This window comes from Variovorax raffinosi (assembly GCF_051216615.1).
Taxonomy (GTDB): domain Bacteria; phylum Pseudomonadota; class Gammaproteobacteria; order Burkholderiales; family Burkholderiaceae_C; genus Variovorax.
The window spans coordinates 171,108-282,988 of record NZ_JBPJZR010000008.1; the positions used below are offsets into that span (position 1 = coordinate 171,108).

The 111,881-nt window shown below is 66.7% G+C and carries 99 protein-coding genes and 1 pseudogene (2 of these 100 cut by a window edge); 49 read left to right on the forward strand and 51 right to left on the reverse strand.

What is annotated here, in order from left to right; genetic code table 11:
* From ACSFB7_RS23300 to ACSFB7_RS23325, 6 genes are all read left to right on the forward strand, one after another.
* Positions 1 to 417: the 3' portion of a sterol desaturase family protein gene (locus ACSFB7_RS23300; RefSeq protein ID WP_435474391.1), read on the forward strand. It extends 708 nt beyond the left edge of the window; the window shows 417 of its 1,125 coding nt (coding positions 709–1,125); the start codon falls outside the window, past its left edge; it ends in the stop codon at positions 415 to 417.
* Positions 417 to 1,205 (forward strand): YaeF family permuted papain-like enzyme, encoded by a 789-nt coding sequence (locus ACSFB7_RS23305; protein ID WP_435474393.1) that lies wholly within the window; start codon positions 417 to 419, stop codon positions 1,203 to 1,205. Before ACSFB7_RS23300 ends, ACSFB7_RS23305 begins: the two co-directional genes overlap by 1 nt.
* On the forward strand, positions 1,202 to 2,440 hold the full coding sequence (locus ACSFB7_RS23310) for a BaiN/RdsA family NAD(P)/FAD-dependent oxidoreductase (protein WP_435474395.1): 1,239 nt from the start codon (positions 1,202 to 1,204) through the stop codon (positions 2,438 to 2,440). The genes ACSFB7_RS23305 and ACSFB7_RS23310 overlap by 4 nt, the downstream gene beginning before the upstream one ends.
* A 110-nt stretch (positions 2,441 to 2,550) precedes the next feature.
* Positions 2,551 to 2,763 carry a 30S ribosomal protein S21 gene (gene rpsU, locus ACSFB7_RS23315; protein ID WP_007833691.1) on the forward strand — a complete coding sequence of 71 codons (213 nt, stop codon included), beginning with the start codon at positions 2,551 to 2,553 and terminating at the stop codon, positions 2,761 to 2,763.
* Positions 2,764 to 2,874: 111 nt separating this feature from the next.
* The gene (locus ACSFB7_RS23320; protein ID WP_435474396.1) at positions 2,875 to 3,324 is read left to right on the forward strand and encodes a GatB/YqeY domain-containing protein; all 450 of its coding nucleotides are present in this window, start codon (positions 2,875 to 2,877) and stop codon (positions 3,322 to 3,324) included.
* The gene (locus ACSFB7_RS23325) at positions 3,324 to 3,797 is read left to right on the forward strand and encodes an NUDIX domain-containing protein (RefSeq protein ID WP_435474398.1); all 474 of its coding nucleotides are present in this window, start codon (positions 3,324 to 3,326) and stop codon (positions 3,795 to 3,797) included. The genes ACSFB7_RS23320 and ACSFB7_RS23325 overlap by 1 nt, the downstream gene beginning before the upstream one ends.
* Positions 3,798 to 3,816: 19 nt before the next feature.
* On the opposite strand, the gene ACSFB7_RS23330 is transcribed toward ACSFB7_RS23325, so the two are convergent.
* Positions 3,817 to 4,572 carry a sulfite exporter TauE/SafE family protein gene (locus tag ACSFB7_RS23330; protein WP_435474400.1) on the reverse strand — a complete coding sequence of 252 codons (756 nt, stop codon included), beginning with the start codon at positions 4,570 to 4,572 and terminating at the stop codon, positions 3,817 to 3,819.
* Between the two features lie 100 nt (positions 4,573 to 4,672).
* On the opposite strand from ACSFB7_RS23330, the gene ACSFB7_RS23335 reads away from it, so the two are divergent.
* A complete protein-coding gene (locus ACSFB7_RS23335; protein WP_435474402.1) occupies positions 4,673 to 5,578 on the forward strand; it encodes a LysR family transcriptional regulator in 906 nt (301 codons plus the stop codon).
* On the opposite strand, the gene ACSFB7_RS23340 is transcribed toward ACSFB7_RS23335, so the two are convergent.
* The 9 genes from ACSFB7_RS23340 to ACSFB7_RS23380 form a co-directional block, all read right to left on the reverse strand.
* A complete protein-coding gene (locus ACSFB7_RS23340) occupies positions 5,565 to 6,584 on the reverse strand; it encodes an SDR family oxidoreductase (protein ID WP_435474404.1) in 1,020 nt (339 codons plus the stop codon). The genes ACSFB7_RS23335 and ACSFB7_RS23340 overlap by 14 nt on opposite strands.
* Positions 6,557 to 7,459: a bile acid:sodium symporter family protein gene (locus ACSFB7_RS23345; protein WP_435474405.1), complete on the reverse strand. Its 903-nt coding sequence runs from the start codon at positions 7,457 to 7,459 to the stop codon at positions 6,557 to 6,559. Before ACSFB7_RS23345 ends, ACSFB7_RS23340 begins: the two co-directional genes overlap by 28 nt.
* Positions 7,460 to 7,476: 17 nt before the next feature.
* On the reverse strand, positions 7,477 to 8,808 hold the full coding sequence (locus ACSFB7_RS23350) for a flavin-containing monooxygenase (RefSeq protein ID WP_435474407.1): 1,332 nt from the start codon (positions 8,806 to 8,808) through the stop codon (positions 7,477 to 7,479).
* The gene (locus tag ACSFB7_RS23355) at positions 8,808 to 9,629 is read right to left on the reverse strand and encodes an SDR family oxidoreductase (protein WP_435474409.1); all 822 of its coding nucleotides are present in this window, start codon (positions 9,627 to 9,629) and stop codon (positions 8,808 to 8,810) included. Before ACSFB7_RS23355 ends, ACSFB7_RS23350 begins: the two co-directional genes overlap by 1 nt.
* A 113-nt stretch (positions 9,630 to 9,742) precedes the next feature.
* A complete protein-coding gene (locus ACSFB7_RS23360) occupies positions 9,743 to 10,795 on the reverse strand; it encodes an NAD(P)-dependent alcohol dehydrogenase (protein WP_435474411.1) in 1,053 nt (350 codons plus the stop codon).
* A gap of 30 nt (positions 10,796 to 10,825) precedes the next feature.
* Entirely contained in the window at positions 10,826 to 11,929 is a 1,104-nt protein-coding gene (locus ACSFB7_RS23365; protein ID WP_435474413.1) for an ABC transporter ATP-binding protein, read from the reverse strand.
* A gap of 32 nt (positions 11,930 to 11,961) precedes the next feature.
* A complete protein-coding gene (locus tag ACSFB7_RS23370; RefSeq protein ID WP_435474725.1) occupies positions 11,962 to 12,774 on the reverse strand; it encodes a carbohydrate ABC transporter permease in 813 nt (270 codons plus the stop codon).
* Between the two features lie 387 nt (positions 12,775 to 13,161).
* Positions 13,162 to 14,034, reverse strand: a complete 873-nt coding sequence (locus ACSFB7_RS23375) for a carbohydrate ABC transporter permease (RefSeq protein ID WP_435474415.1) — start codon at positions 14,032 to 14,034, stop codon at positions 13,162 to 13,164.
* Positions 14,034 to 15,320 carry an ABC transporter substrate-binding protein gene (locus ACSFB7_RS23380; RefSeq protein WP_435474417.1) on the reverse strand — a complete coding sequence of 429 codons (1,287 nt, stop codon included), beginning with the start codon at positions 15,318 to 15,320 and terminating at the stop codon, positions 14,034 to 14,036. Before ACSFB7_RS23380 ends, ACSFB7_RS23375 begins: the two co-directional genes overlap by 1 nt.
* Before the next feature lie 430 nt (positions 15,321 to 15,750).
* On the opposite strand from ACSFB7_RS23380, the gene ACSFB7_RS23385 reads away from it, so the two are divergent.
* The 3 genes from ACSFB7_RS23385 (at position 15,751) to ACSFB7_RS23395 (ending at position 19,773) form a co-directional block, all read left to right on the forward strand.
* On the forward strand, positions 15,751 to 17,475 hold the full coding sequence (locus ACSFB7_RS23385) for a M4 family metallopeptidase (protein ID WP_435474419.1): 1,725 nt from the start codon (positions 15,751 to 15,753) through the stop codon (positions 17,473 to 17,475).
* A gap of 182 nt (positions 17,476 to 17,657) precedes the next feature.
* Positions 17,658 to 18,521 carry an alpha/beta fold hydrolase gene (locus ACSFB7_RS23390; RefSeq protein ID WP_435474421.1) on the forward strand — a complete coding sequence of 288 codons (864 nt, stop codon included), beginning with the start codon at positions 17,658 to 17,660 and terminating at the stop codon, positions 18,519 to 18,521.
* A 25-nt stretch (positions 18,522 to 18,546) separates the two neighbouring features.
* The gene (locus ACSFB7_RS23395; RefSeq protein WP_435474423.1) at positions 18,547 to 19,773 is read left to right on the forward strand and encodes an MFS transporter; all 1,227 of its coding nucleotides are present in this window, start codon (positions 18,547 to 18,549) and stop codon (positions 19,771 to 19,773) included.
* Between the two features lie 27 nt (positions 19,774 to 19,800).
* Here ACSFB7_RS23395 and ACSFB7_RS23400 read toward each other — a convergent pair whose 3' ends face one another.
* Positions 19,801 to 20,751 (reverse strand): helix-turn-helix domain-containing protein, encoded by a 951-nt coding sequence (locus tag ACSFB7_RS23400; RefSeq protein WP_435474425.1) that lies wholly within the window; start codon positions 20,749 to 20,751, stop codon positions 19,801 to 19,803.
* 77 nt (positions 20,752 to 20,828) lie between these two features.
* Positions 20,829 to 22,199 (reverse strand): metalloprotease PmbA, encoded by a 1,371-nt coding sequence (gene pmbA, locus ACSFB7_RS23405; RefSeq protein WP_435474427.1) that lies wholly within the window; start codon positions 22,197 to 22,199, stop codon positions 20,829 to 20,831.
* 96 nt (positions 22,200 to 22,295) lie between these two features.
* On the opposite strand from pmbA, the gene yjgA reads away from it, so the two are divergent.
* Together yjgA and mog are read left to right on the forward strand one after the other, a co-directional pair.
* Positions 22,296 to 22,952, forward strand: a complete 657-nt coding sequence (gene yjgA / locus ACSFB7_RS23410) for a ribosome biogenesis factor YjgA (RefSeq protein WP_435474429.1) — start codon at positions 22,296 to 22,298, stop codon at positions 22,950 to 22,952.
* Between the two features lie 175 nt (positions 22,953 to 23,127).
* Positions 23,128 to 23,676, forward strand: coding sequence for a molybdopterin adenylyltransferase (gene mog, locus ACSFB7_RS23415; RefSeq protein WP_435474727.1), 549 nt, complete (start codon positions 23,128 to 23,130; stop codon positions 23,674 to 23,676).
* A 50-nt stretch (positions 23,677 to 23,726) separates the two neighbouring features.
* On the opposite strand, the gene ACSFB7_RS23420 is transcribed toward mog, so the two are convergent.
* The 6 genes from ACSFB7_RS23420 to ACSFB7_RS23445 all read right to left on the reverse strand — a co-directional run bounded on the left by ACSFB7_RS23420 (position 23,727) and on the right by ACSFB7_RS23445 (position 31,635).
* Complete coding sequence (locus tag ACSFB7_RS23420) at positions 23,727 to 24,110, reverse strand: hypothetical protein (protein WP_435474431.1); 384 nt, start codon at positions 24,108 to 24,110, stop codon at positions 23,727 to 23,729.
* 149 nt (positions 24,111 to 24,259) lie between these two features.
* The gene (locus ACSFB7_RS23425; RefSeq protein ID WP_435474433.1) at positions 24,260 to 25,171 is read right to left on the reverse strand and encodes a cation diffusion facilitator family transporter; all 912 of its coding nucleotides are present in this window, start codon (positions 25,169 to 25,171) and stop codon (positions 24,260 to 24,262) included.
* Entirely contained in the window at positions 25,161 to 28,373 is a 3,213-nt protein-coding gene (locus ACSFB7_RS23430) for a CusA/CzcA family heavy metal efflux RND transporter (protein ID WP_435474435.1), read from the reverse strand. Before ACSFB7_RS23430 ends, ACSFB7_RS23425 begins: the two co-directional genes overlap by 11 nt.
* 10 nt (positions 28,374 to 28,383) lie before the next feature.
* Positions 28,384 to 29,778 carry an efflux RND transporter periplasmic adaptor subunit gene (locus ACSFB7_RS23435; protein ID WP_435474437.1) on the reverse strand — a complete coding sequence of 465 codons (1,395 nt, stop codon included), beginning with the start codon at positions 29,776 to 29,778 and terminating at the stop codon, positions 28,384 to 28,386.
* Between the two features lie 21 nt (positions 29,779 to 29,799).
* Positions 29,800 to 31,164: a TolC family protein gene (locus tag ACSFB7_RS23440; RefSeq protein WP_435474439.1), complete on the reverse strand. Its 1,365-nt coding sequence runs from the start codon at positions 31,162 to 31,164 to the stop codon at positions 29,800 to 29,802.
* A gap of 96 nt (positions 31,165 to 31,260) precedes the next feature.
* Complete coding sequence (locus ACSFB7_RS23445) at positions 31,261 to 31,635, reverse strand: hypothetical protein (RefSeq protein WP_435474441.1); 375 nt, start codon at positions 31,633 to 31,635, stop codon at positions 31,261 to 31,263.
* A 160-nt stretch (positions 31,636 to 31,795) separates the two neighbouring features.
* Between ACSFB7_RS23445 and ACSFB7_RS23450 the strand changes: the two genes are divergently transcribed.
* Both ACSFB7_RS23450 and ACSFB7_RS23455 read left to right on the forward strand, forming a co-directional pair.
* Complete coding sequence (locus tag ACSFB7_RS23450; RefSeq protein WP_093239218.1) at positions 31,796 to 32,473, forward strand: heavy metal response regulator transcription factor; 678 nt, start codon at positions 31,796 to 31,798, stop codon at positions 32,471 to 32,473.
* Positions 32,470 to 33,792: a heavy metal sensor histidine kinase gene (locus tag ACSFB7_RS23455; RefSeq protein ID WP_435474443.1), complete on the forward strand. Its 1,323-nt coding sequence runs from the start codon at positions 32,470 to 32,472 to the stop codon at positions 33,790 to 33,792. The genes ACSFB7_RS23450 and ACSFB7_RS23455 overlap by 4 nt, the downstream gene beginning before the upstream one ends.
* On the opposite strand, the gene ACSFB7_RS23460 is transcribed toward ACSFB7_RS23455, so the two are convergent.
* The gene (locus tag ACSFB7_RS23460) at positions 33,770 to 35,026 is read right to left on the reverse strand and encodes a cation:proton antiporter (RefSeq protein WP_435474445.1); all 1,257 of its coding nucleotides are present in this window, start codon (positions 35,024 to 35,026) and stop codon (positions 33,770 to 33,772) included. The genes ACSFB7_RS23455 and ACSFB7_RS23460 overlap by 23 nt on opposite strands.
* A gap of 39 nt (positions 35,027 to 35,065) precedes the next feature.
* The gene (locus ACSFB7_RS23465) at positions 35,066 to 35,428 is read right to left on the reverse strand and encodes a winged helix-turn-helix transcriptional regulator (RefSeq protein WP_435474447.1); all 363 of its coding nucleotides are present in this window, start codon (positions 35,426 to 35,428) and stop codon (positions 35,066 to 35,068) included.
* 98 nt (positions 35,429 to 35,526) lie between these two features.
* Between ACSFB7_RS23465 and ACSFB7_RS23470 the strand changes: the two genes are divergently transcribed.
* Together ACSFB7_RS23470 and cysS are read left to right on the forward strand one after the other, a co-directional pair.
* Positions 35,527 to 36,114, forward strand: coding sequence for a carboxymuconolactone decarboxylase family protein (locus ACSFB7_RS23470; protein WP_435474449.1), 588 nt, complete (start codon positions 35,527 to 35,529; stop codon positions 36,112 to 36,114).
* 239 nt (positions 36,115 to 36,353) lie between these two features.
* Complete coding sequence (gene cysS, locus ACSFB7_RS23475) at positions 36,354 to 37,733, forward strand: cysteine--tRNA ligase (RefSeq protein WP_435474450.1); 1,380 nt, start codon at positions 36,354 to 36,356, stop codon at positions 37,731 to 37,733.
* Between the two features lie 21 nt (positions 37,734 to 37,754).
* Here cysS and ACSFB7_RS23480 read toward each other — a convergent pair whose 3' ends face one another.
* Positions 37,755 to 40,100, reverse strand: coding sequence for a heavy metal translocating P-type ATPase (locus tag ACSFB7_RS23480; RefSeq protein WP_435474452.1), 2,346 nt, complete (start codon positions 40,098 to 40,100; stop codon positions 37,755 to 37,757).
* Between the two features lie 70 nt (positions 40,101 to 40,170).
* Here ACSFB7_RS23480 and cadR point away from each other — a divergent pair, with 70 nt between their 5' ends.
* Positions 40,171 to 40,644, forward strand: coding sequence for a Cd(II)/Pb(II)-responsive transcriptional regulator (cadR, locus tag ACSFB7_RS23485; protein ID WP_435474454.1), 474 nt, complete (start codon positions 40,171 to 40,173; stop codon positions 40,642 to 40,644).
* 354 nt (positions 40,645 to 40,998) lie between these two features.
* Here the strand turns inward: cadR and cysE are convergent, their stop codons facing one another.
* Together cysE and ACSFB7_RS23495 are read right to left on the reverse strand one after the other, a co-directional pair.
* The gene (gene cysE / locus ACSFB7_RS23490; protein ID WP_435474729.1) at positions 40,999 to 41,790 is read right to left on the reverse strand and encodes a serine O-acetyltransferase; all 792 of its coding nucleotides are present in this window, start codon (positions 41,788 to 41,790) and stop codon (positions 40,999 to 41,001) included.
* Between the two features lie 57 nt (positions 41,791 to 41,847).
* The gene (locus ACSFB7_RS23495) at positions 41,848 to 42,588 is read right to left on the reverse strand and encodes an RNA methyltransferase (protein WP_435474456.1); all 741 of its coding nucleotides are present in this window, start codon (positions 42,586 to 42,588) and stop codon (positions 41,848 to 41,850) included.
* 130 nt (positions 42,589 to 42,718) lie between these two features.
* Between ACSFB7_RS23495 and ACSFB7_RS23500 the strand changes: the two genes are divergently transcribed.
* The 3 genes from ACSFB7_RS23500 to ACSFB7_RS23510 are packed head-to-tail and all read left to right on the forward strand — an operon-like array spanning position 42,719 to position 47,123.
* Positions 42,719 to 43,786, forward strand: coding sequence for an inositol monophosphatase family protein (locus tag ACSFB7_RS23500; protein ID WP_435474458.1), 1,068 nt, complete (start codon positions 42,719 to 42,721; stop codon positions 43,784 to 43,786).
* Positions 43,786 to 46,038 carry an FUSC family protein gene (locus ACSFB7_RS23505; RefSeq protein ID WP_435474460.1) on the forward strand — a complete coding sequence of 751 codons (2,253 nt, stop codon included), beginning with the start codon at positions 43,786 to 43,788 and terminating at the stop codon, positions 46,036 to 46,038. The genes ACSFB7_RS23500 and ACSFB7_RS23505 overlap by 1 nt, the downstream gene beginning before the upstream one ends.
* On the forward strand, positions 46,038 to 47,123 hold the full coding sequence (locus tag ACSFB7_RS23510) for a mechanosensitive ion channel family protein (protein WP_435474462.1): 1,086 nt from the start codon (positions 46,038 to 46,040) through the stop codon (positions 47,121 to 47,123). The genes ACSFB7_RS23505 and ACSFB7_RS23510 overlap by 1 nt, the downstream gene beginning before the upstream one ends.
* A gap of 316 nt (positions 47,124 to 47,439) precedes the next feature.
* Here ACSFB7_RS23510 and ACSFB7_RS23515 read toward each other — a convergent pair whose 3' ends face one another.
* Positions 47,440 to 48,804 (reverse strand): amidohydrolase, encoded by a 1,365-nt coding sequence (locus ACSFB7_RS23515; protein ID WP_435474464.1) that lies wholly within the window; start codon positions 48,802 to 48,804, stop codon positions 47,440 to 47,442.
* 215 nt (positions 48,805 to 49,019) lie between these two features.
* On the opposite strand from ACSFB7_RS23515, the gene ACSFB7_RS23520 reads away from it, so the two are divergent.
* On the forward strand, positions 49,020 to 49,778 hold the full coding sequence (locus ACSFB7_RS23520) for a helix-turn-helix transcriptional regulator (RefSeq protein WP_435474466.1): 759 nt from the start codon (positions 49,020 to 49,022) through the stop codon (positions 49,776 to 49,778).
* Positions 49,779 to 49,817: 39 nt separating this feature from the next.
* A complete protein-coding gene (locus ACSFB7_RS23525; protein WP_435474468.1) occupies positions 49,818 to 51,500 on the forward strand; it encodes an amidohydrolase in 1,683 nt (560 codons plus the stop codon).
* Positions 51,501 to 51,515: 15 nt separating this feature from the next.
* On the opposite strand, the gene ACSFB7_RS23530 is transcribed toward ACSFB7_RS23525, so the two are convergent.
* Positions 51,516 to 52,016: an Lrp/AsnC family transcriptional regulator gene (locus ACSFB7_RS23530; RefSeq protein WP_435474470.1), complete on the reverse strand. Its 501-nt coding sequence runs from the start codon at positions 52,014 to 52,016 to the stop codon at positions 51,516 to 51,518.
* A gap of 132 nt (positions 52,017 to 52,148) precedes the next feature.
* On the opposite strand from ACSFB7_RS23530, the gene ACSFB7_RS23535 reads away from it, so the two are divergent.
* Entirely contained in the window at positions 52,149 to 52,769 is a 621-nt protein-coding gene (locus ACSFB7_RS23535) for a LysE/ArgO family amino acid transporter (protein ID WP_435474472.1), read from the forward strand.
* On the opposite strand, the gene ACSFB7_RS23540 is transcribed toward ACSFB7_RS23535, so the two are convergent.
* Positions 52,742 to 53,677, reverse strand: coding sequence for a LysR family transcriptional regulator (locus tag ACSFB7_RS23540; protein WP_435474474.1), 936 nt, complete (start codon positions 53,675 to 53,677; stop codon positions 52,742 to 52,744). The two genes, ACSFB7_RS23535 and ACSFB7_RS23540, sit on opposite strands and share 28 nt — an antisense overlap.
* Before the next feature lie 128 nt (positions 53,678 to 53,805).
* Here ACSFB7_RS23540 and ACSFB7_RS23545 point away from each other — a divergent pair, with 128 nt between their 5' ends.
* The gene (locus tag ACSFB7_RS23545) at positions 53,806 to 54,900 is read left to right on the forward strand and encodes a branched-chain amino acid ABC transporter permease (RefSeq protein WP_435474476.1); all 1,095 of its coding nucleotides are present in this window, start codon (positions 53,806 to 53,808) and stop codon (positions 54,898 to 54,900) included.
* 113 nt (positions 54,901 to 55,013) lie between these two features.
* Here ACSFB7_RS23545 and ACSFB7_RS23550 read toward each other — a convergent pair whose 3' ends face one another.
* From ACSFB7_RS23550 to ACSFB7_RS23565, 4 genes are read right to left on the reverse strand one after another with little or no spacing between them, the layout of a single operon-like run.
* Positions 55,014 to 55,574 carry a shikimate kinase gene (locus ACSFB7_RS23550; protein WP_435474478.1) on the reverse strand — a complete coding sequence of 187 codons (561 nt, stop codon included), beginning with the start codon at positions 55,572 to 55,574 and terminating at the stop codon, positions 55,014 to 55,016.
* Positions 55,571 to 56,800, reverse strand: coding sequence for a DUF418 domain-containing protein (locus tag ACSFB7_RS23555; protein ID WP_435474480.1), 1,230 nt, complete (start codon positions 56,798 to 56,800; stop codon positions 55,571 to 55,573). Before ACSFB7_RS23555 ends, ACSFB7_RS23550 begins: the two co-directional genes overlap by 4 nt.
* Before the next feature lie 18 nt (positions 56,801 to 56,818).
* The gene (locus ACSFB7_RS23560) at positions 56,819 to 57,679 is read right to left on the reverse strand and encodes an SDR family oxidoreductase (RefSeq protein WP_435474482.1); all 861 of its coding nucleotides are present in this window, start codon (positions 57,677 to 57,679) and stop codon (positions 56,819 to 56,821) included.
* Entirely contained in the window at positions 57,676 to 58,281 is a 606-nt protein-coding gene (locus ACSFB7_RS23565) for a TetR/AcrR family transcriptional regulator (protein ID WP_435474484.1), read from the reverse strand. The genes ACSFB7_RS23560 and ACSFB7_RS23565 overlap by 4 nt, the downstream gene beginning before the upstream one ends.
* A 328-nt stretch (positions 58,282 to 58,609) precedes the next feature.
* On the opposite strand from ACSFB7_RS23565, the gene ACSFB7_RS23570 reads away from it, so the two are divergent.
* Positions 58,610 to 59,137 carry a hypothetical protein gene (locus tag ACSFB7_RS23570; RefSeq protein WP_435474486.1) on the forward strand — a complete coding sequence of 176 codons (528 nt, stop codon included), beginning with the start codon at positions 58,610 to 58,612 and terminating at the stop codon, positions 59,135 to 59,137.
* A 330-nt stretch (positions 59,138 to 59,467) separates the two neighbouring features.
* On the opposite strand, the gene ACSFB7_RS23575 is transcribed toward ACSFB7_RS23570, so the two are convergent.
* From ACSFB7_RS23575 to ACSFB7_RS23585, 3 genes are read right to left on the reverse strand one after another with little or no spacing between them, the layout of a single operon-like run.
* Positions 59,468 to 60,694: a PrsW family intramembrane metalloprotease gene (locus ACSFB7_RS23575; protein WP_435474488.1), complete on the reverse strand. Its 1,227-nt coding sequence runs from the start codon at positions 60,692 to 60,694 to the stop codon at positions 59,468 to 59,470.
* Positions 60,691 to 61,251: a hypothetical protein gene (locus ACSFB7_RS23580; RefSeq protein ID WP_435474490.1), complete on the reverse strand. Its 561-nt coding sequence runs from the start codon at positions 61,249 to 61,251 to the stop codon at positions 60,691 to 60,693. Before ACSFB7_RS23580 ends, ACSFB7_RS23575 begins: the two co-directional genes overlap by 4 nt.
* A 4-nt stretch (positions 61,252 to 61,255) precedes the next feature.
* Positions 61,256 to 61,795: a MarR family winged helix-turn-helix transcriptional regulator gene (locus tag ACSFB7_RS23585; protein ID WP_435474492.1), complete on the reverse strand. Its 540-nt coding sequence runs from the start codon at positions 61,793 to 61,795 to the stop codon at positions 61,256 to 61,258.
* A gap of 136 nt (positions 61,796 to 61,931) precedes the next feature.
* On the opposite strand from ACSFB7_RS23585, the gene ACSFB7_RS23590 reads away from it, so the two are divergent.
* The 4 genes from ACSFB7_RS23590 (at position 61,932) to ACSFB7_RS23605 (ending at position 66,537) form a co-directional block, all read left to right on the forward strand.
* The gene (locus ACSFB7_RS23590) at positions 61,932 to 62,930 is read left to right on the forward strand and encodes a Bug family tripartite tricarboxylate transporter substrate binding protein (RefSeq protein WP_435474494.1); all 999 of its coding nucleotides are present in this window, start codon (positions 61,932 to 61,934) and stop codon (positions 62,928 to 62,930) included.
* Positions 62,931 to 62,948: 18 nt separating this feature from the next.
* Positions 62,949 to 63,929, forward strand: coding sequence for a Bug family tripartite tricarboxylate transporter substrate binding protein (locus ACSFB7_RS23595; RefSeq protein ID WP_435474496.1), 981 nt, complete (start codon positions 62,949 to 62,951; stop codon positions 63,927 to 63,929).
* 137 nt (positions 63,930 to 64,066) lie between these two features.
* A complete protein-coding gene (locus tag ACSFB7_RS23600; protein WP_435474498.1) occupies positions 64,067 to 65,383 on the forward strand; it encodes a sulfatase family protein in 1,317 nt (438 codons plus the stop codon).
* 125 nt (positions 65,384 to 65,508) lie between these two features.
* Positions 65,509 to 66,537, forward strand: coding sequence for an SLAC1 anion channel family protein (locus ACSFB7_RS23605; protein WP_435474500.1), 1,029 nt, complete (start codon positions 65,509 to 65,511; stop codon positions 66,535 to 66,537).
* Here the strand turns inward: ACSFB7_RS23605 and ACSFB7_RS23610 are convergent.
* Positions 66,512 to 66,961, reverse strand: a complete 450-nt coding sequence (locus tag ACSFB7_RS23610) for a YybH family protein (protein WP_435474502.1) — start codon at positions 66,959 to 66,961, stop codon at positions 66,512 to 66,514. The genes ACSFB7_RS23605 and ACSFB7_RS23610 overlap by 26 nt on opposite strands.
* Before the next feature lie 66 nt (positions 66,962 to 67,027).
* Positions 67,028 to 67,918 (reverse strand): NAD(P)-dependent oxidoreductase, encoded by an 891-nt coding sequence (locus ACSFB7_RS23615; protein WP_435474504.1) that lies wholly within the window; start codon positions 67,916 to 67,918, stop codon positions 67,028 to 67,030.
* 91 nt (positions 67,919 to 68,009) lie between these two features.
* On the opposite strand from ACSFB7_RS23615, the gene ACSFB7_RS23620 reads away from it, so the two are divergent.
* From ACSFB7_RS23620 to ACSFB7_RS23640, 5 genes are all read left to right on the forward strand, one after another.
* The gene (locus tag ACSFB7_RS23620) at positions 68,010 to 68,891 is read left to right on the forward strand and encodes a LysR family transcriptional regulator (RefSeq protein ID WP_435474506.1); all 882 of its coding nucleotides are present in this window, start codon (positions 68,010 to 68,012) and stop codon (positions 68,889 to 68,891) included.
* A gap of 308 nt (positions 68,892 to 69,199) precedes the next feature.
* Positions 69,200 to 71,488: a phosphoesterase gene (locus ACSFB7_RS23625; RefSeq protein ID WP_435474508.1), complete on the forward strand. Its 2,289-nt coding sequence runs from the start codon at positions 69,200 to 69,202 to the stop codon at positions 71,486 to 71,488.
* The gene (locus tag ACSFB7_RS23630) at positions 71,485 to 72,915 is read left to right on the forward strand and encodes a cytochrome-c peroxidase (RefSeq protein WP_435474510.1); all 1,431 of its coding nucleotides are present in this window, start codon (positions 71,485 to 71,487) and stop codon (positions 72,913 to 72,915) included. Before ACSFB7_RS23625 ends, ACSFB7_RS23630 begins: the two co-directional genes overlap by 4 nt.
* 17 nt (positions 72,916 to 72,932) lie before the next feature.
* A complete protein-coding gene (locus ACSFB7_RS23635) occupies positions 72,933 to 73,547 on the forward strand; it encodes a hypothetical protein (protein ID WP_435474512.1) in 615 nt (204 codons plus the stop codon).
* Positions 73,548 to 73,551: 4 nt separating this feature from the next.
* Positions 73,552 to 74,442: a 2OG-Fe(II) oxygenase gene (locus ACSFB7_RS23640; protein WP_435474514.1), complete on the forward strand. Its 891-nt coding sequence runs from the start codon at positions 73,552 to 73,554 to the stop codon at positions 74,440 to 74,442.
* A 12-nt stretch (positions 74,443 to 74,454) separates the two neighbouring features.
* Here ACSFB7_RS23640 and ACSFB7_RS23645 read toward each other — a convergent pair whose 3' ends face one another.
* A complete protein-coding gene (locus ACSFB7_RS23645) occupies positions 74,455 to 74,895 on the reverse strand; it encodes a MarR family winged helix-turn-helix transcriptional regulator (protein WP_435474516.1) in 441 nt (146 codons plus the stop codon).
* 73 nt (positions 74,896 to 74,968) lie between these two features.
* On the opposite strand from ACSFB7_RS23645, the gene ACSFB7_RS23650 reads away from it, so the two are divergent.
* From ACSFB7_RS23650 to ACSFB7_RS23660, 3 genes are all read left to right on the forward strand, one after another.
* Positions 74,969 to 76,120 carry an FAD-dependent oxidoreductase gene (locus tag ACSFB7_RS23650; protein WP_435474518.1) on the forward strand — a complete coding sequence of 384 codons (1,152 nt, stop codon included), beginning with the start codon at positions 74,969 to 74,971 and terminating at the stop codon, positions 76,118 to 76,120.
* 103 nt (positions 76,121 to 76,223) lie between these two features.
* Positions 76,224 to 76,802: a PadR family transcriptional regulator gene (locus tag ACSFB7_RS23655; RefSeq protein WP_435474520.1), complete on the forward strand. Its 579-nt coding sequence runs from the start codon at positions 76,224 to 76,226 to the stop codon at positions 76,800 to 76,802.
* An 11-nt stretch (positions 76,803 to 76,813) separates the two neighbouring features.
* The gene (locus ACSFB7_RS23660) at positions 76,814 to 77,653 is read left to right on the forward strand and encodes a siderophore-interacting protein (RefSeq protein ID WP_435474522.1); all 840 of its coding nucleotides are present in this window, start codon (positions 76,814 to 76,816) and stop codon (positions 77,651 to 77,653) included.
* 139 nt (positions 77,654 to 77,792) lie between these two features.
* Here the strand turns inward: ACSFB7_RS23660 and ACSFB7_RS23665 are convergent, their stop codons facing one another.
* Genes ACSFB7_RS23665 through ACSFB7_RS23680 form a run of 4 tightly spaced genes read right to left on the reverse strand, consistent with a single transcriptional unit; the run spans position 77,793 to position 81,487 of the window.
* On the reverse strand, positions 77,793 to 79,325 hold the full coding sequence (locus ACSFB7_RS23665) for a DHA2 family efflux MFS transporter permease subunit (RefSeq protein ID WP_435474524.1): 1,533 nt from the start codon (positions 79,323 to 79,325) through the stop codon (positions 77,793 to 77,795).
* A complete protein-coding gene (locus ACSFB7_RS23670; RefSeq protein ID WP_435474526.1) occupies positions 79,322 to 79,789 on the reverse strand; it encodes a MarR family winged helix-turn-helix transcriptional regulator in 468 nt (155 codons plus the stop codon). The genes ACSFB7_RS23665 and ACSFB7_RS23670 overlap by 4 nt, the downstream gene beginning before the upstream one ends.
* Before the next feature lie 52 nt (positions 79,790 to 79,841).
* Entirely contained in the window at positions 79,842 to 80,819 is a 978-nt protein-coding gene (locus ACSFB7_RS23675) for a magnesium and cobalt transport protein CorA (RefSeq protein WP_435474528.1), read from the reverse strand.
* A gap of 32 nt (positions 80,820 to 80,851) precedes the next feature.
* Positions 80,852 to 81,487: a hypothetical protein gene (locus ACSFB7_RS23680; protein ID WP_435474530.1), complete on the reverse strand. Its 636-nt coding sequence runs from the start codon at positions 81,485 to 81,487 to the stop codon at positions 80,852 to 80,854.
* Between the two features lie 237 nt (positions 81,488 to 81,724).
* Here ACSFB7_RS23680 and ACSFB7_RS23685 point away from each other — a divergent pair.
* The 4 genes and pseudogenes from ACSFB7_RS23685 to ACSFB7_RS23700 all read left to right on the forward strand — a co-directional run bounded on the left by ACSFB7_RS23685 (position 81,725) and on the right by ACSFB7_RS23700 (position 86,348).
* Positions 81,725 to 81,957, forward strand: a pseudogene (locus ACSFB7_RS23685) (hypothetical protein).
* Between the two features lie 92 nt (positions 81,958 to 82,049).
* Positions 82,050 to 84,647 carry a DNA mismatch repair protein MutS gene (mutS, locus tag ACSFB7_RS23690; RefSeq protein WP_435474731.1) on the forward strand — a complete coding sequence of 866 codons (2,598 nt, stop codon included), beginning with the start codon at positions 82,050 to 82,052 and terminating at the stop codon, positions 84,645 to 84,647.
* Between the two features lie 28 nt (positions 84,648 to 84,675).
* Positions 84,676 to 85,515: a proteasome-type protease gene (locus ACSFB7_RS23695; protein WP_435474733.1), complete on the forward strand. Its 840-nt coding sequence runs from the start codon at positions 84,676 to 84,678 to the stop codon at positions 85,513 to 85,515.
* A gap of 14 nt (positions 85,516 to 85,529) precedes the next feature.
* Positions 85,530 to 86,348, forward strand: coding sequence for an alpha/beta hydrolase (locus tag ACSFB7_RS23700; protein ID WP_435474531.1), 819 nt, complete (start codon positions 85,530 to 85,532; stop codon positions 86,346 to 86,348).
* A 9-nt stretch (positions 86,349 to 86,357) separates the two neighbouring features.
* Here ACSFB7_RS23700 and ACSFB7_RS23705 read toward each other — a convergent pair whose 3' ends face one another.
* Complete coding sequence (locus ACSFB7_RS23705; protein ID WP_435474533.1) at positions 86,358 to 87,830, reverse strand: amidase; 1,473 nt, start codon at positions 87,828 to 87,830, stop codon at positions 86,358 to 86,360.
* A gap of 503 nt (positions 87,831 to 88,333) precedes the next feature.
* Here ACSFB7_RS23705 and ACSFB7_RS23710 point away from each other — a divergent pair.
* The 4 genes from ACSFB7_RS23710 (at position 88,334) to ACSFB7_RS23725 (ending at position 92,190) form a co-directional block, all read left to right on the forward strand.
* Positions 88,334 to 88,714, forward strand: coding sequence for a YciI family protein (locus tag ACSFB7_RS23710; RefSeq protein ID WP_435474535.1), 381 nt, complete (start codon positions 88,334 to 88,336; stop codon positions 88,712 to 88,714).
* A gap of 66 nt (positions 88,715 to 88,780) precedes the next feature.
* Complete coding sequence (locus ACSFB7_RS23715; protein WP_435474537.1) at positions 88,781 to 89,407, forward strand: GNAT family N-acetyltransferase; 627 nt, start codon at positions 88,781 to 88,783, stop codon at positions 89,405 to 89,407.
* A gap of 225 nt (positions 89,408 to 89,632) precedes the next feature.
* Positions 89,633 to 90,361, forward strand: coding sequence for a response regulator (locus ACSFB7_RS23720; RefSeq protein WP_435474539.1), 729 nt, complete (start codon positions 89,633 to 89,635; stop codon positions 90,359 to 90,361).
* A complete protein-coding gene (locus tag ACSFB7_RS23725) occupies positions 90,271 to 92,190 on the forward strand; it encodes a sensor histidine kinase (RefSeq protein ID WP_435474541.1) in 1,920 nt (639 codons plus the stop codon). Before ACSFB7_RS23720 ends, ACSFB7_RS23725 begins: the two co-directional genes overlap by 91 nt.
* A gap of 10 nt (positions 92,191 to 92,200) precedes the next feature.
* Here ACSFB7_RS23725 and ACSFB7_RS23730 read toward each other — a convergent pair whose 3' ends face one another.
* Both ACSFB7_RS23730 and ACSFB7_RS23735 read right to left on the reverse strand, forming a co-directional pair.
* Positions 92,201 to 94,552 (reverse strand): cytochrome P450/oxidoreductase, encoded by a 2,352-nt coding sequence (locus tag ACSFB7_RS23730; protein WP_435474542.1) that lies wholly within the window; start codon positions 94,550 to 94,552, stop codon positions 92,201 to 92,203.
* 12 nt (positions 94,553 to 94,564) lie between these two features.
* Positions 94,565 to 95,536, reverse strand: a complete 972-nt coding sequence (locus ACSFB7_RS23735) for a Bug family tripartite tricarboxylate transporter substrate binding protein (RefSeq protein WP_435474543.1) — start codon at positions 95,534 to 95,536, stop codon at positions 94,565 to 94,567.
* A 130-nt stretch (positions 95,537 to 95,666) separates the two neighbouring features.
* On the opposite strand from ACSFB7_RS23735, the gene ACSFB7_RS23740 reads away from it, so the two are divergent.
* On the forward strand, positions 95,667 to 96,488 hold the full coding sequence (locus ACSFB7_RS23740; RefSeq protein WP_435474544.1) for an IclR family transcriptional regulator: 822 nt from the start codon (positions 95,667 to 95,669) through the stop codon (positions 96,486 to 96,488).
* 16 nt (positions 96,489 to 96,504) lie between these two features.
* Here ACSFB7_RS23740 and ACSFB7_RS23745 read toward each other — a convergent pair whose 3' ends face one another.
* The gene (locus ACSFB7_RS23745) at positions 96,505 to 97,332 is read right to left on the reverse strand and encodes an undecaprenyl-diphosphate phosphatase (RefSeq protein ID WP_435474545.1); all 828 of its coding nucleotides are present in this window, start codon (positions 97,330 to 97,332) and stop codon (positions 96,505 to 96,507) included.
* A 177-nt stretch (positions 97,333 to 97,509) separates the two neighbouring features.
* On the opposite strand from ACSFB7_RS23745, the gene ACSFB7_RS23750 reads away from it, so the two are divergent.
* Positions 97,510 to 98,400: a hypothetical protein gene (locus tag ACSFB7_RS23750; protein ID WP_435474547.1), complete on the forward strand. Its 891-nt coding sequence runs from the start codon at positions 97,510 to 97,512 to the stop codon at positions 98,398 to 98,400.
* Here ACSFB7_RS23750 and ACSFB7_RS23755 read toward each other — a convergent pair.
* Genes ACSFB7_RS23755 through ACSFB7_RS23765 form a run of 3 tightly spaced genes read right to left on the reverse strand, consistent with a single transcriptional unit; the run spans position 98,386 to position 101,369 of the window.
* Entirely contained in the window at positions 98,386 to 99,048 is a 663-nt protein-coding gene (locus ACSFB7_RS23755; RefSeq protein ID WP_435474548.1) for an aspartate/glutamate racemase family protein, read from the reverse strand. The genes ACSFB7_RS23750 and ACSFB7_RS23755 overlap by 15 nt on opposite strands.
* Positions 99,049 to 99,060: 12 nt before the next feature.
* Entirely contained in the window at positions 99,061 to 99,975 is a 915-nt protein-coding gene (locus ACSFB7_RS23760; RefSeq protein ID WP_435474550.1) for a transporter substrate-binding domain-containing protein, read from the reverse strand.
* Positions 99,976 to 100,034: 59 nt separating this feature from the next.
* Positions 100,035 to 101,369: an aspartate aminotransferase family protein gene (locus ACSFB7_RS23765; RefSeq protein WP_435474551.1), complete on the reverse strand. Its 1,335-nt coding sequence runs from the start codon at positions 101,367 to 101,369 to the stop codon at positions 100,035 to 100,037.
* A 137-nt stretch (positions 101,370 to 101,506) separates the two neighbouring features.
* On the opposite strand from ACSFB7_RS23765, the gene ACSFB7_RS23770 reads away from it, so the two are divergent.
* The gene (locus ACSFB7_RS23770; protein WP_435474552.1) at positions 101,507 to 102,373 is read left to right on the forward strand and encodes a MurR/RpiR family transcriptional regulator; all 867 of its coding nucleotides are present in this window, start codon (positions 101,507 to 101,509) and stop codon (positions 102,371 to 102,373) included.
* A 9-nt stretch (positions 102,374 to 102,382) separates the two neighbouring features.
* Here the strand turns inward: ACSFB7_RS23770 and ACSFB7_RS23775 are convergent, their stop codons facing one another.
* Complete coding sequence (locus ACSFB7_RS23775; RefSeq protein WP_435474553.1) at positions 102,383 to 103,111, reverse strand: GntR family transcriptional regulator; 729 nt, start codon at positions 103,109 to 103,111, stop codon at positions 102,383 to 102,385.
* A 295-nt stretch (positions 103,112 to 103,406) separates the two neighbouring features.
* Here ACSFB7_RS23775 and ACSFB7_RS23780 point away from each other — a divergent pair, with 295 nt between their 5' ends.
* Positions 103,407 to 103,772 carry an SPW repeat protein gene (locus ACSFB7_RS23780; protein ID WP_435474554.1) on the forward strand — a complete coding sequence of 122 codons (366 nt, stop codon included), beginning with the start codon at positions 103,407 to 103,409 and terminating at the stop codon, positions 103,770 to 103,772.
* Positions 103,773 to 103,862: 90 nt separating this feature from the next.
* Here ACSFB7_RS23780 and ACSFB7_RS23785 read toward each other — a convergent pair whose 3' ends face one another.
* The 3 genes from ACSFB7_RS23785 to ACSFB7_RS23795 form a co-directional block, all read right to left on the reverse strand.
* Positions 103,863 to 105,350, reverse strand: a complete 1,488-nt coding sequence (locus ACSFB7_RS23785) for an efflux transporter outer membrane subunit (RefSeq protein ID WP_435474555.1) — start codon at positions 105,348 to 105,350, stop codon at positions 103,863 to 103,865.
* A gap of 10 nt (positions 105,351 to 105,360) precedes the next feature.
* On the reverse strand, positions 105,361 to 108,645 hold the full coding sequence (locus ACSFB7_RS23790) for an efflux RND transporter permease subunit (RefSeq protein WP_435474556.1): 3,285 nt from the start codon (positions 108,643 to 108,645) through the stop codon (positions 105,361 to 105,363).
* A gap of 763 nt (positions 108,646 to 109,408) precedes the next feature.
* A protein-coding gene (locus ACSFB7_RS23795; protein ID WP_435474557.1) for an efflux RND transporter permease subunit crosses the window boundary here: on the reverse strand, positions 109,409 to 111,881 show its 3' portion. Its footprint extends 647 nt past the window's final position; 2,473 of the gene's 3,120 nt are visible here — the last part of the coding sequence; its start codon lies beyond the right edge, outside the window — the gene reads right to left on this strand; its stop codon occupies positions 109,409 to 109,411.

The following is a 111,881-nucleotide window of genomic DNA, read 5'->3' on the forward strand; positions in this document are numbered from 1 at the left end:
CACAGCGTGAAAAGCATGGACTGGATGGCGGGCTCGCGCCAGCACATCCTCGAGTTGCTGATCACGCGCACGCTGGTGCTGGCGCCCATCTATGTGCTGGGCTTCAGCAAGGAAGTGATCGACGCCTACATCGTGGTGGTCGGCTTCCAGGCGGTGTTCAACCACTGCAACGTGAGCGTGCGGCTCGGCCCGCTGCGCTACATCATCGTCACGCCCAACTTCCACCACTGGCACCACAGCCAGGACATCGAGGCGCTCGACAAGAACTATTCGGCGCACTACGCCTTCCTCGACTACATCTTCGGCACCGCCGTCAAGAGCACCAAGCTCTGGCCCGAGAAGTACGGCGTGCTGGGCGACTACGTGCCCAACGGCTTCTTCAAGCAGCTGAAGTTTCCGTTCGTCTGGAAGGGATGATGCGCGCCGCTCTCAAGACCGCCGCGGTCGTTCTTGCCGCGGGCGCCGCCCTGCTGCTCACGGCCTGCGCCACGCGCCTGGACCTGCCGACCAAGGACACCGGACTGCGCCTGCGGGTGCAAAGCTCCGTCATCGCGCCGGGCAACGGGGGGGAACTCATCGCCGCCGATGCACTGGAGCCCGGCGACATCCTGCTGACCTCGATCGCCACGGTCAATTCCTTCGGCATCCGGCTGGGCACTTTTTCGCCGGTGAGCCATGCGGTGCTCTACCTGGGCGACGGGCAGATCGCCGAAGCCGTGGGCACCGGCGTGCGCGCGCGCCCGCTGGCCGAGGTGGTGGACGAAGAACAGATGGTCGTGGCCTTTCGCGTGCCCGGCGTCGACGCGGACAGTGCGGCGCGCATGCGCGCCTGGGCGCTGTCGCAGGTCGGTGCACGCTACAACACCGTCGGCGTGCTGCTCAATGCGCCGTTCGTGCTGAACCGGCGCCTGTGCGAACTGCCGCTGGTGCCGGCCTCGGTCAGCAGCTTCTGCATGAGCGGCATGGCCATGGTGCAGTTGGGCGCGAGCCGCAACGACCAGTTCTTCTGCTCGCAGTTCGTGCTCGAGGCCTACAAACAGGCCGGCCTGCCGATCACCAGCGCCGACCCGCGCTGGGTGAGCCCGGCCGACCTGCTGCACATGCGCGAAGGCGATGTGCCCTCGATTGCCGCAACGCAGCCGCTGCGCTACATCGGCCACCTGAAGTACAACCCGCCGCCGGTGCTGGCGGCAGACGGTCCTTGAGCGCGACCGCTTCCTCCCGCTTCGACGTCGTCGTGATCGGCGCCGGGGCCGCCGGGCTGTTCTGCGCCGGCGTGGCCGGCCAGCGCGGGCTCAAGGTGCTGCTGGTGGACCACAGCGAGAAAGTCGGCGAGAAGATCCGCATCTCGGGCGGCGGCCGTGCCAACTTCACCAACCGCGACCTCGACGTGCGCGCGCCGCAGCGGCATTTCATCGGCGACAACCCGAATTTCTGCCGCTCCGCCCTGTCGCGCTATGCGCCCCAGCAGTTCATCGATCTGGTGCAAAAGCACGGCATCGCCTTTCACGAAAAGCACAAGGGCCAGCTTTTTTGCGACGGCTCGTCACAGCAGATCGTCGACATGCTGCTGGCCGAATGCGTGGCGGGCGGTGTGGAGCGCTGGCAGCCGTGCAAGCTGGGGAAGATCGTCTTTTCTGCCGCTTCCGCTGATGGGACGGTCGCTGAATGCTATCAAATAGATAGCAATCGAGGCCTCATCGAGACTCCGAAGATCGTGGTTGCCACCGGTGGCCTGTCGATCCCGCAGATCGGCGCCAGCGACTTCGGCTACCGCATCGCCGAGCAGTTCGGCCTGCGCGTCATCACCCCTCGGCCTGCACTGGTGCCACTGACTTTCGGCGGCGACGCCTGGGCGCCGTACGCAGAACTGGCCGGCCTCGCGCTGCCAGTCCGAATAGAGACCGGCGCGAAGAAGGAAAAGATGGCCTTCCTCGAAGACCTGCTGTTCACCCATCGCGGCCTCTCGGGCCCGGCGGTGCTGCAGATTTCAAGCTACTGGAAGCCCGGAACCCCGTTGACGCTCGATTTCGCACCCGGCGTGGACGTGGCCGAAGCCTTGGGCGAGGCCAAGCTGCGCTCGAAGAAACGCATCGCCAACGAACTCGCCACGCTCGTGCCCTCCCGGCTGGCGGACGCCTGGGTCGGGCAAGACCCGGCCCTGCAGCGTCCCGTCAACGAGGCGGCCGACAAGGCGCTGGCACAGCTTTCAGAGCGCATCGCCCGCTGGCAGATCACGCCCAGCGGCACCGAAGGCTACAAAAAGGCCGAAGTGACCGCAGGCGGCGTCGACACCCGCGATTTGTCTTCCCAGACCATGGAATCGAAGCAGCCGGGCCTGTATTTCATCGGCGAAGTGGTCGATGTGACGGGTTGGTTGGGCGGATACAACTTCCAATGGGCGTGGGCAAGCGCCTATGCGTGCGCAACCGCGCTATAATCGCGGGCTAACTTTGGCCTTCCCTCAACGGCCGCAAAAATTTTTCAGTTGAGGAACCCCGGCTTTGGGCCTCGATCTCCCCGAGCCAACTTCAGTTCAACGAATCATCAATGACCACCATCCGCGTTAAAGAAAACGAGCCCTTCGACGTCGCTCTGCGTCGCTTCAAGCGCACCATCGAAAAGCTCGGCCTGCTGACCGACCTGCGCGCCCGCGAGTTCTACGAAAAGCCGACCGCCGAGCGCAAGCGCAAGAAGGCAGCCGCCGTCAAGCGCCACTACAAGCGCGTGCGCAGCATGCAGCTGCCCAAGAAGCTGTACTAAGCAACACCCGGGGCAGCCGGCCTTCGACGCAAGTCGCCGCCAGCGCCCCCGTTGCCTCAGCCGCGCCAGGGAAACCTGCCGCGGCTTTTGTTTTTTCTGAAAGGTTGCCGAATGACACTCAAAGAACAGATCACCGAAGACATGAAGACCGCGATGCGGGCCAAGGACTCCGAGCGCCTGGGCACCATCCGTCTGCTGCTGGCTGCGCTGAAGCAAAAGGAAGTCGACGAGCGCGTCGAGCTCGACGACGCCATGGTCATCGCCATCGTCGACAAGATGGTCAAGCAGCGCAAGGACTCGATCGCCGCGTTCACCACAGGTGGCCGCATCGACCTGGCCGACAAGGAAAGCGCCGAGATCAAGGTGCTCGAGGTCTACCAGCCCCAGCGCATGAGCGCCGAGGAAGTCGCCACCGAAGTGAAGGCCATCGTGGCCGAGCTGGGCGCCTCGGGCCCCGGCGACATGGGCAAGGTGATGGGCGCGGTCAAGACCCGCCTGGCCGGCAAGGCCGACATGGGCCAAGTCAGCGCTGCGGTCAAGGCCGCTCTGTCGGGCGCCTGATGAGCGACAGCAGCAACCCCTCGGTCACGATCCCCAAGGCCTGCGCCTGCCTGGTCGACGCCAGGGGCCGGCTGCTGGTCTTTCGCCATCCCGAAGACGGCAACATGCAGTTGCCCAAGGGCACCATCGAACCCGGCGAGTCGCCCGAGGTGGCGGTGCGCCGCGAGCTGCTCGAGGAATCGGGCATCGACTACGCCGGCGCGCTGCATTCGCTCGGCACGCTGGACCGCGAATGCGAGGCCGGCGTCGAGGGCAACACGCATCGCCATCCGCAGTTGTGGCACCTGTTCCTGATGCGCGCCGACCGCGCACTGCCCGAGACCTTCGAGCACACCGCCACCGGCAGCCCCGAAGAAGAAGGCCTGGTGTTCTCGTTCAGTTGGCTCACCGTCAGCGACTCCATCGAGGACTTCGCCCTGCCCTACCGCCAGACCATCGAGCGCGTCCGCGCCGCGCTGCTGCTCGCGGCCTGAGCCACCTGCCGCTCAGGCCTCAGGCCATGGCGCGAACCGCCATGTAGAGCCCCAGCAGCGCCAGCCCGATCAAGAAGCAGCGCCGGAACACCGCCACCGACAGCCGCTGCCGCAGCCAGGTCCCGAGCACCATGCCGACGATGGCCGGCACCAGCATCGCGACCGATCCGCCCACCGCCGACATCGGATAGCTCCCGTTGCCTGCCAGCCCGATGGCCAGCACCACGGTCGAGGTGGTGAACGAAATCCCCATCGCCTGAATCAGCGAATCGCGCTGGAACCCCAGCGCCTGCAGATAAGGCACGGCCGGCACCACGAACACGCCGGTCACCGCCGTCACCAGACCCGTCGCGGCGCCCACCAGCGGCCCCATCCAGCGCTCATGCGCCGGCGGCACATGCAGTTGCCGCCCCGTCAGCCCCCAGAGCGCGTAAGCCACCAGCGCCACGCCCAGCGCCACCGACGCCCACGCCCCGGCCGGCACGCCGAGCCACAACGCGCCGCCCAGCGTTCCCACCACGATCCCGACCTGCATGCCGCCGATGCGCCGCAGCACCGGCATGAAGGTCGCGCGCGGCCCGGTCTGCCAGATGTTCGTGACCAGCGACGGCACGATCAGCAGCGCCGCCGCGCGCACCGGCGCCATCCACAGCGCGAGCAGCGCCATCGACACCGTCGGCAGCCCGAGCCCGATCACACCCTTGATCACGCCGGCCAGCAGAAAGACTGCGGCAGCCGCGGCCCAGTGGCTCATCCATTCGTTTGAAATCGTCATTTCCGGGGAGTCTGCCGACCGGCGCCGCGCCTGAAAATGCGGCATTGGCGCAGCCAGCCTCAGGCACAGACTGAGGCTGGCGTGCTAACTTGCGGCCATCATGCGATTCGATCTCACCGACCTGCGGCTCTTCCTCCATGTTGTCGAGGCCGGCAGCCTGACTGCAGGCGCGCAGCGTTCGCACATGACGCTCGCTTCGGCCAGCCAGCGCGTGCGCGGCATGGAAGACGCGCTCGGCACGCCGCTGCTCACCCGCCACGCACAGGGCGTGCGCCCCACCGAGGCCGGCCGCACGCTGCTGCACCATGCGCGCGTCGTGCTGCAACAGATGGAGCGGCTGCGCGGCGAACTCGGCGAATACGGCCAGGGCCTGAAAGGCCACGTGCGCTTCATGTGCGGCACCTCGGCGTTGACCGAGCACCTGCCCGAGGTGCTGAGCCGCTTTCTCGCGGAGCACCCGCGCATCTCGGTCGACCTCGAAGAACGCGCCAGCCCCGACACCGTGGAAGCGCTGCGCGGCGGCCTGTGCGACATCGGCATCGTCTCCGACGCCATCGACAGCGAAGGCCTTGAATGCCATCCCTTCCGCCGCGACGACCTCGTGCTGGTGATGCCGCGCGGCCACGCGCTGGCCTCGCGCCGGCGCGTGCAACTGGCCGATGTGGTCGACAGCGAATTCGTGGGCCTGCCCGCCGACAGCGCGCTGCAGCAGTTGATCACGCAGCATGTGCGTGCGCTCGGCAAGCATCTGGCCTATCGGGTGCGCGTGCGCAACTTCGAGGCCGTGTGCCGCATGGTCGAGTACGGCATCGGCGTGGGCATCGTGCCGCAGACCGCCGCCGAACGCTGCGCCCGTTCGATGAAGATCGCGCGGGCCTCGCTCACCGATGTCTGGGCCGAACGCACGCTGATGGCCTGCGTGCGCTCATCCGAAGACCTGCCGCTCAATGCCCGGCGCATGCTCGAACACCTGATCGCCCCGCCGGAAGAAGCTACGAAGAAGTGACCGGCCGCCCCTGCCGCGCCCGCGCTGCCACGAAGGCATCGAAGGCCTCGCCGCTGGTCTTGCGCGGCACATAGCCGAAGCGCTCCTTCAGCGCCGTGTTGAGCAGCACCGGCCGGTAGCGCAAGAAGTCGAGTTGCTCGGGGCCATAACGACTCACGCCCAGCGCCGACCCCACCGCCAGCGCCGTCTTCAACACACCAGCCGGCCAGTCGATCGCCCGCTTGCCGAGCCGCGAGGCGATCTCATGGATGGCCAGCGCACCATCGCCCGCGAGGTTGTAGCAACCGGCCGGTGCGCCGCCGAGTGCATGGGCGATGGCGCCCGTCACGTCTTCGTCCCAGATGAACACGAAGGGGCTGGCGCTGCCGCGAATGGCGATCAGCCGCTTCTTCTCGAACAGCGCGGTGATCTGGTTGTCGACATGCTCGCCGAGGATGGTGCCGATGCGCAGCACCGTCTGCGCCAGCGCGGGATGCCGAGTGCGATAGTCGGCCAGCATCTCTTCCACCTGCCGCTTGTGGTCGGCATAGGCGAACACCGCGTTGCCCCGCAACGGCTGCGACTCGGTGATCCACGCCGGGTTGTCGGCGTGATAGCCATAGGCCGCGCCGCTCGACGACACCACGATGTGCCGCACGCCCTGCGTCACGCAGGCGTCGAGCACATTGCGCGTGCCGCCCACGTCGACCGAATGCTCGAAGGCGCGATTCGATCCCTTGCCGGGCGTGACGATGGACGCAAGGTGCACAACCGTGTCGATGGCGTGCGCGGCCAGCGTCTGCGCGATGGCCGGATCGCGCACGTCCTGCGCCTGATAGACCACACCCGGCAGCCGCCGCTCTGCCGGCACCTCTCGCACATCGAGGGAAACAAGGGCTTCGAGCGTGCCCTGCCCGGCCAGCGCCGCCAGCAACCCACGCCCGAGAAAGCCATCGCCGCCCGTCACGAGCACGCGCCGTGCGGCCGCGCCTTCGTCGCTCACGGCACCACCGGCTTGCGCCGCCACCAGCTCGCGAGCGCCAGGCCCGCGATGATGTCCCAGAAGCCCCACACACCCGCTACCACGGCCATGCCGCCCAGCCCGCCGAAGAAGCTGAAGATCAGCACCAGCCCGAGCCCCGAGTTGCGGATGCCGACCTCGATGGCCACCGCGCGCCGGTCGTAGTCGCGCAGCCCCGACAGCCGCGCGCACAGGTAGCCCGTGCCGAAAGCCAGCGCATCGTGGATCACCACCGCCAGCAACACCAGCCCCACGTAGTCGAGAAAGAAGCGCCAGTTGCCCGCGATGGCCCCGACGATGAACACGATCAGCGCAATGAAGCTCACGATGCCCACCGGCTTCTTGATGCGCGCCGTGAGCCCCGGCAGCGTGTGCGCGCAGGCCACGCCCAGCACGAAGGGAATGCCGATGATCATCACGATGTGGCCCAGCATGTCCAGTGGGTCGAGCGCGATGGTCTTGAGCAGCGCCGACGCAGTCGGATGCATGCCACCCCAGAACGCGAAGTTCAGCGGCATCACCACGATCGAGAGCGCATTCGAGATCGCCGTCATCGACACCGACAGCGCTACGTTGCCGCCCGCGCGGTGCGTGAGGATCTGCGAGATGTTGCCCGGCGGACAGCAGGCCACCAGGATCATGCCCAGCGCGATGCTCGGCCCCGGCTTCAGGATCAGCGTGAGCACGAAGGTCACGGCCGGCAGCACGATGAACTGCGCACCGATGCCCACCGCCATTGCGCCTGGCATGCGCGCCACGCGCTTGAAGTCGGCGATGCGCGTGTCCAGCGCAATGCCGAACATCAGGAAGCCCAGCACCACGTTGAGCAGCACCAGCGACGCGGGGTTGAAGTGAAGGCGGATCTCGTCGACGGGCAGCATGGTGGTCGTGGCCTCGTTCAGGGTGAGTCGGCCAGCGCCGCAGCCGCGCTGCGAACGGCCGCGCGGTAAGTGTCCTTGTGCACGTAGTACGCCATGCGTTCGAGCTGCAGGTACTTGAAGCCGCCCGACAGGTCGGGTGGCGACCCCTGCACCGCCGCGCGCAGCGCCACCGCCTTCGGCGAGCCCGCGGCCTTCGCGCGGAAGTAGCGCGCCACCAGCTCGGCCTGCTCATAGCGCCCTTGCCAGCCGATGCCGCTCGCTTCGATCATCCCGAGCACCGCGATGTTCTCGAAGCGCGGCGCGAAGATGTTCAGGTACAGGCGCGGCGCCATGCCGTGCCAGTTGAGCAGTTCGCGGTCGATGAACGGGTAGTGCAGCGCATAGCCGGTCGCGGCCAGGATCAGGTCGTAGTCGCGCGCGCTGCCGTCCTTGAAATGCACCGTGTGCCCATCGAGCCGTGCGATGTCGCCGCGCACGCCGATGTCGCCATGGCCCACGTGGTGCAGCACCAGCGAATTCACGATGGGGTGCGACTCGTACATCTTGTAGTCGGGCTTCGGAAAGCCGAAGCGCACCGGGTCGCCGGTGAACCACTTGAGCACGGTCGAATCGATCTTCTGCTTGAGCCACGGCGGCAGCGGACGCTTGCCGCCCAGCGTGTCGGCCGGCTTGCCGAACACGTACTTGGGCACGAAGTAGTAGCCGCGCCGCACCGAGATGTCGACGCTCTTTGCGTAGTGCACCGCATCGACCGCGATGTCGCAGCCCGAGTTGCCGGCACCGACGATCAGCACGCGCTTGTCCTTGAACAGCTCGGGGTGCTTGTAGCCGCTGGTGTGCAGCAACTCGCCGTCGAAGCGGCCTTCGAACTGCGGCCGCTTGGGCTCGGCGAGCGTGCCGTTGGCGATCACCACGCCCTTGTATTCGGCGGTCTCGATCTTGCCGTCGCCCGCATCGATGCTCACGCGCCAGCGCGTGTCGGGTGCATCGCTCACCGGTTCGATGCGCAGCACGCGCGTGTTGAAGCGGAAGTGCTCACGCAGGCCGAAGTGATCGGCGAAGTCGCCGAAGTAGCGACGTAGCTCGCGATGGCTCGGGTAGTCGGCCACCGTATCCGGCATCGGGTATTCGGCGAACTCGGTGGTGGTCTTGCTGGAGATCAGGTGCGCCGAGTGGTAGACGGTGGAGCGTGGGTTGTCGATGTCCCACAGGCCGCCCACGTCGCTGTGCGCCTCGAAGCCCTGGAACGGCACGCCGTGCTTTTGCAGGTTGCGCGCGCCGGCCAGGCCGGAAGGGCCAGCGCCGATCAGCGCGATCTGTTCATGGGTCGGTACGGCGGCATCAGACATCAGGGAGGGGGTTCCTTCGAAGAAAGTCCGGGAATGGCGGTGGCGCCGACTTCACCTACGCGCGGCTTGCGCGGCTGGCCGCGCAGCACGCGGTCGTGCAGTTTTTCGGGCAGCAGGTCGAGCGCCTTCGACAGCCAGCCGATGCGGCGCGGCAGCACGATCTTTTCGCGGCCCGCACTCACGCCTGCCAGCAACTGGTGGGCCGCGGCTTCGGCTTCGAGCAGGCCCGGCATCGCAAAGCGGTTGCCGGCCGTGAGCGCGGTGCGGATGTAGCCGGGGCTGATGGTGTGCACCGTGAGGCCCGTCTCGCGCAGTTCGGCGCGCAGGCTTTCGAGATAACGGATCAGGCCGGCCTTGCTCGCGCAGTAGGCGCCGTTGCCCGGCATGCCGCGCCAGCCGGCGATGCTGGCCACGCCGACCAGTGCACCACGCCGCTGCGTGCGCATGGCACCGACGAATGGCTGGAAGGTGGTGGCCGCGCCGAGCAAATTGATTTCGAGCATGCGGCGGAACACGTCGAGGTCATCGGCCTCGCCCGTGTCGTAGCCGCCTGCAACGCCGGCGTTGGCGATCACCAGATCGGGCACGCCGAAGCGCGATGTCCAGTCAGCGGCCATGGCCCGCATCGCAGGCCCGTCCGACACATCAGGCGTATAGACGGCGCAGCGTGCGGATGCCGACGCAGCCAGCGCTGCAAGCCGCTCCGCATCGAGTCCGACCAGTGCCACCTGCACACCGCCGTCGATCAGCTCGCGCGCCAACGCCTGACCCAGGCCACCACAGGCCCCGGTGAGGACGACGTTGCGAAACGCGAGAGACATAGGCGCGATGGCTCCGGGTGGCAAAACCCGGCCACTTTAGCCGCGCATCCGCGCCGCGTCCCCCGGCATTTCCCCTTGCCCGGGGCGGCCATGCTGAAGGGACGCTGAAAAAATCAGGCAGCCACGGGCTCTTGTGGAAACTCGATCTGGATCTTCACGTCGGTCGCCCGCCCTGCGGCTGCTTCCTCGAAAGCGCGGACGCCATCGTCGAACGCGAAGGTGCGCGAGATGAAGGGCTTCACATCGACCTGCCCCGACGCGATAAGCGCCAGCGCGCGCGGGAAGATGTTGGCGTAGCGGAACACCGACTCGATGCGCACCTCCTTCGCCTGGATCGCCACGATGTCCAGGGGCACCTTGTTGCCGGGCATGCCCACCAGCACGAGGCAACCACCGGGGCACAGCAGGTCGAAGATGTTGTCGAAGGCGCGTGTGCTGCCGCTGGCCTCGAACACCACGTTGGCGCCCCAGCCATCTGTCAGGGTCTTCACGGCTTCGGCGAGATCGACGTCGCGCACGTTGACGGTGGTCACGGCCGGGTTGTCGGCGAACAGCGCCAGCTTCTCGGGCACGAGGTCCGCCAGGATCACGCGCGCCGCACCACCCGCGAGCGCGGCCAGCGCCGTCATCGCGCCGATGGTGCCGGCGCCGATCACGACCGCCACGTCGCCCGGCTTCAGCGCCGCCTTCTTCGCAGCCTGTAGGCCGATGGCCAGCGGCTCGACGATGGCGCCTTCGCCAAAGCTCACGTTGTCGGGCATGCGGAAGGTGAAGGCCGCCGGATGCACTACGAAGGGCGTGAGGCAACCGTGAATGGGCGGCGTGGCCCAGAAGCGCACGGCGGGGTCGAGGTTGTAGATGCCTTCGAGCGTCGCGCGCGAATCCATCTGCGGAATGCCGGGCTCCATGCACACGCGGTCGCCGGGCTTCAGGTGCGTGACCTCTGCGCCCACTTCCGTCACCACGCCCGAGGCCTCGTGGCCCAGGATCATCGGCGCGTCCACGATGTAGGGGCCGATGCCGCCGTGCCGGTAGTAGTGAACGTCGCTGCCGCACACACCCACGGTGTGCATGCGGATCTTCACGTCGCGCGGGCCCATGTGAAGGGGAACGTCGATATCGCGCAACGCAAGCTCATGCGCCTTTTCCAGAACCAGTGCTTTCATTTCTATCTTCCTATGGGAACGTTTGATGTGTCAGTGCAAGGGGGCGTCGCTGCGCAGCAGCGAAGCCCCGGTGTCGATGTCGAACAGGTGCACCTGCGCCGGGTCGGCCACGAAGCGCACGCGGTCCCGCAAGCGCGGGCATTGCGCGGACGGCATCAGCGCGGCGATCTCGCCATCGCCCTGGCTGAAGCTCACCAGCACTTCGTTGCCCAGGTATTCGACGAGCTGCACCTCGCCCGAGAAGCCACCGCCCCGCCCGCCGTCGGTGTCGACCAGCAGGTGCGCGGGGCGCACGCCCAGCGTCACGCGCTCCCGGCCCGCGAGCGAAAAGCGGCGCGCGTCCACGTGCACCGTGCCCTCGCGCCCCGACAGCTCGAAATGGCCGCCCACATCGCGCACCGACATCTCGATCAGGTTCATCGGCGGCGTGCCGATGAAGCCGGCCACGAAGGCCGAGCACGGCCGCTCGTAGATCTCGCGCGGCGAGCCGACCTGCTCGATGCGCCCGTCGCGCAGCAGCACGATGCGGTCGGCCAGCGTCATCGCCTCGTGCTGGTCGTGCGTCACGTACACGGTGGTGGTCTTCAGCGACTGGTGCAGCTTGGCGATCTCGATGCGCATGTGGTTGCGCAGCTTGGCGTCGAGGTTCGACAGCGGCTCGTCGAACAAGAACACCTTCGGCGTCTTGATTATGGCGCGCGCAATGGCCACGCGCTGCTGCTGGCCGCCCGACAGCTCGGTGGGCTTGCGTTGCAGATAACGCTCCAGTCCCAGCGTGTCCGACACCTCCTTGATGCGCTGGTCGATCTCGGGCTTGGGCACCTTCAGGCGCTTGAGCCCGAAGGCGATGTTGTCGCGCACGCTCATGTGCGGATACAGCGCGTAGTTCTGGAACACCATGGCGATGCCGCGCTCTTGCGGCGGCAGGTCGTTCACGCGCTGGCCTCCGATCAGCAGGTCGCCACCCGAGATGTCTTCCAGCCCCGCGAGCATGCGCAGGATGGTCGACTTGCCGCAGCCCGAGGGGCCGAGGAACACGACGAACTCGTTGTCGGCCACGTCGAGGTCGAAGGGGTGGACGACCTGCGTGTCGCCATAGCGCTTGATGATGTTGTGACAGCTGATTGCGGACATATTGTTTTTCTGCGGAAAAGGAATGATCTGGCTCATGCCGCGTCGCGCTTGCGCTTGAACGCCGCATTGAGAAAACCGCTGAGCACGCCGACCATCAGGAGCGGCGGCAGCGACAGCAGAATGACCGAGGCATTCAAGATGCCCCAGGGCACGTCGCGCCCGAGCTGGCTCAGCTCCGAGGCCACGATGGGCAGTGTCTTGGCATCTGACGTGGTGAGCATCAGCGCGATGAGGAACTCGTTCCACACCAGCACGAAGCCGAAGGCGATGGCGCCGAGCAGCGAGCGCGCGGCAATGGGCAGCGCCACCTTGAAGAAGATCGCGTAGGGCCCGTAGCCATCGACGCGGCCTGCCTCTTCCACTTCCTTGGGTACGGCCTTGAAGGCGGGAATGGCTAGCCAGATGACGGTCGAGAGCGTGAGCAGCGTGTAGGTGACGATCAGCGCGAAGCGGGTGTCGTACAGCTCCAGTTGCAGCCAGATGACCATGAGCGGAATCGCCACCGCCACGGGCGGCAGGAAGCGCATCGACAGCACGAAGAACTGGATGTCGTTGGCCCAGCGCAGCGGGTAGCGCGCCAGCGCATAGGCAGCGGGCAGCCCGAGCAGCGCGCCGATGATGACGGCCGCGCCGACCACGACGATCGAGTTGAGCAGCCCTTGCGCCACCGCCTCGCGGCTGAGCACGTAGATGTAGTTCTCCAATGTCGGCGTGAAGATGAACTTCGGCACGGCGGAGACGATATCGACCCGGTTCTTGAACGAGTTGAGAAAGGTCCAGAGCACGGGGATCAGCGCTGAGAGTCCGGCGCCGATCAGCACCAGCCGCGCTAGCAGCGTGCCCAGGGGGAACGGTTTCTTCTTTTGGGATGTCGTCAATTCAGTTCTCCACCATCGCGGTGCTTGCTGCGCTGTGCTTTTTGCGGGGTCTTGTTCGGGGCGCGTGCGAATGACACCAGGTGCTCCCCTCCGCGAATGTCCCCCGCTTCGCTCCTCCTTTATTTCGCTGCGGGGAGCACCTGGTGCCATTCGCACAGGGACACGCTGCTGGTGTGCAGCCGATCAACAACCACTCTGTCCAACGCTCGCGCCGATACGGGGCTCTTTTTCGCGAAATAAAGGAGGAGCGAAGCGGGGGACATTCGCGAAAAAGAGCACCGTGTCGGCGTGAGCGTCGCCCTGAAAAGCAGCGCCTCGAAACAAGCACAACGCGACAAACAGAAAGACGGAAATTCATCGCGTCCACTTCCAGATGTAGGTGAACGCCACAGTCGACGCGACCATCATCAGCACCGCCATGCTCGACGCATACGAGATGCGCCCCGACTCGATGAAGCCCTGCGAGAAGGCGTACATGTCCAGCGTCTCGGTCGAGATGCCCGGCCCTCCGCGCGTCATCACGTAGATCAGGTCGAAGGCACGCAGCGACTCGACCATCTTCACGAAGGTCAGGCTGATGAGCGGTGCCTTCAGCATCGGCAACGCGACATAGGTGTAGACCTCCCAGGTCTTCGCGTGGTCCATGCGTGCGGCCTCGAAAGGCTGCGGCGGCAATGTTTCGAGCAGCTTCAGCACGATGACCGCGAAGAACAGCCCCCACTGCCACACGTCGACGAACGCCACCGTCAGCAGCGCCGTGTGCGGGTTGGCCAACAGGTCGAGCGGCTCGCCCGTGATCGCCTTGTAGGGCCACGTCAACAGGCCGAACAGCGGGTGGAAGGCGAACTTCCACACGAAGGCGGCCGACACGCGCGGCAGCAGCACCGGCACGATGAACAGCATGCACAACACATTGCGCCAACGCGCGGTCGTGCACTGGAACAGCAGCACGCCCAGCAGCACCGCCAGCACCATCGTTGCACTGACCGTCACCACCTCCCAGGTGAGCGACACGCCCACCGAGTTGATGAAGCGACGGTCGGAAAACAGCTGGATGTAGTTCGTGAACCAGACCCAGCCCGAATCGGTACTGCCCAGCTCGCGGTCCTGCAGCGAGATGCCGATCGCGAACAGCGTCGGCACCAGCGCCAGGACCGCGAGCACCAGCAAGCCCGGCCCGATGAAGACGACTGGCAGCCTCGTCTTTTTTCTCTCCCTGGCTGCCATCACTTCTTGCGCCGTGCGATCAGTTGCTTGGCATACGCGTCGAGTTCATCGAGCCCGCCCTGGATGTCGGTGCGCGAACCGGTGATCAGCTCTTCCAGGATGATCCCCCAGCGGTCGCCCAGGTCGGGCCACAACGCGTCCTGCCAGAAATTCACCGCTGTGACCTTGCCGGTGTCGGCCAGCGCCTTGCCCAGGTCGGCGCCGTAGCGCTTGGCGAACTCGGGGCTGCCCAGCACGCTGGTGCGGTTGAGTTCGCTGAACTGGCCTTCGGCCAGGCGCCGCTGCTCCTGCTTCTTCGAGGTGGCCCAGGCGACGAAGAGGCCCGCGCACTGCTTCGCCTCTTCGGTCTTGTTGGCCTTGGCGCCGATCGCCAGGCCGTGGCCGTAGCCGCCACCGGTCAGCGGCGTGGGCGGCGGCAGGTAGGCGACCTTGCCGATCACGGTCGAGGTCTTGGGGTCGAGCGCGTTGCCGGCCAGCGGCGTCGACTCGACCAGCAGCGCGACCTTGCCCGCGAGGAAGGCGCCGGTGGATTCGTCCCAACTGCCGGTCTTGGTGCCGGGTGCGGAGTACTTGAACAGTTCGAGGTAGGTCTGCGTGGCCTTCAACGCGGCGGGCGAGTTGAAGACCGGCTTGTCGCCGTCGAACCACTGGCCGCCATAGCCGCGGAAGAACGGCATCCAGCGCCACACGTTGGCGCCCGAGCCGCGCTGGCCGCGCAACGCCACGCCGTAGATGCCGTTGGCCGGGTCGTTGAGCTTCTTCGCTGCGGCAACGAATTCATCGAGCGTGGTCGGCGGCTTCACGCCGGCTTTTTCCAGCAGGTCCTTGCGGTAGACCAGCAGGTCGCCACCACCGGTGAGCGGCGCGAACCAGGCCTGCCCCGCGAAGGTCGCGACCTTCTGGCGGCCCGGGTCGAAGTCGGCAAAGTCGTAGTCGGCCGGGTAGTACTTGGCCAGCGGCACGATCCACTTGGACTGCGCGAACAACGGCACGTTGGCCTCGTCCACGTAGTACACGTTGTACTTGCCGACGGTCGAGGCGTCGGCGCGGGTCTTGGTGCGGCGGTCGTTCTCGTTGAGGTTGTCGATGTTGAACGAGACGCCGCTCAGGGCCTTGAACTCGTCCTTGTACTTCTCGAGCAGGGTCAGCCCGTCACGGGGCTGGGACAGGACGCGCACGTCCTCCTTGCAGACCTGTTGGGCCTGGGCCGCGCCGCCCCATGCGCCCAGCGCCGCGATCAGCATCGCGCAGCCCACCATCCGTTGCCGGTTTTCTTGAACAGCCATCGCTTCGTCTCCTTTGAGCCTGTCGTGGATCGCCGGCAAATCGCGGCAGGAACAGGTGGGACGAAGCGTAGGCACCGGCAGCGCGGCGCCGCGTACACGCGAGCCGGGGCGCTGGTATTTTCATGACCAGCCGGCTCGGGGTTTTGCCGGGGGCAGATGCGTATCGGTTGCCTCACGGCCAGGGCAAACCGCATAGGGTTTGCCCGATGCGGTTCCCTTCCATCGCGCCTGTACCTCCTTCGTATCGATAGCAACACGAAGGTGTGAAGGCCGCTCGCGCGCACGCGGAAATCCTGCGTTATCGACTACTTCCCGCGTATCGACGCTCCATGGCATCCCGGCTGTAATGCACGCGGCCAATGACCGGCGCCACAAGCGGCGGTCGGGCCGGTATGTGTCTACCCCTTACATCACCTTTTGTGGAATGCCTATGAAAACCAGACTCAGAGTTCTCGTTGTCGCCGTGCTGACCGTGGTGGGGCATGTCGCCTTCGCCGCCGAGGCGGACCGACAGGCGGCGGTCGACCGCGCACTGGCGTTGATCCAGAGCAACCCGTCGAGCTTCAGCGTTGCAACGCATCCTGCTGCCTCGCCCTCGGGCCGGTCGATGGCATCCGGCGCGGCCGCCAAGCCGGCGCTGCCCGGCAGCGGCGATCAGTTCAAGGCGCGCGACGTGATCGTGGACAAGGACGGCACCGAGCACGTGCGCTTCGACCGCTATCACGACGGCCTGCGCGTGATCGGCGGCGACGTGATCGTGCATTCGAGCCAGGGCCGGCTGCTCCAGTCCGACCTGACGCAAAAGAGCGCCATCCGCCTGCCCGAGACATTGGGCAAGGTCGGCGGGCGCACCGTGATCCAGAACGCGCCCGACATCGGCGCCGAGCGCGCCAAGAGCATCGCCGCACAGAGCTTCGCCAGCGCGGTGATGCGCTACGGCACGCCCGAGCTCGTCGTCTTCGCGCGCGACGAGACGCCGGTGCTGGCCTATGCGGTGCGCGTGTACGGCAGGGCCACCGCTGCGCACGGAAGCGCCGTCGTCTACTACGTCGATGCGCGCGACGGCAAGCTGCTGGACGCCGAGGACCTCGTGCACACCGCGGCCGCCACGGGCACCGGCAAGTCGCTGTACTACGGCGACCTGCAGATCGCCACCGACCAGACCGGCAACAACGCCTATCGCATGGTCGACCCGACGCGCGGCGGCGGCGAAGTGATCGACGGGCGCGACTCGGTGTACACCGACCTTGCGGACTCGCCCGACCTGACGCCGTTCACCAGCCCCGACAACAAGTGGGGCAACGGCACCACCACCGATCGCAAGACCGTCGCGGTCGACATCAACTACGGCCTGACCAAGACCTGGGACTACTACAAGGACACCCACGGCCGCAATGGCATCTTCAACGACGGCAAGGGCGTGCAGAGCTATGCGCACGTGCTGTTCCTCAACCAGGACGGCTCCACCACGGGCGCGAATGCCGCATGGCTGAGCGAGGGCCGCATGATGGCCTACGGCGACGGCGAAGCGGGCACCGCGCTGCCGAAGCCGGTGGTGTCCATCGACGTTGCCGGGCACGAGATGAGCCACGGCGTGAACCAGGCCACCGCGAACCTGGCTTACTCGCGCGACGCCGGCGGCCTGAACGAAGCGAACTCCGACATCTTCGGGACCCTCGTCAAGTTCTACGCGAACAACGCGAACGATCCGGGCAACTACGTCATCGGCGCAAGGATCCTGGCCGGCGGCCTGCGCAAGATGTACAAGCAGGACGTCGACGGGCGCTCGTACGTCTGCTATCCGCAGGGCGGCTTCAAGAGCACACAGGTGAATCCCCGTCATGACCCGCACCTCACGTCCGGCGTGGGCAACCGCTTCTTCTACCTGCTGGCCGAAGGCGCGGTGGTGCCCACCGGCGAAAGCAGGCTGGCGAAGAGCGACCTGGTGTGCAACGGCGACACAAGCCTTGCAGGCATCGGGCGCGACAAGGCCGGCAGGATCTGGTACCGCGCGCTGACCGTGTACCTGAACTCCAGCTCGACCTACCCGAATGCTCGCGCGGCATCGATCCGCGCGGCCACCGACCTGTACGGTGCCAACTCGGCGGAGCAGGCCGCCGTCACCCGCGCCTGGAGCGCGGTGTCGGTGCAATGACCTGGCTGTTGTGATGCGATGAAGCGCAAGCCGGCGCGGCACTGCGCCGGCTTTCGTCGGAACGCGCGTGCGACGCGTGCCTGCGGCACGGCCTTGCTCTCATTGGTTGCAATATAAAACTAGATCACTAGAATCCATCCGGTCTTCTTTTGCAACCACAACCGGCCACCGCCGCAAGCCCCATGACCCACTACCGCACCACCACCGTCGACGGACTGAAGATCTTCTACCGCGAGGCAGGCGACCCCGCGCTGCCGACCCTGCTTCTGCTGCACGGCTTTCCGGCCTCGTCCTTCATGTACCGGGAGCTGATCGGGCGGCTGGCCCACCGCTTCCACGTCATCGCGCCGGACTACCCCGGCTTCGGGCACAGCGAGGCGCCGTCGGTCGTGGAGTTCAGCTACACCTTCGACAGCCTTGCGGACATCGTCGGAAAGCTTGTCGACCAGCTCGGTCTTGAAAGCTACGGCCTCTACATGCAGGACTTCGGCGGCCCGGTCGGCTTCCGTCTGGCCACCCGCCGACCGGACAAGGTCGACTTCCTGGTGGTGCAGAACGCCAACGCCTACGAGGAAGGCCTGCCGGACGACTTCTGGGGATTGGCCCGCGCGCTGTGGAAAGACCCGTCGACCGCCAACTACGCCAGGATCCGCGAGGCCGCCATGTCGGACGAGGCCCTGGCATGGAACTACACCCACGGCGTGAAGGACGTGGAACGCATCGACCCCGACAACTGGCTGCTGCAGCGCGCCCTGCTGGCGCGCCCCGGCAACAAGGACGCGATGGCCGCGCTGCTGTACGACTACCGGAGCAACCTGCCGCTCTACCCCGTCTGGCAGGCTTACTTCCGGCAGCACCAGCCGCCGATGCTGGTCGTCTGGGGTGCCAACGACGTGATCTTTCCGCCGTCGGGCGCCTACCCGTACCAACGCGATCTGAGGCAGGTCGACTTCAAGCTGCTCGACACCGGCCACTTCGCGCTCGAAGAGCTCGGGGAGGCCATCGCCGTTCACATCGCGCATTTCCATGACGCGCTGAGCACCTGAAGCCACGGTGCCAGGAAACATCGCCATGGACTTGAACATCGATTCGGCAACGGCCGGGACCCGCTGCCCCACGCCATCGATATCGGGTGCGCTGGCGCTGCTGTTCGCAGTCGCCTGCGGACTCGCGGTGGCCAACGTCTACTACGCCCAGCCGCTGCTGGACACGCTGGCCGACACCTTCGGCATCCGGCCCGCCACGGTCGGCGCGGTCGTCACCATCACCCAGGTCGGCTACGGCCTGGGGCTCCTGCTGGTCGTTCCGCTGGGCGACCTGATCGACCGGCGGCGGTTGATCGTCGGGCAATCGCTGCTGTCGGTCGTCGCGCTGCTGTGCGTCGCACTGGCGCCCCGCGCGGCGATCCTGTTGCCGGCGATGGCGGCCGTCGGCCTGCTGGCGGTCGTGACGCAGGTGCTGGTCGCGTACGCGGCGAGCATGGCAGCGCCGGGCGAGCGCGGGCGCATGGTCAGCACCGTCACCAGCGGCATCATCCTCGGCATCCTGCTGGCGCGTGCGGTCTCGGGCAGCCTGTCGGATCTCTTCGGCTGGCGCGCGGTGTACCTGGCGTCGGCGGCAGCCACGCTGGTTGTGTCAGGGCTGTTGTGGATGGCGCTTCCGAGGCATGCGCGACCGGCAACGGGCATGTCGTACCTGCAGTTGATCCGCTCGGTGTTCACGCTCTTCGCGCAGGAGCCGGTGCTGCGGGTCCGCTCGGTGCTGGCCATGCTGATCTTCATGGCCATCACGATGATGCTCACGCCGATGGTGCTGCCGCTGACGGCGCCGCCGTTCTCGCTCTCGCACACGCAGGTGGGCCTGTTCGGCCTGGCGGGCGTTGCCGGCGTTCTGGGTGCCGCGCGGGCGGGCCGCCAGTCGGACCGCGGACGCGCCCAACGCGTCACCGGCATCGGGTTGGCGGCCATGCTGCTGTCGTGGGCGCTCATCGCCTTGTTGCCGTGGTCCATCTGGGCGATGGTGGCCGGCGTCGTCATGATCGACTTCGGGCTGCAGTCGGTGCACGTGGCCAACCAGAGCCTGATCTACCGCGTGCGCCCGGAGGCCCAGAGCCGGCTGACCGGTGGCTACATGATCTTCTATTCCATCGGCTCGGCCACCGGGTCGATGGCCTCGACGATGGTGTACGCCCATGCGGGCTGGAACGGCGTCTGCGCTGCGGGAGCGCTTGTCAGTGGCCTCGCGCTGGTGTTCTGGGCGATGACCCGGCACCTGACGCCGCAGGATTCAAACCCCTGATGCCGCTGCTGCTGCGGGGTCGCAGGTTCAGGCCGTGGTCGCAAGCGGCGTGTTCTGCGCCGTACGCAGGCCGAAGCGGTCCTGCGCCTGATGCCGGTAAGCCGAGGGCGTCATGCCCTTGAGCTGCAAAAAGCGCCGGTTGAAATTCGCCAGGTTCGAGAAGCCCACCTCGTAGCAGATGTCGCTCACCAACTGGTCCGACACCTGCAGCATCTCGCAAGCCTTGGCGATGCGCAGGCGCGTGACGAAGTCGGTAAAAGTGGCGCCCATGTGCTTGTGGAAGTAGCGCGAGAAGCTGCTCTCGGCCATGTTGGCCACGGCGCACACGGCCGGCAGCGAAAGCTCCTCCGTCAGGTGCTGGTCGAGGTAGTCGAGCACGCGGCGCATGCGGGTGTTGGCGCTCGGGTCTTCGCCCGCCGGCTCGGCCGAACTGGAAATCTGTCTCCAGTCGGGCCAGTTGGCCAGCTCGTGCAGCAGGCTGATGAACTCGGCGAGCCGGGCCATGCCGTCTTGCGCCTGCACGCGGCGAAAGCGCTCGCGCACGAGATCGCCGATGCCGAAGAACTCCACACCCAGCCGGGCCCGGTCGAGCAGCGGCACCACCGCGTCCAGCTCGGAGAACAGGCCCACGCCCTTGCGCAGCGGCTCGTCGCGAAAGTGAATGACCATGCTGCGATCGGCAATGCCCTCGGGCGGCACGTCGTGCGAGATCCAGGTGTGCGGCAGCCGCGCGCCCACCAGCGCCACGTAGCCCGGCTCGAAGCGGCCGATGTGGTTGCCGACGAAGGCATCGCCGCTGCTGCGGTTGATGCACTGCAGCTCGTATTCATCGTGGTAGTGCCAGCAGTCGAAAGGCCAGGGCGCGCCGTGCTGCAGGCAGCGCACGGAGCCGCCGCGCGCGGGCTCGAAGCCCAGCCTCGGGTCGCGCAGAAGCTCATGCTCCAGTTCGGGTTTGCGTGCGGCGTGGTGTCTGCTCATCCTGAATGTCCCTGCCTGAAACGAAGCCGGGGTTCTTTCGGGTCAGCGCCGCAATCGCAGTGGGCGGTGGCGCCGACTCAGGCGCCGGCCACCTTCATGCGGTTCACCAGCACCGACCCCGTGGTCTTGGCGCCGAAAGTGTAGGCATCCGCGCCGACGGCTTCAATGCCCATCAGCATGTCCTTGAGGTTGCCGGCAATGGTGATCTCCTGCACCGGGAAGGCAATTTTGCCCTTGTCGACCCAGAAGCCGCTGGCGCCGCGCGAGTAGTCGCCGGTCACGTAGTTCACGCCCTGCCCCATCAGCTCGATCACGAAGAGGCCGGTGCCCAGCTTGGCGAGCATGGCGTCGAGGTCGTCGGTGTGCTTTGTCAGGCGCGAGCTGAGCGTCAGGTTGTGCGAGCCGCCGGCGTTGCCGGTGGTCTTCATGCCCAGCTTGCGGGCCGAGTACGTGGAGAGAAAGTAGCCTTCGAGCCGGCCGGCATCGACCACCTTGCGCGCCCGGGTGATCACGCCTTCGTCGTCGAAGGGCGAGCTGCCCTTGCCGCGCAGGATGTGCGGGTCTTCGGCAATGTCGAGGTGCTTGGGCAGCACGGGCTTGCCGAGCGAATCGAGCAGGAAGGTGCTCTTGCGGTAGAGCGCTCCGCCGCTCACGGCCTGCACCAGCCCACCCAGCAGGCCCACGGCCAGCGGCGACTCGAACAGCACCGGGCATTCGGTGGTCTTGATCTTGCGCGACTTCAGGCGGCTCAGTGCCCGTTCGGCGGCGTAGCGGCCCACGGCCTGCGGGCTGGCCAGTTCGTCGGCGGCGCGCATCGAGCTGTACCAGGCGTCGCGCTGCATGCCGTCGCCCTTGCCGGCGATGGGCGCGACCGAAATCGAATGCCGCGAGCTGGCGTAGCCGCCGCGAAAGCCGTGCGTGTGGGCGCTGAAGAAATGGCTTTGCTGGGCCGAGACGCCGGCGCCTTCGCTGTTGGTGATGCGCTTGTCGGTCGACAGGGCCGCTTCTTCGCACTCCAGCGCCAGCTTGGCGGCCTGCTCGCTCGTCACGTCCCAGGGGTGGAAGAGGTCGAGTTCGGGGTGCTCCTTGGCGATGTCTGCCTCGTCCGGCAGGCCGCTCACCGGGTCTTCGGCGGTGAAGCGGGCGATGTCGTAGGCCGCCTGCACGGTCTGCTTGATGGCGCCTTCGGAGAAGTCGGAGGTGCTGGCGTTGCCGCGGCGGTGGCCCACGTAGACCGTGATGCCCAGCGACTTGTCGCGGTTGCGCTCGACGTTTTCGAGTTCGCCCTTGCGGACCGAGACGCTCAGGCCGCAGCCCTCGGAGGCCTCGGCCCCGGCGTCGGTCGCGCCCAGCTTCTTGGCGTGCGCCAAGGCCGTGTCGACCAGGTTTTCGAAGAAGGAGCGGCTGTAGGCGAAGCCGGAATCGGCGCGCGAGGAGGATGTCGTCATGTGGTGGCTATGATACTTGCGCCCCCTATTTCTCGTTTTCCCACTGTCTGTTGCGCACATTGCAACGCCGCACGGTGCGGCCCAGAATCCAACTCCATGTCCCGCAAACCCAAAAAAGGCTATTTCGTCCGTGGCCAGTTCGTTGCCGAAGGCAGCGAACTCGACCTTGAACTCAAGCGTGAGCTCAAGGGCACCGACGAATCCAGCCGCACCGACCTCAAGCGCGAAAGCGACGAACTGCAAAAGCTCGGCGAGGAACTGCTCGGCCTGCGCGCCGCCCTGTTCGACGCCCTGCCGCTGGGCGAAAAACTGGTCGACGCCATCGCCGAGGCCAAGCGCATCACCAATTTCGAGGGCAAGCGCCGCCAGATGCAGTTCATCGGCAAGCTGATGCGCAAGCTCGACGAGCCCACGCTGGAGGCCGTCAAGCTCGCCCTGACCGAGCAGAACACCGTGCCGGCGGCCGAAGCCGCAGCGCTGCACGAGGCCGAACGCTGGCGCGACCGGCTGATTGCCGACGACGACGCACTCGGCGGCTGGATCGAAACCCATCCGGCCACCGATTCCCAGCAACTGCGCGCGCTGGTGCGCCAGGCGCGCAAGGACATGAAGACCGGCCCGGCCGGCGAAGCGCCGCGCCAGGGCAAGGCCTACCGCGAGATCTTCCAGCTGGTGCGTGCGCAACTGGCGGTGCATGGCGGTGCCGACCACGCGGCTGCGGCTGCGGCGCAAGATCGCGAAGAAGACGCATGAGCGGCTTGTCTTCCTCCCTCCCCTCCCGGGGGAGGGCCGGGGTGGGGGCACGACGGCCTACAGCCACGCACGGCGCTTCATCGAAGGCCGAAAGCCCCCATCCCCACCTTCCCCCGGAAGGGGAAGGAGCCAGACCATGAGCGCGTTCGACCCTGTCCGCATCGGCATCGTCTCCATCAGCGACCGCGCCTCCAGCGGCACCTACGAAGACAAGGGCCTGCCCTCGCTGAAGGAATGGCTTGGCCGGGCGCTGAAGAACCCGATCGAATTCGAGCCCCGCCTGATTCCCGACGAGGCCGCCGGCATCAGCGCCGCGCTGATCGAGCTGGTCGACGCCGGCTGCTCGCTGGTGCTCACCACCGGCGGCACCGGCCCCGCCCTGCGGGACGTGACGCCCGAAGCCACGCTGGCCGTCGCCCACAAGGAAATGCCCGGCTTCGGCGAGCAGATGCGCCAGATCAGCCTGCGCTTCGTGCCGACCGCGATCCTGTCGCGCCAGGTGGCGGTGATCCGCGGCAAGAGCCTGATCATCAACCTGCCGGGGCAGCCGAAGTCGATTGCGGAAACGCTCGAAGGGCTGAAGGATGCGGACGGCACGCAGCTCGTGCCGGGCATCTTCGCGGCGGTGCCTTATTGCATCGATCTGATCGGCGGGCCGTACCTGGAAACCGACGATGCGGTCTGCAAGGCCTTCAGGCCGAAGTCGGCGATCCGCTCACGCTGAGGCGGATCGGCCCGACGAAGACGAAAGACGGGGGCGAACGCCCCCTTTTTTCATGGCGCCGGAGCGCTCCGGGCCTCGACGTCCTTCACGCAGGCATTGATGGCCGCGTTCGACGTCTGCTCATAGCAATGCGCGGCCGCCGTCCGCATGGCTTTCTGCTGCACGCGGCGCGCTTCCGCACTGTCAATCTGATAGCCCATGAGCCACTTCATGGCAAACGCCAGGACGATCCCAAGGCCGATGGCCGCACCGACCAGCGTCGACCGCCAGGTTCGGACACGCGGAGCACGAGGCGCCGGAGCGTCATGCGCGACGGCATCGAACAATGCCATCGGCGGCTGCGAGGCCGAACCCCCATGGACCCTGCGGCGCTGTTGTTGAGTCGGCGCCTCCGTCCTGCGCGCCCCGGTTGAAGATTTGTTGTAGTTGCCCATCGACCTGTCGTTGTGAATCGGGCCGCCCGCCTGTTGCACGCACAGCGAGGCATGTCCTCTTCAAACGCAGAGTCATGCGTCTTGCGGAAGATCGCGGCCCACCGGATTCTCGCCGCAGAAGCAAGCGATGGACGCGGTCAGGCGCTCGTTCAGGCCACCGCCGGCCCGAAGCCGTGGCTGTCCACCGCCTGCTCGCAAGGCACGCGCTCGACCTGCACCGTCGAATGGTGGATGTCGAATTTCTCGGCCAGCAGCGCGCGCAGTTGCAGCACGAGCTGCGCCATGTCGCCCACGTCGGGCGTGCACACCACATGCACGCTCAGGCTCACCTTGCCGCTGGACAGTGCCCACACGTGCAGGTCGTGCAGGCTCGCCACGCCCGCGCTGCCGGCCAGCGCGCGCTCGACCTCGGGCAGGTCCACATCGTCGGGCACGCCTTCGAGCAGCACGTTCAGGCTTTCGCGCAACAGCCGCCAGGTGCGCGGCAGCACCCACAAGCCGATGGCCACCGCGATCACCGAATCGACCCAGGCCCAGCCCGTGAAGCGGATCACCAGCGCGCCGACGATCACGCCGACCGAGCCCAGCATGTCGGCCCACACCTCCAGGTAGGCGCCCTTCACGTTGAGGCTCTCGTCCTTGCCGGACGCCAGCAAGCGCATGCCGATGAGGTTGACGATCAGCCCGCCGGTGGCCACCACCAGCATCATGGTCGACTGGATCTCGGCCGGTGCCGAGATGCGCCGGTACGCCTCGTACAGCACATAGATCGCCACGAAGAACAGCAGCACCGCATTGAGCACGGCCGCAAGGATCTCGAAGCGGTAGTAGCCGAAAGTACGCCGCTTGTCGGCCGGCCGCTTGCCGATCCAGATGGCCGTGAGCGAGATCGCCAGGGCCACGGTGTCGGTGAACATGTGGGCCGCGTCGGACAGCAGCGCCAGGCTGCCCGAGACCACCCCGCCGATCACCTCGGCCACGAGGTAGGTCCCCGTCAGCAGCAGCGCAATGCGCAGTGCCTTTTCATTGCCACCGACAGCGTGTGAATGCTCATGTGCCATGGGAACCTCGCAGTGAAGGATCGAGTGGCGCGCCGTGGCTCTGGTCTTCGCTCGCCTCTTCCTCCACTTCGTCTTCGTCGCGCCGGTGCGCAATGCGGTAGAGCAGTGGAAGCACCAGCAGCGTCAGCGCGGTCGACGAGAGGATACCGCCGATCACCACGGTGGCCAGTGGCCGCTGCACTTCGGCGCCCGTGCCGGTGGCAATCGCCATCGGCACGAAGCCCAGCGATGCGACCAGCGCGGTCATCAGCACCGGCCGCAGCCGGGTGAGCGCGCCCTCGCGGATGGCTTCGTCGAGCGGCAGCCCGCCTTCACGCAGGTTGCGGATGAACGAGATCATCACCAGCCCGTTGAGCACCGCCACGCCCGAGAGCGCAATGAAGCCCACCGCCGCCGAGATCGACAGCGGAATGCCGCGCATCCACAGCGCCACGATGCCGCCCGTGAGTGCGAACGGAATGCCGGTGAACACCAACAGCCCGTCCTTGAGGTTGCCGAACATCGCGAACAGCAGCGTGAACACCAGCAGCAGCGACACCGGCACCACCACCTGCAGGCGCTGCGTGGCCGAGGCGAGGTTCTCGTACTGGCCGCCCCACACGGTCCAGTAGCCGGTGGGAATGGTCACCTTGCGCATGGCTTCTTCGGCCTCGGCCACGAAGGAGCCGAGGTCGCGGCCGCGCACGTTCGCGCTCACCACGATGCGGCGCTTGCCGTTCTCGCGGCTCACCTGGTTGGGACCCGGCGCCAGCTCCAGCGTGGCGACTTCGCCCAGCGGAATGAAGCTGGTGCGCAGAGCCTCCGAGCCCGCGCCCTTGGGCAGCGCCACCGGCAGGCGCTTGATGGCCTCCAGGTCGGTGCGCAGGTTCTCGGGCAGGCGCACGATGATGTCGAAGCGACGGTCGCCGTCGAACAGCGTGCCCGACTCACGCCCGCCCACCGCGATGGAAATCGCGTCCTGCACATCGCCCACGTTGAGGCCGTAGCGCGCGGTCTTGCTGCGGTCGATGTTCACGGTGAGCATCGGCAGGCCGGTGGTCTGCTCGACCTTCACTTCGGCGGCACCGGCGATCTTGCCCAGCACCCCCGAGACCTCGGTCGCGGTCTTGTTGAGCACGTCCATGTCGTCGCCAAAGATCTTCACGGCCACGTCGCTGCGCACGCCCGAGATCAGCTCGTTGAAGCGCAACTGGATCGGCTGCGAGAACTCGTAGTTGTTGCCCGGCAGCTTCTCGACCTCTTCCTGCACCGCCGCAAGAATCTCGGCGCGCGTGCGCTTTGGCTTGGGCCATTCGCTCTCGGGCTTGAGCATGATGTAGCCGTCGGAGATGTTCGGCGGCATCGGGTCCGACGCGATCTCGGCCGTGCCGGTGCGCGCGAACACGCGCTCGATCTCCGGGAACTTTTCTTTCAGCGTGCGTTCGAGCTGCTTTTGCATCTCGACCGACTGCGTGAGGCTGGTGCCAGGAATGCGCAGCGCCTGAATGGCAAAGTCGCCCTCGCTCAGGCTGGGCACGAACTCCGTACCCAGGCGCGTGGCCAGCAGGCCCGACAGCAGCACCGCCACCACGGCCGTGGTGATGACAAACGGCTTGGCATTCATCACGCGCGCCAGCAGCGGCTCGTAGCCACGCTTGGCCCACTGCATCAGGCGGTTTTCCTTCTCGTCGACCTTGTTGCCGATGAACAGCGCCACGGCCGCCGGAATGAAGGTGATCGACAGGATCATCGCGCCCAGCAGCGCAATCACCACGGTGAAGGCCATCGGGTGGAACAGCTTGCCCTCCACGCCCGTGAGCGCAAAGATCGGCAGGTACACGATCATGATGATCAACTGGCCGAACAGCAGCGGACGCCGCGCCTCCTGCGAGGCTGCGAACACTTCATGAAAGCGCTCGCTGCGCGTGAGCGGCCTGCCGTGCTTGGCTTGCGCATGGGCCAGCCTTCGCACGCAGTTCTCCACGATCACCACCGCCCCGTCGATGATGATGCCGAAGTCCAGCGCGCCCAGGCTCATGAGGTTGGCGCTGATCTTCTGGTTCACCATGCCGGTGAAGGTGAAGAGCATCGACAGCGGAATCACCAGCGCGGTGATGAGCGCGGCGCGGATGTTGCCCAGGAACAGGAACAGGATTGCGATGACCAGCACCGCGCCCTCGAACAGGTTCTTCTTCACCGTGGCGATGGCCTTGTCGACCAGCACCGTGCGGTCGTACACCGTCACCGCCTTCACGCCGGCGGGCAGCGTGCGGTTGATCTCCTGCATCTTCTTGTCGACGGCCTGCGACACGGTGCGGCTGTTCTCGCCGATCAGCATGAACACGGTGCCCAGCACCACTTCGCGGCCGTTGTCGGTGGCGGCGCCCGTGCGCAGTTCCTTGCCGATGCCGACCTCGGCCACGTCCTGCACGCGCAGCGGCACGCCGTTGGCATTGCCCAGGATCACGTTGCCGATGTCTTCCGCCGACTTGACCTGCCCCGGCGCGCGAATCAGGTATTGCTCGCCGCGTTTTTCGATGTAGCCCGCGCCCACGTTGGCGTTGTTGCGCTCCAGCGCGGTGACCAGGTCGGTCATGGTCAGGCCGTGGGCCAGCAGCTTGGCCGGGTCGGGCGCGATCTGGAATTCCTTGGCGTAGCCGCCGATGGAGTTGATCTCGGTCACGCCCGTCACGTTGCGCAGTTGCGGCTTGATGATCCAGTCCTGAATCTCGCGCAGGTCGGTCGAGGTGTAGGGCTTGCCGTCGGCCTTCTTCGCGCCCTCCTCGGCCTCGACGGTCCAGAGATAGATCTCGCCCAGGCCGGTGGAGATGGGTCCGATCACCGGTGACACGCCGCGCGGCATCTTCTCTCGCGCCGACTGGATGCGCTCGTTCACGAGCTGCCGCGCGAAGTAGATGTCGGTGCCGTCCTCGAAGATCACCGTCACCTGCGACAGGCCGTAGCGCGACAGCGAACGGGTCTGCTGCAGGCCGGGCAGGCCGGCCATGACGGTTTCGATCGGATAGGTCACGCGCTGCTCCGCCTCCAGCGGCGAGTAGCCGGGCGCGGCGGTGTTGATCTGCACCTGCACATTGGTGATGTCGGGCACGGCATCGATGGGCAGCTTCTGGTAGCTGAAGACACCGAGCGCGGCCATGCCGAGCACGGCCAGCAGGATCAGCCAGCGCTGCTCAATCGAGAAGCGGATGATTCGTTCGAACATGCGGGCGTCCTCAGTGGGTGTGCGTGGCCGAGCTCTTGCCCTGCTGCGACTTCACGATGAAGCTGCCGCTGGCGGCGTAGGCCGTGCCGGGCTTCAGGCCGCTCACGATCTCGATGCGCTTGCCGTCGCTGCGGCCGGTCTGCACGTGCTGCGGCAGGAAGCCGCCGGGCACTCTCAGAAACACGGTCGGCTTTTCTTCCACGGTCTGCACGGCATCCGCCGCCACGGTGACGGGCGCATCCGCCTCGGAGGCCACCAGCTCGACATTCACGAACAGGCCCGGACGCCAGATGCGCTGCGGGTTGGTCAGCGTGACGCGCGCGGTGGCGGTGCGCGTCTGCGCGCCGATCAGCGAGCCCACGTACGACACCGTGCCGCTGGCCGTCTGGTCGAAGGCGCTGGAGCGGATGCTCACCGGCTCGCCGATGCGCACCAGGTTCAGGTTGTTGGCGGCCACGCTGATCTCGGCCCACACGGTCGACAGGTCGGAGATGGTGAAGACGTTGACGGCCTCGCCCACCGATTCGCCGAGCGAGATGTGCTTTTCGACCACCAGGCCGTCGAAGGGTGCGCGCAGCTCGTAGCGGCCGAGCGCGGCCGAACCGGGCGTGGCGCCCAGTGCCAGCAGCTTCTGGCTGGCATTGGCCACGGCGATCTGCGATTCCTGCATGACCTGCTGCGCCTGCAGGTAGTCCTGCTGCGGGGAAATCTTTTCTTCCCACAGCTTCTTCTCGCGCTCGTAGGTGGTGCGCGCCAGCTCCAGCCGGCGCTGGGCCGACTGCAATGCGCTGCGCTGTTCCGACAGTGCCGGGCTCGACAGCACGGCCAGCACCTGGCCGCGCTTGACCTCCTGCCCGAGGTTGGCCGACACGCTGTCGACCACGCCCGCCACGCGCGGCACCACGTGGGCCGTGCGGTCTTCGTTGAACTTGATCTCGCCGGGCAGTTGCAGCGAGGTCTTGATGCGCCCGGGGCCGGCGTTCTCGATCGTCATGTCGGCCGCCTTGATCTGCTCGTCGGTGAAGGCGATCTTTTCCTCGTCTTCCTTGTGCTCGGCGGACTCCTTCGCAGGCTCCGCGGCGCCACCGGCCTTCGGTGCTTCGGCTGCCGCGCCCTTTCCGGCGGGCGCCTCTTCGTGATGTTCCTTGTCGTCGTGGCCCTTGGCCTCGCCATGGCTGTGGTCGTGGTCCTTGCCTTCTTCCTTGGCGCCCTTCCCACCCTCTTCATGGTGCTCGCCGTCGCCGTGCCCGGCCGCTTCCGAATGGCCGGCCGCCTCGGGCTTGGAGGGCCCCGTGCGCAGGATCAATGCGCCGACGCCGAGCCCCACCACCAGCACCGCCAGGATGGCGAACCACTGCTTCTTGCCGACGCGCTCGGCGAGCGTTTTACGTTCTTCTGTGTTCATGATCTGTTGATTCCTTGTCGGTCAGCGCGCGAGGGGCGTCGCGTTCGGTGTTTCGTCGCCTTCGGTGCCCAGCAGCCGGTCGAGATCGCCGGACGCGCGGTACGCGTCGGCCAGCGCGACCAGGTACTGCGCGCGCACCTGGAACAGCGTGCGTTGCGCATCCAGCGCTTCGAGAAAGCTGAACTTGCCCAGCTCGAAGCCCTTGGTGGCGGCCTTGTAGGCGGTCTCGGCACCGGGCAGTGCGTCGCGCTGCAGGGTCTCGGCGGTGGCGCGCGCCGAGCGCAGGCGCTCGATGGCCTGTGCCACGTCGGCGCCCAGTTGCAGCTCGGCGGCGGCAAGGTCGTCGCGCGCCTTTTCCTCGCGGCTCAGGGCTTCGGCCAGGTTGCCCCGGTTGGTGTCGAAGATCGGCAACGGAATCGACACGCCCACGACCACCTGGTTGCGGCGGTTGCTGCTCGCGCTGTCGCTTTCGGTGGACGCCGGCACGCGCTTGACGCCCAGCGACACGGTGACATCGGGCACGCGCTTGGCGCGCTCCAGGCTCGACAGCGCCTCGCGCCGCTCGATTTCGAGCCGCGCCTGCCGCAGCACGGGCGCCGCGAAGAAGCGGCCTTCCACGTCTCGCGAACTGGCGACCACCGGCAGTTGATCGACCGTGCCCTCCACCTGCGTGAAGCGCGGCGTGGGGTTGCCCCACAGCGCGGCCAGCAGTTGGCGTGACGAGCGCAGCGTGCCTTCGGCCTGCAGCAGCTCGACGCGGGTGCCGGCCTCGGCCACGCGCGCCTTGGTTTCCTCCAGCGGCGACACCTTGCCGGCCGCCACGCGGTTGGCGGCGGCGCGGGTGGCGGTTTGCGCCAGGCCCACGGAGTCCTGCGCCAGACGCAGGCGCTCTTGCGCCGTGAGCACTTCAAAGAAGGCGGTGACCGTCGAGGCGCGCAGCTCGGAGCGGCGCGCGACCAGCGCCGACGCGGCCTGGTCGCGTGCGCGTTCCGCCGCCGTCACGCGGGCCGCGCGCTTGCCGCCCAGTTCGATGGGCTGGCCCAGTTGCACGGTGGTGGTGCGGTTGTCGCGGCGCAGGTCTTCCACCTGTGCGCTCAACACCGGGTTGGGCCATGCGCCGGCCTGGACGATGGCGCCCTCGGTGGCCTCCTGTTCGCGCACGGCGGCGGACAGGCTGGGGTTGGACTGCAGCACCATCGAAACGGCGCTGTGCAGGTTCAGCGGGCCCGCGGGCTCCAGTGTCCTGGCGGCCGGGCGGGAAGATGACTGGGAAGACTGGGTGCCGGCAACAGTCGGGGTCTGTGACTGTGGTGACTGTGGCGACTGGGAATAGGCCGGGGGTACCGCCAAGGCCAAAACGGCCAGCGGCACGAAAAGCGTGCGCATCGAATTCTCCTGGGTTGCAAAACAACGGACGGACGAATTCGGCGAGAGCTCAGCTGATGAAAAAGACGATCAGTGGGGTTGTGTTCTCTCGCCGAATCAGACGGCAAGAGACCAGTCGGGACGGACCGGAACGTCGGAGATGTGCGAGACGAAAGCCTCGGCGGTCAGGGCACGCGGAAGCTGCGAGAGCACCGGCAACGCGGGCAGCTCGCCCGCGGTCAGGTCGGTGTGCTGGGCGTGGCCGAAATGGCTGACCGTGCAGTGGCCGGCCGCCGCGCCCGGCTGGGTGCTGGTGTCTTTCTTGGCGCCGTCGCCGGCGTGGGTGCGATCGGAGCCGCCCCGCTCGTCTTCGTGGTGGCCCCAGTGCTGGGGCTGCGTGTCGCGCTCATGCTGGCAGTACGCAGCCGACGCCGCCCAGCTGAGCTGGAACGGGAGCAGGAACAGCAGAAAGATCAGAAGCCAGCGGCGCATGAGTCAAAAAGTATATCGGCCGCCTGTGACGCGGCCCTTTGGAAAGGCCCTCCGATATGAGGGCCCAGCGCAATGTATGACACGCGCCTGAGGCCTTGTCCGTCAATAGAATTACTAAATCGTAACCTCCATACCAAGAGCGATTCGATACCATCCGGTGATGCGAATTCTTGTCATCGAAGACGAGCCCAAACTGGGCGATTACCTGAAAAAGGGGCTCGAAGAGAACGGTTACGTGGTCGATATAGCCCGTGACGGCATCGAGGGGAGATACCTCGCCACCGAAGGCGACTACGCACTCGTTCTGCTCGATGTGATGCTTCCGGGCATCGACGGCTTTGCCGTCCTGCAGGCCATACGGCGCACGAAGAACGTGCCGGTGCTGGTGCTCACCGCGCGCGACAAGGTCGAAGACCGCGTGCAGGGGCTGCAGCAAGGCGCCGACGACTACCTCGTCAAGCCCTTCTCCTTTTCCGAACTGCTGGCCCGCGTGCAGGCGCTGCTTCGGCGCGGCAAGCCGCAGGAGTCGACCGTGCTGCGGCTGGCCGATCTCGAACTCGACCTTGCCAGCCGCAAGTGCTTTCGCAACCGCGTGCGACTGGACCTCACGGCCAAGGAGTTCACGCTGCTGGTGGTGCTGCTGCGGCGGCGCGGCCAGATCCTCTCGCGCACCACGCTGGCCGAGCAGGTGTGGGACATGAACTTCGACAGCGACACCAACGTGGTCGAAGTGGCCATCCGGCGACTGCGCAGCAAGCTCGACGATCCGTTCGAGGTCAAGCTGCTGCACACCGTGCGCGGCATGGGCTACGTGCTGGAAGACCGATCCTGGGCATGAGCGCCCGGCCGCATTCGATACAAAGCCGGCTCTCGCTCTGGTTCGCCGCGCAGACCCTGTTCGGGCTGAGCGTGATCTGCCTTGCGATCTACCTCGTCACGGCCTGGAACTTCGGCCAGAAGCAGCAGGACGAACTCGACCACAAGGCGCAGCTGGTGGTGCACCTGCTGGAAGAGGCGGAGAAAGGCGGCGACCTCGTCTTTCTTCGGCACAAGCTCAACGACTTCTTCTCGATGCAGGACGACGTCTCGCTGTCGATCTCGTATGCGGGACGCGAGCTTTTCCAATCGACGCCCGCCCCCGGTGGCCGCTGGATGCGGCGCGACCTCGAAGTGCCCTGGCACGAGGGCGGCAACACGACGCAACTGTCGGTGCAGATCGGCGTGAACATGGCGCAGGAAGCGCGGCTGCTCGAACGCCTGGCGTGGACGCTGCTCGGTGCCGTCGTGCTGGGCACGGCGCTGGTCTCGCTCACCGGCATGTGGCTGGTGCGGCGTGGCCTGCGCCCGCTGAAGGCGCTGGCCGAGCGCACCGCGGCCATGGCGCCCGACAAGGCCAACCGGCCCATCGATGCGATGGCCTTCGCGGAAGAACTCCGCCCCTGGATCACGCAGTTCAATGCCCTGCTGCTGCGGGTGCAGCGGGCGTACGTACAGCTCGAATCCTTCAATGCCGACGTGGCGCACGAACTGCGCACGCCGCTGGCCAACCTGCTGGGCTCCACCGAACTCGCGCTCACGCGACCGCGCAGCAACGAGGAACTGCAGGCCGTGCTGGCATCGAACCTCGAAGAGGTCGGCCGGCTCTCGGGCATCGTCACCGACATGCTGTTCCTGTCGCAGGCCGAGCGCGGCGCGCCGATGCGCACGCGGGCCGCCGCGAGCCTGGCCGTGCAGGCCAGCGACGTGATCGACTTCTACGACGCCACGCTCGAAGAAGCAGGCCTGCGTGCCGAGGTGAGCGGTGATGCGATGGCCGATGTCGATGCCGCGCTGATACGGCGCGCCCTCTTCAACCTGCTGGGCAATGCGATCCGCTTCGCAACACCGGCCTCGACGATCCGTATCGAGATTGCGCAGGACGGCGACGAGTTCGGCATTGCGGTCATCAACCGTGGCGAGCCGATCGACCCCGCCGCGCTACCGCGCCTGTTCGAGCGCTTCTACCGCGCCGCGCAGGCCCGGGACGGTTCGACCCGGCACCACGGCCTGGGGCTGTCGATCGTCGAGGCCATCGCGCGCATGCATGGCGGGCGCGTGTTCGCGGCCAGCCAGGACGGCGAAACGCGCATCGGGTTCACGGTGCGGCGCGGCGACTGACGGCATCGGCCACCGGTGCCTTGCGCCCGATGAAGAGGTTGATGAGCGGCCCCGTCATCGCGGTGGTCACCAGCGCCATCACCAGCAGCATCGTGAACAGCTCGGGGCCGATCAGGCCGGCGTCGAGCCCGATCTTCATCACGATCAATTCCATGAGGCCGCGCGCATTCATCAGCGAGCCCGTGGCCAGGCTGTCCCGCCAGCCATAGCCCGCCATGCGCGCGCCGACCGCGCCGCCGACGATCTTGCCGACCGTGGCAACGCCCACGATCAGCAGCATCGCCCCCATGCTCGCGCCCGTGAAGGCATTGGACGTGGTGCCCAGCCCCGCCAGCGCGAAGAACAACGGCATCAGCACGACGATGGAAATCGGCTCGATGCGCTCGGTCAGCGACTTCAGCAGCCGGTCGTCGCGCGGCAGGCAGACGCCGAACAGGAAGGCACCGAACACCGCATGCAGGTGCAGCCATTCGGTGACCAGCGCGCACAGCAGCAGGCCGATCATCAGCGACGCCATCACCGTGGTCGAAGGCTCGCCATCGGGCGCCTTCACGCGCAGCAGCCAGGCAAAGGCCGGCTTGAGCCCGAAGAACAGCGCGCACAGCACCACCGCCATGCCCACCGTGGTCTTGAGCAGGCCGGTGTAGCCCTCGCCCGCACCGACCAGCGCCACCACGAAGGCCAGCAGGATCCAGGCGAACACGTCGACCACCGCCGCCGCACCGAGCGAGAGCTGGCCGAAGGGCGTTCGCGTCATGCCGCGGTCTTTCAGGATGCGCGCCATCACCGGGAAGGCGGTGATCGACAACGCAGCCGCCATGAACAGCGCGAACGGCCAGAAGCCGACGCCCTTGGGCGCGAGCGCCGGGTACAGCGCCGGCGAGATCGCGATGCCCAGCGCCAGCGGCACGACCACGCTCAGCACGCCCACATAGCCGGCGGAGCGCAACTGCTCACGCATGGTCTTGGTGGAACGCAATTCCAGCCCGACCACGAACATGAACAGCACCAGCCCCAGTGTCGAGAGCGAAGACAGTCCCTGCAGCGATTCCTTCGAGAACAGTTGCGCATGCAGCGAGGGAAACAGCGCGCCCATGACCACCGGCCCGAGCATCAGGCCCGCCGCCATTTCGCCCACCACCGAGGGCTGCCCCACATGGCGAAGGATCCAGCCGCAGACGCGCGCGGTCGTGAGGATGACGATCAGTTGAAGCAGCAGGGACGTGGCGGACATGGACTGGATCGCGTGAACAAGAAAAGTGTGGCGGCGATGTTAGTCCGGGCCGCCCTCTTCCAACCATCGCTTGGCCCACTGGTTGAGCGGCGTCAGGCGCTTGACCAGTTCGGTGCCCGACTCGGTGAGCTGATAGCCCGCGTCCGCGAGCACGAGCACGCCTGCCGCGCGCAACTCCTTGAGCCGGTCGTTGAGCACCGAGGGCGACATGTCGTCGGTGCTCACGCGCAGCGCCCTGAAGCTCTGCGGCAGGCCGTCGCGCAGCTCCCACAGGATGCGCAGCGTGCCCTTGCGGCTCAGCTGCTCCAGCAGCCGCATGATGGGGCGGCGCGACGCCACGGGCGCGGCCTGCGGGGGGGTGGTTTCCTCGTCTTCCATGACGGTCTTTCGATGAAGGTTCATAAGCGCGTCTTGCGCTACGCATTTCGTAGCGATAGACTGCGCCGGATCGCTACGCAATCCGTAGCGATTTCCGACGCATTCTATGAAAGGAACAGCCTGTGATCCACACCGCACCGAAAGATCCTGACGCAACCCGCGCACCGAGAATTCCGCCGCTCGCACCGCCCTACCCCGAACCCATCGGTGAACTGCTGACGCGCATGACCCCGCCACAGGCGCCCGAAATCCTGGCGCTGTTCCGCGTGATGGCCGTGAACCCCGCGCTGACCGAACGCACGATGGGCCTGGGCCGCTACCTGCTGGGCCGCAAGGCGGCCATCAGCCTGCGGGAGCGCGAGATCGTGATCCTGCGGGTCTGCGCCCGTTGCGGCGCGGAATACGAATGGGGTGTGCACTGGACCGGCTTTGCCGACACCGCCGGCTTCAACGAAACCGACCGGCGCGTGATGGCCTCCGTCGACGGCGACCTCTCGCTGCTGGCACCGCGCGACCGGCTGCTGGTGTCGATGGTCGATCAGTTGCACGACACGAGCGATGTCGACGATGCGCTGTGGGAGGCCCTGAACGCGCACTGGAGCCACGCGCAGTTGATCGAGATGATGATGCTCGCCGGCTGGTACCACTCGGTCAGCTATGTGTGCAACGCGGCGCGCGTGCCGCTCGAAAAATGGGCGGCGCGCTGGTGACTGCTCGGTCTCGCAAGGACCCGCGTTTGACCGATCACAGGGCCGGCGCTAGCATCGATTCCATGGTCGCCCGCTCTTCTGCCCTTTCCCTGCTTGCCAGCGCATGCTGTCACGGCCGGCCTTGGGGAGCCTGCGGCTAGCGCCTGCATCACGTTCGCATCCCTCATGGCCACCCGTTGAAAGACCGGTGGCTTTTTCTTTGCCTCGACGTTTCATCAACCCACAAGAAAGAAGTCCGCATGCCTCTGTCCCTGTACGACACCTGGTCGCGCTCCGTGCGCCCCTTCGCGCCTTTGCAGCCCGAGCACGTGGGCCTGTACTGCTGCGGACCGACGGTGTACGACTACGCGCACATCGGCAACCTGCGGACCTACGTGTTCGAGGACGTGCTGCGCCGCGTGCTGATGCTCAACGGCTACCAGGTGCGGCATGTGGTCAACATCACCGACGTCGGGCACCTGGTCTCGGATGCCGACGAAGGCGAAGACAAGATGGAGAAAGGCAGCCGGCGCACCGGGCAATCCTCCTGGGCCATCGCGGCGCATTACACGCAGGCCTTTCAAGCCGACTGGCGGGCGCTGAACCTGCTGGAGCCCACGGCATGGCCGCGCGCCACCGACCACATCCCCGAACAACTGGAGTTCATCGCCGCCCTGCAGCGCAACGGCTACACCTACCAAACGTCTGATGGCGTGTACTTCGACACGACCCGGCAGGACGACTACGGCCATCTGGCGCGCCTCGACCGCGCGGGCCTGCGCGCCGGAACGCGCGTGGCGATGGGCGAGAAGCGAGACGCCTGCGACTTCGCGCTCTGGAAGTTCAGCCCGACCGACTCTCAACGACAGATGGAATGGGACAGCCCCTGGGGCCGGGGCTTTCCCGGCTGGCACATCGAGTGCTCGGCCATGTCGGCCAAGTACCTGGGTCCGTGGTTCGACATCCATTGCGGTGGTGAAGACCACGTCGGCGTGCATCACAGCAACGAAATTGCGCAGACGCAGGCATGCCACGGCACACGGCTCGCGAACTTCTGGATGCACGGCCACTTCCTCACGCTGGACGACAAGAAGATGACCAAGGCGGATGGCGATTTCATGCGCCTGCAGACGCTGGTCGATCAAGGCATCGATCCGCTGGCCTACCGGTATCTGTGCCTCACCGCGCACTATCGGAGCACGCTGCGCTTCACCGAAGAGGCGATCAACGCGGCGCAGTCTGCGCTGGACCGGCTGCGCAAGGCTTATGCGGGTTGGCCCGCGGGCGGTACGGCGCACGAGGACTTCGTGAATCGCTTCAACGCCGAGGTCAACCAGGATCTCAATGTGCCGCGTGCATTGGCGCTGCTGTGGGAGTTGGTCCGAAGCGATGTGCCCGCGGCGACCCGACGCGCCACTGTCGATCATTTCGACACGGTACTGGGGTTGCGGCTGGCCGGTTGGCAGGCACCGCAACAGGAGGTGCCAGCGGACATCGCCGCCCTGCTCGCGTCACGTCAAGCGGCACGGGCAGCCAGGAACTGGGCAGAAGCCGACCGACTTCGGAATGCTCTGCGCGCACGGGGCTGGCAGGTCGAGGACAGTACGGACGGACAGCGATGGAGCCGGGGCGAGAAGTAGCTTCGACTCGCACCGGGCCGCTCACTTCTCGGTGCGCATCAGCCGCAGCCCGTTCGCCACCACCAGCAGGCTCGCGCCCATGTCCGCGAACACCGCCATCCACATGGTCGCGCTGCCGAACACCGCGAGCACGAAGAACACGCCCTTGATGCCGAGTGCCAGCGTGATGTTCTGCCACAGCACCGCATGCGCGCGGCGCGACAGGCGGATGGTCTCTGGAATGCGACGCAGGTCGTCGTTCATGATGACCACGTCGGCCGCTTCCATCGCCGTGTCGGTGCCCGCGCCGCCCATGGCGAAGCCGATGTCGGCCTGCGCCAGCGCGGGTGCGTCGTTGATGCCGTCGCCGGTCATCGCGGCGGCGCCGTAGCGCTGCTGCATGGCCTTGATGGCGTCGAGCTTTTCTTCGGGCAAGAGGTTGCCGCGCACGTCGTCGATGCCGGCGTGGGCGCCGATGGTCTTCGCGGTTGCGGTGTTGTCGCCGGTCAGCATCACGGGCACGACGCCGAGTGCGCGCAACTCAGCCACCGCAGCCTGCGACGACTCCTTGATGGTGTCGGCCACGGCGAACAGCGCAAGCACGGCCTGGCCCGAAGCCAGCAGCGTGACAGTGCGGCCCGCTTCTTCATGGCGCTGGAGTTCGGCTTCGAGTGCCGGCGTGCACAGGCCCCGCTCTTCGATCAGGCGGTGGTTGCCCAGTACATAGGCCTGGCCCGCCAGCGTGGCCTGCACGCCGCGGCCGGGCAGCGCGGTGAAGTCGCCGACTTCGTCCTGCTGGCCCTTCAGCCCTTCGACGATGGCCTTCGACACGGGGTGATCGGAGCGGCCCGCGATGCTGGCGGCAATCGCGTACACGACAGCCTGGTTGCCCGAGGTGTCGATCAGCACCGACTCGACCAGCTTGGGCTTGCCTTCGGTGATGGTGCCCGTCTTGTCGAGCGCGATGGCCTTGAGCTTGCGCGCCTCTTCGAGGTAGGTGCCGCCCTTGATCAGGATGCCGCGTCGCGCGGCCGCAGCCAGCGCGCTCACCACGGTGACGGGCGTGGAGATCACCAATGCACACGGGCACGCGATGACCAGCAGCACCAGCGCCTTGTAGATGGACTGCATCCACGTCCAGTCCATGAACAGCGGCGTAAGCACGGCCACGGCCAGCGCCAGCACGAAGACCGTGGGCGTGTAGATGGCGGCGAACTTGTCGACGAAGCGTTGCGTCGGCGCACGCGAGCCCTGGGCTTCCTCGACGGCGTGGATGATGCGCGCCAGCGTGGTGTTGGCGGCCACCGCCGTCACGCGGAATTCGAGCGCGGCGGTCTGGTTGATGGTGCCCGCGAAGACAGGGTCGCCGATGGTCTTGTCGACCGGAATGCTCTCGCCGGTGACCGGTGCCTGGTCGATGGCGCTGGTACCCGCGGTGACGACGCCGTCCAGCGGCACACGCTCGCCGGGGCGGATGCGCGCGACGGCGCCCAGTTCCACCGCATTGGCCATCACGGTCTGCCAGCTGCCGTCGGCCTGCTTCACCTCGGCCTGTTCGGGCGCGAGCGCCAGCAGGCTCTGGATGGCGTTGCGTGCGCGGTCGACAGCGCGAGCTTCGATCAGTTCGGCAATCGCGTAGAGCGCCATCACCATCGCGGCTTCGGGCCACTGGCCGATGATGAAGGCGCCGGTGACGGCCACAGCCATGAGCGCGTTGATGTTCAGGCGGCCGCGCACGAGTGCGGCGAAGCCCTTCTTGTAGGTGTCGAGGCCGGCAAGGCCGATGGCGCCCAGCGCGAGGATCACCTCGGCCGCCTTGAAGCCGATGCCGTCGAGCGCGAGGAACGAGATCGACTCGGCCGCGACAGCCAGCACCAGCGCAGCGATCAGGCGCACGAGGCCAGTGCTCATGCCGGCAATTTGCGCGGGCGCGGCCGCGGCCTGCGAACCGGAGGCGGGGCCACCCGCCGCGTTCAACGGCTCGGGCTTGAAGCCGGCCTTGCGGATGGCGGCGAGCGCCTCGGGCAACACGCCTTCGTCGGTCGTGATGGCCATCGTGCGTTCGCCGAGCCGGAAGCGCAGCGCCTTGACGCCCGCGATGGGTTCCAGCGCACGGCGGATTTCGGACTCCTCCACGGCGCAATCCATGGTGGGAATGCGAAAGAGCAAGGCGCCCTTGGGCACATCGGCCGGCTCGGGGGGAGCCAGCGGAATCGGGCCGTGGCTTGCGCCGCCGCAGCAGGCGTCCTCGGCATGGGCATGCGCATGGGCATCGGCCTTTGCGGGCGGATGCTCGTGCGCGTGGTCATGACCGTGGTCATCGCCATGCGGATGGGGGTGCGAATGCGTGTGCGGCGCGGGCCGGGTCAAAGCGTTCTGGTTCGTCATGGTTTTGATTGGAAACCCTGAAGCAGGTGTAGAGTCAAACGCTGATTTCCACTTTCTTATTTGCCGCATCATGAAAATCGGTGAACTGGCCAAGGTCGCGAACACGCCTGTCGAAACCATCCGGTATTACGAGCGCGAGCAGTTGCTGCCCGAGCCCGCGCGCACCGATGGCAACTACCGCATCTACGACGACGAGCATGCCCAGCGGCTGGGCTTCATCCGGCGATGCCGCTCGCTGGACATGACGCTCGACGAAATCCGCAGCCTGCTGAAATTTCGAGATGCGCCGCAAGACGATTGCGGCGAGGTCAACCAGTTGCTGGACGATCACATCGGCCACGTGGCCACGCGCATTTCCGAGCTGAAGACGCTGGAGAAGCAGCTCAAGGCGCTGCGCCTGCAGTGCGGCGGGCCGGAGTCGGCGCACAACTGCGGCATTCTGCAAGAGCTGGACACTGCCGTGCTCGCGCCGGAGACCTTCGGCCAGCATGCGGGCCATGTGCATGGCTCGCTGCACAACACGGCTGGCAAGCGTTCTGCCTAGAGCCGGGTTCGACTTTTTCTTTGCGTTGTGAGTGATTCAGCGTTGCTGTTCAGGGCGTCGCTCCCGCCGACACGGTGCTCTTTTTCGCGAATGTCCCCCGCTTCGCTCCTCCTTTATTTCGCGAAAAAGAGCCCCGTATCGACGTGAGCGCTCAGAGCGGTCGTTGATCGGCGATCACCAGCAGCGTGTCCCTGTGCGAATGACGCCGGGTGCTCCCCGCAGCGAAATAAAGGAGGAGCGAAGCGGGGGACATTCGCGGAGGGGAGCACCCGGTGTCATGCGCACCCGCCCTGAACAGCAGCGCCAAGAACAAAGAGCGCCAAAGAACAAGCCCCCGTCTATCGGGAACGCCCGCTACTTGCCCACCAGCTGCGTGAGCTTGTCCGCCTCGAACGACTCGTCACGCGCCGCATCACCCGGCACGCAATCCTTGGTCCCAGGATGCGCCGACAGCTTCTCGATCGCCTGCCACAGCAGCGCGATCTGATGTTCCTGGCTCGATGCGTTGTCAATCAGCCCGCGCATGGCCTGGCTCAGCGGGTCGTCCTCCTGCGTGATGCCGTAAGCGGAGAACTTCTGCGGCGAGGCCACGTCGGCACTCTCGTCCGCCTTGGACAGGATGATCCGCGCCGGAATGCCCACAGCAGTCGCCCCCGCCGGCACCGGCTTGATGACCACCGCGTTGCTGCCGATCTTGGCGCCGTCGCCCACCACGAACCCGCCCAGCACCTTGGCACCCGCGCTCACCACCACGTTCTTTCCCAGCGTCGGGTGCCGCTTGGCGCCCTTGTAGAGCGAGGTGCCGCCCAGCGTCACACCCTGGTAGATGGTGCAGCCGTCACCGATCTCCGCGGTTTCGCCGACCACCACGCCCATCGCGTGGTCGAAGAACACCTGCTGGCCGATCTTGGCCGCCGGGTGGATCTCGATGCCCGTCATCCAGCGCGCCCAATGCGCGATGAAGCGGGCCGGCCACTTGAAGCCGTGGGTCCAACAGGCGTGCGCCCAGCGATGCAGCACCACGGCATGGAAGCCGGGGTAGACCGTGATCACTTCCCAGGCGCTGCGGGCGGCCGGGTCGCGTTCGAGGATGCACCGGATGTCGGCGCGCAGTCGAGAGAACATCGCTGCCTTTGTTGTCGTTATATCGATAGAGGGCGGGCAGTCTAAAGCCCCGTGTCATCGCGTACGGACGATGGGGTCTTACGAATCCTTGGGCGTGCGGGGCGCCCGCGTTGCGTCGGTCATGGCCTTGGCGATGCCGCGCAGGATGTGGATTTCTTCCGGCGTCGGCTGGGCGCGGTTGAAGAGCTGCTGCAGCCGCGGCATCAGCTTCTTGGGCGCGGCCGGGTCGAGAAAGCCGATGTCCACGAGCGAGCGCTCCCAATGGTCCAGCATGCCGGCCACCGACTGGGCATCGGCCGCCTGCACGGGCGCAATGGCTTCGCGCACCCCGTAGCCCCCCAGCGCCAGGCGCCATTCGTAGGCCACCACCTGGATAGCCGCGCCCAGGTTCAACGAGCCGAATTTCGGGTCGGTCGGAATGGTCAGGGCCACGTTGCAGCGGTAGACGTCTTCATTCCGCATGCCGAAACGCTCGGACCCGAACAGGAAGGCGACATGCTGATCGCCCTGCTTTGCCAGCGGCTCCAGATGCTCGCGGGGCGTGCGGGTGGGCGGGCCGAAGTCGCGCGGGATCATGGCGGTGGCGCAGAGATGGGTCACGCCGTCCAGTGCTTCGTCGAGCGTTTCGACGATGCGGGCATTGGTCAGCACGTCGAGGGCACCGCTCGCGCGCTGAATGGTTTCCTCGCGCCGCAGCACGTTGGCCCAGCGGGGCGCGACCAGCACGAGGTCGTCGAAACCCATGGTTTTCATGGCGCGGGCGGCCGCGCCCACATTGCCGGCGTGGCTGGTCTGGATCAGGATGAAACGGGTGCGCATGACAGGGTGGGGAGACACAAACGGGCGGAGCCGGTAAAATGCCCGATTCTCGCCGCCCGCATCGCCAGGCCGCAGGGTCGCCAAGATCAGATTCTCGGGACCCCTCCCACCGTTCTTCTCACAATCCAGAATGTCGTCCCCCAACCTGCATCCCATGCTCAACGTGGCCGTCAAGGCCGCACGCGCCGCCGGCGCGATCATCAACCGCGCCGCCCTCGACGTCGAGGCCGTGCGCATCTCGCAAAAGCAGGTCAATGACTTCGTGACCGAAGTCGATCACGCCAGCGAGAAGGTCATCATTGAAACGCTGCTTGGCGCATACCCGGGGCACGGCATCCTGGCCGAAGAATCGGGCACCGAATACGGCGCCAAAGACTCCGATTTCGTCTGGATCATCGATCCGCTCGACGGCACCACCAATTTCATCCACGGCTTTCCGGTCTACTGCGTGTCGATCGCGCTGTCGGTGCGCGGCAAGATCGAGCAGGCGGTCATTTACGACCCGAGCCGCAACGACCTGTTCACCGCCACCAAGGGCCGCGGCGCCTACCTGAACGAGCGCCGCATCCGCGTGTCCAAGCGCACCAAGCTCAGCGAGTGCCTGATCTCCACGGGCTTCCCGTTCCGCACCGGCGACAACTTCAAGCAGTACCTGGCGATCATGGCGGACATGATGCCCCGCATGGCCGGCCTGCGCCGCCCCGGCGCCGCCGCCCTCGACCTGGCCTACGTGGCCGCCGGCTTCACCGATGGCTTCTTCGAAACCGGCCTGAACCCCTGGGACGTGGCCGCCGGCTCGCTGCTGGTGACCGAGGCCGGAGGCCTGATCGGCAACTTCACCGGCGAGCCCGAATTCCTCGAGCAGCGCGAATGTCTGGCCGGCGCACCGCGCATCTACGGCCAACTGGTGCCGCTGCTCGCCAAGTACTCGAAGTTCGCCAGCGTTGACGACAAGCTGCGTGCCAGCGACCGCGCACGCGCCGTGTCGGCCTCGACCAAGTCGAACCCTGAAGACGCCTCGGTCGACCTCTACGCCCGCAGCACCGTGACCGATTTCGCCGACGAAACCACCGAAGGCGACAAGCCCGCCGTGGCAGTGCCCGCCGCGCCGCGCAAGCTCACGCGCATCCGCCGCGACGCACCCACCACCGCACCCGGCACTGGCAGCGCCTCCGAGGGCGACGCTTCCGCCAAGTGATGGTGCTGGGGCCCCGCGCCGCCGCCAGGGTTCGCGCGGCTCTGCGCATCGCGCTGAGCCATTACGTCGCGAGCGGGCTCACCGTCGCGCTCGGGCTCCTGTTCATTTCGGGCGGGGTGCACCTCTGGCTGGGCACCCTGGCCGCCTCCGCAGCGGCCACCGGCGTGATCGTGACCGCGCCGCCCGACCTGCCCGGCCCGCGCCGTGGCAAGTTCTTCCAGATGCTGCCGGCACCGCTCATCGGCCTGCCGCTCTTCTTTGCCGTGCAGATGCTGCACACCGCGCCGATCCGCCTCGGCCTGCTGCTGGTGCCGGCCACCTTCATGGCCTTTTTGGCCATGGCATGGGGCAAGCGGGGCATCCCGATCGCGATCGCGGTGATGTTCTCGATGGTCTTCTCCATGGCCACGCAAACCCCGCGCGACATGGCCGATGCCATCGAGCGCACCTGGCACTTCGGCCTTGGCGCGGGCCTGTACGTGATCTGGGCCACGCTCGCCAACCTCGTGCTCAACGGGCGTTTTCGCACCCAGTCGGTGGCCGACGTGCTGTATTCGCTGGCCGCGCTGATGCGCACCGAAGCCAGCCAGTTCTTGCCGCAGGACGAAACCCGCGACGTGCGCGACACCCCCGCCCCGGTGCTGGGCCAGTTGCTGCGCGAGCAGGCCGCGCTGGCCGACCAGTTGCAGGCCACACGCGACATCGTGCTCGAATCGCCGCGCACGCCGCGCCGCCAGCGGCTGGCCGCGATGCTGGTGATCGTGCTCGAAATGCGCGACCAGTTGCTCGCCAGCGAGCTTGACCTCGACACGCTGCGCGCCCACCCCGCGCATGCCGAGGCGCTCATCGAGATGCGCTGCGTGCTCGAAGAACTCGCCGAAGAAACCACCGCGCTGGCCGATGCGCTGCTGATGCGCCGCACGCCAGCCGTGGTGCCCGACCGGCGCCCGCGCCTGGCGGCCATTCATGTGTCGGCCGACGACAGCGCGAACGCCCCGGGCGGTGGCGGCGGCCACATCGGCCCCACCGCCGCGATGCTCGCGCGCGGCCTGGCCAGCCGCATCGGCCACATCAACGACGAAGTGCTGCGCCTGTCGGCCATGGCGCGCGGCGACGCCGAGCCCAACCTGGCCGTGGTGCGCGCCAACTGGCAGCTCTTCGTGAGCCCGACCGACTGGTCGTGGCGCCCCTTCCTCACGCTGTGGCGCTGGGACGCACCGCCGCTGCGCCACGCCATTCGCGCCGCGCTGGCCATCGCGGCCGGCTACGCCATCGCGGTGTCGATGCCCTGGGGCTCGCACGACTACTGGATTCTTCTGACCATCGTGGTCGTGCTGCGCGGCAGCCTCTCGCAAACGCTGGAGCGGCGCAACGCCCGCGTCGCCGGCACGCTGCTGGGTTGTGTGCTCGCGGTGGGGCTTCTGTCTGCCCACCCGTCGGCGCTGATGCTGCTGGTGATCGTGACGGTGGCGCAGGCCATCGCCCACAGCTTCGCGGTGCGGCGCTACTTGATCACCGCCGTGGCGGCCACGGTGCTCGGCCTCGTGCAGGCCCACATGCTGAATGTGGGCGTGGCGCCCATCTTCGCGCTGTTCGAGCGCATCGCCGACACGCTGATCGGTGCCGCGCTGGCCTGGGGCTTCTGCTACGTGCTGCCCTCGTGGGAGCGCAGCCAGATCCCGGCGCTGGTGGCGCGCACGCTCACCGCGCAGGCCCGCCATGCGCGGCTGGCCCTCGGCCTGGGCCAGTTGCAGGCCATCGACAGCAGCCCCGAACTCGAATGGCGCCTTGCGCGCCGCGAGGCCTTCGACAGCCTCTCGGCGCTGGTGCAGGCCACGCAGCGTTCGCTGTCCGAGCCGCGCGCAGTGCAGCCGCCGCTCGAGCCGCTCGAACATCTGCAGGCCCACAGCTACCAGTTGCTCGCGCAGCTCAGCGCCGTGAAATCGATGCTCGTGCTGCGGCGCGACCGCCTCACGCCGGGCGAAGTCGAAGGCCCGATCAGCCGCACCGCGCAACGAATCGAAGCCGCCATCGGAACTATGCCGACCACCGGGCCCTCTCACCCCGAGAGCGCCGGCGCCACCACCGTCGGCGGCCCGATCCCCCTGCCCGACCCGTTCGACAACGACATCAGCCCCTGGCTGCTGCGCCGACTCGATCTGGCCACGGCCCTCGCCACGCAACTGCGCGACGACGCAGCGCGCATTCTTCAACCTCTGAACGAGACAACACCGCCAGCGACCACCGCTTGATGATCAAAGAGATACTTGCCCACCCCTGGTTCGGCACATGGGTTGCCGCCCTGATCGCAGTTCCCCTCGCCCTTCTGGCCCACCGCATCGGCGGCCTTGTATTGAGGCGGATCACCCGCCCGGCGCCGGCGATCCATGCGATGGTGCTCAACTGCAACGCGGCGGCGCGGCTGGTACTCCCTTTGATCGCGCTGTTGCTGGTGTGGCAGGCCGCGCCCGACGACCTGCGCTTCATCGGCGGCGTGCGGCACGTCAACGGCCTGCTGCTCATTGGCGCGGCCACATGGCTCACCGTGAAGGCCATCAGCGGCTTCGCGGACGGCGTGCTCGCGCAGCACCCTTCGGACGTGGCCGACAACCTGCAGGCGCGCCGCGTGCTCACCCAGACCCGCGTGCTGGCGCGCACCGCCATGACGGTGGTGCTGGTGGCCGGCGGCTCGATGATGCTCATGACTTTTCCCGGCGCGCGCCAGGTGGGCGCCAGCCTGCTGGCCTCGGCCGGTGTCATCGGCATCGTGGCGGGTCTTGCGGCCAAGCCGGTGTTCAGCAACCTCATCGCCGGCCTGCAGATCGCGCTGGCACAACCGATCCGCATCGACGACGTGCTGGTGGTCGAAGGCGAATGGGGCCGTGTGGAAGAGATCACCGGCACCTTCGTGGTCATCAAGATATGGGACGAGCGGCGCCTGATCCTGCCGCTGACCTACTTCATCGAAAAGCCGTTCCAGAACTGGACGCGCCATTCGTCACAACTGCTGGGGGCGGTCTTCATCTACGCCGACTACGGCATGCCGCTTGCGCCGTTGCGCGAAGAGGTCGAGCGCATCGTGAAGGCGGCGCCCGAATGGGATGGCCGTTTCTTCAATCTGCGCGTGACCGATGCAACCGAGCGCACGATGCAGGTTCGTGTGCTCTGCACCGCCGCCACGTCAGGCCTGGCGTTCGATCTTCGTTGCACGGTGCGCGAAGGGCTGATCGACTTCATGCAGCGCGAATACCCGCAGTTCCTGCCGAAGATGCGGATCGAGAGTGAAAACAGCATGCACGAGAAAAGGCAGGAGCCGCAGCAGCAGCCTATGTTGTAGCTCTGCGTTGTTGTTCAGGGCGGCACTCCCGCCGACACGGTGCTCTTTTTCGCGAATGTCCCCCGCTTCGCTCCTCCTTTATTTCGCGAAAAAGAGCACCGTATCGACGTGAGCGTTGGACAGAGCAGTCGTTGATCAGCTGCACACCAGCAGCGTGCCCCTGTGCGAATGACGCCAGGTGCTCCCCGCAGCGAAATAAAGGAGGAGCGAAGCGGGGGACATTCGCGGAGGGGAGCTCCTGATGTCATTCGCACAAGCCCCGAATGACCCCGCCCCCTCCCCGAACAAAGAGCACAAAAGAACCCTTCGAGCAGCCCTACTTGGCCGAAGCCATCATGTAGTCCACAGTAAGGTTCGCCAACGCGCGCACCCCGTTGACCAACGCAGGTTCGTCCACATAGAACTCCGGCGAATGGTTCGATGCAACCTTCGTCACGTCCACACCCTTGGGCGTCACACCCAGGTTGAAGAACAGCCCCGGCACACGCTCCTGGTAGAACGAAAAGTCTTCCGACGCCGTGGCCTTCGGCCCGAGCATCCAGTTGCCCTCGCCCGCCACGCGCTGCAACGTCGGTGCCATCTGCGCCGTCAACGCAGGCTGGTTGACCGTCGCGTTGTACAGCTCCACCACCTTGAACGTCGCCTCGGCCCCCGCACTCGCGGCAATCGACTCCGTCGTGCGCTTCATGCGCGCATGGATGTCCTTCTTCATGCCCTCGTCATAAGTACGCACCGTGCCCATCATCTCGACCTTCTCGGGCACGATGTTCATGCGATTGCCGCCATGGATGGTGCCCACCGTGATGACCGATGGCTCCAGCATCGCATTGACCTGCCGGCTCTGGATGGTCTGCAGACCCATCACGATCTGCGAGGCCACCACGATCGGGTCGATGCCGCCCCAGGGCCGCGCGCCGTGCGTCTGGCGGCCCTTCACGTCGATCCAGAACTGGTCGGCCGCCGCCATCGCCGGCCCGCTGCGCCAGGCCAGCTTGCCCGACTCGATGCCGCTGCTCACATGCAGGCCGAAGATCGCATCGACCTTCGGGTTGTCGAGTACGCCCTCGGCCACCATCTGCTTGGCGCCCCACATGTTGCTGCCGTTGGGCTCGAAGTCGGCTGGGCTCTCTTCGGCGGGTTGAAAAATGAACTTGACCGAGCCCGGCAACTGCGCCTTCATGCCCGCCAGCACCTCGGCCGTGGCCATCAGGATCGCGACGTGCGTGTCATGGCCGCAGGCGTGCATCACGTCGACCTCCTTGCCCAGGTACTGGCCCTTGGCCTTTGACGCGAAGGGCACGTCGACGCGCTCCTTCACCGGCAGCGCGTCCATGTCGGCGCGCAGTGCCACCACCGGGCCCGGCTTGCCGCCCTTGAGCAGGCCGACCACGCCGGTCTTTGCCACGCCCGTCTTGACCTCGAAGCCGAGCTTGCGCAGATGGTCGGCCACCAGTTTTGCCGTGCGGGTCTCGTAGTTGCCGAGTTCGGGGTGTTGATGGATGTCGCGGCGCCATGCGATCAGTTGGGCCTCGACCGCCTTGGCGCGCGTGTCGATCTGCGCCTGCAGCGATGCGGCGTCGCTGCCCTGCGCATTCGCCGAGGCGGCGCACAACGCCAGCGCTGCGGCAAGCACGGGACTCAGCAGGCCGGTGCGGTAGATCGATCGGGAAGTCTTTTTCATATGTCTGTCTCCAGTTGAATAGTTTTTCAGAGCCGGTGCCGCACCATCCCATGCACGCCGGGCCGAGGCCGGGGACTCTAGGTTGCGACACCCGCCGTGTATGTCCGCACGAATGAGGACATGGGAACTCCGCCAGCGCGCGCCATGGCATTATTTCGCCGGAGCGCTCGCGGCCATGACACCGACAAGACAAGCGCCGGAGACAACCACCACACATGACCAACGAATTGACGCTGCCCGTGCAGGACGCATGGCTGGGAGACGCCGTCCAGCACCTGGGCAGCTCCAGCTTTCACTCGCGCCTGCTCGAAGGCCTGAACACCGCGCTGGGCGCGGACCACGTCAGCTACCTCTGCTACGACGGACACGGCCGCGTGCAGGCCGCGTCGGCGGCCAGCGTGCTCGACCAGAACCTGATCGAGTCGACCACCGAGATCTTCGTCAAGCGCTTCTACGAGCGCGACCCCAACTACCCGCTGATGCGCAGCGACGCACACGATGGCGCCACCGATGGAAGGCCCGAACTCCAGCTGCTCTGGATGTCGCCCGCCAGCATCGGCGATCCGGAATACCGCCGGCTCCTGTTCGACCGGCCCGGCTTCTCCAGCAAGGTGTCATTGCTGCGCCGGTGGCGCGACCAGACCTGCTACCTCAACCTGTACTTCTCGCGCACGAAGGTGCAGCGCGACCGCACGGCGCGGCTGATGCGCTCGCATGCCTCGACGCTCATGGCGCTCGCGCATCGCCACGATGAACTGGTGTCGCTGCACCGGCAGCCCGAAGCCAGCCTGTGGCCAGAGCTGTCGCAGCGCGAACGCGAAACCGCACGGCTGCTGGTCGAAGGCTGCACCGCGAAGGAAATCGCGCGGCAGTTGTCGCTGTCCCCGGCCACCGTCATCACCTACAAGGAACGTGTCTACGCAAAGCTGGGCGTGCAGAACCTGCGCGAGTTCCTGACGCTAGCCAGGCATTGACCTCGCCGCTTTCTTTTCAATAACTACACGAAGACATCCATGAACCCACCTCTTCTGAAACTGCTCGGCGCCTTGCCCATGGCCGCCGCGCTCGTGCTCGGACAAGCGCAGGCCGAGCCCACCGTCGTGGCGCCCGTCAAGGGCTACACCTTCGAGGGAGACAAGCTCGTCAGCTTCTCCGCCCTCGCCTTCGACAAGGGCCGCGTGCTGGGCGTGGGCGATGCCGCATCGATCGCCAAGCAGTACCCCGACGCACGCAAGCTCGACGGCCAGGGCCGCACGATGCTGCCGGGCCTGATCGACGCGCACGGCCACGTCTTTCGCATCGGCTTTCGCCAGAGCGAAGTGGTGGTGACGGAAACGCGCACGCTGGCCGAGGCCATCGCCAAGATCAAGGCCTACGGACAGGCCAACCCCGCGCGGCAATGGATCATGGGCTCGGGCTGGAACCAGGTGATCTGGAAGCTCGACCGCTTTCCCACCGCGGCCGAACTCGACGCCGCCATCTCCGACCGCCCCGTGACCCTGCGCCGCGTCGACGCCCATGCCATCTGGGCCAACACCAAGGCGCTGCAGATGGCCGGCATCACGCGCGACACACCCGACCCGGTGGGCGGGCGCATCGAGCGCGACGCCAAGGGCGAGCCCACCGGCATCCTCGTCGACAAGGCGCAACTGCTGCTGACCAAGGTGATGCCGCCCTACACCGACGCCGAGCGCCGCATCGCGCTGGACTCGGCCATGCGCCACTTCGCCTCGCTCGGCCTCACCGGCGTGGGCGATGCGGGCACCAATGCGGACGAAGCACGCATCTACCGCGAGTTTGCGGACGCGGGCAAGCTCACCTCGCGCGTGTACGCCATGATCAACGACGTCGGCGACGACTACAAACAGCTCGCGCCCAAGGGCCCGGTCAAGGGCTATGCCGACGACCGCTTCAACCTGAGCGCCGTCAAGCTCTTTGCCGACGGCGCCCTCGGCAGCCGCGGCGCCGCCCTGCTGGAGCCCTACAGCGACGACCACAACAACAAGGGCCTGCTCTTCATGGACGACGCCGTGCTGCGCGGCAAGGTGCGCACCGCGCTCAAGGCCGGCTACCAGGTCAACGTGCACGCCATCGGCGACGCGGCCAACCGGCAGATCCTCGATGCCTTCGAGGCGGCCTACAAGGAAGACGCGAGCGGCATGGCCAGGCGCAACCGCATCGAGCATGCGCAAGTGGTGTCGCTGCAGGACATTCCCCGCTTCAAGACCCTGGGCCTGATCGCGTCGATGCAACCGACCCACGCCACCAGCGACATGAACATGGCGGAAGACCGCGTGGGCAAGGAACGCATCAAGGGCGCCTATGCGTGGCAGACCTTCCTGAAACAAGGCACGGTGATCGCGGGCGGCTCCGACTTCCCGGTGGAATCGGCCAACCCGTTCTATGGCCTGCACGCGGCCGTGACCCGCACCGACCACCAGGGCAAGCCCATCGCCGGCTGGCATCCGGAAGAAGCGATGACACTGCCGCAGGCGTTCCGCGCCTTCACGCTCGATGCGGCCTACGCCGAGCACCAGGAGAAATCCATCGGATCGCTGGAGGCGGGCAAGTGGGCCGACTTCATCGTTGTGGACCAGGACCCGTTCACGGTCGCGCCGGGCGAGATCTGGAAGACGCAGGTGCTGGAGACGTGGGTGGCGGGCGAACAGATCTACCAGCAGAAGGCGGCGCGCTGAACGCCTGAGCCTCTCTCAGGGCCGGCGTGCCTTGGCGCAGGCGCGCGCCTCGACTTCGGCGGCGCCGGCAGCACGACCGGGCTCCGCCACAGCCCGCGCCGGAATCGGCACCGACATCACGATCGAGGTGCGCGTCTCGCCCAGGTGGTTGATGCTGCCCACGAAAGCCTCCAGATGCTCGATGTCGCGCGCGATCACCTTGAGCACGTACGAATCCTGCCCCGTCACGTGGAAGCATTCGAGCACTTCGCTCTTGCCCTTGAGCAGCTTGATCAGCCGCGCCTTTTCCGGCTGCAGGGTGTGGATGCCGATCAACGCGGTGATCGTGTAGCCCGCCTTGCGCGGCGGCACCACCGCGCGGTAGCCCTCGATCACGCCCGCCTCTTCCAACCGTTTCACCCGCTCCGAAGTCGAAGGCACCGACAGGCCGACCTGCCGCGACAGCGAGGTCAATGAGGTGCGTGCGTCTTCCTGAAGCACGTCGAGGATCTGCCAGTTCTTGGGATCGATTTCCATGGATTTAAGGCACGGGTTGGGTATTGGCTTTCGATCTCAGGCAAACAGCGCGATCTGCCTGAGCTTCGTCATTCTCTTCAACGAAGCGGCTCGGGACAATTCGATTCTGACTTGCCAACCCCGCGTGCACACATGGACTCCGCCCTCTTCTTCAAGGCCCTCGTCATCGGGCTGTCGATTGCCGCGCCCGTCGGTCCCATCGGCCTTCTCTGCATCCAGCGCACGCTGGCGCATGGCCGCACCATCGGCTTTCTGAGCGGCCTGGGCGCGGCGCTGGCCGATGCGTGCTACGGCGCCATCGGCGCGCTGGGCGTGTCGGCCGTCATCGCGTCGATGGTGGCGGCGCGCGTGCCGCTCGCGCTGGGCGGTGCGGCCTTCCTCGCGTGGATGGGCATTCAGCTTCTTCGCGCACCGGTCGCCACGCAGGCGCGGTCGGCGCAAGACGCCACCACGCCGCTGAAGGCGATGCTGTCGGTGTTCCTGCTCACGCTGGCGAACCCTATGACGATCCTGTCCTTCATCGCCGTGTTCGCGACCGTTGCGACAGGCCATGTGGGCGGCGCCGGTGCCGCGACGTCGATGGTGCTCGGCGTCTTCCTCGGCTCGGCGCTGTGGTGGCTCGGGCTGTCGACCATGGTGTCGATGGTCCGGCACAAGCTCAGTGCCCGGTCGATGCAGTACATCAACCGGCTGTCGGGTGTGATCCTGGTGGGCTTTGCGGTCTATCAGCTCTCGACGTTGCTGGTGCCATGAGCACGAGACCCCGACGTGTCTGAGGCAGACAAGTGCTTGCACAGGTGATCGACGAAAACACGCACCTTGGGCGACAGATGCCGGCTTGACGGCCAGAGCGCCCTGAACTGGCCACCCGCGCTGAGCTGCTTTTCAAGCACCGTCACAAGCCGCCCATCAGCGAGCATCTCGCGCGCCAGGAAGTCGGGCATGCAGGCGATCCCGAGCCCGCGCAATGTGGCGCCAAGCACCGCTTCCATGTTGTTGCATGCGAGCACCGTGCGAAGCCGGGTCTCGGCATCGGCGGTGGACTGCAGCATCGGCCACTCCAGCAACTTGCCGGAGTTCGGATGGCGAAAGCGGACCGTGGCGTGCCGCTCCAGATCGCTCACAACGCGCGGTGTGCCGTGCTGCCTGAGGTAATCCGGCGATGCGCAAAGCAGCAGTCGAAAGGGGTTCAGCGGCCGCGAGACCAACCGGGAATCGGGCAGATCGCCACTGCGGATGGCGACGTCGACGCTCTCGTCGATCAGGTCCACCGTGCGGTCGGTGAAATTGATGTCGAGTTCAACCTCGGGATAGAGCGCGACGAAGTCCGGGATCACAGGCAGGAGGAAGTGATAGCCGACGATCGGTGCGCTCACGCGCAGTCTCCCGCGTGGCGCCTCTTGTACGTGCGACAGCATGGCCTGCGCGTCATCGAGGTCGTCCAGGATGCGGCGGCAGCGCTCATGAAAAAGCCGGCCCTCCTCGGTCAACTGGATGCGTCGGGTGCTGCGCTGCAGGAGACGCACGCCCATCTGCTGTTCGAGACGGGCGACGCCCTTGCCGATGGCCGAGGCCGACAGCTCCAGCGCGCGGCCTGCCGCGACAAAGCTGCCAAGTTCGGCGGCCTTCACGAAGGCCAGAAGGCCGCTGAGTTTGTCCATCCGGGTATACCTGCGCTATTGCGGCGTTCCATTCCGTTTCAAACGGACATGGCACCTCTTTCCTGCCGATTCGCGCGAGTCTAACGTTGACCTGTACAGGCCACGCCCGAAAGCAATCACGCGCACAGATGAACAACCCAGCTCGAATCACCCGCCATGGCAAGGCCCTGAAATATGCATCGCTCGTTGCGCTCCTTGTGCTTCCTCTGCTGCTGCAGGCCATAGGCACGCATTGGGTACGGATTGCCGACACCTGCCTCCTGTACGTGATGCTGGCCTTGGGAGCGAATGTCGTGGTGGGTTATGCCGGCCTGCTGGACCTGGGCTACGTGGCCTTCTATGCCATCGGCGCCTACATGTTCGCGCTGCTGACCTCGCCCCATCTGGCCGAGAGCTTTGCCTGGATCGCGGCGATGTTTCCGCTGGGCCTGCATACGCCTTGGTGGATCACCATTCCGCTCGGCGCCGTGCTTGCCGCGTTGCTGGGGACGCTTTTCGGCGCACCCACGCTGAAGCTGCGCGGCGACTACCTGGCCATCGTGACGCTGGGTTTCGGCGAGATCGTGCGGCTGCTGATCGCGAACCTCAGCCATCCGGTCAACATCACCAACGGCGCCAAGGGCGTGGGCCCGAATGATTCGATCAGCTTCTTCGGACTGGACCTGGGCAAGCCCCTGTCCCTCGGCGGCCATCAGATTGCATCGGTCACGCTGTACTACTACCTGTTCCTGGCGCTGGTGCTGCTCACCGTGACGATCTGCCATCGCCTGCAACACTCGCGAATCGGCCGTGCCTGGATGGCGATTCGCGACGATGAAGTTGTCGCCCAGGCCATGGGCATCAACTCTCGAAACATGAAGCTCCTGGCCTTCGGAATCGGCGCGAGCTTCGGCGGCGTTTCCGGCGCGATGTTCGGCGCCTTTCAGGGCTTCATTTCGCCTGAAGCATTCGGCCTGCAGGAGTCGGTGATCATCGTGGCGATGGTGGTCTTCGGCGGCATCGGGCACATCCCGGGCGTGATTCTCGGAGCGCTGCTGCTCACCGCCTTGCCGGAAGCCCTTCGCTACGTGGCCGGTCCATTGCAAGCCATGACCGATGGCCGACTCGACGCGGGCATCCTGCGTCCGCTGCTGATCTCGCTGGCGATGATCGTCACCATGTTGATGCGGCCGCACGGGTTGTGGCCCGCGCCGGACCGTGGCAGGTCGCTTCGTGGAGGGTGACGGGGTGTCGTTCGGCTGCGGAGCAATCCGCTTGATACACCATTCACGCTGATGAAGCAGCGGCATGCTCATCTCGCTTCGGCTCATCTCCGGCGTCTGGTCGACGATGCGCTTCAGAGTTGAATGCGCATGCGCTCTTGCGCCGCCGCGAAACGCGCGATCTCCAACGCCGTCCGGGCCGGTGCGCCATCGCTGAGGAAGCGGGCGCACTGCAGCGCCATGAAACGCGGGAATCGCTCGCGTATCCGTCGCTCTTCCTTCACCCTGTCACCCGCCAGGTACGGCCGCGCAAGTTGTCGCCTCACGATGGTGTCCACGCACGGCTCCAGCTCGAACGAAGGCATCAGCAATGCCGTCAATGGATCGTGTTCGATAGCGGCACGAAGTGCCGGGTCCCGCGCATCGACGTCTGCCGGATAGATCAGGAAGCCGGACGAGAGCGCCAACACGGCTGGTGTTTTCAGCGTGTGGCAGATTTCCGAGTACACCGCGACATTGCGCTTCGCGTAGCCCGCGTAGCCGTGGGCCTCGATGCAGCTTGCAATGTCTCCTTCTTGGCGCATGAACTGCGCATCGAGGTCGAGGAACTGCCAGCCAAGCTGCTGCCCCAGCAGCGGACCGACCGAAGTCTTGCCGGCACCACCCGGCCCAACGAGATGAAGGATCGAAGTCATCGCGCGCCGTGCCTCGGCCCGCGCCGCATCGCGGGTAGCTCCAGATTCGTGATGGCGCGCAGCAACCATTCCACCGGCCCGTAGGCAAAGCGGCGCAACCACCAGCGGCTCAGCACCAACTGCACCGTGAAGATCGCGAAGGCGAACGCGAAGGTCGCCAGCGGCCCGACCGTGCCCATCAACCGCAGGCCGTATGCCAGAAAGATCCAGGCGCAAACCAGCGACTGCATCAGGTAGTTGGAAAGCGCCATGCGCCCCGCTGGCGCCAGCAGCTCCACCAGCACCTTGCCCCGCCGGGTCTGGAAAAAAAGCATCAGGCCGCCCACGTAGGCCGCCGTCATGAACGGCGCCGTCAGCAGGCCGAGCGACAGGGCGTAGATCTCGCGCACCGAATCGTTCAGGCGCACCGAAGGCAAGGCATAGAACACGGCGCCCGGCACGCCCACGACCAGACCCCAGATCAACAAGCGCCTGAACAGCGCGCGATGGGCTGCCGCGTTCGCGAAGAGCCGTCGCCTGCCGGCGATGAAGCCCATGAAGAACATCGCCAGTGCATTCGGGGCCTGCGCGAACGCGATCACCACGAACACCTGCGGCAGTTCGCGCAGATGCTGTGCGATCACCGTGGCCGGCGTTCCACGGTATGCAGCCATGGCCGATGCGGCCTCCGCGAATGCACCCCGGGTGTCGGCCGGAACATTGGCAAACGCCAGCAGGTAGCCAAGGGTCGCCCACAGCAACGATGCCATGAGCACGAGGCCAATGGCGCAGCGCGTGAGGAACACATCGCCCCTGCGCCGAAGCACCAGCAGCACGCCGCCCAGCACCGCATAGGTGGTGAGGATGTCGCCGTGGTACAGCAACACGGCATGCAGCAAGCCGAGCATCCACAGCCCCAGCAGCCGCCGCAGCAGGCGCGGCACGAAGGGCTTGCCGTCGCGCTCGGCCGACTGCATCTGCAAGGTGAAGCTGTAGCCGAACAAAAAGGAAAACAGCAGGTAGAACTTGGTCTCGAACAGGAGGGTGCGAACGAACAGCGCGGCGCGCTGGGCCACGGACTGCGCCATGGGGTCGGGCACGCCCACGCCGTAGTAGGCCGAGGCAAAGCTCGCGATGTTGACGACGAGGATGCCCATCAGCGCAAAGCCGCGCAGTGCATCGACCAGCGTCTGGCGTTCGTTCGCGGGTGCGCCTGCGGGTTGCGCGGGGAGGTTGTGAGGCGACATGGTTTCCGGGCTCATGCGTCAGGCCGCCGTCAAGCCGCCATCGATGACAAGCTCGCTGCCCGTCACGTAGCGCGACTCGTCGCTGGCGAGATAAAGAATGCCGTTGGCCACGTCGGCGGCCGTGCCCGCATGGCCGAGCGGCACACCCGCCCGCCCCGCCACGCGAAGGACTGCACGGCGCCAGAGCCGCTTCAGACCGGTCATCGCAACGCCGCCGCGCGACTGCGAACGCGCATTCGTGGTCCAGATCGGTGTGTCGATGACGCCCGGATGCAGCGAGTTGACCCGCACGCCGTTGCGCGCGCGGGCGCACTCCAGCGCCACCGACTTGGAGAACAGGCGCACGCCGCCCTTGCTCGCCGAATAGCCCGCAAGGCCCGGATCGCCGACGAGCCCGGCAACGGACGACACGTTCACGACCGAACCGCCACCCGAGCGCGACATCAACGGCACGCCATGCTTCACGCCCAGAAAGACGCCGTCGAGATTGACCGCGAGCTGGCGGCGCCAGTCCTCGTGGCTCATCGCGAAGGTGTCGCCGGCCAGCGCAATGCCGGCGTTGTTGACCAGCACATGCAGCGCGCCATGCGCGGCCACGACGGTATCGATCACGTCGCGCCAGTCGGCCTCGCTCGCCACGTCGTGCGCAATGAACATGGCGCGACCGCCTGTGGCACGCGCAAGGCAGGCTGTTTCTTCGCCGCCCCGCGTGTCGATGTCGGTGGCAACCACGCTCGCGCCTTCGGCGGCCAGCCGCAGCACGGTCGCGCGGCCGATGCCCGAAGCCGCGCCCGTCACCAGCGCCACCTTGCCGAACACGCGGCCACCGGCGCGGTCCCAGACCGGCCGCTCGGACACGGTGCAAGCCACGGCGGTCATGTGGCGCTCCCGGGTTTCAGGAACCGGCGCACGACAAGGCGCAGCATCGGCGCTTCGCGTTGCGGATCGAAGCCGGCGTCCATGGCCAGGCGCGAGAAGACACCGTCGATGAGCGCGGCGACCCAGGAGGCGGCCTGCTCGGGGTCGAGCCCCGCATCGACCTGCCCGCGTGCCATTGCGCCGCGCAGCAGCCTGGCGATGGCGGCGCGTGTCTCGGCATCGCCGGCCGCCGTGCGCGCGCCGATGGCCGGGTTGCGCATGGCCTCGGCGGCGATCTCCAGCGCCAGGCGTGCATAGGCCTTGTCGGCGGCGAAGGCCATGACCACATCGAGAAAATCGAGCAAGGCCTCGAAATGATCGGGCGCATCTTCGAGCGCGGCAAAGTACGCTGCGGTGTCGCTGCGCTCCTCGTCGACGATGGCCTCGACGATCGCGCTCTTGCTGTCGAAGTAGTGAAAGAGGTTGCCGGGGCTCATGCCGGCCGCGGCGCAGATCTCGGCGGTGGTCGTGGCATGAAAGCCGCGGCGGGAGAAGCATTCGCCAGCGGCTTCCATGATCTGGCGGCGCTTGGCCTGCTGGCGCTCGGGGTCAACTTTTCGCACGGGGTTGTTCGGGCTTGTGGGTCATGGGCTTAATTATTAGACCAAGCGCTCGATCTATTTTAAGAATCCATTCAGGCAGGGCGAAGAGCAGAACGAACCACAGGCGTATGAGCGCGAGGCCTGTGGCATCCTCACACTGAAATCTTGGCACCCAACTCCACATGCGTCGAGACAACACACATGAGCGGCCAACCAGCCGCGCCTTAACACTTGCTGCAGCAAGAGAAATGAAAAACCTGCGATGAGACCCGTCCTGGATACCAACTGGAGACCGCGAGGCGGTGATGCCTATACGTGGTTCGCCATGGACAGGAATGCAAGGATCGCAATGCTGCTGAACAACGGTTTCGGTGAATTGCCCCAGTGCTTGCTTTGCACCGACGGCGCTGAGCATGCCCTCGATGCGATTTCAGATTTCATGGACGAAGAGTCTTCAGTGCATGACAGTTCAAAGCTGCGAAAGGGCGGTGAATTCTCCGTGGACTACTACTCTTCCTGGATCTACCGGGGGTATGCAACGAAGGCTGAAGTCAAAGCGCAGCTCATAGAGAATCAAAAAAAGGCCACGCGTCTTTGTGATGCCAACTTGGCAATCAACAAGGGAATCTACCTGTACCAAGCACTCGACCACGGGAATATGCCCAGCGAGCGTCCTGCGGGCTACATCGGGGAGGTGTCAAATGGCGACTACTTTCGATTTCTCTCCCCCACAGAATTCTGCTCAATCTCCGAGATTCCACATGAGCTTCAACGCTTCGTTGCTCAATCTCGAACTCTGGATTTTTCCGAGACAGCAGTCCTGCGAGGACTCAACGTCGAAGAGCATTTCCAACAACTCTATGCAGGCCCGCGCTAACGGGATTCTTGATGTCAGAACTAGTGTGGGAGCCGGTAGATTTTCTCGAACTTCTAGGTGTAGCTCCAACTGAAGAGGAGTACGGTGCCTCGTTTCACTATGTCGTTCATCGCCAAGACGTGCGCCTTGAGTTGACGGTGTGGCCGATGAGCGGCGATGTGGCCGTCGGTGTCTATTGTTCGACGCAGCTCCAACCGGTCATGAATCTCAGTCTGTTGGACTGTCCAGGCGCCAGAGTTGTCGATGACAAACGCGGAAGGTTCATTGAGTTCGCAGCCGCAAATCCGTTTACTGGCCGCTTCGACAACACCATTCCCGCACCTTATGGCTTCAGGGTGCAGGTCGACCCGTTCGTTCAGGTCTCTCCGTACGCGTACTGACGGAGATCAGCGGCTCCAGCTCAGCCCGCAGCCGCCTCAGCGCCACTTCATGGGGCAGCGTCTGCGCCCCGCGTCCGTATGTCATCGCCTTGCGGATCAGCCGCAACTGCTCGCGCTGCATCTGCGCCTTCAACCGCCGCGCCCGCAGCCCGAAGGTCCAGCCCGTCTCCCTGCGAACCTTGTAGCGCTGCAGCGGCGCGCCCAGGCGCACCCATTCGTCATCGCGGATCAGCTCGCGCTCGGGCACGAAGTAGGCTGCCAGCGCATGCAGGTACGCGCCGTTCTCAAGGGCGGCAACCCGCCAGAAGAGCCCGGCCGCGATCACCACGGGAATGCCTTTGACAAGAATGAACAGCGCCATGCCCACGGGCCCGTCGTCGAACCGGTCGTCCATCAGCGGCGAGTTCCAGACGAAATGCATGGCCCACGCCAGCGCGAAGCAGACGAAGGCGCAAGCCACCCGCGTCGCCATCCGCCGCTCCGGGTGCAGCAGGAACCAGGCAACGCCGAAAGACGCGATCGTCGTGTAGGCCGCGTGGCTCCACAGTCCGCTCAGGACCCCGCGCGTCAGCAGGTTGAGAAGCACCGGGTACACCTGGTTTTCCAGCGGAAAGTGCATGGAGGCGTTGACGGTGTAGCTCAGGTTCTCGACCACCTGGAAACCCAGCCCCGTCATGGCGCCGACGATCAGCACCGACAGGTAGGTCTGGAACTGGTTGCGCGCCACCAGCACCAGCAGGATGACGCCGGCGAGCTTCAGAAACTCCTCGGTGATCGGCCCCGCCACGGCCGGCCCCCAGACGGCCACGAACTCCGGCGACACCAGCTTGGCGCACAGGCTCTGAATGGCGATGTTGGCCGGTGCCGCCAGATAGACCGCCCCCAGGCCGCCCCATGCAAAGGCCAGCACAAAGCCCTCCGGCGAATGCTGCTCGAGCAGATCCAGTGTCCGGAAAACGAGGATGAAAACCAGGGTGTAGACGCCCCACACCAGCAGCCCCAGCAGCACCGTGACAGGGACCACGCGGAACCCCATGGAGAACATGTTGACCGTATAGAACAGGCCGTTGACGATCAACGCCGCCAGCAGCCAGAAGGCGGCGCGATGCGGCTGAAAGAACGAATCGGTGCCGACCGGCCAGGCGGTGCGGTCTTGCTCGAAGTTGCTCAGGTTCACTGCGGCGCCTCCAGGTCCATGGAATCGAGCATGCCCCGGGCGTCGTCCATCGCTTCGCTCAGGCCGTCGTTGGCGCCGTAGAAATCGATCTGCACGAGCGACTTGCGCCGCTGGTCGACCACCTGCCAGAACCGGCCGGCCAGCTTCGCGCCGTAGTAGGCGAAGGTCTTGCCCTGCAATCCCCATGACGTGACGAAGTCGGACACGTCGCCGTCGATCTGCAGGCCCTGCCCCCGCTCCATGAGCCTTTGCTGCCGCACCAGCGGCCCGTCGGGCCCGCCCATCCATGGGCTCGTCGTCACCAGGAACTTGTGAGCGCCCTTGAACAGCATCAAGGACGTGCCGGCTTTCGAGCGCGACACGTCCATCTCCCATCCCTCGGCGGGAACGAACCGCGCCTGCCCCACGGACACCGTCTGCCCCGCAGCCAGCGAACGGCTGCCGGGCGTGTGGCGGTCCCAGAATGTCAGGCCGCCCACATAGGCGGCAATGGCAAGGAGAACCGCGAGCGCGCCGGGCCAGGTGCGATACGGTATTCGGCGTGACGGCTCAAGCATCCTTTCATCGTGCCACACGATCACGCGCGCCTTGCCGGGGCCGGGGCTGTGTCTGGGAGCGTCGCCCACGGTCGGCCTTGGGCAGCACGGCTTCTTCGAGCATGCGCTCGGCGCGCGCCTGCAGGCGGTGCAGCGAATCGTCGAAGCGTTCTGCGTCGGCAGCGTCCAGCGCCCCCAGCAGCTCGGCATTGATCTTCGTGACCAGCGGAAAGAGTTCGTCGTACAGCGCCCTGCCCGCATCGGTCAGGCCCAGCTGCACCTGCCGGCGATCGCCTGCGCGGGCCACGCGGGTGACCAGTTGCTTGGCGACCATCGAGCCCACTGCCTTCGAGGTGCGCGCCCGGTCGAGCTGGGCATGCTCGGCGAGCTGCGACGAGCCGAGTTCGCCACGGCTGGCCAGCGTGGCAATCAGCCGCCATTCGCGCCGCGTGATGCCGAAGCGCCCTTCGCACAGCCGGATCACCATGCTGCCCGCGACCGCCAGCAGGCGCGACAGCCGGTAGAGCAACAGGTCGTCCAGCGGTGGGCGTGGCGCGGCGGTCATTTCGGGCGAGGCCGGGTTAATCCGGGCAATGGTTGATTTGATCAATCGACTGTAGCGTCTACAGAATCGTCCGCAGTCGCGGCCCCAGCGCCCGGCCTTGCCGCACGATTGAAACTGAGCCCCGGAGACATCGCCCATGCCCCTGATTCCCGACCTGAACCGCCGCCACGCCCTTGCCGCGCTGGGCGGCCTCGCGCTCGCTCCCGTCGCATCGCTCGCGCGGGCCGAACAGGGCTTTGCATCCGGCCAGCCGATCAAGGTGCTGATCGGCGTGCCCGCGGGCGGCACGCAGGACGTGCTGACGCGCGCCATCGCGCAGCAGGTGCGCGAGTCGCTGGGCCCACTGATCATCGACAACCGCTCGGGCGCGGCGGGCCGCATCGCGGTCGAGGCCGTCAAGATGGCGCCGCCCGACGGCCACACGCTGCTGCTGGGCACGGCCGGCATGATGACCATGTTTCCGAGCGCCTACCGCAATCTCTCGTACGACCCGATCAAGGACTTCGTGCCGATCCTCAACGCGGCCCGCTTCGAGCTGGCGCTGGTCGTCAACAAGGACGTGCCGGCCAACACGCTGGCCGAGTTCGTCGCCTGGGCCAAGACGCAAGGCGACAAGCTGAGCTTTGCGTCGTACGGCGCGGGCACGCCTTCGCACTTTCTGGGCGAGATGCTCAACCGCGCGGCCGGCCTGAAGATGGTGCACGTGCCCTATCGCGGCTCCACGCCCGCGCGGCAGGACGTGATGGGCGGCAGCGTGCCCCTGTACTTCGACACCATCGGCGGCGCGCAGCAGATGCTGCCTTCGGGCCGCGTGAAGGTGCTGGCCACCAGCGGCGAGAAGCGCTCGCCGCTCATGCCCAACCTGCCGACTTTCGTCGAAGGTGGCTACAAGGATGTGGTCGCGACCGCGTGGTTCGCGTACTACGCGCCGCTGAAGACACCGCCCGCCACCATCGACAAACTGCGCGCCGAATTCACCCGCGCCGTCAATGCACGCGAGGTGCGCCAGCAGTTGCTGCAGAACGGCATGTACCCCGTGGGCGACGGCAGCGAAGCACTGCTCAAGACCATGCGCGAGGACACCGCGCGCTGGGCCGGCATCATGAAAGCCGTGAATTTTCAAGCCAACGACTGAACGAGGAGGAACCCCCACATGACCTGCAAACCCATCACCCGCCGACTTGCCACGCTGCTCGCCGCCGCCGGCCTCATGGCTTCCATCGCCATTCCCGCCCAGGCCCAGGCCTTCGACAGCCCGCTGCACATCGTCGTCGGCTACGCGCCCGGTGGCGCCACCGACCGCGTGGCACGCGTCGTGGCCGACAAGCTCGGCACCAAGCTGGGCGTGGCGGTCATCGTCGACAACAAGCCCGGCGCGGGCGGCCGCCTGGCGGCGCAACAGGTGAAGATCACGCCCGCCAACCAGAACGTGCTGATGCTCGCCAACCCGGCCGTGATGGTCGTGGCGCCGCTGGTCTTCAAGGACAACAACTACGACGCCGAGCGCGACTTCGTGCCCGTGTCCCACGTCAATGACTATGACTTCGCGCTGGCCGTGTCGCCCACCCTGCCCGTGCGCGAACTAAGCCACCTGCTCGCATGGATGCGCGCCAACCCCACACAGGCCAACGTGGGCGTGCCGGCCACCGGCAGCCTGCCGCACTTCTTCGGCCTGATGGTGGGCGAGAAGGCCAAGGTGCAGACGCAGGTGATCGGCTATCGCGGCTCCGCGCCGCTGCTGAACGACCTGATCGGCGGACAGGTGCCGATTGCCGTCGACACCGAAGACGTGGTGCTGCCGCAGCACAACGCGGGCAAGCTGCGCATCCTGGCGCTGTCGGGCGCCAAGCGCTCGCCATTCGCGCCCAACATTCCAACCTTCAAGGAAGCCGGCCTCGACCTCGCCGCCACCGGCTGGAACACCTTCTTTGCACCGACCACCATGCCCAAGGACAAGGTCGAGCGGCTGTCCACCGCCATCCGCGAAGTCATGCAGGACCCGGACACCCAACGCAAGTTCAAGGACTCGGGCATGACGCCCGTGGTCAGCACGCAGGCGCAGACTGTCGCCATGCTCAAGGCCTACCGCACGCAGTGGGCTCCCGTCGTGCAGAAGTCCGGCTACCAACCTTGAGCACACCCCCAGTCTTCGCGCACTTCGTGTCGCTTCGCCAACCCCCTTGCAGGGGGCAACACCCACGGCCCGGCAAAGCCGGTTCCGTGGTGTTCCACGAAAAGACTTCCTGATCTCTCAAAAGGAGCGAACTGTTCATGACCAGACCCAACATCATCTTCATCGTGGCCGACGACCTCGGCTATGCAGACCTTGGTTGCTACGGCGGCCGCGATGCCGTGTTCGGCCCCGTGTCGCCCGTGCTCGACGGGCTGGCCGCCAACGGACTGAAGCTCACGCAGGGCTACGCGAATTCGCCCGTGTGCTCGCCCACGCGCTTCGCGATGATCACCGCGCGCTACCAGTACCGCCTGCGCGGCGCGGCCGAAGAGCCCATCCGCAGCAGCAGCCGTGGCAGCACCACGCTGGGCCTGCCGACCGACCACCCTACGCTGCCGTCGCTGCTCAAGGCCAGCGGCTACCAGACCGCGCTCATCGGCAAGTGGCACCTGGGCTACCCGCCCAGCTTCGGGCCCCTGCGCTCGGGGTACGACGAGTTCTTCGGACCCATGTCGGGCGGCGTCGACTACTTCACCCACTGCGACTCCACCGGCCAGCACGACCTGTGGTTCGGCGAAGAAGACAAGAAGGAAGACGGCTACCTCACCGATGTCCTCTCCAGGCGCGCCGTCGACTACGTGGAGCGCATGGCCAAGCAAGAAGCGCCCTTCTTCCTGAGCCTGCACTACACCGCGCCGCACTGGCCCTGGGAAACGCGCGACGACGCAGAGAAGGCACCGGCCATCAAGGACAACCTGTTCGACCTGGCCGGCGGCAACATCCACGTGTACCGCCGCATGATCCATCACATGGACGAAGGCATCGGCTGGATCATGGCCGCGCTCGACAAGCACGGCATGGCCGACAACACGCTCGTGGTGTTCACCAGCGACAACGGCGGCGAACGCTTCTCGGACAACTGGCCGCTGGTCGGCGGCAAGATGGACCTGACCGAAGGGGGCATTCGCGTGCCATGGATCGCGCACTGGCCCGCGATGATCGCCAAGGGCGGCGAGAGCGCGCAACTGTGCATGACCATGGACTGGTCCGCCACCATGCTCGACGCGGCCGGTGTGCAGGCCGACGCGGCCTACCCGCTGGACGGCATCTCGCTGATGCCCGTGCTGAAGGACGCCACGCACAGCTTCCGCCGCCCGCTGCACTGGCGCATGAACCATCGCGGCCAGCAGGCGCTGCGCGACGGCGACTGGAAGTACCTGCAGGTCGACGGCAACGAGTACCTGTTCAACATTCCGGCGGACGAGCGCGAGCGCGCGAACCTCGGCAAGAAGGAGCCGCAGCGGCTGGCGGCGATGCGGGCCGATTGGCTGGCCTGGAATGCGACGATGCCTGCGATTCCGGAGGACGCGACCGTGAGCCTGGGTTACTCGGTCAAGGACATGCCGCAACGCTGAGGCTGGGCGGCGCACCACGCCGATTCGAGCGGCGGCGGTGCGCATGGCCGACAACGCAGGAATTTGGCAGAAAACGCCGCCTCGCGGCCATAGCAGCCAAACCGGCGCGGCGGAAACTTGCGCGCATGACCAATGCCGCCACGCAGCAGAACAACATGTTGTCTGCCACTTCCCCTGCCCTCGGCACGGCGAACACCCGCCCCGCCGGGGGCTCCGTCAAGAACCTTCCCGTCAACCTGTTCGCCGCCGTCATGGGCCTCTCGGGCCTGGCGATGGGCTGGCGTTTCGCGCACACCGCCTTCGGCGTCGACCGGGTGGTTGCGGATGTGATCGGCCTCTTTGCCACCTTCGTGTTCGTCGTGCTCGCCATCGGATATGGCGCCAAGCTGCTGCGGCACCCGGCGGCCGTGAAGGCGGAGTTTCATCACCCGATTGCCGGCAACTTCTTCGGCACCATCGCCATTGCCCTGCTGCTGCAATCGGCGGTGCTGGGCGTGTACGACAGCACGCTGGGCCATGTGCTCTGGATCATCGGCACCGTCGTCACGCTGCTGCTGGCCCTGCATGTCGCTTCGCGCCTGCTGAGTGGCAACGGCGACCCCAAGCACGCGGTGCCTGCGTGGATCATTCCGGGCGTCGCCGCGCTGGACATTCCCGTCACCGGCAGCCACATGCCCATGGCCTGGGCCGGCGAGGTGCTGCTGCTGTCGATTGCCGTGGGCTCGGTGCTCGCGCTGGTGATGTTCACGATGATCGTCACGCGCCTGATCCAGCATGAGCCGCTCGCGCCCGCGATGACGCCGTCATTGATGATCCTCATCGCGCCGTTCGAGGTCGGGTTCACTGCGTACACGAACCTCATCGGCGAGGTCGATCGGTTCGCCGCGCTGCTGTTCTATTTCGGGCTGTTTCTCTTTGTCGTGCTTGCGCCGAAAGTGTTTCGGCGAAGCGTGCCGTTCGGCGCGGGGTGGTGGGCCGTCAGCTTTCCGCTGGCGGCAATGGTCAATGCAGCGTTGAAGTACGCGTCCATGCATCCGACGCCGCCGTTGAAGCTGCTGGCCGGTGGGTTGCTGTTGGCTCTTACCGCGACCCTGTTCGTGCTGACCCTTCGCACGCTGCACATTCTGTTCAACGGGCGGCTGCTGGCGGGTTGACGGCGTCTCTCAACACGGTTTCTCCCGTGCGCGGGTTCGTCAGGGTGACGTTCTCGAGCGCCTTGATTCGCCACTCGCCGCCGGCCCGCGTCAGCACGGCAAGGATCAGCGTGTCGACCGCGTGCGGCCCCGCAGGATGAGCCGCCCCGGCCGTGAGCCGGCTCCAGAAGTGCACGATGGCCGTCGTCACCACGCTGATCAACTCGTTCTGGAGCGTGGAGTCGCTGTAGATGGTGGCGTGGATGGGCGCGTGCAGATCGACGATCTCCTGGGTGCCACGCACGTAGTGCCCGAACCGGTTCACGAAAGTCGCATCGTCGTGGAACAGTGTTCCCAGAGACGCCATGTCGTGGTTGTTCCAGGCAGTTTGAAACGCGAGGGGCGCATCTTCGGGTCGCTTCATCTGAGTCATGTGGGTTCCCATGAGCTGGAGCCTGAAGTCTAGACCCGACCCACGGCGAACCGCTCCTGCTGCGGTTCGCGGCGCCAGTTAGCCCACTGCCGCCGGCGGCATGCCGTCGCGCAGCACCTTGATGACACCGATCACGTCCTCATCGGCCTGCCCGCGCCGCATGGCTTCGCCGAACACGATGCGGTTGGTGCGCGCGGCCGGCAGCCAGAGCCCGCGGGCCTCTGCCTCTTCGCAAACGAAGCTGATGTCCTTGAACGCCTGGCTGATGGCTGCCTGCCGCCCGAAGTCGTCGGCCAGCAGCTTGGGCGCCTTCATGCGCAGCACGTCGTTGGCCAGCGGGCCCGCCTGTGCCATCTCCAGGAACTGCTGCACATCGAGCCCGATCGAGCCAGCGAAGTGCACGGCCTCGGTGATGGCCTCGAAGCTGGCGATCAGCAACAGGTTGTTGGCAAGCTTCATCCGCATGGCGCCGGGCACGGCACCACAGCGCACGGTGCGCTTGCCGATGGCGTCGAAGGCCGGTTGCAACGCGTCGAGCTGCGCCGGGTCGGCCGCCGCAACCAGCACGACCAGTTGCCCGGTCTGGGCCGGTGTCTTCGAGCCCGAGACCGGCGCTTCCACATAGCGCGCGCCGGCCGCCACGACCGCACGCTCGAGCGCGAGCGAATACGCCGGCGCCACCGTGGCCATGAGCACGAGGGTCTTGCCTTCGACGGGAATGCCGATGCGCCCTTGCGCATCGCGGCCGAGCACCGCGTCGATCTCCTTGTGGCCCGGCAGCATCAGGATGGTCGCGTCGCAGGCCTCGATGACCTGCGCCGCGCTGTTCGCGATGGCGATGCCCGCTTCACGCAAGGGCTCGCAGCTTTCGGGGCGGCGGCTGAAGACTGTCACGTCGAGCCCCGCCTTCTTGAGGTTGCGCGCAATGGGCTCGCCCATCACGCCGATTCCGATCACACCTATCTTCATGATTTCCTTTCAGGGGAGGCTCAATCTAGGCGAGAGAGGTGTTCTCATAAAATGAATTATTCAGAACGATTCATTCGGCTGGGACGAATCCATGGAACTCTCCGACCTGCAGGTTTTCAAGGCCGTGGTGCAAACCGGCGGCATCGTTCGCGCGGCGGAATCGCTGCACCGGGCGCAGTCGAGCGTCACGGCACGCATCCAGGCGCTGGAAGAAAAACTCGCGGCGCCGCTGTTCATTCGCGAAGGCGGGCGGCTGCAACTGGCACCGGCCGGCCGCGTGCTGCTGCAATACGCCGACCGCCTGCTCGACCTGGCCAAGGAAGCGACCGAGGCCGTGAAGCTCGACCAGCCTTCGGGCGTGCTGCGGCTGGGCGCCATGGAAAGCACGGCGGCGGTGCGCCTGCCGCAGCCACTGGGGGTGTTCCACGACGCGCACCCCGACGTGACGCTGGAGCTGTACATCGGCGACCCGACCGACCACACGCGGCAGGTGCTCAGCGGCGAACTCGATGCGGCGCTGATCGCCATTCCCGCATCGGACAAGCGGCTGGCATCCGTGCCCGTCTATGAAGAAGAGATGGTGCTGATCTCCGAAGCGAAGCACCCGCCGATTGCATCGCCGCGCGACATCGATGCAAGGAGCGCGCTGCTGGCCTTTCATCCGGGCTGCCCGCACCGCAAGCGCTTCGAAGACTGGTTCGCGCGCTCGCACGTGTCGCCCTGGCAGATGGTGGAGATGGGCTCGTACCACGCCATCCTGGGTTGCGTAGCGATCGGGATGGGCGTGGCGCTGGTGCCTGCCAGCGTGCTCAGCACGTATGCGGAGCGCGCGCGACTCGGGGTGCACAGGCTGAGCCCGAAGTTTCGCCATGCGCAGACACGGCTGATCTGGCGAAGGGATGCGCCGCAGGCAAAGATTGTGGCGCTGCGCGAGGTGCTGGTGCCGCGGGGTGGCAAGAAGGCCGGGCGCTGATTTTCGGGCTCCAGCAGGCCTTCTTCGGCCGTCTCTGAACCATCGGCTTTCGCTTTTTCATGCATGCGGCCACTGCTTTGGTCAGGCCGTAGTCAGCCCCGTTCGCATCGTTTGCACGGCCCTTTTTCGGGTCGCTGCGCATGCTAATTCACAGCTAAGTCTTTTGCCTTTTGACTGACACAGGGCAAACCTAGATTAGCTCGCGGTCCGCAGCAATGGCGCAACACATTTGTTGCGTTGCTGCTTACACGCCCCTACCCCACCTTTGAAAGAAGACAGTGAAAGCCATTCAAACAATCAGATCCGGCTTGTTGTGCCCCACGTTGACCGTGCTTGCAGCTTCGCTGCTGGCCGCATGCGGGGGCGGTGGCGACAACTCGGGCCCGTTCGCATTCCCGCCGCCCGCAAGCTCCAACATCACCGTCAGCGGCGTGCTTGCCGCCAGCGCCTTCAAGCCCGGCAGCAGCACCGACCCGGTGATCGCTGCCGGCTACTACGCCGGCGCCACGGTCTGCGTGGACGCCAACAACAACGGCCGTTGCGACAGCGGCGAAACCTCCGCAGTCACGGATGCCAACGGCAAGTTCAGCCTGTCGTTGTCGGGCCCCTCGGCACTCATCGCCGACATCGGCACCAGCGCGAAGAACACCGCAGCCGGCACCAACGTGAGCACGCGCGAAGTGCTGCGCGTCACGCTCGACCAGGTCAAGGAACAGGGCACCGCCGTGGTGGTCAGCCCGCTGTCGTCCGAAGTGGCACGCCTGACTGAAGCCAACGGCACGACCTACACAGTCGAAAAGCAGAACCTGGCCACGCGCCTGGGCGTGCCGGTGGCCTCGCTGCTGGCCGACGCCAACACCGCCAGCGGCAAGGTGCAGACCGCCCTGCTCAACGAGGCCAATGCGCTGAACAACCGCTTTGCCTACGCCACCACCAAGTTCGACCGCGGCGACAAGTTCCCCGACGCGCTGGCCAACCCCGGCGGCGATCCGCGCCTGACCGGCATGGCTGGCGTGACGACGGCCACGGCAAGCGTCGTGGACAACCGCAAGCCCATCACCTTCCTGCAGTCGCAGCAGGCAGCGTTCAATGTCGAGGGCGTCCCGCGCTACGACAACATCTTCATCGTGATGCTGGAAAACAAGGCCACGATGTCGATCCTGAACTCGGCCTACGCGCCCAAGATCAACGGCTACCTGAAGGCCGGCAACCAGCTCGTGAGCTACTACGCCACGGGCAACCCGAGCGAGCCCAACTACACGGCACTGGGTGGTGCCGACGATTGGGGCATTACCGACGACAGCCAGTGGAACTGCGACGCCACCGGCGCCAACGCAGTGCAAGACCTGCCCACGCCCGACAGCTCGCAGCCGGGCCTGAGCAAGTCGCCCTTCGCCGCGACCTGCACGCAGCCAGCCGCCGTGAACCACAACATCGTCGGCAAGCCCAACCTCTTCAACGCGATCACGAACGCCGGCTTGACCTGGCGCACGTACAGCGAGTCGATGAACCCCGGACAGGACTTCCGCACCGACAGCGTGGCCGATCCCGCGGTCACCGCGCAGGACAACGTGTATGCGCCCGGCACCCTGGGTGGCAACACCACGGCCATCGGCAGCGCCGCACTCACGCTGCCGCTGCCCGCCGGCCTGTACAAGACCAAGCACCACCCCGGCATGGCTTACCAGAACGTGCGCAGCGCGCCCGAGTGGAAGTACAGCAATCGCACCATGGGTGGCGGCCAGTGGGATGCCAATCTGAAGAACGGCACCGACGACTACACCATTCCCGCAGGCTACGACTACGACCAGCTCGGCACCGACCTGGCCAGCGGCAATGTGGGCAACCTGAACTTCCTGGTGCCCGACCAGTGCGATGACATGCACGGCATCAGCGTGAAGGGCACCGGCGGCGTCGGCACCGCGAGCGACTGCAGCAGCGTGGCCAACAACGTGTCGGCCACCGCCGTCTCGCCGATCATCACGCGCGGCGACAACTACGTCGACTACACGGTCAAGCGCATCCAGGCTTCGCCGCTGTGGCAGAACCCGCAAAAGCGCGTGGCCATCGTGCTGATGTTCGACGAAGGCAATGCCACCAGCGGCTTCAACTCCTGCTGCGGCTGGAACGTGTCGAACAGCACTGTCGCCAACCCGCTCAAGCAGAACGCGGACGGCACCTGGTCGGTCGATGCCACGATCAACAACTACACCAAGGGCAACCGCGGCCACGGCGAAAGTATCTTCGGCATCCTGACCAACCAGGCCGATGCGCCCAAGGGTGTGTCGGACAGCGATGCCTACAGCCACTTCTCGTTCGTGCGCACGCTGCAGGACATGTTCCAGCTGGCCGATCCGGCGCTCGATGCTTCGTACATGAACCGCTCGAAGTACACCGAGGCCTTCATCGCCGCGAACATCCTGAACCTGCCGGAGTACAAGGCCAGCGCCGACACGCACTTCGACAGCGTGCGCCCGATCAACCACGCCTTCGTGATCCCGGCAGGCTACGCACAGAAGCAGTCGGGTGACGTGTCGACCACGGCGCAGGTCGGGCCGGATGCCAACCAGTCCAACGTCTGGTCGCTGAAGCAATGACAGAGCACCGTTCAGGCCCGAGGGGGCCGGCGGTGACGCGCTGGGGCTGGCTTTTGCTGGCCGCGCTGGGCGCGGCGGGCATCGCGGGTGCGGTGCTCGTCGCGTGCGGTGGTGGCGGCGGTGGCGGCAACGGATCGGCCGCTGTGCTTCCGGGCGCGGCACCGGCCCTGCCGGCGGCCGCGCCTGCATCGGCCAGCACCTTGAGTCTCTCGGCGCAGGTGGGCCAGAAGATGTTCTTCGACAAGAACCTCTCGGGCTCCGGCGCCATGTCTTGTGCCAGTTGCCACGATGCGACGCACGCGTACGCGCCGGCCAACGACCTGTCGGTGCAGCTTGGTGGCGTGCACATGGACCAGGCCGGCCTTCGCGCGGTGCCCTCGCTGCGCTACAAGGACATCACGCCGCCTTATGCCGACCTGCTGGACAACCCGGATGGCATCAGCGTGCCGGGCCCCGGTGGCGGCCTCACGTGGGACGGCCGCGCCGACACGCTGGCCGCGCAGGCCCGCATTCCGCTGCTCGACCCGATCGAGATGGCCAACGCCAGCAGCGCCGACGTGGTGAAGAAGCTGCAGGCCGCGGACTATGCGCCGCTCATCGTCCAGGCCTTCGGCGCCAAGGTGTTCGACAACAGCGACGCGGCCTTCGCCAGTGCGCTGCAAGCCCTTCAGGCCTATCAGCTCGAAGACAAGAGCTTTCATCCGTACAGCAGCAAGTTCGATCTCTACGCAGCCAACAAGATCGGCGGCACGCTCACGCCGGCGGAAACGCGCGGGCTGAAGGTGTTCACCAATCCGGCCACGGGCAATTGCGCGTCGTGCCACTACCAGGGCGCGGGCCTCAACGGCAGCTCGGCACTGTTCACCGACTTTTCGTACGAGGCGATCAGCGTGCCGCGCAACGCGGGCATTCCCGCCAACAACGACTTGAAGTACTTCGACATGGGCGTGTGCGGTCCGCTGCGCACCGACCACGTGCCCGCCGCACCCAATGCAGCGAACAGCTTCTGCGGCATGTTCAAGGCACCGACCATGCGCAACGTGGCGACGCGCACGGCCTTCTTCCACAACGGGGTGATGCACTCGCTGGAACAGGTCATCCGCTTCTACAACACGCGCGACACGCAGCCCGAGCTGTGGTACCCCACCGTGGGTGGCACGCCCAAGGCGGCGAACGACCCCGGGTTTCCGAGCTACGGCCTGATCACCACACAGTACACGGGCGGCAAGGTGCAGAAGTACAACGACCTGCCGGCCGCCTACGCGTCGAACATCGACACGCAATTGCCGATGGACGGCCGCGCAGCCGGCTCGGCGCCTCCCATGTCCGAGCAGGACATCGCCGACCTGATCTGCTTCCTGAACATCCTGAGCGACGCGGACACGAAGCCCGCGACGCCCACAAAGCCGGGTGCCTGCGTCAATTGATCTCCTCTTCCACTTTCATGAACAAGAAAAAAATCTCCCTGGCGTTGGGCGTTGCCGCCCTGGCCGTGCTCGCCGGCTGCGGTCCGCAGAAACCCGAAGCCAATCTGCAGAACCTGACAGTCGCGATGAACGACTACCTGGCGAAGAAGGGCGATCTGTGCCTGGGCAAGACCCAGTGGCCCATCGACGTGCCGCAACGCGAGGCCGGCACGCGCGCGCGCAACGCACTGCAGATGCCCGTGCTGGAGCACATCGGGCTGGTCAGCTCATCCACCGCGAAGGTTCAAGAGACCAGGGAAGGCGAGCAAGCCACCGAGATCACCGTCACGCGGTATGCACTGACCGAGGAAGGCAAGAAGTACGTCTACACGCGCGAGCCGCAGAACGACTTCTGCGCCGCCCGCCTGACGCTCGACAAGATCGTCGGCTGGGAAGCGCGCAAGGACGGCAAGGATGCATCCGCCGTCGTGGTCACCTACACCTACAAGATCGATGCCGCGCCGTGGACGAGCGATGCCGACGTGCAAAGGGTCTTTCCGATGGTCGACCGCGTGGTGCGCGGCGCCGGCACGATGCAACTGAAGCAGAACTTCAAGCCCAGCGAGAGCGGCTGGGTGCCGGCGGACATCTGAGCCGATGGATGCCGTGCTGCGCTTCTCGCCCGCGCTGAGCGACTGGGTGCTGCACAACCTGCGCCAGGGTTGCACGCCGGCACAGGTGGTCGAGGCCATGCGCGCGCAGGACATGCCGGCGGAAGCAGCCAAGTCCATCGTCGATGCCTTCGTGTTCGCGTTGCGCACCGGAAGCCCCGTGCCCATCGATTCGGTGACGGTGGCGCCGGTATACCAGTACGAAGCATCGCGGCTGCCGCCGGGCACGACGATTCGCACCCCGGACCGCCTCGTGCGCGTGGCGGCACGTGCGGTGCAGCCGGCGATGGCCGTGCTGAACGATGTGCTCAGCGCAGAAGAATGCGAAGAGCTGATTGCGCTTGCCAGGCCACGCCTTGCGCCCTCGACCACCGTCGATCCGCTGACCGGGCGCGATCGCGTGGGTGAACAACGCAGCAGCCTGGGCATGTTCTTCCGGCTGCGCGAGAACGCTTTCATCGCGCGGCTCGACGAGCGGGTGTCGGCACTGATGAACATGCCGGTGGAAAACGGCGAAGGCCTGCAGGTGCTGCACTACCCGGCCGGCGCGCAGAGCATGCCGCACTTCGACTTTCTGGTGCCGTCGAACGCGGCCAACCAGGCGTCGCTGGAACGCAGCGGACAGCGTGTGAGCACGCTCGTGAGCTACCTCAACGAAGTGGAAGAAGGCGGCGAGACGGTGTTCCCGGAAACCGGATGGTCGGTGTCGCCGCAACGCGGCAGCGCGGTGTACTTCGAGTATTGCAACAGCCTTGGGCAGGTCGACCATGCGTCGCTGCATGCGGGCGGGGCCGTGCTGCGCGGCGAGAAATGGGTGGCGACCAAGTGGATGCGGCAGCGGCGCTTCGTGGCTGCGGCAGAGGCGTCGAACCTCTGACCGGCATGGGCGTCAGGCGCCGCCCATGCGCTCGATGTTCTCGTTGAGCCGAAGCAGCATCGCCGCCAACTGCTCGATCTCGGCCTGAGAGAAACCGGCCAGCGCCTCCTGCGTGTGCGCGTCCATCAGCGCCTTCGCCTTCGGCAGACGCTTGGAGGCGAGCGGCGTCAGCGATATGAGGCGGCTGCGCTTGTCGGCGGGGTCGTCCACGCGCTCGACCAGGCCGTCGCGCTCCATGCGGGTCAGCAACTGCGCCATGCTGGGCTGCTCCACCTGCGCAATGCGCGCCAGCTCGGCCTGCGACAGCGCCTTGCGTATCTTGAGCGATACCAGCACCGGCAACTGGCCCACGGCAAAGCCGAACTCGCGCAGGCCGCCATCGACGATCCGCGCGAATCCGCGGTTTGCCTGGCCGATGAGCTTCAGGGGATTGGGTGCGTGGGGTTCCGTCATGCCCCGCATTCTATCTACATAGGCTCCTATGCTAATATGGATAGGAACCTATCCTTTCAATGGAGCACCCAGAATGCAAACGCATCCACGCATTGCCATCGTCGGCGCGGGCCCCGGCGGACTCACGCTGGCCCGCCTCCTTCACATCGCCGGCATCCCCACCACCGTGTTCGAGCGCGAAGAAAGTCCGCTCGCGCGCCCGCAAGGCGGCACGCTCGACCTTCACGAAGACTCCGGGCTGCTTGCGCTGCAGCGCGCCGGGCTTGACGACGACTTCCAGCGCATCGCGCGCTACGACGACCAGGGCTCGCGCCTGCTGGACATGTCCGGCCGCCTGTTGTTCGAAGAGGCCGACACCAGCGCAGGCAACCGCCCCGAGGTCGACCGCACCGCGCTGCGCGACATGCTGCTGGACTCGCTGCCGGCGCAGTGCGTGCAGTGGGGCCGCGCACCGCGCGAGCTCAAGCGCCGGGACGACGGCTGCTGGCATCTCGGCTTTGCCGAGGGCGAAGCCGGCCCCTTCGACCTGGTCGTCGGCGCGGATGGCGCATGGTCGTGCGTGCGGCCGCTTCTGTCGCCGTACAAGCCGCAGTACAGCGGCCTGACCTTCATCGAGTTCGGCATCGACGACGTGGATGCGCGCCACCCGACGCTGTCGCGACTGGTCGGCCGGGGCAAGCTGGGGGTCGAGGGCGGCGGCAAGGAAATCATTGCGCAGCGCAACGGCAATGCGCACATCCGCGGCTACGCGATCTTCCGGGCGCCTTTGGACTGGTCGGCGAAGCGCTTCGACTTCACCTCGCCCGCCGCGGTGCGCAGCGCCCTGCTTTCGGAGTTTGCCGACTACGACGATTCGATCACCGATCTCCTGCGCGCCAGCAACGACCATTTTGCGGCCCGCCCCATCCACGCGCTGCCCGTCGGCCACTGCTGGACCAACCGGCACGGGCTGACGCTGCTGGGCGATGCCGCGCACGTGATGTCGCCCTTCGGCGGCGAAGGCGTGAACGCCGCGATGCGCGATGCCGTCGAGTTGGCCGCGTTGCTTGTCGAAGAAGCCGACTGGGCAAGCGCCGTGGCCACTTACGAAACGCAGATGTTCGAGCGCGTGATCGAAGCGGCGCAGGGTTCGGCCGAAGCGGCGGCCGTCCAGATGTCGCACGTCGGCGAGGCGCTGACGCTGGAACATATGCGGCAGCACAGCAGCAGCAACCGCGCCGCTTAGCGCCCTTTTCGTCTCGGGTCGGGTGCCCTCGATGCCTATCGGTTTGACTTTATTTTAGATATATCTAAAATAATTCCGATACACATCAAGAAGGACACCCATCATGAGACATTTCCACTCCGACCATCACCACTGCCGCAACGCCCGCAGCGAGCATGAAGACGGCTTTTCCGGCGGGCGCGGACTCCGTGGCGGACGCGGCGGCGGTGGTGGCGGACGCGTGTTCGGCCATGGCGGCCTGCGCTTCGTGCTGCTGCAGCTCATCGCCGACAAGCCGGCCCACGGCTACGAACTCATCAAGGCCATCGAAGACCGCCTCGGCGGCACCTACGCGCCGAGCCCCGGCGTGGTCTACCCCACGCTCACGCTGCTCGAGGAGCTCGGCTACCTGAGCGTGGAAACCGCCGACAACGGCGGCCGCAAGCGCTACAGCATCACAACCAGCGGCCAGGAGTTCCTGGCGGCCAACCGCGAAATGGCCGACGCGATGATGGCCCGCATGACCGGTGGCGTCGATGGCGCCGGCCCGCGTGGCGGCCGCCCGCCGCAGGTCACGCGCGCCATCGAAAACCTCAAGCTCGCCATGCGCATGCGCCTGTCGGGCCCGCCCCTCACCGAACAACAAGCCCACGATTTCGCCGCGGTGCTCGACAGCGCCGCCCAACAACTGGAACGCATCTGACATCTTCTGAAATGACCGACTTCACCACCACATCCACCACCACCATCCCCGACCGCATGCCGCGCCGCGTGCGCCACGACCTGCGCTTTCGCAAGCTCACGGTGAAGACCGTGCAGCGCGTGACGCCGCACCTGATTCGCATCACGCTGACGGGCGACGACCTTGCGGGCTTCACCAGCCCCGGCTTCGACGACCACGCCAAGATCTTCTTTCCCGATGCCGCCACCGGCCAGTTGACGCTGCCGACGGCCGGCCCCGATGGCCCCGTGTGGCCCGCGAGCGGCCGACCGACCATGCGCGACTACACGCCGCGCCACCATGACGCGAAGGCCGGCACGCTCGACATCGACTTCGCGCTGCACGAAGCCGGCCCCGCCACGCAATGGGCCGAGCAGGCCAAGCCGGGTGACATCGTCGGCGTGGGCGGCCCGCGTGGTTCGTTCATCGTGCCGACCGAATTCGACTGGCACCTGCTGATCGGTGACGACACCGCCCTGCCCGCCATCTCGCGCCGGCTGGCCGAACTGCCGGCCGGCGCGCGCGTGGTCGTGCTGGCGGAAGTCGACAGCGAAGCCGACCAGATTCCGTTCGCTACGCAGGCAGAACTCGCGCTGCACTGGGTGCATCGCCGCGGCGCCGAGCCGGGCCTGAGCCCGGTGCTGGTCGATGCGCTGAAGGCGATGAAGCTGCCGGCTGGCGACTTCCACGCCTGGGTGGGTTGCGAATCGGCGATTGCCAAGGCACTGCGCGCTCACCTCGTGGGCGAGCGCGGTGCCAATCCGAAGTGGACCCGGGCATCGGGTTACTGGCGCCGCGGCGCTGCTGCAACGCACGACTCGCACGACGAGTGATTTGATTCGTCTTGCTCCTTCCCCTTCCGGGGGAAGGTTGGGATGGGGGCAAACGGCGCCCGTTCGGCGCAGTGCTTCATCGAACGCCGCTTGCCCCCACCCCTGCCCTCCCCCGGAAGGGGAGGGAGAAATACCAGAGTCAGTGCGGCACTTCGGCCGGCCCTGATGCCCCCGCATCGCGGCGCGGACTCTTGATCAACAGCAGCAGCGGAATCGCCAGCAACGTGATCACCATCATGATCGCGAAGTCGTCCAGATAGCCGATCAGCGCGCCCTGCCGCGTGACCTCGGCATTGAGCAACGCCAGGCCCGTCAGCGTATCGGGCTGCATCATCGACGGCAGGTTGATCAGCCCCTGGTTACCGGGCGCGACAGTCGCGGCAATCTGCGCATGCGCCTTGCTCGAGCCTTCGGTCAGCAGCGCCTGCACGATCGAGATGCCCACGCTGCTGCCGATGTTGCGCAGCAGGCTGAAGATCGGCGTGCCCTGGTTGCGCAGACGTGGCGCCAACGTGGCGAAGGTTGCGGTCGACAGCGGCACGAAAGTGAAGCCGATGCCCAGCCCCTGGATGAAGCCCGAGAAGATGATCAGGCTGCTGTCCATCTGCAGCGTGAGCCGCGTCATCTGGTAGAGCGAGAAGGCCGTGAGGCCGAAGCCCACCGCCATGATGGCGCGCACGTCGATGCGCTGCACCAGACGCCCGACGATGATCATCGCGATCATCGTGCCGACCCCGCGCGGCGCCGTCACCTCGCCGGTGTAGACCACCGGGTAGCCCATCAGCCCTTGCAGAAAATTGGGCAGCAGCGCCATCGTCGCGAACAGGATCATGCCGACGATGAAGGCGAACAGCAGGCCGGTGACGAAGTTGCGGTCCTTCAGCAGGTCGCGGTCGAAGAACGACACGCCCTGCACTGTCCATGTGTGAACCACGAAGAAGCCGAAGGCTACGAGCGCGGCGGCGGCTTCGAGCTTGATCTCCCACGAGTCGAACCAGTCGAGCTGCTCGCCGCGGTCCAGGAAGAGCTGCAGCATGCCGATGGCAAGGCTCAGCGTGACGAAGCCGAAGATGTCCAGCTTCTCGCCCTGCGGCCGGCTCTCGGGCAGGTAGCGCGCGATGCCCCAGAAGGCGAAGATGCCCACCGGCAGGTTGATGAAGAACACCCAGCGCCAGTCGAAGTTCTCGGTGAGCCAGCCGCCCAGCAGCGGCCCGAGGATCGGCCCGACCATGATGCCGGCGCCCCAGATCGCCATGGCCTGGCCGACCTTCTCGCGCGGGTTGATGTCCAGCAGCACCGCCTGCGACAGCGGCACCAGCGCCGCGCCGAAGATGCCCTGCAGCAGCCGCGCGCCCACGATGCCGACCAGCGATGTCGCCATGCCGCACAACGCCGAGGCCACCGTGAAGCCGATCACCGAGATGAGGAACACGCGCCGCCGGCCCCAGTGGCCGCACAGCCAGCCGGTCAGCGGCAACGCAATGGCCGAGGCCACGATGTACGAGGTGAGCACCCAGGTGATCTGGTCCTGCGAGGCCTGCAGGCTGCCCTGCATGTGGGGCAAGGCGACGTTGGCGATCGTGGTGTCCAGCGCCTGCATGATGGTCGCCAGCATGATCGAGATGGTGATCATGCCGCGGTGCGGCACCTTGGTTCCGGGCGCGACGCTCATGCTTTTGGCTCCCCGCCCGAGGTGATGTCCATCAGGCTGCCGTGCACCTTGGTGAGCAGGCTCAGGAGCTGCGCGCGCTCGGCCTGCGACAGCACCGACATCACGCGGGCATTGAGCCCGTCACTGATGGTGAGCGCGCCATCGAGCGCCTTCTCGGCGCTGGGCTCCAGGTGAATCTTGTTGACGCGGCGGTCGGTGGCGCTGGGCTCGCGGCGAATCCAGCCGGCCGCGGCCATGCGGTCGCACAGGCCGGCCACGGCCATCGGAGTCAGATCGAGGCGCTGGGCCAGTTCGGCTTGCGACAGCGGCTCTTCGTCGCCATGCATGGCCAGCGCACCGAGCAGCCGGCATTGCGCGCTCGACAGGCCGATGCGCTCGCGCGCCAGCCGGTCGAATTCTTCGCCATAGAGCTTCCCCACGCTTTTGACGAGGAAGCCGAAACGCTGCGTGAAGTCCCTTTTCATAAGGGACTAGATTATCTACATGTTTATTAGTTTGGAATGAGGACGTGCGCCCTCAAAGCCAGCCTGCGCGCCTGAACCGGTAGTAGAGATAGCCGCAGGTGGTGACGATCAGCCCCAGCGCCACCGCGTAGCCGTAGCGGAATTTCAGCTCCGGCATGTTCTCGAAGTTCATGCCCCAGATGCCGGCGAAGGCGGTGCACACCGCGAAGATGCTGGCCCAGGCGGCCAGCCGCTTGGTGACTTCGCTTTCCTCGATGGTGACCATCGACAGATTCACCTGGATCGCCGTGCCGATGGTGTCGCGCATGGCATCGATCGAGCCGTTGATGCGCCCCAGGTGGTCGCCCACGTCGCGAAAGTATTCCTGCGAACCCATGCATATCTGCGGCACGCGGCCGCCGTGCATCTTGCCGGCCGCCTCCAGCAGCGGCGCCACCGCGCGCTTGAGGATCATGCTGCGGCGCTTGAGGTCATAAAGCTGCTTGATCTTGTCGCGCGCCGCGCCGCCCTGGCCGAAGATCTGCTGCTCGATGGATTCCAGCTCCACCTCCAGCGCATCGATCACCGGGAAGTAGCGGTCGACCACCGCGTCCATCAGCGCATACAGCACGAAGCCCGCGCCGTTGCGCAGCAGGTCCGGCTCGCGCTCGCAGCGTTCGCGCACGCCCAGAAAGCCCTGCTGGCTGCGGTTGCGCACCGACAGCACGTAGTTGGTGCCGACGAACACGTCGACCTCGCCCACGTTCGTGCAGTGCTCGCCGCCTGACGAGGGCTCGACCAGGTGCATGACGACGAAGAGCGAATCGCCGTACTCCTCCACCTTCGGGCGCTGATGGCCGTGGTGGGCGTCTTCGACCGCCAGCGGATGCAGGCCGAACTCGTGCTGCATCTCGATCAGTTCTTCGTCCGATGCATCGCTCAGCGCCACCCACACGAAACAGCCCGGGCGGCTGATGTAGTCGCTGATGTCCTCGACCGAAATGTCGGCGAGCTTGGCACCGTTTTCATACGCCACGCAGTTGATCAGCATCGGTACCCTTCTGTGTTCAATCTGGACGTCGCTCAGGCGGCCGCGCCGGAATTCGAAGTCGCGGCCAGTTGGGCGGTGGCGGCCAGCGATGCCTCGATGGTTTGCGTTTCGCTCCTGAGCAGCGCGAGCCCTTTGTCAGCCAGCGCGGTGTGGCTCGCAACGTCGGCCCACAGGCTGGCGGCGGCTTCGGAGCATGTCAGCGATGCGAAACGGATACGGCCCTTCGCGAGATCGACGAAACGCGCCTCGCGCAGGGGGTCGGTCCGGTCCCAGGCGCCGCCGATCAGCACGCGCTTGCCGCGCTTGATGCGGGGTTCGAGCTCGGCAAAGAAAGGCAGCTTGGCGGACACCCAACCCAGCATGCCGGTGTTGGCCGCGGTGTCGAAGGCGGAGGGGGCGGTGTGCGCTTTCGCAAAGTCGCGCAAGGTGCCAACGTTGTAGAGCGCCGGGTCCTTGGGCCCGCCTGCGCCGCCTTCCACCGGCCGGATGACGGACGGGTTGTTGCTGTTGCCCGCACGGCCCTCGGGCCGTTTCGACTTGCGCAGGTCCGCGAGTTGGGCCGGTGTGATGCAGAGATACAGCGCGGCAAGCTCCGCGGGCAAGGTGGCGGTGTCGGGCAGCGCGGCGGCGTTCGCTTCAGGGCCTTTGAATTCATCCAGTTGGGCCATGGGCGCCTTTTTTGTACTTCACGCGGGGGTTGCGCTGGGGGATTTTAGAGCGGTGGGTGCGGCCGGAAGGCCGGCGAGCTCGGCGCCGTTTCCGCAGGCGGTTCGGTTGATCGGCGCCGGTATCCCGCAAAGTTCACGGTAACGGGGATCGAGATGGCGCGCCGCGATGCCAGAACCATCGGCCCCTCTCGACAATGAGAAATCACAGGGGCCATCGCCGAGGCAAGGAAACCAACCGTGAAGATCGACACCGAAATCCGCCACGTCACCAAGCCCGGCACCAACCTTTACCTCGAATTGGGCTTTCCGCCCGCCGAGGCCAAGCGCCTGCAGGCCGCGTCGCAAGAGCAGATCAGCCCACCCTCGGGTTTTCAACGTGGTGAACCGAAAGAACCGCCAGATTCACCATCGACACGCTGATTGAAATGCTCAGCCGCATCGGCAAGCCGGTCAAGCTGGTCATCGGCTGAGCGCCCCTCACCCGTCCACGATAATCGCCCGAGTGAAAACGACGACAGCCCAATCCTCCCCCTCGACCAGCGACTTCTCCGGGCACACGCCCATGATGGCGCAATACCTCGGCCTGAAAGCGGACCATCCGAACACCCTGCTGTTCTATCGGATGGGCGATTTCTACGAGCTGTTCTGGGCCGACGCCGAAAAGGCCGCGCGCCTGCTCGACATCACCCTCACCCAGCGTGGCCAATCGGCCGGGCAGCCGGTGGTGATGTGCGGCGTGCCCTTCCACGCGGTCGACACGTATCTCGCGCGGCTCATCAAGCTGGGCGAATCGGTCGCCATCTGCGAGCAGGTGGGCGAGGTCGGCGCCAGCAAGGGGCCGGTCGAGCGCAAGGTGATGCGGGTGGTCACGCCCGGCACGCTGACCGACTCCGAACTGCTCAGCGACAAGAGCGAATCGCTGTTGCTCGCGGTGCATGCGGGCACGCGCAATTTCTGCGGGCTGGCGTGGCTCAGCGTAACCGGCGCCGAGTTGCGGCTTGCCGAATGCCCAGCCGACGCGCTCGAAACCTGGATCGCACGCATTGCGCCGAGCGAACTGCTCTACAGCGCCGAGGTCACACCCGCCTTCGAGCAGCGCCTGAAGGCCGCGCGCACCGCCACGCCCTTCACGCTCTCGATCCGCCCCGCGTGGCAGTTCGATGGCGGCCTGGGCGAACGCAAGCTCAGCGAGCAGATGGGCAGCAACAGCCTTGCTGCGTGGAATGCCGAATCGCTCACCAACGCGCATGCCGCAGCCGCTGCGCTGCTGGGCTATGCCGAGCACACGCAGGGCCGCGCGCTCTCGCACGTGCAGCGCCTGTCGGTCGAGCGCGACGGCGACCTGATCGAGCTGCCGCCCACCACGCGCCGCAACCTCGAACTGGTGCAAACGCTGCGCGGTGAAGACTCGCCCACGATGTTCTCGCTGCTCGACACCTGCATGACGGGCATGGGCAGCCGCCTCGTGAAGCGCTGGCTGCTGTCGCCCCGGCGCGATCGCAGCGAGGCGCAGGCGCGGCTCGAAGCCATCGGCGCGCTGCAGGCCACGGTGCTGGGCGGCACGGCCGCGCCCTGGCGCACGCTGCGCGAGCAACTGAAGAACACCAGCGACGTGGAGCGCATCGCCGCCCGCATCGCGCTGCGGCAGGTGCGTCCGCGCGAACTGCTGGCGCTGCGCCTGGCGCTGTCGAAGGCGGAGCTGCTTGCGCCCCTTCTTCCCGCATCCGCCGCGCTGCTGGCGCAGATTGCCGAACGGCTCGCACCGCCGCCGGGCTGCGCCGACCTGCTGACCAGCGCAATCAAGCCCGACCCGTCGGCGCTGGTGCGTGACGGCGGCGTGATCGCCACCGGCCACGATGCCGAACTCGACGAGCTGCGCGCCATCAGCGACAACTGCGACGACTTCCTGCTCAAGCTCGAAGTCAGCGAACGCGAGCGCACCGGCATCAGCAACCTGCGGGTGCAGTTCAACCGGGTGCACGGCTTCTACATCGAGGTGACGCAGAGCGCGCTCTCGAAGGTGCCCGACAACTACCGCCGCCGCCAGACGCTGAAGAACGCCGAGCGCTTCATCACGCCCGAGCTGAAGGCCTTCGAGGACAAGGCCCTGAGCGCGCAAGACCGCGCGCTGGCCCGCGAGAAGTGGCTCTACGAACAGTTGCTCGATGCGCTGCAGCCCTCGGTACATGCGCTCACGCAACTGGCCGGCGGCATTGCCGCGCTCGACGCGCTCTGCGCGCTGGCCGAGCGCTCGCACACGCTGCACTGGCGTGCGCCGAGCTTCGTGTCACACCCGTGCATCGAGATCCAGCAGGGGCGCCACCCGGTGGTCGAGGCAAGGCTGGCCGAAAAGTCGTCGGGCGGCTTCATCGCCAACGACACGCAGCTCGGACCGCAACAGCGCATGCAGGTCATCACCGGCCCCAACATGGGCGGTAAGTCGACCTACATGCGGCAGGTGGCGATCATCGTGCTGCTGGCGTCCATCGGCTCGCACGTGCCGGCGGCGGCTTGCCGGCTCGGACCGATCGACGCGATCCACACCCGCATCGGCGCGGCGGACGACCTGGCCAACGCGCAGTCGACCTTCATGCTGGAGATGACCGAGGCCGCGCAGATCCTGCACAGCGCCACCGCGCAGTCGCTGGTGCTGATGGACGAAATCGGCCGAGGCACCAGCACCTTCGACGGGCTGGCGCTGGCCGCCGGCATCGCGGCGCAACTGCACGACCGCAGCAAGGCCTTCACGCTCTTCGCCACCCACTACTTCGAGCTGACCGAGTTTCCGGCCACGCACCACGGCGCGGTGAACATGCACGTGAGCGCCACCGAAGCCGGCCGCGACATCGTGTTCCTGCACGAGATGCAGCCCGGCCCGGCCAGCAAGAGCTACGGTATCCAGGTCGCGCGCCTGGCCGGCATGCCGGCGGCGGTGGTCAACCATGCGCGGCAGGCGCTGGAGGCACTTGAATCGCAGCATGCGCAAACTCGTGCACAGGTCGACCTGTTTGCGCCCCCTCCGGTGGCCGAGACGCCGCTGTCCAGCGCCGTAGAATCCGCGCTGGCCGCGCTAGACCCCGACACCATGAGCCCGCGCGAGGCCCTCGACGCGCTCTATGCCCTCCAGAAACTGAACACGCGTGAACGCAGTACCGCCTGAGCGGGCCTGATTCATGCGAGACGAACTCATGACTTATTGCGTAGGCATCAAACTCAACGCCGGCCTGGTGTTTCTCTCCGACTCGCGCACGAACGCGGGCGTGGACCACATCAGCACCTTCCGCAAGATGATCGTCTACGAGCAGCCGGGCGACCGCGTCATGGTGCTGCTGTCTTCGGGCAACCTGAGCATTTCGCAGTCGGTGCGCGAGATCCTGCAGGTCGAAGAACTGCGCGAAACGCGCGAAGACGGCACGCAGGGCGAGCCCATCACCATCTGGAACGCCAAGAGCATGTTCGATGCCGCGCGCGTGCTCGGCTCGGCGGTGCGCCATGTGTACGACCGCGACGCCGAGGCGCTGAAGCACGCGGGCCTGGACTTCAACGTGTCCTTCATCTTCGGCGGGCAGGTCAAGGGCGAAGGCATGCGCCTCTTCCTGGTCTACGCAGCCGGCAACTTCATCGAAGCCACCACCGAAACGCCCTACTTCCAGGTCGGCGAGTCGAAGTACGGCAAGCCGGTGCTCGACCGCGTGCTCACGCCCGAAACCCCGCTCGACGAAGCCGCCAAGTGCGCGCTGGTGTCGATGGACTCGACCATGAAGTCGAACCTGTCGGTCGGCCTGCCGCTCGACCTGGTGGTGTACGAGGCCAACAAGCTCGAAACCGATCGCGTGATCTGCATCGACGCCGACAACCCCTACTACCGCATGATGCACAACAGCTGGGGGCAGAAGCTGCGCGAAGTGTTCGACAGCATCGAAGACCCGGTATGGGACGACAGCGCCACCGAGCATCCGCTGAAGATGCCCGCCACGCGCCACAGCCCGCTGCGCAAGATCTCGACCCCCGACGAAAAGCTCATCTGAGCGCGGCACCGGCCATGGCCATGCCGCCCGTCGTCTTCTCGCACGGCAACAGCTTCCCCGCGAGCACTTATCGCGTTCTCCTCGACAGCCTGCGCAACCGCGGCTTCGAGGTCGATGCCATCGAGAAATTCGGGCACGACCCGAAGTACCCCGTCACCGACAACTGGCCGCACCTGGTGCAGCAACTGGCCGACTTTGCACAGCAGCGCGCCGACCGCGCGGGCGGCCCGGTGTTCCTCATCGGCCATTCGCTCGGCGGCTTTCTGAGTTTGATGTGCGCGGCGCTGCACCCGACTCTGGCCAAGGGCGTGGTGCTGATCGACTCCCCCATCCTCGGCGGCTGGCGCGCCAACACGCTCAACGTGGTCAAGCGCACGCCGCTCATGAAGAGCATTTCGCCCGGGGCCATCAGCCGCAAGCGCAAGAACACCTGGGCGCACCGCGAGGCGGTGTTCGAGCATTTCCGCAGCAAGAAGGCGTTTGCGAAGTGGGACGAACAGGTGCTGCACGACTACATCGACCACGGCACCTTCGACGGCCTGAACGCCGGCGAGGACAGCCGCGAGCTGAGCTTCGACCGCGACGTGGAAACCGCGATCTACAACACCCTGCCCCACAACCTGGGCGCGCTGCTGCGCAGCCATCCGCTCAAGTGCAAGGCCGCCTTCATCGGCGGGCGCCAGTCGGCCGAGATGAAGCGCGTGGGCATGGCGATGACCCAGCAGGTCACCAAGGGCCGCATCGCCATGCTCGACGGCAGCCACCTGTTTCCGATGGAAAAGCCGCTCGCCACAGCCGCCGCTGTCGAAGCGGCGCTGCGCAACCTGCTCTGATCGCTCGCGTCACCCCTGGGTGACGTGCACCCCCGGCCGCTGGCCGGCATTCCACTTGCCATCCAGGGCCCGCTCGATCTGCGCGGCCAGTTGCAGCAGCAGCCCGTCATTAGCCTGCGCCGCCTGCGCCTGGATGCCCAGCGGCAGGCCGTTTTCCTGCGCCGCCATCGGCAGCGAAATGCCGGGCATGCCGCACAGGTTGGCCAGCGGCGTGTACGCAAAGTTCTGCCACAGGTTCGCGAACCAGTCGTGCACCGACGGGTTCGTGCTGGTCGTCAGGTACTCGCTGGTGCCGACCTTGGGCGTGGGCAGCCCGGTGATCGGCGTGAGGATGACATCCCAGTGCTGGAAGAAGTTGCCGAACGCGCGCGAGGTGCTGTTGAACACCGCCTGCATCTTCGAGCGCTCGGTGTACGAGGTGCCCACGCCGGCTTCCCAGATCTTGATGTTGATGGGCTCCAGCAGATCGGTGGGCGGGCGCTCCAGCCCCAGGCGGTGCAGATGGCCGTCGATGACCTGCGCGAAGTTGCTGATGTAGCAGGTGGTCTGCGCGGCAAAGGCGGTCTGAAAGTCCACCTCGGGCAGCACCCATTCGACATGGTGGCCCAGCCCTTCGAGAAACTTGCCGACGCGCTCCAGCTCGGCCACGAAGTGCGGCGTGGCGCGAAAGTCGCCCCACTCGTGTGACAGCGCAATGCGCAGGCGGCCGGGGTCCTTCTTGATGAGTTCGCTGTAAGGCTGCGCCGGTGACCAGAACGGCATGAACTCGCCCGGCGCGCCGCCTCGGCAGTGGTCGACGAAGGCTGCCGTGTCGCGCACGGTGCGGCTGTGGCAGCCCTGGATCGACACCAGGCCCGAGAGGTCCGACAGCCCCGGCGCCAGCGAGAACACGCCGCGCGACACCTTCAGTCCGATGTTGCCGTTCACGCCGGCCGGAATGCGGATGGAGCCGCCGCCATCGGTGGCATGCGACAGCGGCAGCACGCCAGCAGCCACGGCCGCAGCGGTGCCGGCCGAAGAGCCGCAGGTTGTGTATTCGAGGTCCCAGGGATTGCGCGTGAGGAAGAGCGCGTTCTCGACCGAGCTGCACACGCCGAACTCGGGCGTGGTGCTGCGGCCGATGATGTTCAGGCCCGCGTTGCGGATCTTGCCGGTGAGAAAACTGTCCGCCGCCGGGCGATGGCCCTGCATCATCATCGAGCCGAATTCCTGCAGCCGGCCCTTCAGCGTCGGGCCGAGGTCTTTCATCAAATAGGGCAGGCCCGCGAACACGCCAGCGGGGTTCATGCCGTCCTTCAGCGGATCGGCCACCACGTCGTCGAACACCTCGACCACCGCGTCCAGTTGCGGATTGGTCTTGGCGATGCCGGCTGCCGTCTGTGCCGCCAGTTCGGCTGCGGTCACATCGCCCTTGCGCACGCGCTCGGCCAGTCCTACGCCGTCGTGTGCGGTCCATTCTTCCCAGCTCATTGCCAATGTCATCTCTTGTGCTTCCTTTGTTCCTTGTTGTGTTGCGCTGCTGTTGTTTGGTGCAGGTTCGGGCTCGGGTTCATTCGGGGCGAGTGCGAATGACACCAGGTGCTCCCCTCCGCGAATGTCCCCCGCTTCGCTCCTCCTTTATTTCGCTGCGGGGAGCTCCTGGTGTCATTCGCACATGGGCACGCTGCTGGTGAATCGCTGATCAACAACCGCTCTGTCCAACGCTCACGTCGATACGGGGCTCTTTTTCGCGAAATAAAGGAGGAGCGAAGCGGGGGACATTCGCGAAAAAGAGCACCGTGTCGGCGTGAGCGTCGCCCTGAATAGCCCCAGCCCCAAACAAACCACCTCACACCCAGCGTACCCCCGCTAGCCGACCCCGTCCCAGCAACGCACCGACACCGCACCACCGCAATCGACCAATGCAACAACGCGCAGGCTTTTTTTGCCGGACGTGTCGGCGCGACGCATACTCGTCCAGCGTCGGATGCAACACAAGGAAGACCATGCTCTATGCCATCCTGATCTACGGTTCCGAGTCCGCGATGGCCGCCTCGGCGCCCGGTGCCGAAGAGGAAATTCTTGAACGCCACGCCGACCTGCGCGACGACCTGCAGGCACAGGGCCGGCTCGGCACCGTGCTTCGGCTGATGCCCGACATGGCCACCACCGTGCGCCGCGCCGGCGACACGCATCCGCTGGTCACCGACGGTCCGTTCGCCGAAACCCGGGAACAACTCATGGGCCTCTACACCGTCGAGTGCGAAACCGTCGAGGAAGCCACCCACGCAGCGCACCGGCTGGCCTTCGAGGGCGGCGTGTTCGAGATCCGGCCGATCACCTGGTACGACCCGGGCGTGATCCCGGCGCGCATTCCGCAGGTCTGAGGCCCCCCACCCCAAAAAAGGTGGCTCCCTAGAATCGCGCGGGTCATCCAGAACCCGCCCCCCCGCATGCCACTGCAGCCCGAGTCCCTGTTGTCCACGCCCGCCCTTGTCGACGCGCTGATCGTCGATCCGTTCTACCTGGCGATCTCCGTCGATTTCGAGAATGACATGCCAGCCCGCAAGGCGGTGCTGGCCGCGTACTTTGCGTACTCGCTGGGCGAGGCCGGCAGGACCGGGCGCTGCGAAACGCTGGAAGACCGTGAGCTGGGAGCCGCGGCCTGGCTGTTGCCACGAACCGAGCCGGTGGACGCGCACGAGTCGGCCGCGAAGAACGCGTTTCTGGCGCGCACCCTGGGCCCGCGCGGCCATGAGAACTACCACCGCATCGTCGAGTTCATGAGCCCGCACGCGAGCGCCGCCGTGCCGGCGCAGGCCTGGTATCTGTCGATCCTCGGCGTCTCGCCTGCCGCGCAGGGGCGCGGACTGGGCGCGAGGCTGCTGGCGCCCACGCTGGCCGAGGCCGATGCGGCTGGCGTTCCCTGCTATCTGGAAACCTTCACGCCGCGCAGCGTGGCGTTCTACGAGCGCATGGGCTTCCGGCGCGAGGCCAGCCCGCTGGAGCCAGTCACGAACTCGGTGTACGAAATCATGTGCCGGCCCGCTTCGGTAGCCCCGCCCATCACCGCCCCTTGACCCGAACGTCGACCGACTTGCCTTGCGATCGTGCGCTTTACGGTGCCGCCACCCGGGCTTCGAGGTCGATATTCCAGACTGAGCGATAGTTTTTGTTCATTCGGCGGGCTCCCTCACTTGTAAATATCGCAATGAAAGATACAAATGGGAATAGCCAGCAACAAATCCTGAAAATAAGTAGAAACGTCCTACGCGCCCTGACAGACCGATCCAAAATGCCGCCACATGTCATTTCTCCAGATCGAAGACGCTGAGCCCGTTTCACTGAGCCCCACGCTCGTGGTCGAGGACGATCCGGCGATGCAGGAGCGCCTGCGCTACGTGCTCTCCACGCTCGGCTGCGACGAGCAGAGGATCGCCGTTACCGACAGCGTGGCCGGGGCCAAGCTGCTGCTGGAAGAACATTACTACGGGCTGGTGCTGGTCGACATCGGCCTGCCGGACGGCAACGGCGTGGAGCTGATCAACTGGTTGCAGACCCGCCGCCCGGGTGTTCCCGCGGTGGTCATTTCCGCCTGGCGGACCGAAGAAATCATCTTTGCGGCGCTGCGCGCCGGCGCCATCGGCTACCTGCTCAAGGAACGCGACGACCTCGAACTGAGCATCGCGCTGCGCAGCATCGAACAGGGCGGCGCATCGATCGACCCCTCCATTGCGCGCCGCATCATCGCGTGGCTCGCGACCACGCAGGGCCCGGCACATGCGGTCGCCGCGCTGCCCGACGACAGTGGCGCCACGCCCCCCGTCCCGGCGCCGACCACGGCCCTGACGCCGCGGGAACGCAAAATCCTCGAACTGGTGGCGCAAGGGCTGAGCAACCGCGACATGGCCGAGACGCTGTCGATCTCCAGGCTGACCGTCGAATGCCACACCAAGAACATCTACCGCAAGCTGGCCGTCAACTCGCGCACCGAGGCTGTCTTTCAAGGGCGAAAGCACGGCTTGCTGCGCTGATCGGCGCCTGCTTCCTTTTTTTCTCCTTTCTTCTTGCCGCAGCCGGCACGGCGCAGGCACAGCCGGCGCCCGAACTCCATGTCGAGGCCGCGCGCGGCACCGGCTGGGGCGACACCGCGCCGCCCGCCGATGGCTGGGCACCCGTATCGCTGCCCGACAGCTGGGACACGCGCTGGCCCGACTTCGACGGCGTGGTCTGGTACCGGCTCACCTGGGACCAGCCGGCGCCGGTCGGCGAAGCCGGCCTGCTGCTGCACTACCTCAACATGGCCGGCGAGGTGTCGCTCAACGGCGTGCCGATCTCGCGCGACGACAGCCTGGTCGAGCCGCTCACGCGCGGCTGGAACACGCCGCGCTACTGGCTGCTGGCACCGCCGCTGCTGAAGGCCGGCACCAACACGCTGCTGGTGCGCGTGTCGGGCCTGTTCGCCTACCAGGCGGGACTGGGGCCGGTCAGCCTGGGCACGCCGGCCGCGATGCAGGCCGAGTTCGATCGCGAGCGCGTCATGCGCCACGACCTGCAGGTGCTGGGCCTCGCGGTGAGCGCCGCCGTCTCGGCCTTCTTCGCCGCGCTGTGGGTCTTGCGCCGGCGCGAGACCGCGTACGGCTGGTTCGCCGTGATGTCGGTGCTGTGGCTGCTGTTCGGCTACAACCAGATCGCGACCAGCCCCTGGCCCTTTGCCAGCAACCACAGCTGGCAGGCGATGAACACGTCGCTGCTGCTGGTGTTCGATGTGTCCTACATCATCTTCGCGCTGCGCTTCTGCCAGCGGCGCATGCCGCGCCTGGAGGCGGTTGCGCTGCTGGTGGCCGCGGCCGGCGTGCTCGACCTGTGGACCGCGAGCGGCCCCGCGCTGACCACGCACCGCGCCATCTGGACGCTGGTGGGCGGCCTGACGGTCATCGCGGTGAACAGCAGCTCGATCATTCACGCCCTGCGCCACCGCGACAGCCCGATGCGCTCGCTCGCGCCCTTCATGGCGGTGTCGGCGGTCACGGCCGGGCACGACCTGCTGGCGTTCACGCAGGTGATCGACAGCAACATCTACTACACGACGATGTCGTCGTATGTGCTGCTGCTGGGCATGGCCCTGACGCAGGCCGCGCGCTTCGTGCAGAGCCTCAAGCGCATCGAGAACTTCAACCACGAGCTGATCGAGGAAGTGAACGCCGCCAAGGCAGAGTTGGCCGACACACTCGCGCAGCAGCACGCGCTGGCGCTGACGCATGCGCGCATCGGCGAGCGCGTCAGCCTCGTGAGCGACCTGCACGACGGGCTTGGCGGCATGCTGGTCGGCAGCATCGCGACGCTGGAGCGCCGGCCCGAAGACCTGTCGGCACCGCAACTGCTCGCCATGCTCAAGAGCCTGCGCGACGACCTGCGGCTGATCATCGACGCCACCGGCCATAGCGACGGCGCCCTCGCCTTCGGCGAGCTGCTGGTGCCGCTGCGCCACCGCATCTCGCAGTTGCTCGACGCCAACGGCATCGACTGCCGCTGGCAGGTGTCGGGCGTCGACACGCTGGAACTCTCGCCCTCGCACAGCCTGGAGTTGCTGCGCTTCCTGCAGGAGGCGCTGACCAATGTGCTCAAGCACAGCGCAAGCCGGCGCGTGGACGTGGCCGTGCGGCGCGCGGATGGTGAGCTTCAGCTCAGCGTGCGCGACGACGGGCGCGGCTTTGCGGTCGATGCGGTGAACAAGGCCGACGGCGCGGGCCTGCGAAGTTTGCGGGCGCGCGCGCGGCGACTGGGGGCCGAGTTGCTGCTCGACTCGCGGCCTGGCGACACGCAGGTGGCGCTGCGGATGCCGCTTTCGCCCGTGGCCTGAACGCGCGGGCCTAAAGTTCCAGCACCAGCCGCTCGCCTTCACAGGCCCGCGAGCAGCACGCCATCATCTTGGTGTTGGCATCGCGCTCCGACCGGATCAGCACCACGTCGCGGTGGTCGACCTTGCCGGACAGCACGCGCACTTCGCACGAGCCGCACAGGCCTTCTTCGCAGTCGCTCTGCACATCGACGTTCGCGGCGCGCAATGCCGACAGCAGGGTCTGGTCGGGCGGCACGTTGATGACGAGGCCGGAGTCTTTCAGTTCCACCTCGAAGGCATGCTCCTTCGACGGGTCCAGCGTCGCAAGGGTCGACTCGAAATGCTCGACGCGCAAGGCGCCTTCCGGCCATGCGGCGCAGCAGGATTCGAGCGCTTCGAGCATGCGCAGCGGGCCGCAGGCGTAGACCTGTGCGCCGGGCACCGGCTTGCCGAGCAATGCCTGCAGGTCGTTGCGCCGGCCTTCATCGCCCGCATGCACATGCAGCCGATCACCGTGCAACGCGGCCAGTTCGTCGAGCAAGGCCATGCTCGCGCGGCTGCGGCCGCTGTAGTGCAGTTCGTAGTCCATGCCCAGCGCCTTCGCGCGGCGTGCCATCGCGCTCACCGGCGTGATGCCGATGCCGCCGGCGATGAAGATGGCCTTCTTCAGCGATTCATCGAGCCGGAAGTGATTGCGCGGGCCGCGAATGCGCAGCCTGTCGCCCACCTTCACATGGCCGTGCACCCAGGCCGAGCCGCCACGGCCTTGCGGCTCGTGCAGCACGGCGATCTCCAGCACGCCGGCTTCGTCGGGGTCGCCGCACAGCGAATACTGGCGCGACAACTCGGGCGTGCCGCACTCCACGTCGATGTGCGAGCCGGCGGTCCAGCGCGGCAGCGGCTTGCCGTCGGGCGACACCAGGCGCAGCCTGACGATGCCTTCGGCCACCGGCGTCACGCGCTCGACCACCACCGGCCGCGCGATCGCGCCGCGCGACGGCTCGCCGATGCGAACCGGCACTTGCACGTCGCGCAGGCCGGCGTTGTTTCGTTCGGGGTTGGCGGCCGGGTCCCATTCGACGAGCAGGTGCTCCGGCCCGCGGAAAGACGTGTTCGGCACATAGCTGAAGCGCTGCTCCGACAGCCGCATGTGCGGCAGCCGCCGAGTGAACTCTTCCAAAAAGATCTGCATCTCCATGCGCGCGAGGTTCTTGCCCATGCACTGGTGCGAGCCGTAGCCGAAGGTCAGATGGTCGCTGGCGTTGTCGCGGCGGATGTCGAACAGGTCGGCATCGGCAAAGTGCCCTTCGTCATGGTTGGCCGACGAGGTGACGATCAGCAGCCGCGAGCCGGCCGGCAGGTCGACACCGCCCACCTGCGTGTCGGTCGTGACGAGGCGGCGCCATGCGGCCACCGAGCCGTTGTGGCGCAGGCATTCTTCGACCGCGTTGGGAATGAGCCCCGGGTCTTCGCACAGCTCCCGCCACACCTGCGGGTGCTGCAGCAGCAGCTTCATCGCGTTGGCGGTGGCGTTGGCCGTGGTCTCGTGCGCGGCCACGATGCCGGCCATCATCATCGAGTGCAGGTACGAGTCGGTCACCACGTCCGGCTGCAGCATCTGCTTGCGGATGCCGTACTGCATCCAGCCGGGCGCATCGGGGTCTTGCCGCATCTTGTCGAGCACCTTGCCGGCGTACTGCCAGAAGTTGCCCACGGCATGCGCCACGGCCACCTGTTCTTCGGGCTTGGGGCGGCCCCAGGTGTTGACGGTGTGCGCAATCGAATACTTGCGCAGGGTGTCCATGTCTTCCTCGGGCACGCCGAGAAAGTGCAGCGCCACCGTGAGCGGAATTTCCCACAGCATCTGGTCGACAAGGTCGGCCTTGCCGTCGTCGATGAAGCGGTCGACGTAGCTGCGGGCCAGCTCGCGCACCATCGGCTCGTGGTGCTTGAGTTCTTCGGGCGTGAACGGGTCCATCAGCGCGCGGCGGCGCGGCATGTGGGCCGGCTCGTCTTCGTTCACCAGCGTGCGGTTCAGCGCGAAGCCGTAGCTTGCGAGCACCGCGTTGGCTTCCTCGCCGGTGGGCGTGATCTTCTCCAGCGCGTTCGACGGGCTGAAGGTGATGTTGTCGCGAAACACCGCCTTGATGTCCGCATAGCGCGTGATCACCCAGTAGCCCAGCTTCGGGCTGTAGAAGATCGGCTCCTGCTCGCGCGCCCAGCGCACGTACTCGGGCGGATCCTGCTGGTAGCCGTCCTCGAAGGGATCGAAGCCGGCGGCGCGCTGGCTCACGGGGCAGCCGGTGGGCGTGCGCTCGGCGGAGAGCGGGCCGTGCGCAACAGGGCAGCCGGAAGCGCGCGAAGGGGTGGCGGTGTCGGGCATGGCGGTGTCGGGTCAGTCGAGCGTGATCTTCAGGTCGCGAATCAGCTTGTGCCAGCGCGTGGTTTCGCTCTTGAGCAGTTGGGCGTATTGCGCGGGCGTGTTGCCCACGGGCTCCACGCCGAAGTCGACCATGCGCGTGCGCACCGCCGGCTCGTTGATGGCCGCGACGATCTGGCGGTTGAGCGTGTTCACCACTTCCGGCGGCGTGGCCGAGGGCACGACCACGCCGACCAGCGCGGCGGCCTCGACGTTCTTGTAGCCCAGCTCGGCGAAGGTGGGCACATCGGGCAGTTGCGGCAGGCGCGTCGGGTTGGCCACGGCCAGCGCGCGCACCTTGTTGCCCTTGATGAAGCCGGCGCCCGCGGCCAGGTCGACCATCATGGCCGGCAGTTGCCCGCCCACCACGTCGGCCAGTGCCGGCGCCGCGCCGCGGTACGGCACGTGAACCATGAACAGGCCCGCTTCCACCTTCAGCAGTTCCATCGCCAGGTGGTGCGGGCTGCCCGCGCCAGCCGACGCGTAGTTGATGCCGCCGGGCTTGGCCTTCGCCTGGGCGATGAAGTCCTTGGCCGTGGCAAAGCCGGAGTTGGTGCCGACCACCAGGATCATCGGGAACTTGCCCATCAGCGTGACGGGCGCCAGGTCTTTGGTGGGGCTGTAGCTCAGCGACTTGTAGAGCGCAGGGTTGAAGACCAGCGTGCCGTTGTCGGCCGACAGGATCGTGTAGCCGTCGGCCGGCGCGCGCGCGGTTTCCGAGGCGGCCAGGGCGGTGTTGCCGCCGGGCTTGTTGTCCACCAGCACCGGTTGCGCAACCTGCGTGGCCAGCGTCTGGCCGACCGTGCGCGCCAGGAAGTCGGAGCCGCCGCCGGCCGCATAGGGAACGATCCAGCGGATCGGCTTGGCCGGATAGGTCTGCTGCGCCCCGGCGCTGGCCGCGACGACAAGGGAAAGGACCGCGAGGCCGCCGGCAATCTGCTTCTTCATGGGGTGTCTCCGCATCGGATGTTGTGTATTGCGTAAGTATCATACGCATTGCGTAATCATGATTTGCGGGTTTACCCTTGTGCCCGAGCGGCCCGGCGCGACCGATCCAAGCACCTAACATGCAGGCGACATGAGCCCTTCTTCTCCTCCCGAATCCCCGGCCGCGCCGGCTACAACCCGTGAACGGCGCCAGCGCGTCCAGGCCGCCGAAACCGGCATGGCCGTGCTGAAGGGGCTGGCGCATCTCGGCGGACGCAGCAGCCTGACGGCCCTGTCCACCCACGTGGCCGAAAGCCCGGCCAAGGTGCACCGCTACCTGGCGAGCCTGATGGAAGAAGGCCTGGTGCTGCAGGACGCCGCCTCGCAGCACTACTACCTGGGCACCGAAGCCATCCAGATCGGGCTGGCGGCCATGCGGCAGGCCGACCCGATCCGCGCGGCCGAGCCCTGCCTGATCCGCCTGCGCGAATCGCTGGAGGTGACCTGCTTCATCGCGGTCATGGGCAACAAGGGCCCGACCATCGTGCGTTTCGAGGAGCCGGGCCTGCCGGTCACGGTGAACGTGCGCGCCGGCTCGGTGATGTCGATGCTGTGGTCGGCCACCGGCCGCGCGTTCCTCGGCCTGCTCGACGAATCGCGGGTGCTGGCGCTGGCCGAGCAGGAACTGGCCGCCGCCACGCCCGACATGCGCGCCACGCTCGACGCGGCCGACCCCATCGGCCAGTTGCGCCGCGACGTGCAGAAGGCGCGCTGCGCCAGCGTGAAAGACACCTACCTGCGCGGCATCAGCGCCGTGGCGGCGCCGGTGTACGACTATGCGGGCCGCGTGTGCGCCGTGCTGACGGCGCTGGGTGCCACGGGCGGTTTCGATCCGGCCATCGATGGGCCGATCGCCATGGCCGTGCGGCGGGAAGCCCAGGCCACGAGCGCCATCCTCGGCGCCCGCACCTGAGACTTACAAAGCGGGATCAGTCGGCCCAGACCACCGCGCCGCTCCACGCCGTGGCCAGCACCACGATGCCGAAGGCGATGCGATACCAGGCGAACGGCACAAAGCTGTGGCTGCTGATGTAGCGCAGCAGCCAGCGCACGCACAGCCAGGCGCTGATGAACGAGAACACCAGGCCCACCGCGAACAGCGGCAGGTCGGCCATCGACAGCGCCGCGCGCTCCTTGTAGACGCTGTACACGCCCGCGCCGATCAGCGTGGGAATGGCCAGGAAGAAAGAGAAGTCGGTCGCCGCCTGGCGCGAGAGGCCCAGCAGCATGCCGCCGATGATGGTCGAGCCGCTGCGGCTGGTGCCCGGGATCATCGCGAAGCACTGCACCAGGCCCACCTTGAGCGCATCCCACGGCGTCATGTCGTCCACGTGCTCGACACGCACCGAGCCCGGTGGCCGCTTCTCGGCCCACAGGATGATGAAGCCGCCGATGATGAAGGTGCTGGCCACCACGGTCGGAATGAACAGGTGCGCCTTGATGACCTTGCCGAACAGCAGGCCCAGCACCACCGCCGGCAGGAAGCCGATGAAGATGTTCAGCGCCAGGCGCTGCGCCTTGGGCTGCCTGGGCAGCGCCACCACGGTGGAGCGGATCTTCTGCCAGTACACCAGGATCACCGCGAAGATCGCGCCGGTCTGGATGGCGATCTCGAAGACCTTGCCCCGGTCGTCGCCGAAGCCGCCGAGCAATGAGCCCGCAAGAATCAGATGGCCTGTCGACGAGATCGGGAGAAATTCAGTCAGCCCCTCCACGATGCCCATGATGGCGGCCTTGACCAGCAAAACGATGTCCACGCGTACTCCTTGAAAGAGCGGCAATTATCGCGATGGCACTGGTCAGGTGACGTTCAGGTGCAGACCGTGAACCGACACATCCGGCCCGCAAGATACCCAGTTCAGGTGATGTTCGGGCGTGACGCATTGACACATATTTCAGAGTGACGATTCATCTGCATCCGAAGGAGTCTTGCAATGCGAACGTTCACCGCCGGGGATGGGCATGAAGAGCATGTATCGACCGCCGATGACCACGGCGAAGACCGCCGCAAGAACGCCCTGGAGCTCGAAGCCGACCAGCGCGCCGCAATGAAGCGGGTGGCCGAGGCCACCGGCGCCTCCGCCCACGAGCTGCAGCAACTGATGCAGCGCCTGCTCGACATCGACCGTTCGGGCACGAGCGCCGGCATCGTCGCGCAGGGCCACATCGCCGCCGACCGGATGGAATCGGCCATGCAGGCGCTGGACCTGGGCGACGGCAGCGTGGCCGGGCAACGGGACGACGCGATCCAGAGCATCGACTTCTGGCTGCTGGAGCCGCTCGATCCGGCGCACGACAAGAAGTGGTACGCCCGCTGGAAGTTCTGGAGCTTCATCCTGGGCGCGTCCTGCCCCGAAGCCTCGCTCACCCTGCAAGGCCTGGCCCTGCGGCCGAGCGAGCCGGGCGATGCGCATGCCGACCTGGTGGCCAAGGCACGCAAGGTGCTGGAGAGCTGGCGCCGCACTTCCGAGCCGCTGTTCTGGGCGGCCGTCGAATGCTATGTGCGGCGGCATTCGTTCTCGCTCGAAACGCAGGCCTATCTGCTGCACTGCATCGCGGCCGTGTTCGGCGGCGACAACATGAAGCTGTCGAACGCGCAGAGCGAACAGCTCACCGGCATCCTGGCCGGCACTTACTGCGATGCGCTCGGCACCTCGGCCAGCCTGCCTTCGTCGGACATCTACCGCCGGCTGTCGCAGGGCCTGGAAGCCACCGACCGCGAGAGCGGCCTCACGCGCATGCTGGGCCGTGGCGACGCGGCGCAGATCGCGATGACCGCGCTGTTCTCGATCATCGACAGCCCGACCCCGTCAGCCGCCCGCTGAACCCGGGGTCGTGCGCCGGCGCAGCGCGCGCACGGCGCTGTCGACGGTGGTCAGCACCGACAGGCCGCTGGCCTGCGCGCAGGCATCGCGCGCCCGCGCCATGCTGAATTGGGCCAGCGCGATGCGCGTGCAGCCGCGCTCGCGCAGCGCTGCGGCCTGCGCTGCAATCAACGCATCGTGCCGCTGCGTGTCGCCGGCGTTCAAGGCATCGAGCGCGCCTTCGGCCAGGGCCGACTCGAGCGCCGTGCCGGCCGGGAACTCGGGCGGCATCGAGGCCAGCGTGGGCGCGAAGGTGGCGATCAGCCCGAGCCTGCCGCCCTGCTCTTGCGTTGCTTCCTCGACCATCGCCTCGTTGGGCTTGAGCACCGGAATGCCCGCATGCTGGCGCGCCACGGCCTCGATGCACGGCCCGAAGGCCGAGCAGGTGAAGAGGATGCCCTGCGCCCCGGTGTCTACCGCGTACTGCGCCAGCCGCTGGAAGCGCTCGTGCATCGCCGCGTCCAGCCCGCGTCCGTTGCGGGCGAGGTCGGCCGAAAGGCTGTCGTCGAGCAGGTTCATGCGCAGCGCCTGCGGCCAGTCGCGCGCAAAGGCTTCGTTGATGGGCGCGACGGAATGCGAAAGCGCGTGGATCAGGGCGATGCGTGTCATGGAACGAGCAGCTCAGATGCCCTTGGACGACGGGTTGGCAAACGCATCCTTCGTCTCGGCATTGAGCGGGTAGTTGATGTTGATGCCCTTGGGCGGAATCGGCGAGGTGAACCACTTGGCATAGAGCTTTTCCATCTCGCCCGACTTCATCATGCCCGACACCACGCGGTCGACCAGCGCCTTGAAGGCCGCATCGTCCTTGCGGAACATCAGCGACTGGTTCTCGGTGCGCAGGCTCTCGCCGGTGATGATGAAGTCCTTCGGATTGCGCGCATTGGCGATCTGTCCGGCCAGCAGGATGTCGTCGAGCACGAAGGCCTGTGCGCGGCCGCTTTCGACCAGCAGGAACGAGTCGCTGTGGTCCTTGCCGGCAAGGTTGTTCACTTCGAGGCTGCGGCCCCGGTCGGCCTCGCGCAGCAGGCGGAACGAAGTGGTGCCGCTGGTGGTGGCCACCGTCTTGCCCTGCAGGTCGGCAATGCTCTTGATGCCCGAATCGGCCTTGACCAGCATGCGCACGTTGTAGCGGAAGATGTCCGGCGAAAACGCCACCTGCTTCTGGCGATCGATCAGGTTGGTGGTGGAGCCGCATTCGATGTCGACCGTGCCGTTCTGCACCAGCGGGATGCGGTTGGCCGAAGTCACGGCCTGGTACTTGATCTCGATGGCCGGCATCTTCAGCTCGGCCTTGGCCGCCTCGACGATGCGGTTGCAGATCTCGATGCTGTAGCCCACCGGCTTGAGGTTGCCGTCGAGGTAGGAGAAGCCGAACGACGACTCGCGGTAGCCGAAGGTGATGCTGCCGCTGGCCTTGACCTTGGCGAGCGTGTCGTTGTCCTGGGCCCGCGCGGCCGCATGCGGCAACAAGAGGACGAAGGCGACCGCGAGAGCGGCAGCACCGAAGGGAATCGGCAGACGAAGCTTGGGCATGGAAGCGCTCCTGGGAACGGCAGTTGAAGAAACGGGGGGTCGACGAATTCGTGCGGCGCTCAGCGCGCGGCGGAACGCGTGACCGCATCGATGGAGGCCGCCAGGCGTGCGGCGATCTCCTGCAGGTCTTGCCGCGTGGCAATGAAGGGCGGCGCCAGCAGCACGTGGTCGCCCTGCCGGCCATCGACCGTGCCGCCGAAGGGGTAGCACAGCAGGCCGCGCGACATGGCGTCTTTCTTGACTGCGGCGTGCAGCTTCAGCGCGGGATCGAAAGGCGCCTTGGTTGCGCGGTCGGCCACCAGCTCGATGCCCCAGAAGAAGCCACGGCCGCGAATGTCGCCCACATGCGGATGCGCGCCCAGCGCCTCGGCCAGCATCGCGCCGAAGGCAATGCCGTCTTCGCGCACCTTGGCGACGAGGCCGTCGCGCCGGATCACCTGCTGCACCGCGAGCGCCGCGGCGCAGGCCATCGGATGGCCGAGGTAGGTGTGGCCGTGCTGGAAGAAGCCGCTGCCCTTCGACATGGCCTCGACGATCTTGCCCTGTGCCAGCACCGCGCCGATCGGCTGGTAGCCGCCGCCCAGTCCCTTGGCGACGGTCATGAGGTCGGGCACCACGCCCTCCTGCTCGCAGGCGTGCAGCGTGCCGGTGCGGCCCATGCCGCACATCACTTCGTCCAGGATCAGCAGCACGCCGTACTTGTCGCACACATCGCGCACTGCCTTGAAGTAGCCCGGCACCGGCGTCAGCACGCCGGCGGTGGCGCCGCCGACGGTCTCGGCCACGAAGGCGATCACGCGGTCGGCGCCTTGCGCCACGATGGCGGCCTCCAACTCGGCCGCAAGACGCAGACCGTATTGCTCGGCGCTTTCGTCGGCGCGCTGCTCGCGGTACGGATAGCACGGCGACACATGCGTGGCCGGCACGAGGATCGGCGCGAAGGGCTCGCGGCGCCAGGCGTTGCCGCCCACCGCCAACGCGCCCAGCGTGTTGCCGTGGTAGCTCTGGCGGCGCGCGATGAAATGCGTGCGCTGCGGCTGGCCGATCTCGACGAAGTACTGGCGCGCCATCTTGAGCGCCGCCTCCACTGCCTCGGAACCGCCGCTCACCAGGTACACATGACTCATGCCCTCGGGCGCCGAGCCGATCAGTTCGTCGGCCAGTTGCTCGGCCACTTCGCTGGTGAAGAAGCTGGTGTGCGCATAGGCGAGCTTGTCGATCTGGGCGTGCATGGCGGCCAGCACCTCGGGGTGTGCATGGCCGAGCGACGACACGGCGGCGCCGCCCGATGCATCGAGGTATTCGCGGCCCTCGGCATCGCGGATGAACATGCCGTGGGAGCCGGCGGCAACAGGCGGCGTCTGGCGAAGGTGGCGGTGAAAAACATGCGTCATGGCGAAGAAATCCCGGAACAGATCGTGGAACTAACGTTTCGGTCGAATTATTATTTGGAACATTTGTTCCGTCAACTGTTCCATGTCGGCCGCTCCGGTACATTCGTTCCAACGACAGCCAGAAAAGAGACACCGCCATGGGCGCCAGAGACCAGATCCGCCAGCGTTTCAACGAACTGAGCCCCGCGCTGCAGCAGGTGGCGCGCTACGTGCTCGACCATCCGAACGAGGTGGTCACCGGCTCGATGCGCAACGTCGGCACGCGCGCGCAGAGCACGCCCGCCACGCTCGTGCGCTTTGCGCAGCACCTGGGGTTCGAGGGCTGGCCGCAGTTGAAGGAATCTTTCGCCGCCGACATGGGCCTGGGTTCCGAGACTTACGGCGTGCGCGCCAAGCAACTGGTCGGCCGCGCCAAGGACCAGACCCTCGCGGGCGAAATGTTCGAGGTGCAGCGCCGCAACCTCGAAGCCACGCACCGGCAGAGCGAGCAGGCGCTGCAGAAGGCCTGCGCGCTGATCGAGAAAGCGCCGGCCGTGCACGCCGCGGGCTTCAGGGCCTGCTTTCCGATCGCCTTTTCATTCGTCTACGTGTACCGGCTGTTCCGCACCAGCGTGCACCTGGTCGACGGCCAGGGCGGCTCGCTGGAGATGCAGCAGCGCGCCTTTGCCAAGGGCGACGCGCTGGTGGTCGCGAGCTTCGCGCCCTACTCGCGCGAGGCGCTGCAGGTGACGCAGGCGGCAAAGGCGGCGGGCTGCCGCATCGTCGCCATCACCGACAGCGTGACATCGCCGCTGTCGCTGCTGGCGGACGAAACCCTGCTCTTCACAATCCACAGCCCATCGTTCTTTCCGTCGATCGCCGCCGGCGTGGCGGTGACGGAAGCGCTGGTCGAGTTGCTTGCGAGCCGCGCGGGCAAGCCGGTGATCCGGCGCATCGACCAGGCCGAGGCGCAGTTGTTCGAATCGGGCGCCTACCTGATGGCGCCGGTGGCGCGCGGCGACTGATCCGGCGCCTCAGGCCAGCGCGCGCGTGCGGCCGGCCTTCTGGCGCAGGCTGCTGACCAGCAGGTCGCGGTTGGCGGTGATGTGCGAGCGCATCGTGCCTTCGGCCACATCCGCCTCGCGCTGGCCCAGCGCCTCGACGATGCGCCGGTGTTCTTCCAGGGCGTTGCGGGCATGTTCGAGCCGGCAGGGCAGCATCGATGCCTCGCGGTTGTGCGGCCGCAGCTTGCTGTCGAAGATGATCGGCAACTGGCAGGCCCGGTCCACCGCCTCGGTCAGCCAGCGGTTGTCGGCCAGCGCCAGCAGCTTGCGATGGAATTCGAGGTTCAGGTCGTGCCAGAGCATGACGTGGGCATCGGTCCACTCCTCGCCATGCAGCAGCGCGTGCTGCTCCTGCAGCATTTCGGCCAGCCGCTTCTGCGCGGGGTCGTCCAGCCCGCGCTCGCCAATCAGGCGGCAGCTCATGCCTTCCAGCGTGGCGCGCAGGCTGTAGGCGTCGAACACGTCCTTGGCGTCGAAGCGCCGGACCTGAAAACCCCGTTGCGGGTGATAGACCAGCAGCCCCTCGTCGGCCAGCCGCGCCATCGCACCGCGCACAGGGGTGCGCGACACGCCGAACTCGTTGGCCAGCGTGATCTCCATCAGGTGGGCACCGGGCGCAATGACGCCATCGAAGATGCGGGCACGCAGCATGTCGGCCACGGACAACGCGCGCGTCCGGGAGGGATCTGGGGGGTTCATCGAAGGTCGGAAACGGGGGCGGCCGGAATCAGGCCGCGCGGATGTTACGGCTCAGGATCGGCGCGTCATATCCCCGATTTCCGTAAAAAAGAGTTTTCGGACTTTTTCGAGTATTACGGAGAATTTCTTAACATTTACTAACACGTGTAAGTTAAAACACTGTAGTTCGCTTACACGGAGCGCCCCAGGGCGGTGCGCGCGCGGTCAAACCGGGGGTGCCCGCTCCGGAACCCTGAAGGCCCGGCGCGGGTCCAACCGCTGTCGCGGCGCCTTGTCGCGACAGGAGGTAATGACCATGAAGCAAGTGAAGCACTGGCAAGACCCCGTCAACGCCGTGGCCGGCGTATGGCTCGTCGTCTCGCCCTGGGTCCTGGGCTTTCAGGACCTGACGCCCGCGATGTGGACGATGGTGGCGACCGGCATCCTGCTCGGCGCCGTGGCGCTTGGCGCGACCTTCGTGCCGCGCCAATGGGAAGAGTGGACCGAGGTCGCGCTCGCCGCCTGGCTCGCGGTTTCGCCCTGGGTGCTTGGCTTCCGTTCGACGGAAGCAGCACTGGTCAACGCGGTGCTCGTGGCCGCGGTGATCCTGGTGCTCGCGCTCTGGGTGCTGGTGACCGACAAGGACTACCTCGGTCACGCCATTGACCGTCCGGCGCACTGAGCCGGCGTGCCATGAAACAGGGCCCCGCGCGCAGCCGGCGGCTGGGCTCCGGGGAACGGGCGCAAGCATCGTCCGTCCCCTCTTTATTTCTCAGGGCTTGGGCTGCTGGGAGGCAGAAGGCTGTTGCTGCGTCGCCGCCTGCGTTTCGCCGTCCATCCACCCGGCCTGCCAGCCGCCGCCCAGCGCCTGAATCAGCGCGACGGCGGCCGTCTGGCGGTTGAGTTGCACCTGCACCAGCGTGCGCCGCGCGCTCAGCGCGGCGACCTGGGCCGTCACCACATCCGTGTAGGCCACCTGCGCCTCGCGGTAGCGGTTGAGCAATTGCTGCTCGGTCTTGTTGGCCGCCTCGGAGGCTTCGCGGTACATGCCCTCCTGCTGGGCGAGCGTGGCGCCGGTGGTGAGCTGGTCTTCCACGCCCTGGAAGGCGGCCAGCACCGTCTGGCGATAGCGCGCCACGCTGGCGTCGTAGCTGGCCTTGGCGGCATCGACGCTGGCACCGATGGCGCCCGCATCGAACACCACCTGCGCCGCCGACAGTCCCAATGACCACAGCGTGTTGGGGGCGCTGAAAAGACTGCCCACCCGGCTGGCGTTGCTGCCGATGGACGCGCTGAGGTTGAAGCTCGGGAAGTAGGCCGAGCGCGCAATGCCGATCTGCGAATTGGCGGAGGCCACCGCGCGCTCTGCCGCCGCGATGTCGGGCCGGCGCTGCAGCAAGGTCGTGGGCACGCCGGTCGGGATGCCGGGCACCGTCTGCGTCCAGGGCGCGGCTGTCAGGTTGAAGTCGGCCGGCGCCGCGCCCACCAGCACGGCAATCGCATGTTCCAGCGTGGCGCGGGTGCGCACCAGCGTCAGGCGGGTGGCGCGCGCATTGGCCAACTGGGTCTGGGCCTGCAGCACGTCGGTCTGCGCGGCAATGGCGGCGTTGTAGCGGTTGCGCGTGATCTCGAAGGCGCGCTCGTAGCCCTTGATCGTTTCATCGAGCAGCCCGATTTCGACATCGGCTTCGCGCAGCGACAGGTAGTTGGTCGCCAGGTCGCCGATGGCCGACAGCCGCGCCGATGCCAGGTCGGCCTCGGAGGCCTGTGCGTTGGCCGACGCGTTGTTCACCGACTCCCGCAGCCGGCCCCAGACATCGGGCGCCCAGGTGGCGCCGAGCGAGGCCGAGAACGCATTGGTCGGGCTGGTGTCGTCACCGCCCGTGCGCTTGCCGGAACCATTGAGCGCCACCGACGGGAACAGCGCAGCGCGCTGCCCCCGCACCAGCGCCTGGGCGTTGGCGTAGTTCGCGACCGCCGCCGCGATGTTCTGGTTCGACACCTGCACGCGCGCGGCCAGATCGTCGAGCGTCGGGTCACCGAACAGCTTCCACCATTCGCCACGGTCCAGCGCATCGGCCGGCGCGGCCGGCAGCCAGCCTTCGGCGGCCTTCTGTTCCTTCCAGTAGGTGGGCGAGGCGCTGGCGGGCAATTGGTAGCGCGGGCCGACGCTGCAACCGGCAAGCAAGGCGGCCAGGGCGAGCGCCGAAAGCGCGAGGCGGCGCGGGCTCGAACGGGAGAGGGAAAGCAGTGCGTTCATGGCGGTGTTCTCAGGCATTCGTGGCACGGCCCAGTTCGTTTTCGTGGGCGCCGCGGCGGCGCAATTTGTCGAGCAGCAGGTAGACCACCGGCGTGGTCAGCAGCGTCAGTAACTGGCTGGCGATCAGCCCGCCGATGATGGCCACGCCCAACGGCCGGCGCAGCTCGGCGCCCTCCCCGAAGCCGATGGCCAGCGGCAGCGCGCCCAGCGCTGCCGCCAGCGTGGTCATCAGGATCGGCCGGAAGCGCAGCAGGCAGGCTTCGCGCACCGCCTCCAGCGGCGCAAGGCCACGCGAGCGCTCGGCCTCCAGCGCGAAGTCGATGATCAGAATGGCGTTCTTCTTCACGATGCCGATCAGCAGGAACACGCCGATGAGCGCAATGATCGAGAACTCCATGCGGAACATCAGCAGCGCCAGCACCGCGCCCACGCCGGCCGACGGCAAGGTCGAGAGCACGGTGATCGGGTGCACCAGGCTTTCATAGAGGATGCCCAGCACGATGTAGATCACCACCAGCGCGGCCAGGATCAGGATGGCCTGCTGGCTCTGCGACTGCTGCGCGCTCGCCGCCGTGCCCGAGAACGAACCGCGCACGTTGGTGGGCATGCCGATGTTGGCCTCGGCCTTGGCGATGGCTTCGCGCGCGTCGCCCAGGTTCGCGCCTTCCACGAGGTTGAACGACACCGTCGTTGCCAGTTCGCCGTCTTCATGGCTGACCGACGTGGCGACCGAGTTCTCGAAGAACTTCGCCACGGCCGACAGCGGCACGAGGCTGGTGGCCGTGTTGCTCAACACATTGCCCGAAGAAGCGTTGCGCAATCCGGGGTTGGCGGAAACCGGCACCGCCGTGCTCGCGGCGGCGGACGTGCTTGCCCCCGACTTGCTGCCGGAGGTGGCGGAGTTGGCGGTCGTTGTGGTGGCCGCGACCTGGGTGGTCACGGCCTGCCCGGCAACGAACACCGTCTTGGTCGCGGGCACGTACACGTCGCTCAGCGCATTGGGGCTGAGCGTGTAGCGCGGCGCCCATTCCATCACCACGTGGTACTGGTTCAGCTCGGTGTAGATGGTCGCCACCTGGCGCTGGCCGAAGGCGTTGTAGAGCGCGTTGTCCACCGCCGTGGAGGTCAGGCCGAGCCGGCGCGCGCTGTCGGGGTCGACCTGCGCCATCATCTCGACGCCGTTCTCGCTCTGGTCGGTGTCGATGTCGGCCAGCACCGGTTGCAGCTTCATCTCGTCGGCCAGCTTGGCGGCCCACACGCGCAGGTCGGCCAGGCTGTCGCTCTTGAGCGTGTACTGGTAGGTGGAATTGCTGGAGCGGCCGCCCGATCGCACGTCCTGCACCGTTCCCAAAAACACGCGCAGGCCGGCCACCTCGTTGAGCTTGGGCCGCAGCCGTGCGATGACGGCAAGGCCGCTGTCCTTGCGCTGGTTGGCCGGCTTGAGGTTGACGAACATGAAGCCGCCGCCCGCGCGGCTGCCGCCGGTGAAGCCCACCACGGTGTCGACCGCTTCGTCGGCGCGGATGATGTCGACCACCTCACGCAGCTTCGCGGCCATGGCTTTGGACGAAATGCTCTGGTCGGCGCGCAGGCCGCCATTGAGCTGACCGCTGTCCTGCTGCGGAAAGAAGCCCTTGGGCGCGGCGCTGAACAGGTAGACGTTGAGCCCCACCACCGCCACCAGGACCAGCATGACCAGCCCCTTGTTGTCGAGCGCCCAGTCGAGGCTGGTCTCGTAGCGCTTGAGCACCCAGTCGTAGCTGCGCGCCGCCGCGCGGCCGAAGCGGCCCTGCGGCTTGTTCTTGTCGTGCTCGCCGCCGGGCTTGAGCAGCCACGCGCACATCATGGGCGTGGTGGTCAGCGAGATCACGAGCGAGATCATCACGGCAGCCGACAGCGTGACCGCGAACTCGCGGAACAGCCGCCCCACCTGCCCGCCCATGAACAGCAGCGGAATGAACACCGCCACCAGCGACACGCTGATCGACAGCACGGTGAAGCCCACTTCCTTGGCGCCCAGCAGCGCCGCCTTCATGCGCGACATGCCGGACTCGATGTGGCGGCTGGTGTTTTCGAGCACCACGATGGCGTCGTCCACCACGAAGCCGGTCGCCACCGTGAGCGCCATCAGGCTCAGGTTGTTCAGGCTGAAGCCCAGCAGGTACATCACGCCGAAAGTGCCCAGCAGCGCCGCCACCGTGGCCACGGCGGGCACGATGGTCGCGCGCACGCTGCGCAGGAACAGGCTGACCACCAGCACCACCAGCAGCACCGAGATGACCAGCGTCAGCTCAACCTCGCGCAGCGAGCCGCGGATGGAGTTGGTGCTGTCCGACGCGACCTGCAGCGTCACGTCGGGCGGCAACTGGGCCTGCAGTTCGGGCAGCAACGCGCGCACGCTGTCCACCGTTTCGATGATGTTGGCCGAGGGCTGGCGCGTGATCAACACGATGATCGCGGGCTCGCCGTTGAACAGGCCCAGCGTGCGCGTGTCTTCCACGCCGTCGATCACCTCGGCCACGTCCTGCAGCCGCACTGCCGCGCCGTTGCGCCAGGCCACCACCATCGAGGCGTAGTCGCTGGCGCGCAGGGCCGGCGTCTGCGTGTAGATCTGCAGCTTGCGGCCCTCGCCCTGCACCATGCCCTTGGGCCGGTTGGCGTTGGAGGCCTGGATCGCGGCGCGCACGTCGTCGGTGCTGATGCCGTAGCGGCTGAGCGCAAACGGCAGCAGCTCGACGCGCACGGCGGGCAGCGAGCCGCCGCCGATTTCGACGTCGCCCACGCCGTCCACCTGCGACAGCCGCTGGCTCACGATGTTCGACACCGCGTCGTAGATCTGGCCCGGCGTCTTGGTCTTGGACGTGAGCGCGAGGATGATGACCGGCGACGCCGCCGGGTTCGCCTTGCGGTAGGTCGGGTTGCTGCGCAGCGTGGCCGGCAGGTCGACCCGGCTGGCATTGATGGCGGCCTGCACTTCGCGCGCGGCGCCGTCGATGTTGCGGCTCAGGTCGAACTGCAGCGTGACGCGCGCGGTGCCGACCGCGCTCGTCGAGGTCATTTCGTTGACGCCGGCGATGGTGCCGAGGTGGCGCTCCAGCGGGGTGGCCACGCTGGTGGCCATGGTCTCGGGGCTGGCGCCGGGGATGGCGGCGCTGACTGAGATGACTGGGTAGTCGACCTGGGGGAGCGGGGAGACTGGGAGGACGAAGAAGGCGGCTATGCCGGCCAGTGCTACGCCGATTGTCAGCAGGACTGTGCCTATGGGGCGTTTGACGAAAGGGAGCGAGAGGTTCATCTTTGCGCTCCTTGCGGAGGGCAGAGGCTCGGTCCCTGCGGGTCTTGCGCTTCTTGCGAAGAGCGGAGGCCGGGTCTCGCCCCGGCAGGCGACCTACTTTTCTTTGCTTCGCCAAAGAAACGTAGGCAAAAGAAAGGCGACCCCACTGTCTGCGACCCCTGCGCTTCGCTACGGGGCAACCTGCGGTGCTCACGTTTCGCGGGGTCCGCAGAACTCGCTTCGCTCAAACAGCTGCGGCCCTGATCCGCGAAACGCTCCGCTCCTCGGCGCAGCCAGAGGGGGGTTGGATACCGAACGAGCCATCGCTTCGCTCGGCTCGGGCTCCCTCTCCCCTTGGGGAGAGGGTTGGGGTGAGGGCCGACGGCGCAGGAACACCGCCTTGCCTGGATGAAAGCCGATGCCCTCACCCCCGCTCTCTCCTCAAGGGGAGAGGGAGTAAATCCCAAGGCCGAGCGAAGCGAAGGCCCGAACGAAACCAAAGGCCGAGCGCAGCGATGGCCCGAAGGATTCCCCTCCCTTCTGGCTGCGCCGAGGAGCGCAGACGCCGGTGGGATCAGGGCCGCAGCTGTTTGAGCGAAGCGAGTTCTGCGGACCCCCACCGGCGTCGAGCACCGCAGGTTGCCCGCAGCGAAGCGAAGGGTCGCAGACAGCAGGGTCGCCTTTTCTTTGCTTACTTTCTTTTGGCGAAGCAAAAGAAAGTGAGTCGCCCGCCGGGGCGAGACCCGGCTCCGGGAAGAAAACGTCAAGCAAGGGAAAAAACGAATCAAACCGCCTCCTCCTCACCCACAACCCGCCGAGTACTCCCCCCACCCAGCCGATCAAAAGCCAGATAGATCACAGGCGTAGTGAACAGGGTCAGCAACTGGCTGACGATCAACCCGCCAAAGATCGCAAGCCCCAGCGGCCGCCGCAACTCGGCCCCATCGCCAAAGCTCAACATCAGCGGAACCGCCGCGAACAGCGCAGCCAGCGTCGTCATCAAGATCGGCCGAAACCGCAGCAACGCCGCCTGATGGATCGCCTCGCGCGCCGACTTGCCCTCGTTGCGCTCCGCATCGATCGCGAAGTCGATCATCATGATCGCGTTCTTCTTCACGATGCCGATCAGCAAAATGATGCCGATGATGCCGATCACCCCGAGGTCGTTGCCGGTGACCATCAGCGCCAGCAGCGCACCGACGCCCGCCGAAGGCAGCGTCGACAAGATGGTGAGCGGATGCACGTAGCTCTCGTAGAGCACGCCCAGCACGATGTACACGCAGACCACCGCCGCAAGAATCAGCCACAACTGGTTCGACAGCGATTTCTCATAAGCCCCCGAGGCTCCAAGGAAGGTCATGGTCACGCTGGTGGGCAACCCGATTTCCTTGGCCGCCGCGCGGATCGCATCGACCGACGTGCCGAGCGAAACACCCGGCGCCGTGTCGAAGTTCAGCGTGCTCGCCGGGTACTGCGCCACGTGCGTGATCTGCAGCGGCGCCTGCTGCTCGCTGATGTCCGCAATGGCCGACAGCGGCGTGGCCGTGCCGGAGCCGGCGATCAGGCTCAACTGCCCCAGCGTCTGCGGCGTGTTCACCATGCCGGGCATGGCTTCGAGGATCACGCGGTACTGGTTGGTCTCGGTGAAGATGGTCGAGACGATGCGCTGGCCGAAGGCGCTGTAAAGCGCGTCGTCCACCGTGCTCGCGGTGATCGACAGGCGCGCCGCGGTGTCGCGGTTCACGTTCACGAAAGCGGCCAGGCCCTGCGCGCCGGCATCGCTGCTCACGTTGCGCACCTTGTCTGATTCCTGCAGCTTCGCCACGAGCTTCTTCATCCACGAGGTGATCGCCGCGCTGTCCACGCCTTCGAGCGACACGCGGTATTCGGTCGGGCCGGTCTCGGCGTCGATGGTCAGGTCCTGCGTGGGCTGCAGGTAGAGCGTGACGCCCGCCACCTCGCGCACGCGCTCGCGCAGCCGGTCCATGATCTGCTGCTGGTTGCCGTGGCCCGACTTGAGGTTGATGAGCATGCTGCCGGTGTGCAGCATGGTGTTGTTGGCGGCATCCACGCCGACGAAGGAACTGAGGTTCTCGACGTCGGGGTCTTCGAGCACGGCCTTGGCCGCCGCCTGCTGCAACTGCGACATGCGGTCGAAAGACACGTCCTGCGCCGCCTGCACGCGGGCCTGCAACTGGCCGGTGTCCTGCGTGGGAAACAGCCCCTTGGGAATCGTGAGGTACAGCACCACGGTCAGCACCATGGTGAGCAGCGCCACCAGCAAGGTGAGCGGCTGGTGCTCGATCACCCAGTGCAGCGAGCGGTCGTAGCGCACCATGACGCCATCGAAGAAACGCTGCGCGCGCGCGCCGAAGCCGGTGCCGCCGGGCTCCTTCTTGGGCTCGTGCTTGAGCCAGCGCGCCGACATCATCGGCACCAGCGTGAGCGACACCACGGCGGAGATCAGGATGGTGATGGCCAGCGTCACCGCGAACTCGCGGAACAGGCGGCCCACCACGTCGCCCATGAAGAGCAACGGAATCAGCACCGCGATCAGCGACACCGTCAGCGAGATGATGGTGAAGCCGATCTGCGTCGCGCCCTTGAAGGCGGCCTGCATGGGCTTTTCGCCCTCCTCGATGTAGCGGGCGATGTTCTCGATCATCACGATCGCGTCGTCCACCACGAAGCCGGTGGCGATGGTCAGCGCCATCAGGCTCAGGTTGTTCAGGCTGTAGCCCAGCAGGTACATCAGGCCGAAGGTGCCGATGAGCGAGATGGGTACCGCGATGCTGGCAATGACGGTGGCGCGCAGGCTGCCGAGGAAGGCAAAAATCACCAGCACCACCAGCACCACGGCCAGCACCAGCTCCATCTCGACGTGCTGCACCGAGGCGCGGATGCCGGCGGTACGGTCGCTCAGCACCTCGATCTTCAGGCCGGCGGGAAGGCCCGCCTGCAGTTCAGGCAACTGGGCCTTGATGGCGTTGACGGTGGCGATCACGTTGGCGCCGGGCTGGCGCTGCACGTTCAGCACGATGGCCGGCGTGAGCTGGCTGCTGCCGCTGGCCTTGCTGCCGGACCAGGCGCTGAGCTGCGTGTTCTCGGCGCTGTTGACCACCTGCGCCACATCGACCATGCGGATCGGCGCGCCGTTCTTGTACGAGACGATCAGTCTCTTGTAGTCGTCGACCGTGACCAGCTGGTCGTTCGAGTTGATCGTGTACGCGCGCTTGGGGCCGTCGAAGCTGCCCTTG

What these genes read in the sequence shown, in the direction of transcription:
- ACSFB7_RS23305 (WP_435474393.1), top strand. Translation starts at nt 417, where the DNA reads ATGCGCGCCGCTCTCAAGACCGCCGCGGTCGTTCTTGCCGCGGGCGCC.
- rpsU (WP_007833691.1), top strand. Translation starts at nt 2,551, where the DNA reads ATGACCACCATCCGCGTTAAAGAAAACGAGCCCTTCGACGTCGCTCTG.
- ACSFB7_RS23320 (WP_435474396.1), top strand. Translation starts at nt 2,875, where the DNA reads ATGACACTCAAAGAACAGATCACCGAAGACATGAAGACCGCGATGCGG.
- ACSFB7_RS23325 (WP_435474398.1), top strand. Translation starts at nt 3,324, where the DNA reads ATGAGCGACAGCAGCAACCCCTCGGTCACGATCCCCAAGGCCTGCGCC.
- ACSFB7_RS23330 (WP_435474400.1), bottom strand. Translation starts at nt 4,572, where the DNA reads ATGACGATTTCAAACGAATGGATGAGCCACTGGGCCGCGGCTGCCGCA.
- ACSFB7_RS23335 (WP_435474402.1), top strand. Translation starts at nt 4,673, where the DNA reads ATGCGATTCGATCTCACCGACCTGCGGCTCTTCCTCCATGTTGTCGAG.
- ACSFB7_RS23345 (WP_435474405.1), bottom strand. Translation starts at nt 7,459, where the DNA reads ATGCTGCCCGTCGACGAGATCCGCCTTCACTTCAACCCCGCGTCGCTG.
- ACSFB7_RS23350 (WP_435474407.1), bottom strand. Translation starts at nt 8,808, where the DNA reads ATGTCTGATGCCGCCGTACCGACCCATGAACAGATCGCGCTGATCGGC.
- ACSFB7_RS23355 (WP_435474409.1), bottom strand. Translation starts at nt 9,629, where the DNA reads ATGTCTCTCGCGTTTCGCAACGTCGTCCTCACCGGGGCCTGTGGTGGC.
- ACSFB7_RS23360 (WP_435474411.1), bottom strand. Translation starts at nt 10,795, where the DNA reads ATGAAAGCACTGGTTCTGGAAAAGGCGCATGAGCTTGCGTTGCGCGAT.
- ACSFB7_RS23365 (WP_435474413.1), bottom strand. Translation starts at nt 11,929, where the DNA reads ATGTCCGCAATCAGCTGTCACAACATCATCAAGCGCTATGGCGACACG.
- ACSFB7_RS23375 (WP_435474415.1), bottom strand. Translation starts at nt 14,034, where the DNA reads ATGGCAGCCAGGGAGAGAAAAAAGACGAGGCTGCCAGTCGTCTTCATC.
- ACSFB7_RS23380 (WP_435474417.1), bottom strand. Translation starts at nt 15,320, where the DNA reads ATGGCTGTTCAAGAAAACCGGCAACGGATGGTGGGCTGCGCGATGCTG.
- ACSFB7_RS23385 (WP_435474419.1), top strand. Translation starts at nt 15,751, where the DNA reads ATGAAAACCAGACTCAGAGTTCTCGTTGTCGCCGTGCTGACCGTGGTG.
- ACSFB7_RS23390 (WP_435474421.1), top strand. Translation starts at nt 17,658, where the DNA reads ATGACCCACTACCGCACCACCACCGTCGACGGACTGAAGATCTTCTAC.
- ACSFB7_RS23395 (WP_435474423.1), top strand. Translation starts at nt 18,547, where the DNA reads ATGGACTTGAACATCGATTCGGCAACGGCCGGGACCCGCTGCCCCACG.
- ACSFB7_RS23400 (WP_435474425.1), bottom strand. Translation starts at nt 20,751, where the DNA reads ATGAGCAGACACCACGCCGCACGCAAACCCGAACTGGAGCATGAGCTT.
- pmbA (WP_435474427.1), bottom strand. Translation starts at nt 22,199, where the DNA reads ATGACGACATCCTCCTCGCGCGCCGATTCCGGCTTCGCCTACAGCCGC.
- yjgA (WP_435474429.1), top strand. Translation starts at nt 22,296, where the DNA reads ATGTCCCGCAAACCCAAAAAAGGCTATTTCGTCCGTGGCCAGTTCGTT.
- ACSFB7_RS23420 (WP_435474431.1), bottom strand. Translation starts at nt 24,110, where the DNA reads ATGGGCAACTACAACAAATCTTCAACCGGGGCGCGCAGGACGGAGGCG.
- ACSFB7_RS23425 (WP_435474433.1), bottom strand. Translation starts at nt 25,171, where the DNA reads ATGGCACATGAGCATTCACACGCTGTCGGTGGCAATGAAAAGGCACTG.
- ACSFB7_RS23430 (WP_435474435.1), bottom strand. Translation starts at nt 28,373, where the DNA reads ATGTTCGAACGAATCATCCGCTTCTCGATTGAGCAGCGCTGGCTGATC.
- ACSFB7_RS23435 (WP_435474437.1), bottom strand. Translation starts at nt 29,778, where the DNA reads ATGAACACAGAAGAACGTAAAACGCTCGCCGAGCGCGTCGGCAAGAAG.
- ACSFB7_RS23440 (WP_435474439.1), bottom strand. Translation starts at nt 31,164, where the DNA reads ATGCGCACGCTTTTCGTGCCGCTGGCCGTTTTGGCCTTGGCGGTACCC.
- ACSFB7_RS23445 (WP_435474441.1), bottom strand. Translation starts at nt 31,635, where the DNA reads ATGCGCCGCTGGCTTCTGATCTTTCTGCTGTTCCTGCTCCCGTTCCAG.
- ACSFB7_RS23450 (WP_093239218.1), top strand. Translation starts at nt 31,796, where the DNA reads ATGCGAATTCTTGTCATCGAAGACGAGCCCAAACTGGGCGATTACCTG.
- ACSFB7_RS23455 (WP_435474443.1), top strand. Translation starts at nt 32,470, where the DNA reads ATGAGCGCCCGGCCGCATTCGATACAAAGCCGGCTCTCGCTCTGGTTC.
- ACSFB7_RS23460 (WP_435474445.1), bottom strand. Translation starts at nt 35,026, where the DNA reads ATGTCCGCCACGTCCCTGCTGCTTCAACTGATCGTCATCCTCACGACC.
- ACSFB7_RS23465 (WP_435474447.1), bottom strand. Translation starts at nt 35,428, where the DNA reads ATGAACCTTCATCGAAAGACCGTCATGGAAGACGAGGAAACCACCCCC.
- cysS (WP_435474450.1), top strand. Translation starts at nt 36,354, where the DNA reads ATGCCTCTGTCCCTGTACGACACCTGGTCGCGCTCCGTGCGCCCCTTC.
- ACSFB7_RS23480 (WP_435474452.1), bottom strand. Translation starts at nt 40,100, where the DNA reads ATGACGAACCAGAACGCTTTGACCCGGCCCGCGCCGCACACGCATTCG.
- cadR (WP_435474454.1), top strand. Translation starts at nt 40,171, where the DNA reads ATGAAAATCGGTGAACTGGCCAAGGTCGCGAACACGCCTGTCGAAACC.
- ACSFB7_RS23495 (WP_435474456.1), bottom strand. Translation starts at nt 42,588, where the DNA reads ATGCGCACCCGTTTCATCCTGATCCAGACCAGCCACGCCGGCAATGTG.
- ACSFB7_RS23500 (WP_435474458.1), top strand. Translation starts at nt 42,719, where the DNA reads ATGTCGTCCCCCAACCTGCATCCCATGCTCAACGTGGCCGTCAAGGCC.
- ACSFB7_RS23505 (WP_435474460.1), top strand. Translation starts at nt 43,786, where the DNA reads ATGGTGCTGGGGCCCCGCGCCGCCGCCAGGGTTCGCGCGGCTCTGCGC.
- ACSFB7_RS23510 (WP_435474462.1), top strand. Translation starts at nt 46,038, where the DNA reads ATGATCAAAGAGATACTTGCCCACCCCTGGTTCGGCACATGGGTTGCC.
- ACSFB7_RS23515 (WP_435474464.1), bottom strand. Translation starts at nt 48,804, where the DNA reads ATGAAAAAGACTTCCCGATCGATCTACCGCACCGGCCTGCTGAGTCCC.
- ACSFB7_RS23520 (WP_435474466.1), top strand. Translation starts at nt 49,020, where the DNA reads ATGACCAACGAATTGACGCTGCCCGTGCAGGACGCATGGCTGGGAGAC.
- ACSFB7_RS23525 (WP_435474468.1), top strand. Translation starts at nt 49,818, where the DNA reads ATGAACCCACCTCTTCTGAAACTGCTCGGCGCCTTGCCCATGGCCGCC.
- ACSFB7_RS23530 (WP_435474470.1), bottom strand. Translation starts at nt 52,016, where the DNA reads ATGGAAATCGATCCCAAGAACTGGCAGATCCTCGACGTGCTTCAGGAA.
- ACSFB7_RS23535 (WP_435474472.1), top strand. Translation starts at nt 52,149, where the DNA reads ATGGACTCCGCCCTCTTCTTCAAGGCCCTCGTCATCGGGCTGTCGATT.
- ACSFB7_RS23540 (WP_435474474.1), bottom strand. Translation starts at nt 53,677, where the DNA reads ATGGACAAACTCAGCGGCCTTCTGGCCTTCGTGAAGGCCGCCGAACTT.
- ACSFB7_RS23545 (WP_435474476.1), top strand. Translation starts at nt 53,806, where the DNA reads ATGAACAACCCAGCTCGAATCACCCGCCATGGCAAGGCCCTGAAATAT.
- ACSFB7_RS23550 (WP_435474478.1), bottom strand. Translation starts at nt 55,574, where the DNA reads ATGACTTCGATCCTTCATCTCGTTGGGCCGGGTGGTGCCGGCAAGACT.
- ACSFB7_RS23555 (WP_435474480.1), bottom strand. Translation starts at nt 56,800, where the DNA reads ATGTCGCCTCACAACCTCCCCGCGCAACCCGCAGGCGCACCCGCGAAC.
- ACSFB7_RS23560 (WP_435474482.1), bottom strand. Translation starts at nt 57,679, where the DNA reads ATGACCGCCGTGGCTTGCACCGTGTCCGAGCGGCCGGTCTGGGACCGC.
- ACSFB7_RS23570 (WP_435474486.1), top strand. Translation starts at nt 58,610, where the DNA reads ATGCTGCTGAACAACGGTTTCGGTGAATTGCCCCAGTGCTTGCTTTGC.
- ACSFB7_RS23580 (WP_435474490.1), bottom strand. Translation starts at nt 61,251, where the DNA reads ATGCTTGAGCCGTCACGCCGAATACCGTATCGCACCTGGCCCGGCGCG.
- ACSFB7_RS23585 (WP_435474492.1), bottom strand. Translation starts at nt 61,795, where the DNA reads ATGACCGCCGCGCCACGCCCACCGCTGGACGACCTGTTGCTCTACCGG.
- ACSFB7_RS23590 (WP_435474494.1), top strand. Translation starts at nt 61,932, where the DNA reads ATGCCCCTGATTCCCGACCTGAACCGCCGCCACGCCCTTGCCGCGCTG.
- ACSFB7_RS23595 (WP_435474496.1), top strand. Translation starts at nt 62,949, where the DNA reads ATGACCTGCAAACCCATCACCCGCCGACTTGCCACGCTGCTCGCCGCC.
- ACSFB7_RS23600 (WP_435474498.1), top strand. Translation starts at nt 64,067, where the DNA reads ATGACCAGACCCAACATCATCTTCATCGTGGCCGACGACCTCGGCTAT.
- ACSFB7_RS23605 (WP_435474500.1), top strand. Translation starts at nt 65,509, where the DNA reads ATGACCAATGCCGCCACGCAGCAGAACAACATGTTGTCTGCCACTTCC.
- ACSFB7_RS23610 (WP_435474502.1), bottom strand. Translation starts at nt 66,961, where the DNA reads ATGGGAACCCACATGACTCAGATGAAGCGACCCGAAGATGCGCCCCTC.
- ACSFB7_RS23615 (WP_435474504.1), bottom strand. Translation starts at nt 67,918, where the DNA reads ATGAAGATAGGTGTGATCGGAATCGGCGTGATGGGCGAGCCCATTGCG.
- ACSFB7_RS23620 (WP_435474506.1), top strand. Translation starts at nt 68,010, where the DNA reads ATGGAACTCTCCGACCTGCAGGTTTTCAAGGCCGTGGTGCAAACCGGC.
- ACSFB7_RS23630 (WP_435474510.1), top strand. Translation starts at nt 71,485, where the DNA reads ATGACAGAGCACCGTTCAGGCCCGAGGGGGCCGGCGGTGACGCGCTGG.
- ACSFB7_RS23635 (WP_435474512.1), top strand. Translation starts at nt 72,933, where the DNA reads ATGAACAAGAAAAAAATCTCCCTGGCGTTGGGCGTTGCCGCCCTGGCC.
- ACSFB7_RS23640 (WP_435474514.1), top strand. Translation starts at nt 73,552, where the DNA reads ATGGATGCCGTGCTGCGCTTCTCGCCCGCGCTGAGCGACTGGGTGCTG.
- ACSFB7_RS23645 (WP_435474516.1), bottom strand. Translation starts at nt 74,895, where the DNA reads ATGACGGAACCCCACGCACCCAATCCCCTGAAGCTCATCGGCCAGGCA.
- ACSFB7_RS23650 (WP_435474518.1), top strand. Translation starts at nt 74,969, where the DNA reads ATGCAAACGCATCCACGCATTGCCATCGTCGGCGCGGGCCCCGGCGGA.
- ACSFB7_RS23655 (WP_435474520.1), top strand. Translation starts at nt 76,224, where the DNA reads ATGAGACATTTCCACTCCGACCATCACCACTGCCGCAACGCCCGCAGC.
- ACSFB7_RS23660 (WP_435474522.1), top strand. Translation starts at nt 76,814, where the DNA reads ATGACCGACTTCACCACCACATCCACCACCACCATCCCCGACCGCATG.
- ACSFB7_RS23665 (WP_435474524.1), bottom strand. Translation starts at nt 79,325, where the DNA reads ATGAGCGTCGCGCCCGGAACCAAGGTGCCGCACCGCGGCATGATCACC.
- ACSFB7_RS23670 (WP_435474526.1), bottom strand. Translation starts at nt 79,789, where the DNA reads ATGAAAAGGGACTTCACGCAGCGTTTCGGCTTCCTCGTCAAAAGCGTG.
- ACSFB7_RS23675 (WP_435474528.1), bottom strand. Translation starts at nt 80,819, where the DNA reads ATGCTGATCAACTGCGTGGCGTATGAAAACGGTGCCAAGCTCGCCGAC.
- ACSFB7_RS23680 (WP_435474530.1), bottom strand. Translation starts at nt 81,487, where the DNA reads ATGGCCCAACTGGATGAATTCAAAGGCCCTGAAGCGAACGCCGCCGCG.
- mutS (WP_435474731.1), top strand. Translation starts at nt 82,050, where the DNA reads ATGATGGCGCAATACCTCGGCCTGAAAGCGGACCATCCGAACACCCTG.
- ACSFB7_RS23695 (WP_435474733.1), top strand. Translation starts at nt 84,676, where the DNA reads ATGACTTATTGCGTAGGCATCAAACTCAACGCCGGCCTGGTGTTTCTC.
- ACSFB7_RS23700 (WP_435474531.1), top strand. Translation starts at nt 85,530, where the DNA reads ATGGCCATGCCGCCCGTCGTCTTCTCGCACGGCAACAGCTTCCCCGCG.
- ACSFB7_RS23705 (WP_435474533.1), bottom strand. Translation starts at nt 87,830, where the DNA reads ATGACATTGGCAATGAGCTGGGAAGAATGGACCGCACACGACGGCGTA.
- ACSFB7_RS23710 (WP_435474535.1), top strand. Translation starts at nt 88,334, where the DNA reads ATGCTCTATGCCATCCTGATCTACGGTTCCGAGTCCGCGATGGCCGCC.
- ACSFB7_RS23715 (WP_435474537.1), top strand. Translation starts at nt 88,781, where the DNA reads ATGCCACTGCAGCCCGAGTCCCTGTTGTCCACGCCCGCCCTTGTCGAC.
- ACSFB7_RS23720 (WP_435474539.1), top strand. Translation starts at nt 89,633, where the DNA reads ATGTCATTTCTCCAGATCGAAGACGCTGAGCCCGTTTCACTGAGCCCC.
- ACSFB7_RS23725 (WP_435474541.1), top strand. Translation starts at nt 90,271, where the DNA reads ATGCCACACCAAGAACATCTACCGCAAGCTGGCCGTCAACTCGCGCAC.
- ACSFB7_RS23730 (WP_435474542.1), bottom strand. Translation starts at nt 94,552, where the DNA reads ATGCCCGACACCGCCACCCCTTCGCGCGCTTCCGGCTGCCCTGTTGCG.
- ACSFB7_RS23735 (WP_435474543.1), bottom strand. Translation starts at nt 95,536, where the DNA reads ATGAAGAAGCAGATTGCCGGCGGCCTCGCGGTCCTTTCCCTTGTCGTC.
- ACSFB7_RS23740 (WP_435474544.1), top strand. Translation starts at nt 95,667, where the DNA reads ATGAGCCCTTCTTCTCCTCCCGAATCCCCGGCCGCGCCGGCTACAACC.
- ACSFB7_RS23750 (WP_435474547.1), top strand. Translation starts at nt 97,510, where the DNA reads ATGCGAACGTTCACCGCCGGGGATGGGCATGAAGAGCATGTATCGACC.
- ACSFB7_RS23755 (WP_435474548.1), bottom strand. Translation starts at nt 99,048, where the DNA reads ATGACACGCATCGCCCTGATCCACGCGCTTTCGCATTCCGTCGCGCCC.
- ACSFB7_RS23760 (WP_435474550.1), bottom strand. Translation starts at nt 99,975, where the DNA reads ATGCCCAAGCTTCGTCTGCCGATTCCCTTCGGTGCTGCCGCTCTCGCG.
- ACSFB7_RS23765 (WP_435474551.1), bottom strand. Translation starts at nt 101,369, where the DNA reads ATGACGCATGTTTTTCACCGCCACCTTCGCCAGACGCCGCCTGTTGCC.
- ACSFB7_RS23770 (WP_435474552.1), top strand. Translation starts at nt 101,507, where the DNA reads ATGGGCGCCAGAGACCAGATCCGCCAGCGTTTCAACGAACTGAGCCCC.
- ACSFB7_RS23775 (WP_435474553.1), bottom strand. Translation starts at nt 103,111, where the DNA reads ATGAACCCCCCAGATCCCTCCCGGACGCGCGCGTTGTCCGTGGCCGAC.
- ACSFB7_RS23780 (WP_435474554.1), top strand. Translation starts at nt 103,407, where the DNA reads ATGAAGCAAGTGAAGCACTGGCAAGACCCCGTCAACGCCGTGGCCGGC.
- ACSFB7_RS23785 (WP_435474555.1), bottom strand. Translation starts at nt 105,350, where the DNA reads ATGAACGCACTGCTTTCCCTCTCCCGTTCGAGCCCGCGCCGCCTCGCG.
- ACSFB7_RS23790 (WP_435474556.1), bottom strand. Translation starts at nt 108,645, where the DNA reads ATGAACCTCTCGCTCCCTTTCGTCAAACGCCCCATAGGCACAGTCCTG.